The 115,005-nt window shown below is 64.7% G+C and carries 102 protein-coding genes and 6 tRNA genes (2 of these 108 only partly in view); 36 read left to right on the forward strand and 72 right to left on the reverse strand.

Features of this window, described 5'->3' with window-relative positions; translation table 11 throughout:
* The 5 genes in view from rpsH to rplN are tightly spaced (at most 20 nt apart) and all read right to left on the reverse strand, a layout consistent with a single transcriptional unit that may run on beyond the window.
* Positions 1–100 carry the 5' end (the start) of a 30S ribosomal protein S8 gene (rpsH, locus tag EV674_RS00290; RefSeq protein WP_119012367.1) on the reverse strand. 296 nt of this gene lie to the left of the window's left edge, so only the first 100 of its 396 coding nucleotides appear in the window; its start codon is at positions 98–100; its stop codon lies off the left edge, out of view.
* Between the two features lie 20 nt (positions 101–120).
* Positions 121–426 carry a 30S ribosomal protein S14 gene (rpsN, locus tag EV674_RS00295; protein WP_119012368.1) on the reverse strand — a complete coding sequence of 102 codons (306 nt, stop codon included), beginning with the start codon at positions 424–426 and terminating at the stop codon, positions 121–123.
* An 8-nt stretch (positions 427–434) separates the two neighbouring features.
* Positions 435–974 (reverse strand): 50S ribosomal protein L5, encoded by a 540-nt coding sequence (gene rplE, locus EV674_RS00300; RefSeq protein ID WP_091457165.1) that lies wholly within the window; start codon positions 972–974, stop codon positions 435–437.
* Between the two features lie 10 nt (positions 975–984).
* Positions 985–1,305 (reverse strand): 50S ribosomal protein L24, encoded by a 321-nt coding sequence (gene rplX, locus EV674_RS00305; RefSeq protein WP_119012369.1) that lies wholly within the window; start codon positions 1,303–1,305, stop codon positions 985–987.
* 10 nt (positions 1,306–1,315) lie between these two features.
* Positions 1,316–1,684: a 50S ribosomal protein L14 gene (gene rplN, locus EV674_RS00310; RefSeq protein WP_119012370.1), complete on the reverse strand. Its 369-nt coding sequence runs from the start codon at positions 1,682–1,684 to the stop codon at positions 1,316–1,318.
* A 282-nt stretch (positions 1,685–1,966) separates the two neighbouring features.
* Between rplN and proC the strand changes: the two genes are divergently transcribed.
* Positions 1,967–2,815, forward strand: coding sequence for a pyrroline-5-carboxylate reductase (gene proC, locus EV674_RS00315; protein ID WP_119012371.1), 849 nt, complete (start codon positions 1,967–1,969; stop codon positions 2,813–2,815).
* A gap of 120 nt (positions 2,816–2,935) precedes the next feature.
* Here the strand turns inward: proC and ubiA are convergent, their stop codons facing one another.
* The 6 genes from ubiA to EV674_RS00345 form a co-directional block, all read right to left on the reverse strand.
* A complete protein-coding gene (ubiA, locus tag EV674_RS00320) occupies positions 2,936–3,805 on the reverse strand; it encodes a 4-hydroxybenzoate octaprenyltransferase (RefSeq protein WP_119012372.1) in 870 nt (289 codons plus the stop codon).
* A gap of 127 nt (positions 3,806–3,932) precedes the next feature.
* A complete protein-coding gene (locus tag EV674_RS00325; protein WP_132750331.1) occupies positions 3,933–4,496 on the reverse strand; it encodes a hypothetical protein in 564 nt (187 codons plus the stop codon).
* The gene (locus tag EV674_RS00330) at positions 4,493–5,200 is read right to left on the reverse strand and encodes a CPBP family intramembrane glutamic endopeptidase (protein ID WP_157983663.1); all 708 of its coding nucleotides are present in this window, start codon (positions 5,198–5,200) and stop codon (positions 4,493–4,495) included. The genes EV674_RS00325 and EV674_RS00330 overlap by 4 nt, the downstream gene beginning before the upstream one ends.
* Before the next feature lie 238 nt (positions 5,201–5,438).
* Positions 5,439–7,025: a CYTH and CHAD domain-containing protein gene (locus EV674_RS00335; protein ID WP_119012375.1), complete on the reverse strand. Its 1,587-nt coding sequence runs from the start codon at positions 7,023–7,025 to the stop codon at positions 5,439–5,441.
* A gap of 13 nt (positions 7,026–7,038) precedes the next feature.
* A complete protein-coding gene (locus EV674_RS00340; RefSeq protein WP_119012376.1) occupies positions 7,039–7,539 on the reverse strand; it encodes a Dps family protein in 501 nt (166 codons plus the stop codon).
* A gap of 70 nt (positions 7,540–7,609) precedes the next feature.
* Positions 7,610–8,578: a hydrogen peroxide-inducible genes activator gene (locus EV674_RS00345; RefSeq protein WP_119012377.1), complete on the reverse strand. Its 969-nt coding sequence runs from the start codon at positions 8,576–8,578 to the stop codon at positions 7,610–7,612.
* A 71-nt stretch (positions 8,579–8,649) separates the two neighbouring features.
* Here EV674_RS00345 and EV674_RS17630 point away from each other — a divergent pair, with 71 nt between their 5' ends.
* The gene (locus EV674_RS17630; protein ID WP_119012378.1) at positions 8,650–11,424 is read left to right on the forward strand and encodes a bifunctional diguanylate cyclase/phosphodiesterase; all 2,775 of its coding nucleotides are present in this window, start codon (positions 8,650–8,652) and stop codon (positions 11,422–11,424) included.
* Here EV674_RS17630 and recG read toward each other — a convergent pair.
* Positions 11,414–13,522, reverse strand: a complete 2,109-nt coding sequence (recG, locus tag EV674_RS00355) for an ATP-dependent DNA helicase RecG (RefSeq protein ID WP_119012379.1) — start codon at positions 13,520–13,522, stop codon at positions 11,414–11,416. The genes EV674_RS17630 and recG overlap by 11 nt on opposite strands.
* A 115-nt stretch (positions 13,523–13,637) precedes the next feature.
* On the opposite strand from recG, the gene EV674_RS00360 reads away from it, so the two are divergent.
* From EV674_RS00360 to EV674_RS00400, 9 genes are all read left to right on the forward strand, one after another.
* Positions 13,638–14,948 (forward strand): HD-GYP domain-containing protein, encoded by a 1,311-nt coding sequence (locus EV674_RS00360; protein WP_119012380.1) that lies wholly within the window; start codon positions 13,638–13,640, stop codon positions 14,946–14,948.
* A gap of 29 nt (positions 14,949–14,977) precedes the next feature.
* On the forward strand, positions 14,978–15,943 hold the full coding sequence (locus EV674_RS00365) for a 1-phosphofructokinase family hexose kinase (protein ID WP_119012447.1): 966 nt from the start codon (positions 14,978–14,980) through the stop codon (positions 15,941–15,943).
* Between the two features lie 154 nt (positions 15,944–16,097).
* Positions 16,098–16,904 carry an ABC transporter substrate-binding protein gene (locus tag EV674_RS00370; protein ID WP_119012381.1) on the forward strand — a complete coding sequence of 269 codons (807 nt, stop codon included), beginning with the start codon at positions 16,098–16,100 and terminating at the stop codon, positions 16,902–16,904.
* Between the two features lie 11 nt (positions 16,905–16,915).
* Positions 16,916–19,654 carry a sensor domain-containing diguanylate cyclase gene (locus EV674_RS00375; protein ID WP_119012382.1) on the forward strand — a complete coding sequence of 913 codons (2,739 nt, stop codon included), beginning with the start codon at positions 16,916–16,918 and terminating at the stop codon, positions 19,652–19,654.
* Positions 19,655–19,837: 183 nt separating this feature from the next.
* The gene (locus EV674_RS00380) at positions 19,838–20,491 is read left to right on the forward strand and encodes a TetR/AcrR family transcriptional regulator (protein WP_119012383.1); all 654 of its coding nucleotides are present in this window, start codon (positions 19,838–19,840) and stop codon (positions 20,489–20,491) included.
* Between the two features lie 161 nt (positions 20,492–20,652).
* Complete coding sequence (locus EV674_RS00385; protein ID WP_119012384.1) at positions 20,653–21,519, forward strand: alpha/beta fold hydrolase; 867 nt, start codon at positions 20,653–20,655, stop codon at positions 21,517–21,519.
* Between the two features lie 53 nt (positions 21,520–21,572).
* A complete protein-coding gene (locus EV674_RS00390) occupies positions 21,573–22,526 on the forward strand; it encodes a VOC family protein (protein WP_132750332.1) in 954 nt (317 codons plus the stop codon).
* A 14-nt stretch (positions 22,527–22,540) separates the two neighbouring features.
* A complete protein-coding gene (locus EV674_RS00395; protein ID WP_119012386.1) occupies positions 22,541–24,082 on the forward strand; it encodes a bifunctional 3-(3-hydroxy-phenyl)propionate/3-hydroxycinnamic acid hydroxylase in 1,542 nt (513 codons plus the stop codon).
* 65 nt (positions 24,083–24,147) lie between these two features.
* Entirely contained in the window at positions 24,148–25,035 is an 888-nt protein-coding gene (locus EV674_RS00400) for a SphA family protein (protein WP_119012387.1), read from the forward strand.
* Between the two features lie 104 nt (positions 25,036–25,139).
* Here EV674_RS00400 and EV674_RS00405 read toward each other — a convergent pair whose 3' ends face one another.
* Entirely contained in the window at positions 25,140–26,288 is a 1,149-nt protein-coding gene (locus tag EV674_RS00405; RefSeq protein WP_119012448.1) for a GGDEF domain-containing protein, read from the reverse strand.
* A 136-nt stretch (positions 26,289–26,424) separates the two neighbouring features.
* Positions 26,425–27,189, reverse strand: a complete 765-nt coding sequence (locus EV674_RS00410) for a ParA family protein (RefSeq protein WP_119012388.1) — start codon at positions 27,187–27,189, stop codon at positions 26,425–26,427.
* A gap of 217 nt (positions 27,190–27,406) precedes the next feature.
* Between EV674_RS00410 and queA the strand changes: the two genes are divergently transcribed.
* Positions 27,407–28,498, forward strand: coding sequence for a tRNA preQ1(34) S-adenosylmethionine ribosyltransferase-isomerase QueA (gene queA / locus EV674_RS00415; RefSeq protein WP_119012389.1), 1,092 nt, complete (start codon positions 27,407–27,409; stop codon positions 28,496–28,498).
* Positions 28,499–28,612: 114 nt separating this feature from the next.
* Here queA and trpB read toward each other — a convergent pair whose 3' ends face one another.
* The 8 genes from trpB to trpE form a co-directional block, all read right to left on the reverse strand.
* Complete coding sequence (trpB, locus tag EV674_RS00420; protein WP_119012390.1) at positions 28,613–29,812, reverse strand: tryptophan synthase subunit beta; 1,200 nt, start codon at positions 29,810–29,812, stop codon at positions 28,613–28,615.
* Positions 29,813–29,934: 122 nt separating this feature from the next.
* On the reverse strand, positions 29,935–30,654 hold the full coding sequence (locus tag EV674_RS00425; RefSeq protein WP_119012449.1) for a uracil-DNA glycosylase: 720 nt from the start codon (positions 30,652–30,654) through the stop codon (positions 29,935–29,937).
* Between the two features lie 98 nt (positions 30,655–30,752).
* Entirely contained in the window at positions 30,753–31,553 is an 801-nt protein-coding gene (gene trpC / locus EV674_RS00430; RefSeq protein ID WP_119012391.1) for an indole-3-glycerol phosphate synthase TrpC, read from the reverse strand.
* Between the two features lie 85 nt (positions 31,554–31,638).
* A complete protein-coding gene (locus tag EV674_RS00435) occupies positions 31,639–31,905 on the reverse strand; it encodes a hypothetical protein (RefSeq protein WP_119012392.1) in 267 nt (88 codons plus the stop codon).
* Between the two features lie 22 nt (positions 31,906–31,927).
* A complete protein-coding gene (trpD, locus tag EV674_RS00440) occupies positions 31,928–32,974 on the reverse strand; it encodes an anthranilate phosphoribosyltransferase (RefSeq protein ID WP_119012393.1) in 1,047 nt (348 codons plus the stop codon).
* A gap of 139 nt (positions 32,975–33,113) precedes the next feature.
* Positions 33,114–33,701 (reverse strand): aminodeoxychorismate/anthranilate synthase component II, encoded by a 588-nt coding sequence (locus EV674_RS00445; protein ID WP_119012394.1) that lies wholly within the window; start codon positions 33,699–33,701, stop codon positions 33,114–33,116.
* A complete protein-coding gene (locus EV674_RS00450) occupies positions 33,698–34,027 on the reverse strand; it encodes a chorismate mutase (RefSeq protein ID WP_119012395.1) in 330 nt (109 codons plus the stop codon). Before EV674_RS00450 ends, EV674_RS00445 begins: the two co-directional genes overlap by 4 nt.
* The gene (gene trpE, locus EV674_RS00455; RefSeq protein WP_119012396.1) at positions 34,024–35,523 is read right to left on the reverse strand and encodes an anthranilate synthase component I; all 1,500 of its coding nucleotides are present in this window, start codon (positions 35,521–35,523) and stop codon (positions 34,024–34,026) included. The genes EV674_RS00450 and trpE overlap by 4 nt, the downstream gene beginning before the upstream one ends.
* 378 nt (positions 35,524–35,901) lie before the next feature.
* Between trpE and EV674_RS00460 the strand changes: the two genes are divergently transcribed.
* Positions 35,902–37,641 (forward strand): LTA synthase family protein, encoded by a 1,740-nt coding sequence (locus EV674_RS00460; protein WP_119012397.1) that lies wholly within the window; start codon positions 35,902–35,904, stop codon positions 37,639–37,641.
* 85 nt (positions 37,642–37,726) lie between these two features.
* On the opposite strand, the gene gph is transcribed toward EV674_RS00460, so the two are convergent.
* Together gph and rpe are read right to left on the reverse strand one after the other, a co-directional pair.
* A complete protein-coding gene (gph, locus tag EV674_RS00465) occupies positions 37,727–38,422 on the reverse strand; it encodes a phosphoglycolate phosphatase (protein ID WP_119012398.1) in 696 nt (231 codons plus the stop codon).
* Between the two features lie 68 nt (positions 38,423–38,490).
* Complete coding sequence (gene rpe, locus EV674_RS00470; RefSeq protein WP_119012399.1) at positions 38,491–39,171, reverse strand: ribulose-phosphate 3-epimerase; 681 nt, start codon at positions 39,169–39,171, stop codon at positions 38,491–38,493.
* Positions 39,172–39,201: 30 nt separating this feature from the next.
* Here rpe and apaG point away from each other — a divergent pair, with 30 nt between their 5' ends.
* The 12 genes from apaG to EV674_RS00530 all read left to right on the forward strand — a co-directional run bounded on the left by apaG (position 39,202) and on the right by EV674_RS00530 (position 55,355).
* On the forward strand, positions 39,202–39,609 hold the full coding sequence (apaG, locus tag EV674_RS00475; RefSeq protein WP_119012400.1) for a Co2+/Mg2+ efflux protein ApaG: 408 nt from the start codon (positions 39,202–39,204) through the stop codon (positions 39,607–39,609).
* The gene (locus tag EV674_RS00480; RefSeq protein WP_119012401.1) at positions 39,606–41,591 is read left to right on the forward strand and encodes a site-specific recombinase; all 1,986 of its coding nucleotides are present in this window, start codon (positions 39,606–39,608) and stop codon (positions 41,589–41,591) included. Before apaG ends, EV674_RS00480 begins: the two co-directional genes overlap by 4 nt.
* A 180-nt stretch (positions 41,592–41,771) precedes the next feature.
* A complete protein-coding gene (locus tag EV674_RS00485; protein ID WP_119012402.1) occupies positions 41,772–43,028 on the forward strand; it encodes a cation:proton antiporter in 1,257 nt (418 codons plus the stop codon).
* Positions 43,018–44,142: a YbdK family carboxylate-amine ligase gene (locus EV674_RS00490; protein WP_119012403.1), complete on the forward strand. Its 1,125-nt coding sequence runs from the start codon at positions 43,018–43,020 to the stop codon at positions 44,140–44,142. Before EV674_RS00485 ends, EV674_RS00490 begins: the two co-directional genes overlap by 11 nt.
* A gap of 179 nt (positions 44,143–44,321) precedes the next feature.
* A complete protein-coding gene (locus EV674_RS00495) occupies positions 44,322–46,733 on the forward strand; it encodes an MFS transporter (protein ID WP_119012404.1) in 2,412 nt (803 codons plus the stop codon).
* 27 nt (positions 46,734–46,760) lie between these two features.
* Entirely contained in the window at positions 46,761–47,840 is a 1,080-nt protein-coding gene (locus EV674_RS00500; RefSeq protein ID WP_119012405.1) for an ABC transporter substrate-binding protein, read from the forward strand.
* Positions 47,837–48,538, forward strand: a complete 702-nt coding sequence (locus EV674_RS00505) for a GNAT family N-acetyltransferase (RefSeq protein WP_119012406.1) — start codon at positions 47,837–47,839, stop codon at positions 48,536–48,538. The genes EV674_RS00500 and EV674_RS00505 overlap by 4 nt, the downstream gene beginning before the upstream one ends.
* Positions 48,535–49,725: an alanine racemase gene (locus EV674_RS00510; RefSeq protein WP_119012407.1), complete on the forward strand. Its 1,191-nt coding sequence runs from the start codon at positions 48,535–48,537 to the stop codon at positions 49,723–49,725. Before EV674_RS00505 ends, EV674_RS00510 begins: the two co-directional genes overlap by 4 nt.
* Positions 49,722–50,483 (forward strand): hypothetical protein, encoded by a 762-nt coding sequence (locus EV674_RS00515; RefSeq protein ID WP_119012408.1) that lies wholly within the window; start codon positions 49,722–49,724, stop codon positions 50,481–50,483. Before EV674_RS00510 ends, EV674_RS00515 begins: the two co-directional genes overlap by 4 nt.
* Entirely contained in the window at positions 50,473–51,282 is an 810-nt protein-coding gene (locus EV674_RS00520; RefSeq protein ID WP_119012409.1) for a hypothetical protein, read from the forward strand. The genes EV674_RS00515 and EV674_RS00520 overlap by 11 nt, the downstream gene beginning before the upstream one ends.
* Positions 51,282–53,333: a PP2C family protein-serine/threonine phosphatase gene (locus tag EV674_RS00525; RefSeq protein WP_119012410.1), complete on the forward strand. Its 2,052-nt coding sequence runs from the start codon at positions 51,282–51,284 to the stop codon at positions 53,331–53,333. Before EV674_RS00520 ends, EV674_RS00525 begins: the two co-directional genes overlap by 1 nt.
* A gap of 204 nt (positions 53,334–53,537) precedes the next feature.
* On the forward strand, positions 53,538–55,355 hold the full coding sequence (locus EV674_RS00530) for an alpha/beta fold hydrolase (protein WP_119012411.1): 1,818 nt from the start codon (positions 53,538–53,540) through the stop codon (positions 55,353–55,355).
* A 153-nt stretch (positions 55,356–55,508) separates the two neighbouring features.
* On the opposite strand, the gene EV674_RS00535 is transcribed toward EV674_RS00530, so the two are convergent.
* From EV674_RS00535 to EV674_RS00550, 4 genes are all read right to left on the reverse strand, one after another.
* On the reverse strand, positions 55,509–57,230 hold the full coding sequence (locus EV674_RS00535; protein ID WP_119012412.1) for a solute carrier family 23 protein: 1,722 nt from the start codon (positions 57,228–57,230) through the stop codon (positions 55,509–55,511).
* Between the two features lie 8 nt (positions 57,231–57,238).
* Positions 57,239–57,943, reverse strand: a complete 705-nt coding sequence (locus EV674_RS00540) for a carbonic anhydrase (protein ID WP_206613230.1) — start codon at positions 57,941–57,943, stop codon at positions 57,239–57,241.
* Positions 57,944–58,056: 113 nt separating this feature from the next.
* Positions 58,057–58,518, reverse strand: coding sequence for an ATP-binding protein (locus tag EV674_RS00545; protein WP_119012451.1), 462 nt, complete (start codon positions 58,516–58,518; stop codon positions 58,057–58,059).
* Between the two features lie 7 nt (positions 58,519–58,525).
* Positions 58,526–60,280: a uracil-xanthine permease family protein gene (locus tag EV674_RS00550; RefSeq protein WP_165887056.1), complete on the reverse strand. Its 1,755-nt coding sequence runs from the start codon at positions 60,278–60,280 to the stop codon at positions 58,526–58,528.
* Positions 60,281–60,390: 110 nt separating this feature from the next.
* Between EV674_RS00550 and EV674_RS00555 the strand changes: the two genes are divergently transcribed.
* Together EV674_RS00555 and thiL are read left to right on the forward strand one after the other, a co-directional pair.
* Entirely contained in the window at positions 60,391–60,723 is a 333-nt protein-coding gene (locus EV674_RS00555) for an STAS domain-containing protein (RefSeq protein ID WP_119012414.1), read from the forward strand.
* 65 nt (positions 60,724–60,788) lie between these two features.
* Positions 60,789–61,763: a thiamine-phosphate kinase gene (gene thiL / locus EV674_RS00560; RefSeq protein WP_119012415.1), complete on the forward strand. Its 975-nt coding sequence runs from the start codon at positions 60,789–60,791 to the stop codon at positions 61,761–61,763.
* A gap of 44 nt (positions 61,764–61,807) precedes the next feature.
* Here the strand turns inward: thiL and EV674_RS00565 are convergent, their stop codons facing one another.
* Positions 61,808–62,752: a carbon-nitrogen hydrolase family protein gene (locus tag EV674_RS00565; RefSeq protein WP_119012416.1), complete on the reverse strand. Its 945-nt coding sequence runs from the start codon at positions 62,750–62,752 to the stop codon at positions 61,808–61,810.
* A gap of 278 nt (positions 62,753–63,030) precedes the next feature.
* On the opposite strand from EV674_RS00565, the gene EV674_RS00570 reads away from it, so the two are divergent.
* Both EV674_RS00570 and EV674_RS00575 read left to right on the forward strand, forming a co-directional pair.
* Entirely contained in the window at positions 63,031–63,864 is an 834-nt protein-coding gene (locus EV674_RS00570) for a YecA/YgfB family protein (RefSeq protein ID WP_119012417.1), read from the forward strand.
* A 117-nt stretch (positions 63,865–63,981) separates the two neighbouring features.
* Positions 63,982–65,583 carry a SulP family inorganic anion transporter gene (locus EV674_RS00575; RefSeq protein WP_119012418.1) on the forward strand — a complete coding sequence of 534 codons (1,602 nt, stop codon included), beginning with the start codon at positions 63,982–63,984 and terminating at the stop codon, positions 65,581–65,583.
* Positions 65,584–65,591: 8 nt separating this feature from the next.
* On the opposite strand, the gene EV674_RS00580 is transcribed toward EV674_RS00575, so the two are convergent.
* The 7 genes from EV674_RS00580 to EV674_RS00610 all read right to left on the reverse strand — a co-directional run bounded on the left by EV674_RS00580 (position 65,592) and on the right by EV674_RS00610 (position 71,305).
* Positions 65,592–66,080: a nuclear transport factor 2 family protein gene (locus EV674_RS00580; protein WP_119012419.1), complete on the reverse strand. Its 489-nt coding sequence runs from the start codon at positions 66,078–66,080 to the stop codon at positions 65,592–65,594.
* Between the two features lie 71 nt (positions 66,081–66,151).
* The gene (locus EV674_RS00585) at positions 66,152–67,759 is read right to left on the reverse strand and encodes a hypothetical protein (protein WP_132750333.1); all 1,608 of its coding nucleotides are present in this window, start codon (positions 67,757–67,759) and stop codon (positions 66,152–66,154) included.
* Positions 67,760–67,857: 98 nt separating this feature from the next.
* Positions 67,858–68,385, reverse strand: coding sequence for a CinA family protein (locus EV674_RS00590; RefSeq protein ID WP_119012421.1), 528 nt, complete (start codon positions 68,383–68,385; stop codon positions 67,858–67,860).
* Positions 68,382–68,930 carry a phosphatidylglycerophosphatase A family protein gene (locus tag EV674_RS00595; RefSeq protein WP_119012422.1) on the reverse strand — a complete coding sequence of 183 codons (549 nt, stop codon included), beginning with the start codon at positions 68,928–68,930 and terminating at the stop codon, positions 68,382–68,384. The genes EV674_RS00590 and EV674_RS00595 overlap by 4 nt, the downstream gene beginning before the upstream one ends.
* Positions 68,931–68,941: 11 nt before the next feature.
* Complete coding sequence (locus tag EV674_RS00600; RefSeq protein WP_119012452.1) at positions 68,942–69,505, reverse strand: putative toxin-antitoxin system toxin component, PIN family; 564 nt, start codon at positions 69,503–69,505, stop codon at positions 68,942–68,944.
* Positions 69,495–70,823, reverse strand: coding sequence for a THUMP domain-containing class I SAM-dependent RNA methyltransferase (locus EV674_RS00605; RefSeq protein WP_119012423.1), 1,329 nt, complete (start codon positions 70,821–70,823; stop codon positions 69,495–69,497). Before EV674_RS00605 ends, EV674_RS00600 begins: the two co-directional genes overlap by 11 nt.
* 47 nt (positions 70,824–70,870) lie before the next feature.
* Complete coding sequence (locus EV674_RS00610) at positions 70,871–71,305, reverse strand: acyl-CoA thioesterase (RefSeq protein WP_119012424.1); 435 nt, start codon at positions 71,303–71,305, stop codon at positions 70,871–70,873.
* A 201-nt stretch (positions 71,306–71,506) separates the two neighbouring features.
* Between EV674_RS00610 and EV674_RS00615 the strand changes: the two genes are divergently transcribed.
* A complete protein-coding gene (locus tag EV674_RS00615; protein WP_119012425.1) occupies positions 71,507–73,363 on the forward strand; it encodes a methyl-accepting chemotaxis protein in 1,857 nt (618 codons plus the stop codon).
* 49 nt (positions 73,364–73,412) lie between these two features.
* The gene (def, locus tag EV674_RS00620) at positions 73,413–73,952 is read left to right on the forward strand and encodes a peptide deformylase (protein WP_119012426.1); all 540 of its coding nucleotides are present in this window, start codon (positions 73,413–73,415) and stop codon (positions 73,950–73,952) included.
* Between the two features lie 92 nt (positions 73,953–74,044).
* Here def and EV674_RS00625 read toward each other — a convergent pair whose 3' ends face one another.
* The 8 genes from EV674_RS00625 to EV674_RS00660 all read right to left on the reverse strand — a co-directional run bounded on the left by EV674_RS00625 (position 74,045) and on the right by EV674_RS00660 (position 81,885).
* Positions 74,045–75,643: an RNA polymerase factor sigma-54 gene (locus EV674_RS00625; RefSeq protein ID WP_119012427.1), complete on the reverse strand. Its 1,599-nt coding sequence runs from the start codon at positions 75,641–75,643 to the stop codon at positions 74,045–74,047.
* Between the two features lie 82 nt (positions 75,644–75,725).
* The gene (gene lptB / locus EV674_RS00630) at positions 75,726–76,502 is read right to left on the reverse strand and encodes an LPS export ABC transporter ATP-binding protein (protein ID WP_119012428.1); all 777 of its coding nucleotides are present in this window, start codon (positions 76,500–76,502) and stop codon (positions 75,726–75,728) included.
* Complete coding sequence (lptA, locus tag EV674_RS00635; RefSeq protein WP_119012453.1) at positions 76,499–77,128, reverse strand: lipopolysaccharide transport periplasmic protein LptA; 630 nt, start codon at positions 77,126–77,128, stop codon at positions 76,499–76,501. Before lptA ends, lptB begins: the two co-directional genes overlap by 4 nt.
* A 99-nt stretch (positions 77,129–77,227) precedes the next feature.
* Entirely contained in the window at positions 77,228–77,875 is a 648-nt protein-coding gene (locus EV674_RS00640) for a thiol:disulfide interchange protein DsbA/DsbL (protein WP_119012429.1), read from the reverse strand.
* Between the two features lie 54 nt (positions 77,876–77,929).
* Positions 77,930–78,628: an SPOR domain-containing protein gene (locus EV674_RS00645; RefSeq protein ID WP_119012430.1), complete on the reverse strand. Its 699-nt coding sequence runs from the start codon at positions 78,626–78,628 to the stop codon at positions 77,930–77,932.
* A 14-nt stretch (positions 78,629–78,642) separates the two neighbouring features.
* A complete protein-coding gene (argS, locus tag EV674_RS00650) occupies positions 78,643–80,352 on the reverse strand; it encodes an arginine--tRNA ligase (RefSeq protein ID WP_119012431.1) in 1,710 nt (569 codons plus the stop codon).
* Positions 80,353–80,450: 98 nt separating this feature from the next.
* Positions 80,451–80,897, reverse strand: a complete 447-nt coding sequence (locus tag EV674_RS00655; RefSeq protein ID WP_119012454.1) for a DUF2214 family protein — start codon at positions 80,895–80,897, stop codon at positions 80,451–80,453.
* Between the two features lie 61 nt (positions 80,898–80,958).
* Entirely contained in the window at positions 80,959–81,885 is a 927-nt protein-coding gene (locus tag EV674_RS00660) for a LysR family transcriptional regulator (RefSeq protein WP_119012432.1), read from the reverse strand.
* 331 nt (positions 81,886–82,216) lie between these two features.
* Between EV674_RS00660 and EV674_RS00665 the strand changes: the two genes are divergently transcribed.
* Positions 82,217–84,433: a malate synthase G gene (locus tag EV674_RS00665; RefSeq protein WP_119012433.1), complete on the forward strand. Its 2,217-nt coding sequence runs from the start codon at positions 82,217–82,219 to the stop codon at positions 84,431–84,433.
* Between the two features lie 152 nt (positions 84,434–84,585).
* Entirely contained in the window at positions 84,586–84,981 is a 396-nt protein-coding gene (locus EV674_RS00670; RefSeq protein ID WP_119012455.1) for a single-stranded DNA-binding protein, read from the forward strand.
* A 124-nt stretch (positions 84,982–85,105) separates the two neighbouring features.
* Here the strand turns inward: EV674_RS00670 and EV674_RS00675 are convergent.
* From EV674_RS00675 to EV674_RS00780, 22 genes are all read right to left on the reverse strand, one after another.
* Positions 85,106–85,181: transfer RNA gene (locus tag EV674_RS00675), tRNA-Phe, on the reverse strand.
* Between the two features lie 51 nt (positions 85,182–85,232).
* Positions 85,233–85,913, reverse strand: coding sequence for a response regulator (locus EV674_RS00680; protein WP_119012434.1), 681 nt, complete (start codon positions 85,911–85,913; stop codon positions 85,233–85,235).
* A gap of 36 nt (positions 85,914–85,949) precedes the next feature.
* Entirely contained in the window at positions 85,950–88,220 is a 2,271-nt protein-coding gene (locus EV674_RS00685) for a sensor histidine kinase (protein ID WP_206613231.1), read from the reverse strand.
* The gene (locus EV674_RS00690; protein ID WP_119012435.1) at positions 88,217–88,882 is read right to left on the reverse strand and encodes a DUF4390 domain-containing protein; all 666 of its coding nucleotides are present in this window, start codon (positions 88,880–88,882) and stop codon (positions 88,217–88,219) included. The genes EV674_RS00685 and EV674_RS00690 overlap by 4 nt, the downstream gene beginning before the upstream one ends.
* Positions 88,839–90,266, reverse strand: coding sequence for a 16S rRNA (cytosine(967)-C(5))-methyltransferase RsmB (rsmB, locus tag EV674_RS00695; protein ID WP_119012436.1), 1,428 nt, complete (start codon positions 90,264–90,266; stop codon positions 88,839–88,841). The genes EV674_RS00690 and rsmB overlap by 44 nt, the downstream gene beginning before the upstream one ends.
* A complete protein-coding gene (locus EV674_RS00700) occupies positions 90,263–90,787 on the reverse strand; it encodes a LemA family protein (RefSeq protein ID WP_119012437.1) in 525 nt (174 codons plus the stop codon). The genes rsmB and EV674_RS00700 overlap by 4 nt, the downstream gene beginning before the upstream one ends.
* A gap of 117 nt (positions 90,788–90,904) precedes the next feature.
* Positions 90,905–95,131, reverse strand: a complete 4,227-nt coding sequence (rpoC, locus tag EV674_RS00705) for a DNA-directed RNA polymerase subunit beta' (protein ID WP_119012438.1) — start codon at positions 95,129–95,131, stop codon at positions 90,905–90,907.
* Positions 95,132–95,262: 131 nt separating this feature from the next.
* Positions 95,263–99,375, reverse strand: a complete 4,113-nt coding sequence (rpoB, locus tag EV674_RS00710) for a DNA-directed RNA polymerase subunit beta (protein WP_119012439.1) — start codon at positions 99,373–99,375, stop codon at positions 95,263–95,265.
* Positions 99,376–99,652: 277 nt separating this feature from the next.
* The gene (rplL, locus tag EV674_RS00715) at positions 99,653–100,027 is read right to left on the reverse strand and encodes a 50S ribosomal protein L7/L12 (protein WP_119012440.1); all 375 of its coding nucleotides are present in this window, start codon (positions 100,025–100,027) and stop codon (positions 99,653–99,655) included.
* Positions 100,028–100,072: 45 nt separating this feature from the next.
* Complete coding sequence (gene rplJ, locus EV674_RS00720; protein ID WP_119012441.1) at positions 100,073–100,579, reverse strand: 50S ribosomal protein L10; 507 nt, start codon at positions 100,577–100,579, stop codon at positions 100,073–100,075.
* 237 nt (positions 100,580–100,816) lie between these two features.
* Positions 100,817–101,512, reverse strand: a complete 696-nt coding sequence (gene rplA / locus EV674_RS00725; RefSeq protein WP_119012442.1) for a 50S ribosomal protein L1 — start codon at positions 101,510–101,512, stop codon at positions 100,817–100,819.
* On the reverse strand, positions 101,513–101,944 hold the full coding sequence (gene rplK, locus EV674_RS00730) for a 50S ribosomal protein L11 (protein WP_119012443.1): 432 nt from the start codon (positions 101,942–101,944) through the stop codon (positions 101,513–101,515).
* A gap of 111 nt (positions 101,945–102,055) precedes the next feature.
* Positions 102,056–102,649, reverse strand: a complete 594-nt coding sequence (gene nusG, locus EV674_RS00735) for a transcription termination/antitermination protein NusG (RefSeq protein ID WP_374761667.1) — start codon at positions 102,647–102,649, stop codon at positions 102,056–102,058.
* Positions 102,650–103,033, reverse strand: a complete 384-nt coding sequence (gene secE / locus EV674_RS00740; RefSeq protein ID WP_119012444.1) for a preprotein translocase subunit SecE — start codon at positions 103,031–103,033, stop codon at positions 102,650–102,652.
* Between the two features lie 90 nt (positions 103,034–103,123).
* Positions 103,124–103,199: transfer RNA gene (locus EV674_RS00745), tRNA-Trp, on the reverse strand.
* A gap of 12 nt (positions 103,200–103,211) precedes the next feature.
* On the reverse strand, positions 103,212–104,402 hold the full coding sequence (gene tuf, locus EV674_RS00750; RefSeq protein ID WP_132750334.1) for an elongation factor Tu: 1,191 nt from the start codon (positions 104,400–104,402) through the stop codon (positions 103,212–103,214).
* Positions 104,403–104,470: 68 nt separating this feature from the next.
* Positions 104,471–104,545, reverse strand: a tRNA-Thr gene (locus tag EV674_RS00755).
* Between the two features lie 44 nt (positions 104,546–104,589).
* A tRNA-Gly gene (locus tag EV674_RS00760) sits at positions 104,590–104,663 on the reverse strand.
* A gap of 75 nt (positions 104,664–104,738) precedes the next feature.
* Positions 104,739–104,824, reverse strand: a tRNA-Tyr gene (locus EV674_RS00765).
* 404 nt (positions 104,825–105,228) lie between these two features.
* Positions 105,229–105,304: transfer RNA gene (locus EV674_RS00770), tRNA-Arg, on the reverse strand.
* Positions 105,305–105,865: 561 nt separating this feature from the next.
* On the reverse strand, positions 105,866–106,696 hold the full coding sequence (locus EV674_RS00775) for a c-type cytochrome (RefSeq protein ID WP_119014655.1): 831 nt from the start codon (positions 106,694–106,696) through the stop codon (positions 105,866–105,868).
* Between the two features lie 62 nt (positions 106,697–106,758).
* Positions 106,759–107,319 (reverse strand): DUF2946 family protein, encoded by a 561-nt coding sequence (locus tag EV674_RS00780; RefSeq protein ID WP_119014656.1) that lies wholly within the window; start codon positions 107,317–107,319, stop codon positions 106,759–106,761.
* Between the two features lie 202 nt (positions 107,320–107,521).
* Here EV674_RS00780 and EV674_RS00785 point away from each other — a divergent pair, with 202 nt between their 5' ends.
* From EV674_RS00785 to EV674_RS00795, 3 genes are read left to right on the forward strand one after another with little or no spacing between them, the layout of a single operon-like run.
* The gene (locus EV674_RS00785; RefSeq protein WP_119014657.1) at positions 107,522–108,109 is read left to right on the forward strand and encodes a LemA family protein; all 588 of its coding nucleotides are present in this window, start codon (positions 107,522–107,524) and stop codon (positions 108,107–108,109) included.
* Positions 108,110–108,151: 42 nt separating this feature from the next.
* Positions 108,152–109,024, forward strand: a complete 873-nt coding sequence (locus EV674_RS00790) for a TPM domain-containing protein (protein ID WP_119014658.1) — start codon at positions 108,152–108,154, stop codon at positions 109,022–109,024.
* Positions 109,024–109,539, forward strand: coding sequence for a TPM domain-containing protein (locus EV674_RS00795; protein ID WP_193552722.1), 516 nt, complete (start codon positions 109,024–109,026; stop codon positions 109,537–109,539). The genes EV674_RS00790 and EV674_RS00795 overlap by 1 nt, the downstream gene beginning before the upstream one ends.
* A 71-nt stretch (positions 109,540–109,610) precedes the next feature.
* Here the strand turns inward: EV674_RS00795 and EV674_RS00800 are convergent, their stop codons facing one another.
* From EV674_RS00800 to EV674_RS00825, 6 genes are all read right to left on the reverse strand, one after another.
* Positions 109,611–110,030 (reverse strand): F0F1 ATP synthase subunit epsilon, encoded by a 420-nt coding sequence (locus EV674_RS00800; protein WP_119014660.1) that lies wholly within the window; start codon positions 110,028–110,030, stop codon positions 109,611–109,613.
* 75 nt (positions 110,031–110,105) lie between these two features.
* Positions 110,106–111,536, reverse strand: a complete 1,431-nt coding sequence (gene atpD / locus EV674_RS00805) for a F0F1 ATP synthase subunit beta (RefSeq protein WP_119014661.1) — start codon at positions 111,534–111,536, stop codon at positions 110,106–110,108.
* Positions 111,537–111,571: 35 nt separating this feature from the next.
* Positions 111,572–112,441: a F0F1 ATP synthase subunit gamma gene (atpG, locus tag EV674_RS00810; RefSeq protein WP_119014662.1), complete on the reverse strand. Its 870-nt coding sequence runs from the start codon at positions 112,439–112,441 to the stop codon at positions 111,572–111,574.
* An 18-nt stretch (positions 112,442–112,459) separates the two neighbouring features.
* Positions 112,460–114,013 (reverse strand): F0F1 ATP synthase subunit alpha, encoded by a 1,554-nt coding sequence (gene atpA / locus EV674_RS00815; protein WP_119014663.1) that lies wholly within the window; start codon positions 114,011–114,013, stop codon positions 112,460–112,462.
* A gap of 46 nt (positions 114,014–114,059) precedes the next feature.
* Entirely contained in the window at positions 114,060–114,602 is a 543-nt protein-coding gene (locus tag EV674_RS00820; RefSeq protein ID WP_119014664.1) for a F0F1 ATP synthase subunit delta, read from the reverse strand.
* A 10-nt stretch (positions 114,603–114,612) separates the two neighbouring features.
* Positions 114,613–115,005, reverse strand: the 3' portion of a protein-coding gene (locus EV674_RS00825) for a F0F1 ATP synthase subunit B (protein ID WP_119014665.1). Its footprint extends 78 nt past the window's final position; the window shows 393 of its 471 coding nt (coding positions 79–471); the start codon falls outside the window, past its right edge; the stop codon is at positions 114,613–114,615.

Here is a 115,005-nt window from a genome sequence, read left to right on the forward strand (position 1 = left end):
TCTTCACTTTGGAAGAAGGCACGCTCACAGTGGCTTTGGAAACCATTTGGGCATTGCGGATGCGGGTCAGCAAGTCAGCGATGGGATCACTCATGCTCATGTTGTATCTCTCCTGCCTGCTTACCAGCTGGCCTTGGTGACACCGGGGATGTCGCCTGCGAAAGCCAGTTCACGGATCTTGGCGCGGGCCAAGCCGAATTGACGGAAAGTACCGCGGGGACGACCGGTGATTTCGCAACGGTTGCGTTGGCGCGTGGGATTAGCGTTGCGTGGGAGCTTTTGCAGGCCCAGGCGGGCTGCATCGCGCTCTTCATCGCTGCGCTTGGCGTCGGATGCGACGGCCTTCAGTTCTGCGTACTTTGCTGCGTACTTGGCAGCCAGTTTTTCGCGCTTGAGCTCGCGCTGGATCAAAGCTTGTTTTGCCATACGCTGCCTCAGTTCTTGAAGGGGAAACGGAAACCGGTGAGCAGTGCTTTGCACTCTTCATCGGACTTGGCCGTTGTAGTGATGCTGATATTGAGACCGCGCAGGGCGTCGACCTTGTCGTACTCAATTTCAGGGAAGATGATTTGCTCTTTGACGCCGATGTTGTAGTTGCCACGGCCATCGAACGCACGACCGGAGATACCCCGGAAGTCACGTACGCGGGGCAGTGCCACGGTAACAAAGCGATCCAAGAATTCGTACATCTGCACACCGCGCAGGGTGACCATGCAACCAATGGCTTGGCCTTCGCGGATCTTGAAACCGGCGATAGCTTTTTTAGCCTTGGTGACAACAGGCTTTTGACCAGCAATCTTGGTCAGATCAGCCACTGCGTTGTCCATGACTTTCTTGTCAGCGACGGCTTCGCTCACACCCATATTGAGTGTGATCTTGGTCAGGCGAGGCACCTGCATGGGCGAGGTATAGCCGAACTGCTTCATCAGTTCGGGAGCGAGCTTTTCGCGGTAGATTTTTTGGAGTCGTGCCATGTTTTACCCCTTAGGCCGTCTTGATTTCAGCGCCGCTGGACTTGAACACGCGAACGTGCTTGCCGTCTGCTTGCAGCTTGATGCCAACGCGATCAGCCTTGCCAGTGGCGGCATTGAAAATAGCCACATTGGACTGGTGGATAGGCATGGCCTTCTCAAGAATGCCGCCAGTCGTACCCTTCATGGGGTTTGGCTTGACATGCTTCTTGACCAGGTTGATGCCATCTACCACCAGGTAGGAGTCATCTTTGCGCAGCGACACTGTGCCGCGCTTGCCTTTGTCGCGCCCTGCGAGCACGACGACTTCGTCGCCCTTGCGAATCTTGTTCATCGCGCCGTCCTTAGAGAACTTCAGGAGCCAGGGACACGATCTTCATGAACTTCTCGGTACGCAGTTCACGCGTCACGGGTCCGAAGATGCGGGTGCCGATGGGCTCCAGCTTTGCATTGAGCAACACTGCTGCGTTGCCATCGAATTTGACGAGCGAGCCATCAGCACGGCGAATACCCTTGGCCGTACGAACCACCACAGCGCTGTAAACCTCGCCTTTTTTGACGCGGCCACGCGGAGCGGCTTCCTTAATGCTCACCTTGATGATGTCGCCAACGCTTGCATAGCGACGCTTCGAACCACCCAGCACTTTGATGCACAGGACGGACTTGGCGCCGGTATTGTCGGCAACGTCTAACCGGGTTTCTGTCTGGATCATTTCAATATTCCCAACTTGCACCAACAAGGTCAAACAGCCCCAGAGAAACTCTCAAGCGCTGCAACCAGCCAGTCAGTCTTGGGCCCGTCGTCCGCACTGCAAACCATTTGCGGTGCTTCTTGTTGGGCAGAAACTTCGCTTTTTGACAGCGAAGCCCGCGATTGTTTCAAATAAAGCACCGCATGTCAAGCAATAACGCCTTTCGTTTTCCATGGCGCGTATGAACCACAGGCGGCTACCATCGCCTGCTCTTGTGCCCATTTCTTTTGCCGATCTTTTGCCATGACCGCCACATCTACCGCACCCGAACACTCCAACGCCCTGCCTGCCCTGGCCTTTATTGGCGGCGGCAACATGGCCAGCGCCATCATTGGTGGCCTGATCCGCCAAGGTGTACCGCCCACGCAGATCGAAGTGGTCGAGCCGTGGGCCGAGGCACGCGCTGCCCTGTTGCAGCAGTTTGGTATTACCGCGCAGGAGCAGGCGGGCGCACAGTTGCAACGCGCAGGCCTGGTGGTGTGGGCAGTGAAGCCACAAACTTTTCAGGAAGCTGCATTACAGACACGCGCCCACACCGCCCAGGCGCTGCACCTGAGCGTGGCCGCCGGCATACGCAGCAGCAGCATTGCGCAGTGGTTGAACAGTGAAAGCGTGGTGCGTGCCATGCCCAACACGCCCGCACTGATTGGCCAGGGCATGACGGCGCTGTACGCCCGTCCGGCTGTCAGCAGCGGCCAGCGCGCGCTGGTCGAGCAAGTCATCGCCCCCACGGGCCAGCAGATGTGGGTGCAGGACGAGACACAGCTTGATGCCGTGACCGCGCTGTCAGGCTCGGGCCCGGCGTATGTTTTCTACTTTCTCGAAGCAATGGTGCAGGCGGGCACCGAGATGGGCCTGTCACCCGAGCAGGCGCACCAGCTGGCCGTGGGCACCTTCGTGGGGGCCTCCGAACTGGCGCGCCGCTCTGACGAAGCACCCGCCGTGCTGCGCCAGCGCGTGACCTCCAAAGGCGGAACGACCTACGCGGCACTGCAATCGCTGGAGCAAGACGGTGTGGCAGACAAGTTCATCCATGCCCTGCATGCCGCTGAGCACCGCGCGCGCGAGCTGGGCGATGAGTTTGGCCGGTAAATTAAGGGCAAGAATAGGCCCCATCCCTTATAGGAAGGGCGCAAGCAGCTATCAAAAAAGAAGCGTTCTTCACCCCGCTGCGTTGCCACGCCAGCTGCGCCCAGTCCAGGCGCGCAAGCGCTACCAGCGCACCATCCCCAGAGCGATGCCGACAAACACGGTAAACCCGAGCCAGTGGTTGACGCGAAACGCCCGAAAGCATCCCTCGCGCGTGCGTGTGCGGATCAGCCACCAGTGCCACGCTACCTGCGCCAATGCCACCGCCATCGCTATATAAAAAATAGCACCCAGCGCAAGCGGGGCAAGGGCTACAGCCCAAAAACCTAAAAACAGCAGGTAAAACAGCACAATCGCTGCCACGTCCAGGCGCCCCAGCGTGATGGCCGAGGTTTTCATGCCGATCAGCAAGTCGTCATCGCGGTCCACCATGGCATATTCGGTGTCGTAGGCCAGCACCCAGAACAGGTTGCCCAGCCACAACAGCCACGCCATGGCAGGCGCACTGCCCTGCACGGCGGCAAAGGCGATCACGATGCCGAAGTTGAAGGCCACGCCCAGCACGGCCTGCGGCATGGCAAAAAACCGCTTGGTGAACGGGTACAGCACCGTCACCAGCAGCGCGGGCACCGACCATGCCACGGCCACCCAGTTCGTGGTCAGCACCAGCGCCAAAGCCACCAGCGCCAGGACAGCCCCCACCACCAGCGCCTCGGGCACCGACACCTGGCCTGAGGTGATGGGACGCTGCGCCGTGCGCTTGACGTGGCGGTCGAAGTGGCGGTCGGCCACATCGTTGATGCAGCAGCCGGCACTGCGCATCAGGATGGTGCCCAGCACAAACACCGCCAGCAGGTGCCAACCTGGAAAACCACCAGCGGCCAGCCACAGCGCGCTCAGCGTGGGCCAAATCAGCACCAGCCAACCCGCCGGGCGGTTCCAGCGGATCAGGTCAAGGTAGAGGGAAAAACGGCTGCGCGGGGGGGTGGACATGCAGATAAGCGGGCAAGCGCACGGTGGTGGGCCACACCGGCCACGGCGCCTGCGGCGGTAGAAACGGAGCCGCGTTTATACGCCATGGCGGTGGCGGCAGGCGGCCCGGGCGCCTTGTCCGCACCGCTCATGCTGCGCGCTGCTGCTGTGGGTGGACGGTAATCACCTCCCACTTGGGGCACTCGTAGAACGCAATCTGTGCCTGCGTGGCGGGATAGCGGCCACAGGGAAAGTAGTTCCACAACGCCGACCCGTAAATGCCGCACAGCCCTGTGGCCGCCACGTGCATCGGGCAACTGATTTGCGTGCAGCAGCGCGCGCAGCTGCCACAGGAGCGCACACCATGCGACCAGTCAGGCTGCACGCGCACCAGGCGCAAGTCCGGGCCGCTGCGCGGCGCATCCCACCAGTCGCGCCACTGCATGAAGCTGGTCATGCTGCGGTAATCGCTTTGAAAGGCAATGCGCCCCAAAAATGTCCATACTTGCAGCGTGCCCGGCACAAATTGGCGGTGGTGGCGCCAAAAGCGCGCGTCGCCAAAACACACCCCCGAATACAACGGTGCCAGCACATAAGCCCCCAGCCCCAACGTGGCCAGGGCCCACACCCCCATCAGCGCAATGCCCACGCGCGCAGCAAACCAACCCAGGGCCTGGCACACGCCAGCTACCCCGGGTTTGCGACCCTTCAACTCCACAGTGTCCATAGTCCCAATACCCCAGCCCAGTTACCCAATAAAAAATGCGACACCGACACCCCCAGCAGGTTGCGGTGCAGTGCAAACAACCCACCCCAGAGCAAGCCGCTGAAAAGACTGACCAACGCCAGCGGCACCCCGAAACTCCAGTGCCACAGCGCAAAAAGCAGCGCCGCAAGTACCACCGCACCCCAACGGGCAATCGGCCCTGGCCACGGCAGCAAACGTTCCAAAGCGCTTTGCAACATGCCGCGCGCCATCAGCTCTTGCAACGGCACCACCAGCGCATAGGTGGCATACGTCCAGTCCAACCGGGACCAATCCAGCCCCAGAGGCACAGAGGCAGACAGAGCGGCATGCGTGGCCAGCAGATACAGGCAGGCCATCAACGGCAACGTCCACACCAAAGCCACCGCCAGCGATCGCCTGGCACCGCACCAATGCAGCCCGATGTCAGCAGCCCCCAGCCCCAGACGAGCCACCCAGCGCAACAAGACCAGCAAAGTGAACAGCTCCAGCAGCCGCGCCAGCACAAACCGCCAGGGCAAACCGTCTATGGCCTCGCTGACAGCCCACCACTGCGGCGGCAACGCATCCAGCAACCACCACAGCAGCAGTACGGTTACCAACAGTTCAAACGCAACGGCCATGCGCGGCAATGCCGTACCAGCCTGCGTGGCGGCACCTGAATGGGTCATCGTGAGCAGCTCCCTCCCGCAGCCTGTCCGACAGCCCTTGCCCGGAACCAGAGCACACCGGTGTGGCCGCATGTTAGGCAGCGCCCACCACGTCGTCCATACGCCAAAACGACTACGGCGACACCAGCACGGCCACCGCACGCACCCCCAGTGGGAAGCGGAACAACCCGCCCCAACCCGCTAGGTCACGCGGGCAGCGACAGCACGGGCTTCTGGTCTGTGGGAGCGCCGCCGGGGTCTACGCAACGGCTGCCGCTGCACCGCGCAAAAAGCCCACCACCTCGGGAGCTGCGCCCCAGCGCGCGGCCAGGACACTGGCCTGGGCCACATCGCGTGCTGTGCCCAGCTGCGTTTGCCACTGCTGGGCCACGTCGTGTTGGCGCTGCAAACGCCGGGGCAGCAGGGGCGACAGGGCTTGCGTGCTGTAACGCAGCCGCTTGGAGAGAATGCGCACGCGGTGCAGGCCTTCGGCATCGGGGCTGGCTGCGCCAGGCAGGTGCTTGGCGTCTGCCCAGGTGCGCTCCAGGCGATGGAGCAGCCGCTGCACCCGCCGACGCAACCAGCGCACGGCAGGCCGCTTGCCCCCGCAGGCCACCACGGCGGGCGCCAGGGCAGCAGTCTCCAGCGACTCCAGCCACTGCGACAACTCCAGCAGCGCGGCCCCCACCGCGGGCTGGGCCAGGGTCTGGCGCACGGCGGTGCGCTGTTGCTGGGCTGCGTCCAGCAGCGCCGTTTGCAGCGCCTGCCATGCCGGGGCACGGCTGGCATCGCCCGCGACGTAGCGCTCAGTCCAGAGCGGCAGTGTCTGCGTGGCCGCCACATCCACATCGCGCAACGCGCCCAAACTGTCCAGCAACGGCTGCAACGCAGGCAGTGCGGGGCATGGCACACCGGGCAGGGCTGGGCGCAACAAGCGCCACAGGCTGCGAAAACGCCGCCAGCCCACGCGCGCTTGGTGTACCAGCTCAGGCCCATCGGCACCCAGCAACGTGTGCAGGTTGGCGGTGAACTGTTGCAGCGCCTCGCCCAGCAGGCTGCGCGCCATGGTCTGCAAGGACGCGTCGCGCGATAGCACCGGTGGCTGCGCCTGCACGGCCATCGGCGTGTCCGCCTGCCCCAGGGCGTAGCCGCGCTGCGCTTTGCTGGCCGCCAGCGGCAGCACGGCCACGGTGCGGGCAATGCGCCGGGCCAGCGAGAACAAGGCCCCTGGTGGCCCGGCCACCAATTCCAGCTCCAGCTCGCACAGCGGAGCGCTGCGGTGGCCGGCGGTGATGGTGCCCACGTCCAGCGCCACTTCGATCTCGCTGCCATCGCGCGCTGTGACGCGCCAGACCGTGCGCTCAAAGTCGGTCACAAAACAGGGGGCCAACGCCGGGGCCAGCGTGCCATCGGGGTCCATGCCAGGCCAGGGACTGTCGTGCAGCAACTCCAGTGCCAGGGCCGGGCCAGGCACGGGCATTTCCCACTCGCCGCGCTGGCTCAGCGCCGAATCGCTGCGGCCTGCGGTTTTCAGGGTTTGCAGCCACTGCAGCGGCTGCTCTGACCCCACCCGGCGCAGGCGCAGGGCCACGCGCTGGCGGCGCAGCTGCTGGTCGGGCGTGTCGTAGTACACGCTGTACACCTGCTGGCGCACCGCTTTGCGCCGGGCCAGTGCGGGCACGCGCGCCAATTGCGCCGCCAGCGCATCGGGTGAGACGCCCTGGGCGCCGGGCAAGGCCAGCTTGATTTCAGTTTCGGTCGCGCCAGCCGGAGCGGCGGTACGCTGGCGTTTTTTGGCTGGGCGCTGGCCGGGCTGCACCAGCGGCTGCCCCAAGGTGCGTGCCATAGCGTGCGCGGCCTCAGTCTTCGAGCAAAGAGCGCAGCATCCAGGCCGTCTGCTCATGCACGGTGAGGCGCTGGGTCAGCAAATCAGCGGTGGGCTGGTCGTTGGCCTTGTCGGCCACGGGAAACAGCTCGCGCGCGGTGCGGGCCACGGCCTCGTGGCCTTCCACCAGGATGCGCACCATGTCGGTGGCCTTGGGTGGCTTGGCCGGTGCATCCGGCAGGCTGGTGAGCTTGCCAAACTCGGCATACGAGCCCGGCGCCACATGGCCCAATGAGCGGATGCGCTCGGCCACGGGGTCAACTGCGTTCCACAGCTCGGTGTACTGCACCATGAACATGGTGTGCAGGGTGTTGAACATGGGCCCGGTCACGTTCCAGTGGAAGTTGTGCGTGGTCAGGTACAGCGTGTAGGTGTCGGCCAGCAGGTGCGACAGGCCCTGGGCAATGGCAGCACGGTCTTTGTCGCCAATGCCGATGTGGATACCGGGGACGGTGGTCTTGGAAGCTTTGGCCATGGTTTTCTCCTGGGATGGTGGGTGAAAAAAGCCGCCTACAGGCGCACAACCACTGTAGCGCAATCGTGTTTCAGGACAGGCGGGTCACGCCCGGCAGCTCGCAGGCGTAAATGGCATTGCGCAGGGCGGCAATTGCTTCGTAGCGTGTGAAACTGCGCCGCCAGGCCAGCACCACACGGCGCATGGGCGGGGCGGCGCTGGCATCGCTCTCGCACACCGGCAGGTAGCGGATATAGGTTTCGTCGCTTTTGCGCCGGCGCGAAGTAATTTGCAGCGCCGTGCGCGGCACCGCCAGGCGTGGCACCAGCGTCACGCCCATACCGGCGGCCACCATGTGCTTGATGGTTTCCAGCGACGAGCCTTCAAAGCTTTTGCGTATGCCCTCAGCGTTGCTGGAAAAACGCGCGAACTCGGGGCAGACCTCCAGCACATGGTCACGAAAACAGTGGCCTGCCCCCAGCAAGAGCATGGTCTCGTTCTTGAGCTGCTGCGCCGTCACCGACTTTTGCCCTGCCAGCGGATGGTTGCTGGGCACGGCGGCCAGAAAAGGCTCGTCGTACAACGGCGCCATGGCCAGGCCGGTATCGGGAAAGGGCTCGGCCAGGATGGCACAGTCGATCTCCCCCGTGCGCAGCATCTCCAGCAGCCGGGCGGTGAAGTTCTCTTGCAGCATCAGCGGCATTTGCGGCGTGCGCTCTATGCAGTGGCGCACCAGTTCTGGCAGCAGATAGGGGCCGATGGTGTAGATCACCCCCAAGGTCAGTGCGCCTGCCAGCGGGTCTTTGCCGCGCTTGGCAATCTCCTTGATGGCCGCAGCCTGCTCCAGCACGCTTTGCGCCTGGCGCACGATGTCTTCACCCAGTGGCGTCACCGAGACTTCGCCCACGCTGCGCTCAAATAATTTCACGTCCAGCTCTTCTTCCAGCTTCTTGACGGCCACCGACAGCGTAGGCTGCGATACATAGCAGGCATCGGCGGCCTTGCCAAAGTGCTTTTCACGGGCCACGGCGACGATGTATTTGAGTTCAGTGAGGGTCATGGGGGTGGCAGTGTAAAGAAGCGGGCCACAGCGCTATACCATCTGCTTCTGTCTTCCAGGGAGCCCAGACCATGGCTTTGCGTACACCCCGGTCCCTGCACCTGCGTCTGTGGATCGTTATTGCACTGGCCAGCCTGCCGGTGTTTCTGATGGCGTTTCTTGACTACCGTGAGCGGCGCCAGGACGCCATCACCAGTCTGGAAAACGAGGTATCCCGGATGCTCATTGCCGCACGGCTGGCCGAAGAATCGGCCCTGCGCCGCATCCGACAGACCTTCCAGATCATGGCCCGCGCCGACAACCTGCAGTCCCTCGATACCGACGACTGTTCCGGCCTGGCCCAGCGCCTGTTGCAGTCGATGGAAGGCGTCTCCAACATCGGCGCTGCCCTGCCCAATGGCCAGCTGTTCTGTAGCGCCAGCCCGATGCGCGAAGACGTGACCGTGAACGATCGCCTGTGGTTCCAGAGCGCCATGGCGAGCGAAAGCACCACTGCGGGCGATTTCGTGGTCGGTCGGGTCTCGCGCCAGCCTGGCATGGTCTTTGGCCATCCCGTCCGCGACAGCAAGGGGCAGATCAAAGCCGTACTGTTTGCCTCCATACAGCTGACCTGGTTCGAGAACCTGATCACTGAGTTCCAGCTGCCCGCTGGCTGGAATGCATTTTTGCTGAAGATTCCGGGGGAGGTGCTGTCCTACCACCCTGCTGCCGACCTGGCGCTGGCCAAAGCACAAGCGCCCCACGCGGCAGCGCCTTTTCTGCAAGCACTACAGGCAGGCCAGCGGGTGAGCGAACTCAAGGGCCTTGACGGCAACCGGCGCATGTATGGCATCGGCTCACCGCACTTGTCTCGCACGCCCCTGCTGGTGGCCATTGGCGCCCCGCTGGAGCGCACGGTGGCCCGCATCGACCAGGGTTTCTGGTGGCGCCTGCTGTTGCTGGCGGGCATTGCGCTGGTGTCGGTGCTCACGGCCCGCTTCTACATCTGGGGCCTGATCGAGGCCTGGACACGCCAGATCACGGGGGCCATCGACAGTGTGGCCTCGGGGCGCTTGCACACCCGCATACAGCGCTTTTCGCCCGTGCAGGAGCTGCACGCCGTGGAACGGGGCATCAACCACATGGCCAGTGAACTGCAAAAGCGCGATGCAGACCTGCGCCGCCTGTCCGCTGCGGTAGAGCAAAGCCCCGAGGCCATCATCATCACCGACACCTCGGCCCGCATCGAGTACGTGAACGATGCTTTTGTGCGCTCCACCGGCTACACGCAGGCCGAGGTGCTGGGCAAGAACCCGCGCATCCTCAACCAGGGCCTGACCCCGCCCGCCACCTACGAAGCCATGTGGAACGCCCTGCGCGGCGGAAAGCCCTGGCGCGGCGAACTCATCAACACCCGCAAGGATGGCAGCACCTACGTGGAGATGGCCACCATCGGCCCCATCCTCGACGAAGACGGCAAAGTGACCCACTTTGTCTCCACCAAAGAGGACATCACGCAGCGCAAGGCCTCCGAGGCCCTGGTACACCAACTGGCCTACTACGACGCACTGACCGGCCTGCCCAACCGCACCCTGCTGCACGAACGGCTGGCGCAGGCCGTGCGCGGCAGCGCACACGGCCATGGTTTGCTGCTGCTGGTGGACATAGACCGCTTCAAGCAGATCAACGACACCCGGGGCCATGCCGCAGGCGACCTGCTGCTGCGCGAGGCGGCGCGGCGCATCCGCAGCGCCGTGCAAGCCCAGGACACCGTGGCACGGGTGGGCAGCAACACCTTTGCCGTGCTGGCGCCCCACGTAGGCGCCTGGGCCACAGAGGCCAATGCCCGCGCGCACAACCTGGCCCAACAGGTGCACCAGAGCCTGGCCGCCCCCTACGACCTGGACGAGCAAAAACGGCTCTACGCCACCACCAGCGCGGGCATTGCATTGTTTGGCGCGGGCGCGCCCTCTTCCGCCACCGTGCTACAGCAGGTCGAAGTGGCCTTGTACCGCGCCAAAGACGAAGGCGGCAACGCCGTCCTGTTTTTCGATGCAACCATGCAGGCCAGCGTGGATGCGCGCGCGGCCCTGGAAACCGGCCTGCGCGACGCCATTGAGCAACAGGACTTCCAGTTGTTCTACCAGGTGCAGGTGGACAAAGACGGTGCGGTGGTGGGTGCCGAGGCGCTGATCCGCTGGATAGGCGCCGATGGCAAGGTGGTCTCGCCCGCCGACTTCATCCCGCTGGCCGAGGAAACACGGCTGATCGTGCCCATAGGCCAATGGGTGCTTGATACCGCCTGCCAGCAGCTGGCCCAATGGCAGCAGCACCCGGCCACCCGCCACCTGGCGCTGGCCATCAACGTGAGCGCGCGCCAGTTCCACCAGGCCGACTTTGTGGCCCAGGTGCGCGCCGCCATCGAGCGCCACCACATCGACCCCGGCTGCCTGAAGCTGGAGCTGACCGAGAGCGTGATCCTGGGCGATATCGACACCACCATTGAGCGCATGCACCAGCTGCGTGCGCTGGGCCTGCGCTTTGCGCTGGACGACTTCGGCACTGGCTACTCCTCGCTGAGCTACCTCAAGCGGTTGCCGTTTGACCAGCTCAAGATCGACCAGTCCTTCATCCGCGACATGCTCACCGACCACAGCAGCAACGCCATCGTGCGCGCCATTTTGGTGATGAGCGAAGCGCTGGGCCTGGAGGTGGTGGCCGAAGGGGTAGAGACCACCGCCCACCGTGCTTTTCTGGTGGAGCACGGCTGCCAGTTCTGCCAGGGCTATTTGCTGGGCCGCCCGGTACCCATCGCCACCTGGGAAGCAGCGCACCTGGACGCGCCTGCGCTGCCTACTACGCCTTGAGGTAGTCCTGACGCCCACCCAGCCAGCGCGCCACATGGCGCGCAGCCAGTTCGGGGTGGCGCTCAAGCATCCAGGGCGCCAACGCACGCGCCCACTCCAGCAAAGCGGTGTCGGTAGCCAGGTCGGCAAAGCGCAGCAGCGCATCGCCCGACTGGCGCGCGCCCAAAAATTCGCCGGGGCCGCGAATTTCCAGGTCGCGCCGGGCAATCTCAAAACCGTCGTTGGTTTCCTGCATGGCGCGCAGGCGCTCTTTGGCGGTTTCACCCACGCGGCCACTGTCGTTGGTGGCGTACAGCAGCACGCAGGCCGATGCCGCCGCGCCGCGCCCCACCCGCCCGCGCAGCTGGTGCAGTTGCGAGAGGCCAAAGCGCTCGGCGTGCTCAATCACCATCAGCGAGGCGTTGGGCACGTCCACGCCCACTTCAATCACCGTGGTGCTGACCAGCACGCCCATGTGGCCGCCGCTGAACAGCGCCATCACGGCTTTTTTCTCGCTGCTCGCCATGCGCGAGTGCAGCAGGCCCACCATGACGCCGGGCAGGGCCTCGCTCAAGTCGGCGTGGGTGGCGGTGGCGTTGGACAAGTCCAGCGCCTCGCTCTCTTCGATCAGCGGGCACACCCAGTACACCTGGCGGCCTGCCGCCACCTGGGCGCCGATGCGCGCAATCACCTCGTCTTTGCGGCTGTCGGCAATCAGCTTGGTGACGATGGGCGTGCGCCCCGGCGGCAGTTCGTCAATCACCGAGACATCCAGATCGGCGTAGTAGCTCATGGCCAGCGTGCGCGGGATGGGGGTGGCGGTCATCATCAGCAAATGCGGCTCCATGCCGTGGTGGGCCAGCTTTTGCCGCAGCGCCAGGCGCTGGGCGACGCCAAAACGGTGCTGCTCGTCAATCAGCGCCAGCGCCAGGTTTTTGAAGCGCACCTGCTCCTGGATGACGGCATGGGTGCCCACCACCAGCGCGGCCTCGCCGCTCTCGATCAGCGCCAGCATGGCAGCGCGTTCTTTTTTCTTTTGCCCGCCCACCAGCCAGGCCACGCGCTGGCCGCGCGCTGCCAGCAGGGGCTCGAGCCAACCAATCATCTTGGCAAAGTGCTGCTCGGCCAAAATTTCGGTGGGCGCCATCAGTGCGCACTGCCAACCCGCGTCCATGGACACGGCAGCGGCCAGCGCAGCCACCACGGTTTTGCCCGAGCCTACATCGCCTTGCAGCAACCGGTGCATGGGCACGGGCAGCGCCAGGTCAGCAGCGATCTCCTGGCCCACGCGCTGCTGTGCGGCGGTGAGGGCAAAGGGCAGAACGGCCAGCAGTTGCGCGGGCAAAGGCAGGCCACCATCGGCGGGCGTGCGCGCTTGCAGCACGGGCGCACGCAGGCGCTCGCGCTCGCGTTTGGACTGCTGCTGCGACAACTGCTGTGCCAGCAGCTCCTCGGCCTTGAGCCGCTGCCAGGCCGGGTGGCTGTGGTCTTCCAGCGTGGCCAGGGCCACATCGGGGCTGGGATGGTGCAAAAAGGTGAGCGCCTCGCGCAGACTGGGCAAGGGCTGGAGGCCATTTTGGCTATAAATGGCAATCGGCGGCAGCGGCGCCCCGGGCGGCAGGGTTTCCGACAGCTCCACGCGCTGCAAGGCCGTGACCACGGCGCGGCGCAGGTAGGGCTGGGGCAGGCCCGCTGTGGTGGGGTACACCGGCGTGAGGGCGCTGGGCAGCTCGCCGCCAGCGGCCTTGAACGCCGGGTGCAGCATCTGACGCCCCCAAAAGCCACCCTTGACCTCGCCCCGGATGCGCAGGCGCGCGCCCACGGCCAGCGTTTTCAGGTGCGAGGGGTAGAAGCTGAAAAAACGCAGCTCGCAGGTGGCTGTGCCATCGTCCACCTGCACCAGCAACTGACGGCGCGGCTGCAACTGCACCTCGCTGGCGGTGACGGTGGCCTCGATCTGCACGACGCTGCCTTCGCGGGCGTTTTTCAACGGCGTGATGCGCGTCTCGTCCTCGTAGCGCAGAGGCAGGTGCAGGGCCAGATCGATGGGGCGCACCAGGCCAAGCTTGCGCAGCGCTTTTTGCGCGGGGCTGGGGGCAGCGCCAGGGGCTAAGGGCATGTTCTGGGGAGTGGCCTCAAAAGCACAAAAGACCAAATACGTCAGGAATGGCAAAAGGCTATCATGGTTTCTTCTAGTTACATTGCAGTCCCACGGTGGGGCTGGCAGGTCTTTCATGCTCAAGCGAATCAGCGTTCACGATCTCACTATGGGGATGCACATCCATGAGTTGTGCGGCTCCTGGATGGAGCACCCGTTCTGGCGTACCAAATTCACGCTCACCGACCCCAAAGACTTGGCCAGCATCCGCGCCACCGCCATCCGCGAAGTCTGGATTGATGTCTCGCTGGGGCACGATGTGGCGCCGGGCACGGCCTCCACCACGCGCGAAGAGGTGGATCAGCGCATCGACACCGCATTCAGCCGCCTGCAAGACCTGCCGGCCATCAACCTGCGCGATGCAGCACCGCCGCCGCCCCCAACGCCGCAGCCGCAGCCGCAGCCGCAGCCGCAACGCTCGCTGATGCCCACGCGCATGCAAGAGGAGCTGAAAACCGCTGCCGCCATCTGCACGCAGTCCAAAGAGGCCGTGGTGTCGATGTTCAAAGAGGCCCGCATGGGCCGGGCGGTGGACAGCGCCAGCGTGCAAAACCTGGTGCAAAACATCTCGGACTCCGTCACCCGCCACCCGCATGCGCTGCTGAGCCTGGCGCGGCTCAAAACCATAGACGACTACACCTACATGCATTCAGTGGCTGTGTGCGCGCTGATGGTGGCGCTGGCCAAGCAAGTCGGGCTGCAAGACGCCCATGTGCGCAGCGCTGGCGTGGCCGGGCTGCTGCACGACCTGGGCAAAGCCATGATTCCGCTGGCCGTGCTGAACAAGCCGGGCAAGCTCACCGACGAAGAATTTGCCGTGGTGCGCAACCACCCCGTGCAGGGCCACCGCATGCTGCAATCGGCGGGCAACATCGAGGCGCCTGTGCTCGACGCCTGCCTGCACCACCACGAAAAAATCGACGGCTCGGGCTACCCCGACCGCCTGCAAGGCGACCAGATCAGCCTGATTGCCCGCATGGCAGCCATTTGCGATGTGTACGACGCCATCACCTCCGACCGGCCCTACAAAGCCGGCTGGGACCCGTCCGAATCGCTGCGGCGCATGGCCGAGTGGACTGGCGGCCACTTCGACCTGCGCCTGTTCCAGGCCTTTGTGAAAAGCATTGGCATCTACCCCGTGGGCTCGCTGGTGCGCCTCAGTGGCGGGCGGGTGGGCGTGGTGGTGCAGCAAGGCAGCAAGTCGCTGGTGGCGCCGCACGTGAAGGTGTTTTTCTCGACCCGGCACGACCAAAGCATCACGCCCGAGGTACTGGACCTGTCAGCACCCGGCTGCCATGAGAAAATCATAGGCCGCGAAGACCCGGAAAAATGGCGCAGCTACAACACCAACGCGCTCTGGTCGGGGCTGGCCCAGCCCGCCTGGTAAAAACGTTTTCTGCGCCTATGCTGTCAGATATGCACACGTTCCTGACCCTCACCCCCAACCCCGCCCTGGACATTGCCACCGACACCGAGCGGGTGCAACCCACCCACAAGCTGCGCTGCGGCCCGGTGCAGCGCTACCCCGGCGGGGGCGGCATCAATGTGGCGCGGGTACTGCACCGCCTGGGCGCCAGCGTGCAGGCCCATTACCTGGCCGGTGGCCCCAACGGCGAACAACTGGAGCGCCTGCTGGCCGCCGAGGGCATTCCCGCCCATGCCCACCCGATTGCCGGCGACACGCGCGAAAACTTTGCCGTGGTGCAGACCAGCACCAGCGATGAATTTCGCTTCGTGCTGCCCGGCCCAGTGGTGCAAGACAGCGAATGGCAACCGTGGCAGCGCGCATTGAACAACGCCGCACCCGCAGCGCGCTGGCTGGTGGCCAGCGGCAGCCTGCCGCCGGGCATGCCGGTGGATTTTTATGCCCGCCTGGCCCGGCAGGCCCACGCCCAGGGCCAGCACCTGGTGCTGGACACGTCAGGGGATGCCTTGGCAGCAGCCTTGCAGGCCGGGGTGTACCTGCTCAAGCCCAGCCTGCGCGAGCTGCGCGAACTCACCGGCTTGCCGCTGCAAACGCCTGCCCAATGGTGCGCGGGCGCCCAGGCGCTGGTGCACAGCGGCCAGGCGCAGCTGGTGGCGCTGTCGGTGGGGGCGCAGGGTGCGGTGCTGGCCAGCGCAGCGGGCGTCTGGCAGGTCGATGCGCTGGCCGTGCCCGCCCGCACCGGCACCACCGGCGCAGGCGATTGTTTTCTGGCGGCGCTGGTGTTTGCACTGGAGCGCGGCACGCCGCCACCCGAAGCCCTGCGCTGGGGCATTGCCGCCGGGGCCGCCGCCCTGCTCTCGCCCGGCACAGCGCTGGCGCAGGCAGCCGACATCGCCCGGCTGCTGCCCCAGGTGGCCCCGGCCCAGGCACAGCCCACCGATCTGGCAGCGCCCTGATGATTTCCGGCAATCACTATCAAAACCATAGCTGCAAGCGCTTACTGTGCGGGCGCTACAGGCCGATTTGGCTTCATATTCAAACAGCACAGACCACCGGCTGGCCTACAGCCCCCCTGCGCACCCCAGGCCCACACACCACCGCAACACCCTCATGAAACCCTCCGCAACGCTCTGGGCGCTTGGTTTGGTCGTGGCCAGCCTGGGGGCCACTGCTGGCGCCCAGGCCCCGGCCCCCGGCCGCCTGGCCCAGATTCAAGCCACGGGGCAGGTGCGGGTGTGCATCTGGCCGGATTACTACAGCATCTCGCTGCGCGACCCGCGCACGCAGCAGCTCACGGGCATTGATATCGACCTGGCGCACGAGCTGGCGCGCGACCTGGGCGCCAGCGTGCAATTTGTGGACAGCTCCTTTGCCCGCCTGGTGCCCGATGTGCTGGAAGCACGCTGCGACGTGGCCATGTTTGCCATTGGCATCATCCCGCAGCGCCAGCAGGTGCTGCGCTTTACGCGGCCCTATCTGGCCAGCGACGTGATGGCCATCACCACGCGCAGCAACCGCAGAATCCGCACCTGGGCCGACATCGACCAACCGGGCACCATCGTGGCCGTGGCCAAGGGCACGCTGCACGAGCCCTTGATGCGTGAGCGCCTGAAAAACGCCGAGCTCATCGCCCCGGCCACCCCGCACGCACGCGAGCAGGAAGTGCTTTCGGGGCGCGCCGATGTGTTCATCACCGACTTCCCGTACTCGCGCCGCATGTTGGAAACCACCGATTGGGCGCGGCTGGTGGCCCCCTCCGGCACGTACCACATCACCTCCTATGCCTGGGCCATCAAGCCCGGCGACGACGCCTGGCACGAACGCCTGGAACAGTTCATGCAAGCCATCAAACGCGATGGCCGCCTGCTGGCTGCTGCGCGCAAACACAAGCTTGACCCCATCGTCGTACTCGACTGAACAGCGCCCGTATGTCCGCACCCCTGTGGCCCTTGCCAGAGCGCGCTGCGGCGCGCGTGTCCGCACCGCAGCGCCTGGCGCGCAGCCCGCTTTTGCTGCTGGTCGGTTTGCAGCTGCTGCTGGCGCTGGCCGTGGCCGCAGGGGTGTGGGCCACCAGCGCGCACTTGCGGCGCCTGGCGCTGGACAACATGCTCCACCACTCCCAGGAGCAGACGCGCAGCCTGGAAGACCACCTGACGCAAAGCTTCAACCTGCTGCACATGCACCTGCGCGCCCTGGCGGCCGAGCACCCCGACCTCTCCGGCGAGCCGCAGCAGCTGAAAGACGCCCTGGTGGCACTGCAACACAAGCTGCCGTATCTGCGCTCTCTGTCAGCCCTGGACGCGCAGGGCACAGTGGTCATCAGCACCCACGCGGCCAACCTGGGGCGTCAACTGCACCTGGACCCACTGCTGCCCCAGGTCGTACCGGGCACGGCGGGTGTTTTGCGCTTTGGCCATCCCTGGCGCGGGCGTGACTTTGCCGACGGCAGCCCCTGGCCGCACGAACGCCAGCCAGGGCCGGTGGTGGATGCGGGCTTTTTCCCCGTCACCCTGGTGCTGCCCGAGGCGCCACAGTGGCTGCTGGTGGCCGCCATCAACAGCGACTACTTCATCAACCCGGCACTGCACCGCCAGATGTCTGCGCCACTGCACCACAGCATCTATGCCGACGACGGCACGCTGCTGTTTTCCTGTGCTGAAGATGAGCAACCCGGCACCGTGCTGGCCCCGCAGGGCCGGTTGGAACACATTCTGGAGCGCCAGATCGGCACCGCACAGTGGGCGCAGGCCGATGGCCAGGGGCAGCAGCTGGCGGCCTTTCGCACCTCGCGCAGCCACCCCTGGTTTGTGCTGTCGCAGACCCCGCGCCAAGAGGTGCTGCGCCCCTGGGAGCGGCAAACACGCAGCCTGACACTGATTGCGGCCTTGACCCTGGCTGCGCTGCTGCTGGTCACGGGCGCCCTGACCTGGCGCGTGCAGCGCACCCTGACGCGCGAAGAGCGCCACTTGGAAGAAAGCCGCCTGGCCGCCAGCGTGTTCTCGCACACCAGCGACCTGATCGCCATCACCGACCGCCAGGGGCGGGTACTGACCGTCAACCCGGCGTTTGAGCAGGGGCTGGGCTTCAGCGCCCAGGAAGTGCAAGGGCGCAAACTGGGCGAATGGGTCGATGGCCTGCCCGCCCCCACCAACTTTGCCGAGCTGTGGGCTGGCATGGGCAGCCACGGCACCTGGCAGGGCGAAGTGCAGGAGCGGCGCAAAGATGGCACGCCCCTGACCGGCTGGCTGGCCATCAGCGCCGTGCGCGACCACCAGGGCCAGGTGGTGAACTACGTCGGCGTACTGCGCGATTTATCGCGCTTGCAGGCCGATGCGGCCACCATCCGCAAACTGTCGCTGGCGGTGGAGCAAAGCCCGACCAGCATCGTCATCACCTCCACCGAACCAGCCATCGAATACGCCAACCCGCAGTTCTTTCGCTCCACGGGCTACACCCCGCAAGAGGTACTGGGGCGCAACCCGCGCGTGCTGCAATCGGGCCAGACGGCCCAAAGCATCTACACGGCCATGTGGGCGGCGCTGTGCGCTGGCCAGGTGTGGCAGGGCGAATTCGTCAACCGGCGCAAGGACGGCAGCCTCTACATCGAAAGCGCCACCGTGGCGCCCCTGATCGATGCGGCAGGCCGCACCACCCACTACATGGGCATCAAGCAGGACATCACCGCCCAGAAAGCGGCAGAAAACGCCCTGCGCCTGACGGCCAGCGTGGTGGCCCAGACCCACGACGGCGTGATGGTGTGCGATGCCCAGCGGCGCATCATCGACGTGAACCCCGCCTTTACGCGCATCACCGGCTATACCGGGGCGCAAGTGCTGGGGCGCAAGCCCAGCCTGCTGTCTGCGGGCAGCAAAAACCGGGAGCAATACCAGGACATGGAGGCCGCCCTGCGCGCGCACGGGCACTGGCAGGGAGAGTTCTGGAACCGGCGCAGCGACGGCAGCCTGTACGCCATCGCCAGCACGCTGAACACCGTGTGCGACGACGCGGGCAAGGTCACGCACTACATCAACGTGTTCAGCGACGTGACCGAGCGCAAGCACCAGAACGAGCACCTGGAGCTGCTGGCCCATTTCGACCCGCTGACGCGCCTGCCCAACCGCACCTTGTTGGCCGACCGCCTGGCGCAGGCCATGGCGCGCGTGCAGCCTGAGCAGCACCGGCTGGCCGTGTGCTTCATGGATTTGGATGGCTTCAAGGCCGTGAACGACACCCATGGCCACGAGGCCGGTGATGAGCTGCTGGTCATCGTGGCACGGCGCCTGGAAGCCCATGTGCGCACCGACGACACCGTGGCCCGGCAGGGCGGCGATGAGTTCGTCATCCTGCTCAACGGCCTGCCCAACCTGGCAGAGTGCGAACGCGCCGCCGGGCGGCTGCTGCAAGCCGTGCGCGAGCCCATCGTGGTGCATGGCCACACCGTACAGGTGGGCGCCAGCATCGGCATTGCCCTGCACCCGCAAGACGGCAGCGATGCCGAAACCCTGCTGCGCTACGCCGACCAGGCCATGTACCAGGCCAAGCAGGGTGGACGCAACCGCTGGGTGTTCTACGCCCCCGGCATGGTGGAGGCGCCCAGCACCCCACGGCAAGCCACCGACCTGGCCCCACTGGCCCCTGACAGCCAGCTTCAACCACTATTAGATTAATAGCTGTTTGCGCTTATTCCACAAGGCCTAGGGGCTAATTTTTGTAAAAACCCAGTACCCCTCGGCGCCATCACGCCAAATGCCTAGAACAGGTTTTAAGATAGGCCCCCGCCCGCCTGGGCCCTTGCCTGCGAGCAGGCGCCCCCCGTTTCACTTGCCCCATGCCGCTTGTCGGCAGTGCCCATGGCTTCTGCTTCCGATCCCCAGCGCCCTCCCCACCACCGCACGGCCACCGGTCAGGCCCAACGCGCCAAAACCCGGACGATGATCATCCGGGCGGCCATTCCCGTTTTTGCCGAACACGGCCCGGACAGCCCGGTGATCGACCAATTTGCCAGCGCCGCAGGCATCTCCCGGGGCACGTTCTACAACTACTTCGCCACCACTGGCGAGCTACTGCAAGCGACGATGGAGCTGCTGGCCAACGACCTGATCGCCAACATCGTTCCGGCCGTAGAGGACGAAACCAATCCGGTGGTGCGCATGGCCACCGCCGCCCGCCTGTATTACCGCCAGGCCCGGCTGGACCCGCTGCTGGGCCGCTTCATGGACTCGATTTCCGGGGTGGGAGCCCTGGCCTCCGAGCATGGGCGCCAGGATCTGGAGGAAGCCATCGCCAAAAACCTCGTCCAAGTGCGTGACATGGAACTGGCGACGGCGATCGCTTACGGGGTGATGGTTTTTGCGCTACGCGCCCCCAGCGAGCACGAAAACATTGAGCAGCGCTCTATCGACGTAGTGCGCGCCATCTTGCGCGGGCTGGGCGCAAAACCCGCCCTGATCGAGCGCGCCGTGGGTGTGCCCCTGCCCCCCATCGCACTGACACCTGCGGGTTAATCCCAGGGCTCGCTTTCCCTTACATTGACAGAAATGTCATTGACGAAAGTGTCAATGTAAATAGACTTCCGTCGGTCGTCTCTGGCGCGGTGCGTGTGGCACCGCCGCTGCCATGAATATGGTGTTCAGCCCCAGGCGAGACGATGCGATGAGAAGTCCCCATGGCAGAGCCCTCCTTTCCCTCCCGCCGCGCCGAAGGCCATACCGAAAACGGCACGGCGTGGCATATCCACTACCAGGTGCTCGGCAGCGGCCCTGACCTGCTGCTGTTGCACGGCGGTGGCCCCGGCGCTACCGGCCTGAGCAATTACAGCAAGAACCTGGACGCCCTGGCCTGCCAGTACCGCTGCTGGGTAATTGATCTCCCTGGCTGGGGCCAAAGCTCGAAAAACCTGAACGCCTTTGGCGGCGCAGGCCCATTTCAGAACGGCGCTCGGGCTGTTCTGGCCTTTATGGATGCGGTGGGCCTTGAGAAAGCCCATCTGGTAGGCAACTCCTTTGGCGGTTCGGCCGCACTGTGCCTGGCCATGGAGCACCCGCAGCGCGTGGACAAACTGGTGCTGATGGGCCCGGGCGGCGGTGTGGTGGCGGGCGCCACAGGCCCCACCGAAGGCATACAGCAACTGCTCACCTATTACCTGGGTGAAGGCCCCACGCTGGAAAAACTCCAGGCTTTCCTGAAAAACCTGGTGTTTGACCAAAGCCTGCTGACTCCCGAACTGGTACAGCAGCGCTTCAAGGCCAGCAACGACCCGGCCATTTGCGCCAACCCGCCCCTGGTGCCCCCGCCCGGAGGGCCTGGCAAAGAAACTTTCATCAGCCTCGACACCCGCCTGGCCAGCTTGCCCCACCGCGCCTTGTTCGTCTGGGGCCTGCAAGACCGCGTCAATCCGGCAGCAGGCATGGAGCCCTTCAAAGCCATGCCTCAGGCGGATTTTGTGCTGCTCGCTCGCTGCGGCCACTGGGCGCAGTGGGAGCACGCCGAGCGCTTCAACGACCTGGTGCTGGGCTTTCTACGCCACGGCTGAACCCAGTTTTATTTTCCTGTTCCCTGTCCATACCAATTCCAAGGAGACATTTGATGCATGCCGTAACCGACCTGGGCTATCTGGGCTTTGAGGTGTCCAACCTCGCCCGCTGGGACACCTTTGCCAGTGAGGTGCTGGGCCTGGCCACCCGCCCCGGGCCCGCCACCGTCGATGGGCGGCCCACGCGCCTACTGCGCATGGATCACGCCAGCCACCGTTTCATCCTGGTCGAAGGCCCCGCCGACGATTGCGCCTTTGCTGGCTGGCGCGTAGCCGATGCGGCTGCAGTCCAAGCGTATGGCCACCACCTCGATACCCTGGGCCTGCCGTGGACTTGGGGCTCGCAGACAGAACTGGCGCTGCGCGGCGTGCAGAAGATGCTGCATTTCCAAGACCCGGAAGGCAATCGCCACGAGGTGTTTTGCGGCATCGCGCAAGGCGACGGCGCCTTTGTCTCCAGCCAGGTGTCCTCGGGCTTTGTGACGGGCGCCGGTGGTCTGGGCCACATCGTCTATGAAGTGAACAACTACCCGGCCATGGTCGATTTTGCGCAGCGCGTGCTGGGTCTGCGCCTGAGTGACCACATCGACATGCCCGTCGGCCCGGACATGGCCATCGAAATTTCGTTCTTCCATGCCAACGAACGCCACCACTCGTTTGCCGTCGCTCCCCGGCCCCCGTTTGGCCCGCAAAAACGCATCCACCATTTCATGCTGGAGGCTGGCAGCATCGCCGATGTGGGCCGCGCGCGCGACCGCTGCCACCAGGCGGGCCACGCCATAGGAATGGACATTGGTCAGCACCCCAACGACCAGATGATTTCTTTCTACGGCGCAACCCCCTCCGGCTTCTTCGTGGAGTTTGGCTACGGCGGCGTGCTGGTGGATGAAGCGCAATGGCAACCCACCCGCTACCTGGGCATCAGCGCCTGGGGCCACCGGCCTCTGCCGCATTTTTCGGACATGCCCCTGCCACCCGGCATGCCCGCCCCCGCTGCCAACGCCTAAACCAGGAGAGCCCCATGAACACCTCCGTGTTTGACACCGACGTTGCCATCATCGGCTACGGCCCCAGCGGCCTGGCCGCCGCCCTGAGCCTGGGCAGCTACGGCGTGCGCGCCATCGCCTTCGAGCGTGAGGCAGCCATCTACCCGCGCGCCCGCGCCATCACGGTCAACGACTGGACCATGCGTTGCTTCCAATCCGTGGGCATGGATCAGGCACTGGCCAAAGGCATGGACAAAACCGCCGCGCTGCGCTGGATAACCTACGACGGCAAACAGCTGATGCGCATGGACTTCCCGCCCTCGCGCCTGGGCGAACACCCCACTTCCTACGCCATCTACCAGCCCACGATGGAAGAAACCCTGCGCAAAGGCATGGAGCGCTACAACGACCAAGTGCAAGTGCGCTTTAGCGTCGAAGTGACCGACCTGCAGCAGGATGCCGAGGGCGTCACCGTCACCAGCAAAGATCTGGCCAGCGGCAAGGAAACCCGCATCCGCGCCCGCTACGCACTGGCCTGTGACGGCGGCTCCAGCCGCACCCGTGAGCGCCTGGGCATTCGCCTGATCGGCGAGACCGTGGAAACGCGCTGGGTAGTGATCGATGGCAAGGTCAAACGCTGGTGGCCTGAGCGCAACATCCTGACGTTTTGGTCAGACAAAAAGCGGCCTGTCGTCGATGTGGCCCTGGCGCACGGCAACCACCGCTGGGAAATCCCGTTGGAGCCGCACGAATCGGAAAAGGACTTTGCCACCCACGCACAGCTCTGGCAGCTGCTGAACAAGCTGGGCGTGACGGAGGACGAAATCGAAATCCACCAGCACGCCTTCTACAAACACCACATCCGCCACGCCGAGCGCTGGCGCGATGGTCGCGTGTTTCTGCTGGGCGATGCGGGACACCTGATGCCTCCGTGGGCGGGGGCGGGCATGCAGTCGGGCATTCGCGATGCCTTCAACCTGGGCTGGAAGCTGCACTGCGTACTGAAAGGCCAACTGCCCGATTCCATTCTGGACAGCTACGAAGCCGAACGCGCGCCCAACGTGGCGATGTACACCGCCATCGCCATTGAGCTGGGCCGCATCATCAAACAGGAGCTGAGCGAGGAAGAGTTGGCCGCCATGGCCCCGCCGCCAGACCAGCCACCGCCGGAGCCACCGCTGCTGGCAGCGCCCTTCCTGGAAGCGGGTTGGGTGCGGGGCCCACTGGGGCCAGACAGCATCGTCGGCAAGATGATTCCGCAACCGCGTGTGGCCGATGCCCAGGGCAAGCTGTGCCTGCTCGATGAGGTACTGGGCAACGGCTTTGTACTGCTGGGCGATGGCCTAGACCCTGCAACGCTGCTGAGCGCCGAAGAAAAGGCCCAGTGGGATCGACTGGGCGCGCGCTATCTGACGGTGCTCTCAGTGGAGCAACGTGGCAAGGGCGCAGACGACATCATCGACTTGAATGGCACCTTGCTCGCCTGGCTACGCCAGTTCAGCGCACGGGCGATCGCCCTGCGTCCAGACCGCTTCGTGGCGGCCACCGATGCCACAGGACTGGCCGTACCCGCCTGAGCCCCCCGCACACCGCGCCCAGAGAAGGCGCGGTGTTGAATTTGAAAATCACAGGAGACTTTTTCATGCGTACCCATTTGCCCTTGTGGGGCCTTTGCCTGCTTGCCGCCACCCATGCCGTCCACGCCGCCGAGGGCGGTGGCTCCATCTACCAGCATGGCACCGAAAACTACATGGTCGGCGCCATTCCTCCCCCGGGCCTGTACGGCATGGTGTATGGCAACCACTACCGTACAGACCGCATGAACAGCCCGACCGGGGAAAACCTGCAACTGCCCGGCTTCAAGGTGCGTGCCAGCGCGGTGGTGCCACGGCTGGTGTGGGTCTCTGGCGTGCAGGTGCTGGGAGGCCAGCTGGTGGCCCATGCCCTGGCGCCGTTGGCCGATATCGAGGTCAGTGTGGGCGGTATGCGCCAGCGCAAGTCCGGGCTGGGCGACATCACCGTCGGTGCGGGGCTGGGCTACCACCACAGCCCGCAATTGCACAGCGCTGTCGCCGTCGATGTCATCTTGCCCACCGGTAGCTACACGCAAGGCGACCTGGCCAACCTGGGGCGCAATTACCGCGCCATCGAACCCATTTATGCCCTGAGCTACGTTGACCCCCAGGGCTTCAATGGCGATGTGCGCCTGGGCTACCTGTTCAACCAGCGCAACAAAGCCACCGACTACACCTCAGGCCAGGAGCTGCACTTTGACTACGCCGCAGGCTGGGGCGTTGGCAATGGCTGGACGGTAGGTGTGGGAGGCTACTACCGCAAACAAACCAGACTGGACCGGCAAGGCGGCGCCAGCCTGGCCAACAGCAAGAGCAGCGGCATGGCCATCGGCCCCTCGATCAAATACGACAGCGGCAAAGGCTGGTTCATCACCGCCAAGTGGCAATCCGAACAACGCATGAAAAACGGCACGCAAGGCTCAGCCTTTTGGCTCAAAGCCGTGATGCCACTGTGACGATGGCCTGGCTATACCCTGGCAGCCAGCGCAAAAAGCTATTCAATTAATAGCTGTTTACGCCCGTCCTACGGGGCCTGGAGGCCAATTTGGCTTGATGCTTCCTATTCGCCCACATCTGCCAGCACCCAGCGGTTGCGCCCGGCGCCCTTGGCGCGGTAGAGCGCGGCATCGGCGCTGGACACCAGGGCGCTGACGGCATCGGCCTCGGGCGGCACCTGGCTGGCCGCGCCCACGCTGACGGTGACATGGGGCGCCACATCCGACGCCCGGTGCTCCAGCGCCAGCGCGGCCACACCGGCCACCACGCGCTGGGCGACAGCGGCGGCGCCCTGGGCATCCGTGTCGGGCAGGATGACGGCCAGCTCCTCGCCGCCATAGCGTGCCACCAAATCGGTGGTGCGCTGGGTGGCCTGCTGCACTGCGCGGGCCACGGCCTGCAAGCAGACATCACCGGCCTGATGGCCATAGCTGTCGTTGTAGCGCTTGAAGAAGTCCACGTCGATCATCAACAGGCCCAGCGGCGTTTGCCGGCGCACGGCAGCGGCGCAGGCCTGCGCCAGGCGGTCGTTGAAATACGCGCGGTTGGCAATTTGCAGCAGCCCGTCGGTGCGTGAAAACGCCTCCAGGCGCGTGTTGGCCTGCTGCAAATCGTCGTTGGCGCGGGCCAGCTCGCGGGTGCGCTGGGCCACGCGCTCTTCCAGGCGCAGGTTGGCCTGTGCCAGCTCGGTGTTCTGCGCCGACAGCACGTGGTAGAGCTTGCCAATCATTTTCAGCAGCGCCTGGGTGCCGTTGTCGTGGCCCAAAGTCTCCTGGTCAAAGGCCTGCGCGGCGGGTACGCCCTGGCGAATCAGCGCAATCTGGCGCGCCAGCGACTGGTCTATGCCCAGAATGTGCAGCCCCAGCCACGAGGTCAGAAAACCCACAAAGGTTTCTGCCGGATCGGCCATGTGGGCGCGCTGGCTCCACATGCTGTTGACCTGCGCCACAAACTGGTGGTGCAGGCTGCGGTGCGCGGCCACATGGCGCTCATCCACGCCCTGGGCCTGCATCAGCGCTTCTTCATCGCGGAAGTGGTATTGCGTGTAGGCCACCAGGCGATCGAAGGTGTCGTTCAACACCACTTCGCGGCTGGCGTCGGACAAAAACAGCGAGCGGCTGAGCTCGTTGAACAAGTCCACCAGCGCGTGGTGCTGCTCGTCCACCTCGGGCAGGCCGGTGACAAAGTTCTGGTCCCAGACAAACGTATCCATAGCGATTCCATCCCGTCTTTGTGCAATGGCCAGCGCGCCAGGCGCCAGCCCCTCCAGGGCCTGGTTGCGCCAGGCCAGCGCATTCACCCGGTGGCGGCCCCGCCACCTGCCTGCACACAGCACCCCTGCCCGCGCATCACCCCAGCGCTTCGTGCAGCGCCAGCAGCGCCAGCGTCAGTTTGTGGCGCGGCTCCAGGTGAACCATGGGCAGGCTCTGCTGGTGCGACTCGCGCACCTTGACCGACGACGGCAGGTACGGTTGCAGCACCGGCAAGCCTTCGTCGATCAGCTCCTGCACCAGCCGCCGGGGCAAACTGGCGCGGGCCTGGAACTGGTTGACCACAATGCCCTTGACCTGCAAGTCGGGGTTGTGGTCGGCGCGGATTTCCTGCACGTTGGCCAGCAGCGTATAGAGCGCCTGGCGCGAGAAATCATCGCAGTCGAACGGAATGAGGCAGCCCGAGGCCCCCATCAGCGCCGAGCGGGTGTAGAAGTTCAGCGCCGGCGGCGTGTCGATGTAGATGCGGCCAAAGTCGGCGGCCAGCTGCTGCAAGCCCTCGCGCAGCTTGTAGATTTTGTGGCGCGATTCCAGCTTGGGCTGCAATTCATCGAGCAGCGGGCTGGACGCCATCAGGTGCAGGTTCTCGAACGGGGTGGGCACGACAAAATCGGCGGTCGGCACGGGCCGGAAGCTGAAGCTCAGCGTCTGCTCAAAAAACTGCGCCACGCTGGGCTGGTCGGGCGCAGGGGCGCCGCCCAGCAGGTAGGCACTGGAGTTGCCTTGCGGGTCGAGGTCGATCACCAGGGTGCGCAGGCCCTGGCTGGCGCTGATGGCGGCCAGGTTGCAGGTGATGGTGGATTTGCCCACCCCCCCTTTCTGGTTGAAAACGACGAGCGGCATGGAGGTTCCTTGTGGCGAGGCAGCGTGCAGAGGAGCAAAACAGAAAAAAACCGGGCCACACCCCCCGGTGCGGCCTGCGGCAGGCAGGCGATTATGGGACACCCGCCGTGGGACAATCGCGCCCCGTACCCCTGCGCCCGCCACCACGCCACACGCACTGCGTGCCTGGCGCGCGTTTTTTCTGCCTTGGCCCGGGCCTGTCCAGCCCTCAAGCACCATGACCGCTACGCCTGCCCCCTTCACCCTCAGCGATTTCGATTTTTCCCTGCCCCCCGAGCTGATTGCCCAGCACCCCGCGCCCGAGCGCAGCGCCTCGCGCCTGCTCGATGGCCGCGCGGCCCAGCCCGCCGACCGCATCTTCAAAGAGCTTCCCGGCCTGCTGCGCGCAGGCGATTTGCTGGTGTTCAATGACACCCGCGTGCTCAAGGCGCGGCTGTTTGGCGAGAAAGACAGCGGCGGCAAGCTCGAACTGCTGATCGAGCGTGTGCTCGATGGCGCCGAGGTGGTGGCCCACCTGAAGGTGAGCAAAAAGCCCCTGCCCGGCGCGCGCATCCACCTGGCCGGCGGCCTGCACCAGGGCGGCTTTGAGGCCACGCTGCTGGGCCGCTACCCCGACGAAGACGGCCCGCTGTTTCGCTTTGCGCTGCGCGGCGCGGCGGGCGAATCGCCCTGGGAGCTGATGGAGCGCCACGGCCACCTGCCGCTGCCGCCGTACATCGAGCGCCAGCAAAACCAGGCCCACGACCCCGACGAGGCCGAAGACGCCCAGCGCTACCAGACCGTGTTTGCCCGCGCCCCCGGCGCCGTGGCCGCACCCACGGCCGCGCTGCACTTTGACGAGGGCGTGCTGGCCGACCTGGCCGCGCGCGGCATTGAGACCGCCAGCGTCACGCTGCACGTGGGCGCAGGCACCTTCCAGCCCGTGAAGACGGAAAACCTGGCCGAGCACCAGATGCACAGCGAGTGGTACGACGTGCCCCTGGCCACACTGGCTGCCCTGGAGCGCTGCCGCCAGCGCGGTGGCCGCGTGGTGGCCGTGGGCACGACCACCGTGCGCACGCTTGAATCCTGGGCGCGCAGCGGCCAGACCTCGGGCGACACCAATATCTTCATCACGCCGGGCTTTGATTTTCAGGTGGTGGACGTGCTGCTGACCAACTTCCACCTGCCCAAAAGCACGCTGATGATGCTGGTGAGCGCCTTTGCCGGGTATGTGCCGGTGATGGGGCTGTACCGCTACGCCATCGCGCGCGGGTACCGCTTCTTCAGCTATGGCGATGCCATGCTGCTGGAGCGTGCCAAGGGCTGAGGATTTTGGGTATTTTGGGCCTCCAGCGCTTGCTGGACGGGCGCTGGCAGCTATCTATTTTGAAGCTGCCACCAGCACCCATGGTGGCCGGGGATGTGCTCTACAGAACCCCGGTTACAGCCCCAGATGCTGGGCCACGAAATCCGCATCCTTGTCACCGCGCCCCGAGAGGTTGACCAGGATGGTCTGCTCGGGCGCCATGGTCTTGGCCACCTTCATGGCATAGGCCACGGCGTGGGCGCTCTCCAGCGCGGGGATGATGCCCTCGGTGCGCGACAGCACCATGAACGCATCCAGGCACTCGTCGTCGGTGATGGACTCGTACTGCACGCGGCCAATGTCTTTCAGGTGGCAGTGCTGCGGGCCCACACCAGGGTAGTCCAGCCCCGAGGCGATGGAATACACCGGCAGCGGCTCGCCCTGCGCGTCTTGCAGCGTGTAGCAGGCAAAACCGTGGATGGCCCCTTTGGTGCCGCGCGCCATGGTGGCGGCGTGGTCGGGCGTGTCCAGCCCCCGGCCTGCGGGCTCCACGCCCACCAGCTGCACCGCGTCGTCAGGCAAAAATTCGGTGAAGATGCCCATGGCGTTGGAGCCACCGCCCACGCACGCCACCACCATGTCGGGCAGGCGGCCATGTTGGGCCAGGCACTGAGCGCGTGCCTCGCGCCCGACGATGCTCTGGAAGTCGCGCACCATCTTCGGAAACGGGTGCGGCCCCACCACCGAACCGATGGCGTAGAAGAAGTTGACGGGGTCTTTCAGGTACTCCTCGAACGCGCTGTCCACCGCGTCTTTCAGCGTGCGCGTACCGCGCGACACCGGCACCAGCTTGCAGCCCAGAATCTTCATCTTGGTGACGTTGGGGTGCTCTTTGGCGATGTCGATCTCGCCCATGTGGATTTCGCAGTCAATGCCCACCAGCGCGCAGGCCGAGGCCAGCGCCACGCCGTGCTGACCCGCGCCGGTTTCGGCCAGCACCTTGGTCTTGCCCATGTGCTTGGCCAGCAGCGCCTCGCCCAGGCAGTGGTTGATCTTGTGCGCGCCGGTGTGGTTGAGGTCTTCGCGCTTGAGTACGATGCGCGCGCCGCCCTGGCGCTGCGACAGCCGCTTGGCATGAAAAATCGGGCTGGGGCGGCCCACATAGTGGGCGTACAGCTCGGCCAGCTCGTCCTGGAAGGCCGCCGTCTGGCGCACCTGGTCGTAGGCGGTGTTGATGTCGTCCATCACGGCCTTGAGTTCTGGCGGAATCAGCTGGCCGCCGTACTCGCCAAAGTAGCCCTGGCTGTCGGGCATGTCCAAAAATGTGCGATCCATGGGTGTCTCCTGGGGGGTGGTGAAATGCAAGCGCGCATTGTCACGCAGCGGCTTTCAGCACCCTTGCACCACGCTGCGTGGCCCATGCGCGTGCCGATTGCCCGTGGGGCGTTGGCGCGGTGCTAGGCGTGCGCCAGCCGAAACGCCCGCGCCTGGCCAAAATGCCCGCAGCCAATGAACGGCACCGGCGGGCGCAGCGCAGACAGCGGCGAGGGGTGGTTGGCGCACAGCACCAGATGGCCCCGGTCGGCCGGAATCACCACCCGCTTGGATTGCGCGTGCGCCCCCCACAGCATGAACACCACGGGCCGCGGCCCCTGCGCCACCTGGCGGATGACGGCATCGGTCAGCCGCTCCCAGCCCCGGCCTGCGTGGCTGGCGGGCTGGCCCTCTTCCACCGTCAGGCAGGTGTTGAGCAGCAGCACGCCGTTTTGCGCCCACTTGACCAGGCTGCCGCCGGGCTGCGGAAACGCCGGGGGCGGTGTGCCCAGATCGCGCTGCAATTCCTTGAAGATGTTGCGCAGCGACGGCGGCAGCGCCACACCCGGCGCTACCGAGAACGCCAGCCCCTCGGCCTGGCCGCGCCCGTGGTAGGGGTCTTGGCCGAGGATGACCACGCGCACGCTTTCAGGCGGCGTCAGTTCCAGCGCGCGCAGGGGCCGGGGCGGAAAGATGCTGGCCCCGGCCTGCAAGCGCGCCTGCAAAAAGGCGAGCAGCTGGTGCCCCTCGGTGCTGGCAAAAAAGCCGTCCACCAGCGGTTGCCAGCCGCTGGCCACGGGCCAATCGGCGGGGTCAGCGCTCTGGAGTTGCGCCGCGTTCGGGGGATTTGTCCATTCAGTCATCAGCGTCATCCAAAACCAATGCAGGGAGGGCCGATTTTTAAGCCAAAACGGCCCTCAGCGCCCGCCAGATATGCGCCAGCAGCTATTATTTTGATAGTTCAGGCGAACAGCTCGGCCAGCGCCAGGCCCGGCTCGGGCGCGCGCATGAACGCCTCGCCCACCAAAAAGGCGTGGACGTCGGCATCGCGCATGCGCTGCACATCGGCGCGCGTCAAAATGCCCGACTCCGTGACCAGCAGGCGGTCGGCGGGCACGTGCTTTTGCAAGTCCAGCGTGGTTTGCAGGCTGACCTCAAAGCTGCGCAGGTCGCGGTTGTTGATGCCGATCAGCGGCGTTTTCAATTTCAGCGCGCGCTCCAGCTCGGCGCCGTCGTGGACTTCCACCAGCACGGCCATGTCCAGGCTGCGGGCAATGGCCTCGAAGTCGCGCATTTGCGCATCGTCCAGGCAGGCGGCGATCAAGAGCACCGCGTCAGCGCCCATGGCGCGCGACTCATACACCTGGTAGGCATCGACCAGAAAGTCTTTGCGCAGCACCGGCAGCTGGCAGCTGGCACGCGCCTGCTTCAAATAATCGATTTGCCCCTGAAAAAACTGCTTGTCGGTCAGCACCGACAGGCAGGCGGCGCTGACCTGGCCGTTGCCCTCGGCGTAGCTTTGCGCGATGTCGGCGGGCTCAAAGTCTTCGCGGATCACGCCTTTGCTGGGGCTGGCTTTCTTGATTTCAGCAATCACGGCGGCCTGACCGGCGGCGATTTTGGCGCGCAGGGCGCCGACAAAATCGCGCGTCAGCACGCGGCTTTCGGCGTCGGCGCGCATGGCCTCCAGCGACTTGCGCTTTTGCGCTGCGGCCACTTCCTGCACTTTGACTTCGCAAATTTTTTTCAGAATATCGGACATGGTTTTTTCCTGGTGGCTGCGCGCGGGGGCCGGGCGCAGCGGGGTGGCGGGTGGGGAGGCTGGCAGCGGCGCGCGCTGCCAGCGCTCAATCGGGGGTGGATGCGGCAGGTGCCGCAGCGGTGGCAGTGGCGGCGGTTGCAGCGGTTGCAGCAGTGGCGGACGGTGCCGGTGGTGTGGCCACGGCAGCAGCGGCAGGCGCAGCAGGTGCAGGCGCCGCCTCGGGGGCGGGCGCGCGCACCACTTTCATGATGGTGTGGTGCATCACCGCACCCACCACGATGAACAGCAGCGAGATGCCCAGCACGATCCAGGTGCCGGCGTCGTGCCAAATGGGGGCGTCGAGCAGGCTCATGGTGTGCTCCTTGCTGCCGGGGTCAGGCGGTGGTGGCCGCAGCGGCCAGGGCCTGGGTGCGTGCCACCAGCGCGTCGAGTTTGGCGCGGGCAGCGCCGCTGTCGATGGCCTGCTGCGCGCGCGCCAGGCCCTCGGCAATGCTGGGCACCACGTTGCCCGCGTACAGCGCAGCGCCCGCGTTCAGGCAGACGATGTCGCGCGCCGGGCCGCTGGCACCGGCCAGCACGCCCAGCAGCATGGCTTTGGACTCCTCGGGGTTCTCGACCTTCAGTGAGCGGGTGCTGGCCATGGGCAGGCCGAAGTCCTCGGGGTGGATTTCGTACTCGCGCACGGCGCCGTCTTTCAACTCGCCCACCAGGGTGCTGGCGCCCAGGCTGATTTCATCGAGTCCGTCGCGGCCATAGACCACCAGCGCGTGCTCGGCGCCCAGGCGTTGCAGCGCACGCACCTGGATGCCCACCAGGTCTTCGTGGAACACGCCCATCAGGATGTTGGGCGCGCTGGCCGGGTTGGTCAGCGGCCCCAGGATGTTGAACAGCGTGCGCACGCCCAGCTCTTTGCGCACGGGCGCCACGTTTTTCATGGCCGGGTGGTGGTTGGGCGCAAACATGAAACCGATACCCACCTCGGCAATGCAGCGCGCAATCTGCCCGGGCGTGAGGTTGATGTGGATGCCCAGCGCCTCCATGGCGTCGGCGCTGCCGCTTTTGCTGCTGACGCTGCGCCCACCGTGCTTGCTGACCTTGCCGCCCGCTGCCGCGATCACGAAGGTGGCGCAGGTGGAGATGTTGAAGGTGTTGGCGCCGTCGCCGCCCGTGCCCACGATGTCCACCAGGTGCGTGGCATCTTGCACCGCCACCTTGGTGGAGAACTCGCGCATCACCTGCGCGGCGGCGGTGATTTCACCGATGGTTTCTTTTTTCACGCGCAGGCCGGTCACGATGGCCGCTGTCATCACCGGCGAGAGTTCGCCGCGCATGATCATGCGCATCAGGTGCAGCATTTCGTCGTGGAAGATTTCGCGGTGCTCGATGGTGCGTTGCAGCGCTTCCTGGGGGGTGATGGACATGGGGCCTCCGCCAAAAATTTACAGTGTTTCAGGGCTCTAAGGCTGATGGAGCCTGCGCGAGCAGCTATCAAATGAGATGCACCCTGCGGTGGGCGCACGGCGCAAAGCACCGGCACCCGCGCGGGGCAACACGCCGCCCTCAGGCGCTGCGCGGCTCCAGAAAGTTTTTCAGCATGGCGTGGCCGTGCTCGGTCAGGATGCTCTCGGGGTGGAACTGCACGCCTTCGATGTCCAGCGTTTTGTGGCGCACGCCCATGATTTCGCCATCGTCCGTCCAGGCGGTGATCTCCAGGCAGTCGGGGCAGGTGGCGCGCTCAATGGCCAGCGAGTGGTAGCGGTTCACGGTGAACTGCGGCGGCAGTCCGGCAAACACGCCCTGCTGCGTGGTGGTGATGACGCTGGTCTTGCCGTGCATGAGCTGCTGCGCCCGCACGATCTTGCCGCCAAACGCCGCACCAATGCTCTGGTGGCCCAGGCACACGCCCAAAATGGGCAGCTGGCCCGCAAAGTGCTGTATCGCCGCCACCGAGATACCCGCCTCGGCTGGCGAGCACGGCCCGGGCGAGATGACCAGGCGGTCAAGCTGCCCGGCGTCCAGCCGCGCCTGGATGTCGGCCACGGTGATTTCGTCGTTGCGATACACCTGCACCTGCGCGCCCAGCTCACCAAAATACTGGACGATGTTGTAGGTAAAGCTGTCGTAGTTATCGACCATCAAGAGTTTCATGGCTGCTCTCCTTGGGGCGCGCGCAGGCGGGCAAATTCGCGGTGCTCTTGGGCGATGGAATGCTCCATCAGGCTGCGGTAGATGGCCTCGATCACGTCGGGCGCGCCGCCGTGCAGTGCGGTGCTGGCACGCACGCGCTGCACGATGGCTTCGATGCGCTCCTCGTCGCGCACCTGGGCGGCGTCTTGCTTGATGCGCGCGGCCTGCGTCATATAGCCGGTGCGCTGCACCAACAGGGGCACCAGGATGTCGTCCAGGGCGTCGATGTGGCGGCGCACGTCTTGCATGGTGGTGCAGTGCTGCACGTTGTCGATGGCGCGGGTCATTCCAGGCCCTCCTCTACCAGTTCGGCGGCGCGCAGCAGGGCGCGGGCTTTGTGTTCGGTCTCTTTCCATTCCAGCTCGGGCACCGAGTCGGCCACCACCCCGGCGGCGGCCTGCACGTAGAGCTGGCCGTCTTTGATGATGCCGGTGCGAATCGCAATGGCCACGTCCATGTCGCCGGCGTAGCTGAGGTAGCCGCAGGCACCGCCGTAAATGCCGCGCTTGCTGGGCTCCAACTGGTCGATCAGCTCCATCGCGTGCACCTTGGGCGCGCCGGTGAGCGTGCCCGCCGGGAAGGTGGCCTTGAGCACATCCATGCTGGTCATGCCCTCGTTGAGGATGCCCTCGACGTTGCTGACGATGTGCATGACGTGGCTGTAACGCTCCACCACAAAGGCTTCGGTCACTTTGACGCTGCCGGTTTTGGCGATGCGGCCAATGTCGTTGCGTGCCAGGTCAATCAGCATGACGTGCTCAGCGCGCTCTTTGGGGTCGTTGATGAGTTCGACCTCGGCGGCCTTGTCCAGCTCGGGCGTGGCACCCCGGGGGCGGGTGCCCGCCAGCGGACGGATGGTGATTTTTTGCCCCTCGGGCGTGCTTTCCTGGCGCACCAGAATTTCCGGGCTGGCGCCGACGACGTGGAAGTCACCAAAGTGGTAGTAGTACATGTACGGCGACGGGTTCAGCGAACGCAGCGCGCGGTACAAGGACAGGGGCGACTCGGTGTAGCGCTTGTGGATGCGCTGGCCCACCTGCACCTGCATGAAGTCGCCTGCGGCAATCAGGCCCTTGGCCTGCTCGACGGCGGCCAGGTAGTCCGCTTTGGCAAAGCTGCGCTGGGCCGGGTGGCTCTCGGTGGGCAAGACCCGGGGTGCGCTGACCGAATACTGCAACTGCTCCTTGAGCTGGCGCAGGCGCTTTTTGGCCTGCGTGTACGCCTCGGGCTGGGCCGGGTCGGCATAGACAATCAGGTAGAGCTTGCCCGAGAGGTTGTCGATGACGGCCAGCTCCTCGCACTGCAACAGCAGGATGTCGGGGCAGCCCAGGGTGTCGGGCGGGCAGGTGGATGCCAGCTTTTTCTCGATGTAGCGCACGGCGTCGTAACCGAAGTACCCCGCCAGACCACCGCAAAAGCGCGGCAAGCCCGGGCGCAGTGCCACCTTGAAGCGCTTTTGGTAGGTCTCGATGAAGTCCAACGGGTTGCCGCGCGCGGTTTCCACCACCACGCCATCGGTCACCACCTCGGTCTGGGCGGCATCGCCAAAGCCGCTGGCACGCAAGAGCGTGCGCGCGGGCAGGCCAATGAAGCTGTAGCGGCCAAAACGCTCGCCGCCCACGACCGATTCGAGCAAAAAGCTGTATTGGCCACCATCTTTGGCATGGGCCAGCTTCAGGTACAGCGACAGCGGAGTTTCCAAGTCCGCAAAGGCTTGCACCATGAGCGGAATACGGTTGTAGCCCGCAAGGGCCAGGCTTTTGAATTCAAGTTCTGTGATCACGGGAGAGGTTCCCTGCTGGGGTGGCGCGTGGGGCAGGCAAAAGGTGGTGCCGCGCAGCGCCGCTGTTCATGCAATCGGCCTGCGCGCGCGGTGCGGGTGCGGGGCCGGAGGGGGGCACGCCGGGCGGTGCCCCGGGTGCGGTCAAGCGTTCAGGCGTGCAGGCTTTCGCCAGGGCCAGGCTCCCCGGTCACTGCGACCTGTGATGAACACGCGGTGGATGAACATGGGCCAAAGTGTAGCAAAGGAAAATTAGATTTCTGTATGCCATATCCTCGCCAGAATTGCAGTCCAGAAACCGCATAGCGTCAATTGTTCTGAACGAATCTGCCCGTTTGCTGTAATTTTGTGTACCCACTCATTTGTTTCAAGATACTTCTGTTGATCGCCACCGTAGCACTGCGTAGTACGGCGATTACCTCACTCACCACAACCTATCTCGGTGAGAGCGGCAGATACGCCAGTGCTGCCTTGGTGTACGACACCCGCTGGATAGCGCTGTGTGGTTTGCTGATGCTGCTCAGCTACGCCACACGCAATCGCTGGGTTTGGGGGTGTCTACAGTGGCTTTCCGGTGGCGTAATTGCACTGGCTGTGTTGGATCTCTACATTTTTCAGACCACTTGGCAGCGCCTGAGCTGGGATGGCGTTATCACCTTTGGTGGCGAATGGTCGGCAGCGGTTGACCTTTTTGTCAAAAACCTCCACAAGCCCGATGTTTTGGCCTGTTCGGCCCTGCTCGGTGTAGCGCTGTTGTTGCTTCTGGCAGAGCCGGTGGTTCTGTGGCGCTTGCCTCCCCTCAAAAGTCCGCGCCGGGTTTACGTGGCTTTGGGCTCGCCTGCTTTGCTGGCGTTGGCCGTGGCGCCAACCCCTTGGCTTGAATCCAGAGCGCTGGGAACGATCAAGCCCTTGGCAGTCGATGTGTTGACCTACCAATGGGCGTACAGCACGCCGCCAGCGGTGGATGCAGCCACCAAAGCGGCCTTTATCGAACGTTACGCTGCACTGCACCCAGCCGCCCAGCCGCAGTGCCCTGCCGGCTGGAGCCGACAAGGGCACGTGGTACTGGTCATCATGGAGTCGCTTTCGTCCCACCACAGTCTGCGCGTGGCCGGACTACACGATTGGACCCCCAAGATCGATGAAATTTTTGCTCCTGGCTGGACGTTCAAAAATTTTTACGCAAATGGATTCAGAACCGATTTGGGGTTGGCGGCAATCCTGACAGGAGTGGAACCGGTTGCGGGTGATGCAACAGGGTCTTCTATCTACCTGAATGCGCCTGGCGCCAAAGCGCTTCCAGCACGTCTGAGGCACCATGGATACAGCACCCATTTCATTTCCGGCAGCTCGCTGTTTTTTCTGGATATTGACCAGTGGCTTCCGGGGATTGGCTTTGAGCATTTGCATGGGCCCCAGCCTGCCCCTGGCGAGACAAAGCAAAACTACGCTTTTCAAGTCTGGCCCGATCAGCAGACCTACGATGCCACCTTGAAGATCATGCAACAGACGCCTGCGCCGGGCCTGTTCGTTGTTAACACAATGTCCAGCCACATGCCCTACCAACATCAGGAAACTCTTGAGAGGGGCGAGCAGGCGGCGATGGCATACGCAGATCAAGCGTTCGCTGATTTTTATCGCCAGTTGGAACGGCAAGGTTTTTTTCGGCAAGGCGGCTTGCTGGTGTTGACAGGCGATCACCGCTCCATGACGCCCATCAGCGCAGAAGAGCGGGATCGCTACGGAGCCTCTGCTCCAGCGCGGGTTCCTTTGTTTGTCTTGGCAGAGAACCTTCCGCCCCTGTCAGTCTCCCTTATTACAACACCGCTGCAACAGGCGGATTTGCCAGCATCTTTGGAGTATTGGGCTGGTAGCAGTGCCTGCCTACAGTGGCGCCAACGCAACATTTTTGCCCTGTCTGTTGAACAGCCACAGCGCTGTATCGTCCATATGCGGGGGGATAACCAAAGATACCTGAACATTTTTTGTGGAGAGCGCATGGTGGAAGTGGAAATGAGCGCCCAAGGCGCACAGGCGACCACGGACCAGCAGCAACCACCGGGTCTCAGCGAGGCCCTGGACGACCTGATTGCACGGCGTCTGGGCATGCAGCTGCATTGACCCCACGCAGACACACTATTCAATCCTGAATTGATAGCTGCTTGCGCACATCCAGAAAGGGCTGGAGGCGTTTTTTTCTGTATTTTTATGCCAGCAGCGCCAGCGAACCCACCCAGCCATCGGCATCCACATCGGTGGCGGGCTGGCCGTGGTTGTAGCCGTAGGTGACCAGCACCACAGGGCAGCCTGCGGCGCGCGCGGCCTGGGCGTCGTTGCTGGAGTCGCCCACCATCAGCGTGCGCGCGAGCGCGCTGCCCAGGGCGGCGCAGGTTTTGACCAGCGGCAGCGGGTCGGGCTTTTTGCGCTCGAAGGCGTCGCCGCCAAACACCTGGTCAAAGAAGCCGTCCAGCCCCTTGGCGCGCAGCAGCGGCAGCGCAAAGGCGGTGGGCTTGTTGGTCAGGCAAGCCAGGCGCAGGCCCGCACTGCGCAGCGCGTGCAAGCCTTCAGGCACGCCGGGATAGACCTGTGCATATTGCCCGTTGATGGCCAGGTAGTGGTGCTGGTAGCGCGCCCAGGCCTGCGGGTAAATTGCTTCTGTATTGATAGCTGCTGGCGCTTGTCCAGCTTGGGCTAGCACGTGGTGGAGTACTGATTTGATCAGGTGTTCCGAGCCCTTGCCCACCATGCGTTCGATGTGGGTGCGCTCAATGCCCGGCAGCGCCAGATCGTCCAGCATGCGGCCCAGGGCCTGGGCAAAATCGCCCAGCGTATCGACCATGGTGCCATCGAGGTCGATGATGGCGGCGTCGAAGGCGGCAGGGTTCAGGGGCAGGGCAATCATGGGGTACGAAAAAAGTCAGTCCAAGAAAAAAGGCCCGCGCGGGGCCTTGCCAGGGTGTGGGAGGGTGCTCAGGCCAGCGCGCTGCGCATGGCGTCGATCACGCTGCGGTAGTCCGGCTGGCCAAAGATGGCGCTGCCAGCCACAAACGTGTCGGCACCGGCATCGGCGGCGCGGCGGATGTTGCCCTCTTTGATGCCGCCGTCCACCTCCAGGCGGATGTCTTTGCCGCTGGCATCGATGCGCTTGCGCACGGCCTCGATCTTGCGCAGCGCCGAGTCGATAAAGCCCTGGCCACCAAAGCCGGGGTTGACGCTCATGATGAGGATGAGGTCGATGTCCTCGATCACCCAGTCCAGCACATCCAGCGGCGCTGCCGGATTGAACACCAGCCCGGGCTTGACGCCCTGGGCACGGATGGCCTGGATGCTGCGGTGGACGTGGGTGGAGGCATCGGGGTGGAAGCTGATGTAGTCGGCACCGGCCTGGGCAAACGCGGCGGCCAGCGCATCGACGGGCTGCACCATCAGGTGTACGTCAATGGGCACGGCCACCCCGTCGGGCGTGACGGCGTGGGGCTTCAAAGCCTGACACACCATGGGGCCAAACGTGAGGTTGGGCACGTAGTGGTTGTCCATGACGTCGAAGTGAACCCAGTCGGCGCCCGCAGCAATGACGCTGCGGACTTCATCGCCCAGGCGGGCGAAATCGGCGGACAGGATGGAAGGGGCAATGCGGTAGGTACGGCTCATGGCAGGAATTGTCGCAGTTACTATTCGGTCATGCCAAAGTACCAATTTGAGGTCGAAGCACAGCCCGAGTACCTGCCACGGCAGTCGTCGCCCGAGGCCGGGGTGTTCAGCTTTTCTTACACCATCACCATCACCAACACGGGTGATATCGCGGCGCAGCTGGTGTCGCGCCACTGGATCGTCAGCGATGCACAAGGCCACACCGAAGAGGTCAAGGGCCTGGGCGTGGTGGGCCAGCAGCCGCTGCTCAAGCCCGGCGAAGCCTTCCAGTACAGCAGCGGCTGCCAGTTGCGCACGCCCAGCGGCACCATGCACGGCAGCTTTCACTGCGTGGCCGACGATGGCGAGGCGTTTACCTGCCCCATCGCCCTGTTTGTGCTGGAGGCGCTGGACCCCGGCGAGCCCCACCAGCCCCTGAGCGCGAGGGTGTTGCATTGAGCAGCGGGCACAGCGAGGCGCGCAGCCTGGCCGTCCTGCTGGCGCAGCTTGACCCGCAGGCCGGTCTGGCCGAGCGCCACCTGTGGCTGATTGCCCTGTGCGCCTGGCTGCGCGGCAACGCCCAGAGCGTGCCCGAGACACTGGAGCGGCTGGCGCTGCTGGTCGATACCGTGCAGGCCCAGCCCGAAACCTGCACGCGGCTGCAAGCGTGGTGGCAGGCGCTGGCGGGTGCGGTGGACATCACCCCGCTGCTGGCCGACTTTGGCTTTGCGCCCCGCACCGCGCTGTTCAGCGAACTGGCCGAGCGCCTGCGCCTCAAGCTCCTGCCCAGCAGCCCCGAAACCATCGATGCTGCCGAGCTGTTCACCCTGGCCCTGCCCAGCGCGTTCGATGCGCAGTGGCTGGCCGCCCTGCCCGACGATCTGGCCCAGCGCCTGGTCGGGCTGTTGTCCGATGGCCCCGGCCTGCACGCGCGCTGGCAGCGCACCCTGCTGGACGCCATGACGTACTGTGCCGGACAAATCCTCTCCACCGGTTTTGCCCCCGAGCTGCGCCTGCGCATGAGCGAATCCGCGCGCGAGGCCCAGCCTTTTGCCGCGCTGATCCGCGACGTGGAGAGCCTGCGCATCGAAGTGCTGCACAGCCTGCGCACGCCCGATAGGCTGGAGCAGGCCGCGCAGGGCCTGCGCGAGCGGCTGGACGCCTGCCGCGCGGCCGCCACCACGGTGTACGCGCACTTTGAAGAAAACGGTATCTCGGTCGGCCTGGTGTTCCGGCTGCGCCAGCTGCGCGCGCGCATCGTGCGGGTGCGTGAGCTGCTCGAATGCGTGCTCTCGCCCACCCCGGCGCTGCACGCGGCGCGCCTGCTGGGGCATCTGGTGCAGGTGGCGCAGGAGCGCCACAGCCTGCGCGCGGTGCTGGCCACCAATTCGTCGTTGCTGGCGGCCAAGGTGGCCGAGCGCAGCGCTGAAACCGGCGAGCACTACATCACCCGCACCCGCGCCGAATACCTGGCCATGGTGCGCAACGCTGCCGGTGGCGGGGCAGTGATGGCCTTCACCACGCTGGCCAAGTTTGCGCTGTACGGGTTGGCGCTGTCGGCGTTCTGGGGTGGTTTTTGGGCGGGCATCAATTACGCGGTGAGCTTCGTGCTCATCCAGCTGCTGCATTTCACGGTGGCCACCAAGCAGCCTGCCATGACGGCGCCCGCCATGGCCGCCAAGCTCAAAGACCTGGGCAGCGGCGAGGCCATCAGCGATTTTGTCGATGAGGTGGCGCACCTGGTGCGCTCGCAGGTGGCGGCAGTGCTGGGCAATGTGCTGGTCGTGTTTCCGGCGGTGCTGGGGCTGTGCCTGCTGATAGCGCAGTTCACGGGCACCCCGGCCATCAGCGCCAAAGAGGCTGCCCATGTGCTGGAGGCCCAGCACCTGCTGGGGCCATCGCTGTTTTTTGCGGCCTTCACCGGGGTGCTGCTGTTTGTCTCCAGCATCATTGCGGGCTGGACAGAAAACTGGTTTGTGCTGCACCGGCTCGATTCGGCCATGCGCTACAACCCCCGCATCACCGCCTTGCTGGGCAGCGCACGGGCGGCGCGCTGGGCGCACTTTTTGCGCAACAACATCTCGGGGCTGGCCGCCAATATCTCGTTGGGCCTGATGCTGGGCCTGGTGCCCGCGTTTGCGGGCTTTTTTGGCCTGGGTCTGGATGTGCGCCACGTCACGCTGTCCACCGGCCAGGTCGGTGCAGCCGCTGCCAGCCTGGGGCTGGGCGTGCTGCAGCAAAGCGCTTTCTGGTGGGCTATGGCCACCCTTCCCCTGCTCGGCGCCATCAATGTGAGCGTGAGCTTTTACCTGGCGTTCTTGCTGGCGCTGCGCGCCCAGAACGTCAGCGGCGTAGAGCGCACGCGCCTCTACGCCGCCATCCGATCGCGTCTGCGCACAGCTCCCCTGAGCTTTTTCCTGCCCAGTCGCCAGGCTTCCTGACCAGGGCATAGCCCTGGCCGTTGCCGCAGCGCGTGCCGCTGTCCTACAGCGGCGCATCTGCAACCAACGGTAAATTCAGGCCATCGCGCGGGTTGATGCTGCCGCCCTTGGCGGGGCGTCCGTCAGCCCTTTCCTCCCCCAAAGCGGGCGCTGCCCGCTTGACGCACAAGGACGCAAGACATGAACGAGATTCTGACCTTCTGGGCGCAGTGGCTGCGGCCCTCCGCCGGGCTGCCCACGGTGCAATGGTCTTTGCTGCTGGCCGTGGCCACCATCGCGGGCTACCTGTTCCAGCGCCACATCGGCTTGCCCAAGGTGGTGGGCTATTCACTGGTGGGCACACTGGCCGGTCTGGCAGGCTTCAGCGGCGCGGTCTGGCCGCTGCAAGGCATAGGGCTGTTTCTGCTGGAGCTGGGCATTTCGCTGGTGCTGTTCGAGTGCGGGGCGCGCATTCCGTTGCGCTGGTTCCGGCACAACCCCATGGTGCTGGTGCAAAGCATTGCCGAGTCGGCCCTGACTTTCTTTGCCGTGTACTGGGCACTGCTGTGGCTGCAAGTGCCCGAGCGCGCTGCGGGCCCGCTGGCCGTGGTGGCGCTGGCAGCATCGCCTGCCGTGCTTACCCGTGTGGTCAACGACACGCGCGCCGCCGGCCCGGTGACCGAGCGCGCCATCGTGCTGGCCACGCTGTCCACGCTGTACGCCCTGACGCTGGGCAGTGCGCGCGCTGAACTGATCAACCGGCCTTCCATCACGTTCATGGACACGGTGTACCCGGTGATGGTGGTACTAGGCGTGTCGGTGGTGGTGGCAGCACTGCTGGCGCTGGTGCTGCGCATGGCGCTGCGCTTTATGAGCCCCACCAGCGAGAACACCTCCATCTTGCTGCTGGCGCTGATTGCCGCAGGCACTGCCGTGGCTGCGCACATGGGTGGCTCGGCGCCGCTGGCGGCACTGCTGGGCGGCATGCTGCTCAAGCAGCTCAACCCGCGCCCCTGGGCCTGGCCGCGCCAGTTGGGCACGGCCTCGTCGTTGCTGACCATGCTGATGTTCGTGCTGGTCTCCACCGTAGCGGCGCAGGCCGACTGGAGCGGCCCGGTCGCTGGCGTAGTGCTGGCGCTGATTGGCGTGCGCCTGCTGGCCAAGGTGGTGGGCGTGGGCCTGGGCAACGTGGGCAGCGGCGCCAGCTGGCGCCAGGCGCTGTGGGTGGGCGCCGCCATGACGCCCATGTCGTCCATTGCCCTGTTGATTGCCTCGCAGTTCGTCATGGCCTCGCCTTCCACGGGCCACCTGATTGCGCAAATCGCGCTGCCCGCCATCTTGCTGATGGAGGTGCTGGGCGCAGTGATTGCCACCGTGGCCATTTACCGCGCGGGCGAGAGTTCCAAACCCTGGGCGCCACTGACCCGCAGCGGCGCAGGAGACAACCGTGAGTCTTGAAGCCTTTACCCAATCTGAACCGCTGACGCTGGGCGTCGAGCTGGAGTTGCAGCTCGTCAACACCCACGACTACGACCTGGCGCCCTACGCCGAAGACATGCTGCGCCTGATGCTCAAAACGCCGCTGCCGGGCAGCGTGGTGCCCGAGATGACCAACAGCATGATCGAAATATCGACCGGCATCTGCCACAGCAGCAGCGAGGTGCTGGGCCAGCTGAGCCAGATCCGCGACGCGCTGGTCAAAAGCGCCGACAAGCTCAACATCGCCGTGGTGGGCGGTGGCACGCACCCGTTCCAGCAATGGCACGAGCGGCGCATTTACGACAAGCCACGCTTTCAGGAGCTGTCGCAGCTGTATGGCTACCTCTCCAAACAGTTCACCATCTTTGGCCAGCACGTTCACATCGGCTGTCCCGATGCCGATGCGGCGCTGCTCATGCTGCACCGCATGAGCCGCTACATCCCGCACTTCATCGCGCTGTCGGCCTCCAGCCCCTACGTGCAGGGGCAGGACACGGCGTTTGACTCGGCGCGGCTCAATTCGGTGTTTGCGTTTCCGCTGTCGGGGCGTGCGCCCTGCGTGCTGACCTGGGCCGAGTTTGAGCAGTACTTCAACAAAATGACCCGCACGGGCGTGGTCAAAAGCATGAAGGACTTTTACTGGGACATCCGGCCCAAGCCCGAGTTCGGCACCATCGAAATCCGTGTGTTCGACACGCCCCTGACCATTGAGCGCGCCGCTGCACTGGCCGGTTTTGTGCAATCGCTGGGAGCCTGGTTTCTGGCCGAGCAACCCTTCACGCCGCAAGAGGACGACTACCTGGTCTATACCTACAACCGCTTCCAGGCCTGCCGCTTTGGCATGGATGCGGTGTACGTAGACCCGGCCAGTGGTGAGCACATGCCGCTGCGCGAGCACATCATGCGCACCATCGACCAGATTGCCGGCCACGCGGCAGCGCACGGCGCCTCGGGCGCGCTGCACCTGCTGCGCAGCGAAGCCCACGCGGGCCAAAACGACGCACGCTGGCTGCGCGAGCGCCAGCGCGAAGAGCAATTGCTGGCCGAGGTCAGCCGCCAGGCAGCGCAGCGCTTTCGCGGCACAGGCGCTTGAACCGATGCAGCCAGCACAAGCCGTGTGGTCTGTGCTGGCAGGCGCGCAAATACCGCTGGGCCTGTACCGCGCTCGCATGAATAATCGGCGCCCATGCCTGCCTTCCTCCTCACCCATTGCACCCCGCCCACGGCCTTGAGCCATCCGGTGGCTGTGGCGCACCGCGCCCCTGGGTCAGCATGAGGCGGCTGCTATGGTGGTTCATGGCGGTGCTGGCCTGCGTGGCGGCGGGCTGTATTGCCGCCAGCGCCTACCTGACATTTGCCACCCTGCGCAGTGCGCAGCAAGAAGCCTTTGACGCCCGCTTCGCTCTGGCGGCACAGCGCGCCGCCACCGCCGCAGAAAGGGCGCTGGCGCTGGGCGTGGCGCTGACCGATCAGCCCCCGTTGCAGGCGCTGTTGGAGCGCGAAGCCACGCTGGAGCCCGCCATCGTCGCCTTTGGCATCGCCAGCGCCAGCGGCCAGCGCCTGCTGGGCCACACCCGCCCGCCCGACGGTACCCGCGCCACTACCTTGCTGGAGCGCCCCGTGCGCAACGATCTGGGCCAGACCGTGGCACGGGTGCAGCTGCGCTACGACACCTCGGCCCTGGTCAGTGCAGAGCAGCAACTGCAACAAGCAGTCCAGGCAGCCGCCTGGCCACCGCTGCTGGCGGTGTGCGCTGCGGCGCTGCTGCTGGGCGTGGCTCTGTCGCAGCGGCTGACGTCGCAATCGCACCGTGCTCCCTCTGGGGGAGTGGTGCCTGCGGGGCATCTGGGGCTGGCGCGCTGGCCGGGCGGCCTGCGCGCGCAGCTCACGGCCTTGGCCGCACTGGCGCTGTGCCTGGGCCTGCTGTGGCTGGGCTGGGGCGCACACCGCGCGGGCCAGGCGCTGATACAGCCGGTGCAGCTGGCCAAGGCCGCTGCCATCGCTCGTTCCAGCGCCAGTCTGGTCGAACACGCACTGGCCGTGGGCATTCCGCTGGACGCCCTGGTCGGGCTGGACACCCACACCAGCGCCCTGCGCCGCGACAACCCCGAAGTGGCCGACCTGGCCCTGCTGGCGACCGACGGGCGCGCACTGCACCGCCGCAGCGCAGGTGCGGCCAGCCACGCAGCCGAGGCCAGTGCGGCCAGCACCACTGCGCCTGCCGCCCGCGCACCAGTAGTGCATGCAGGCACCCACTTGGCCGATGTGGTGGTGGTGCTAGACCCCGGTGTGCTGGCGCGCAAGCTGCAAACCACGCTGCTGGACATGGCTTTTCTGGGGGCGGTGAGCCTGTTGGTGGCGCTGGAGCTGCTGGCACTGGCACTGGGCTCACGCGGCGCCCGTGCGCTGGCCGCCACCGAGGCGCGCCAGCAACGGCTGGCCCACCCACAAGCGCAGCACGCGCCCTGGCGCAGCACCAGTGCCGCAGCGGTGCGCCCGGCGCTGTTCTTGTTCATGCTGTCCGAAGAACTCACGCGCCCTTTCCTGCCAGGCTGGGCCCGGCAACTGGCACCCCAGACCTGGGGGGTGTCCGCAGAGCTGCTGGCGGGCCTGCCGCTGGTACTGTTTCTGGCGGTAGTGGCGCTGCTGCAATGGCCGCTGGCAGGCTGGTCCGAGCGCCATGGCAGGCGCGCTGGCTTTTTGCTGGGTGCGCTGCTCAGTGCAGCCGGTCTGGCGCTGGCAGCCTGGTCGGCGGGGTATGGCAGCTTTCTGGCGGCGCGGGGCCTCAGTGCGGTGGGGTTTGCGCTGGTGTTTGTGTCCGGGCAGGGCGTGGTGATTGATGGCTCAGGGGCCAGCGACCGGGCGCGCAGCCTGGCGCAGTTTGTGCGTGCCATTTTGGTGGCCGGACTGTGCGGCCCGCCACTGGGCGGGTTGATTGCCGACCGCTGGGGCGTGCCCAGTGCGTTTGCGGCCTGTAGCGTGTTGGCGCTGCTGGCCGCCAGCGTCGCCTGGCTGCAACTGCCACCCGAACGCCCCACCGCCGCCCGCGCTGCGCCCCACCCTGGCACTGCCGCCCCCGGTCTGTGGGCCAACGCACTGCGCCAACCTGGGCTGCTGGCACTGCTGCTGGGCTGCGCCCTGCCCGCCAAGCTGCTGCTGGCAGCGCTGTGTTTTTACCTGCTGCCGGTGTACCTGCAAGACAGCGGCCAGGGCAGCGCCATGATCGGCCGCCTGCAAACCATTTACCCACTGACCATGGTGTTGCTGGTGCCGCTGGCTGCGCGCCTGGCCGACCGCTGGGGCCAACGCAGTGCTTTTGTGCTGGCCGGTGGCCTGCTGGCGGGGTGCAGCGCCATACTGGCCTGGCCTGCCGGGGCATCTCCCACTGGGCTGGCGCTGGTACTGCTGGGCCTGGGGCTGGGGCAGTCGCTGTCGATTGCGCCGCAGTCGGCTCTGGTGGCAGACTTTGCCAAGGGTGCCCCGGCAGGCCACGGGGCGGGCATTCTGGGCCTGTTCCGTCTGGTAGAGCGTGGCGGCAGCGCACTGGGCCCGGCCACGGGCGCGCTGCTGCTGCCCCTGCTGGGCTTTGGCCCGGCGCTGGCCACCATTGGCCTGGGCGTGGTGGGTGCCAGCTTGGCCTATGGCTGGCACCTGCGCCGCCCAGGCCACCCCAACCGCGCGTAACCACCCTGCCCACACCTTGCACACACCATGACTGTTCGCCGCCACTTTCTCTCCCATGGCCTGCGCCATGCCGCAGGGCTGTCGTTGCTGCCGCTGCTGCCACCGGCCTGGAGCGCTGGCACCACGCCCACACCCCGGCTGCGGCACCCCACGGGCCGACCGTTCCGCATCCTGATGCTCACGTTCCGGGGCGAAACGGATGTGGATCGCGGCTTTCGCGCCTACCTGGCCGATGCCGGGCTGGATGCCCAGTTCACCGTGCGCGATGTGCAGCAAGACGCGGGCCGCGTGCCCGGAATCCTGCGTGACACGGCCCCATGGCAGCCTGACCTGATTTACGCCTGGGGCACGCCGATCACGCTGGCCGTGGTGGGCCCGCACGATGCGGCCAGCCAGAGCGGTTTTGTCCGTGACATCCCGGTGGTGTTTGCGCTGGTGGCGGCGCCGCTGCAATCGCGCATCGTGGCGCAGCTCGACGCCCCCGGGCGCAATGTGACCGGGGCAGTGCACGTGGTGCCCACCGATGTGCAACTGCGGGCCATGCAGTCGTACCGCCCCTTCCAGAAGCTGGGCGTGCTCTACAACGCCGCCGAGCCCAACTCGCGCGCCATCGTCGCGCAGGCGCGGGAGTTCTGCCAGCGCAGCGGCGCCCAGCTGCTGGAGCGCACCTTCCGCACCAACGCCACAGGCGCCCCGGTGGCCGATGGCGTCGAAGACCTGGTGGCACAGCTGCACGCCGCCGGTGCCCAGTGGCTGTACCTGCTGCCCGACACCTTTCTGGGCAGCTTGTACGAGCGCATTGCCCCCACGGCACTGAAGTTGCAACTGCCCTCGTTTGGCGCTGCCGAGCTGGCCGTGCGCTCGGGCGGGGCGCTGGTGGGGCTGGTCAGCCGCTATTACTCGGTGGGCCAGTTGGCGGGCGCCAAGGCGCTGGACATTCTGGTGGCGGGCAAATCCCCGGCCCAGGTGCCGGTGGAAACGCTCAAGCGCTTCTCGCTGCTGGTGAACATGCAGGTGGCGCGCAGCCTGCGCCTGTACCCCCCCATCGACATGCTGAATTACGCCGAAGTCATCGCCATCGGCCCCACCGAGGCCCGCCCGTCATGAGCACGCCCATCTCCCCATCCACCTCCCCTGCCGCGCCCACCCCATCCACCCTGGCGTGGCGCCTGCTGCAACCGGCCGATCTGGGCACCATGGAAGTGCTGCACCGCCTCAGCCTGGCGGGCATGGCGGCGCACACCGTCAAGGCCGAGTCGCGTGATTTTCTGGCCAGCCTGCTGCAAGGCCGGGGCCAGGTGATCGGCGCCTGGGCGGGTCAGGCGCTGGTGGCCTACGGCGTGCTGCAACACGACCTGCTGCCCGAAGACGACCCGCGCCCTCACCTGGGCCTGTCCGCAGACCGGCCTGCGGCCAAGCTGGCAGGTGCGGCCGTGGCCCCCGACTGGCGCGGCCAGCACCTGCAACGCACCCTGATTGCCAAGCGTATGGCACAGGCACAGCCCGGCGCCGTGCTGTTTGCCACCGCTGCCCCCGACAACACCGCCAGCTGGCACAACCTGCTGGCCTGCGGCTTTGCCGTGCGCGCGCTGGAATACCGCTACGGCGGCTTTGCCCGCTACCTGCTGGCGCACGACCCGGCTGCGCCATCTGCGGGCCCGGCGCTGGCAGCGTCTGGCCTGGACGTACCCTCCAGCGACCTGCCCCGCCAGCAAGCCCTGTTGCACGCAGGCTGGCGCGGCGTGGCCCCCGGCAGCACCGCAGGCAGCCTGCACCTGACACCGCCACCCGGAGGTGCCGCATGAACACCGCTGCCGCCCACGACCGCCCCCGCCTGCACGTGGACTTGCACGCCCTGGCGCACAACTGGCAGGCGGTGCGCAGCACCTTTCGGGGCCAGCGCATCGGCGCCGTGGTGAAGAACGATGCCTACGGCCTGGGCCTGGCCACGGTGGCACCGCTGCTGTGGCACCTGGGCTGCCGCGACTTCTGGGTGGCACACACCAGCGAAGCCCTGGCCTTGCGCGCCCTGCTGCCTGCGCATGCCGCGCGCATTCTGGTGCTGCACGGCCTGGGCGGGCTGGCCCCCCAAGACTTTGCCGCCCACGCCCTGGTGCCTGTGCTGGCAGGCCCCCATGAGCTGCCCGCTCTGCACGGCCACACCCACCGCCACGGCACACCGCTGCCCGTGGCCCTGCACCTGGACACCGGCCTGACCCGCCTGGGCTTTGGCGCCGCCGACCTGCCCGCACTGCGCCCCGGCAGTGCGCTCTGGGCCGACGCCCAGCCACAAACCTGGGTCAGCCACCTGGGCCGCTTCAGCGACCCCACCGCGCCCGAATGCCTGCGCCAGCGCGCCGACTTCACTGCCTGGACGGCGCAACTGCCCCGGGCCGAACGCAGCATTGCCACCTCATCGAGCGTGTTTGCCGACCCGGCCTGGCACTTCGACCACGCCCGGGTGGGCAGCGCACTGTTCGGCGTGCAAACCACCCCTGGCCACCCCCAGCCCCTGCGCAGCGTGGCCAGCCTGCACGCGCCGGTACTGCGCGTGGCCGACGTGCCCGCTGGCACGGAAGTGGGCTATGCAGGCAGCTACCGCACCCTGCGCGCCAGCCGCATCGCCACCGTGGCCATTGGCTACGGCGATGGTCTGCCCTTTGGCCTGGTCAATCGGGGGGTGCTGTACCTGTGCGGGCAGGCCGCGCCCATCGTGGGCGGCGTGGCCATGGGCATGCTGGGGCTGGACGTCAGCGCCTTTGCGCCAGGGCAGGTGCAGCCTGGCATGTGGGCGCAGGTGTACGGCCCCCAGCAGCCCCTGGAGCAGCTGGCCGCCACGGCAGGCGTGGCGCCCAACACCTTGCTGGTAACTACCGCCAGCCTGGCCACGCGGCACTACAGCGACAGCACCCACGGCGGTGACTGCTGCGATAGCGGCAACCAGCGCCTGTCACCCCCCACAGCGCAGGCACCCCAGGAGCCACAGCCATGAACCCGCGCCACCGTCTGCTGGCCATCGTGCTGGCTTGCGTGCTGGCGGTGCTGGCCAGCACCCAGGCCCTGGCACATTGGGCCGCCCGCACTGCCCACGACGCCATGGTGCAGCAGCGCGACCACTATCTGCTGCACAGCCTGCGCACCGCCGCAGAAAACTACCTGGCCATCGGCCTGAACCTGGAGCAAATGGAAGCGCTGCAAACCCTGATCGAGCGTGAACGGGCCAGCTTTGACCAGGTGCTGGCCATCGATGTGTTCGCCGCCAGCGGCACCCTGCTCTACAGCACCGACCCCAACGCCCTGGGCAGCCAGGTGCCACCGCACTGGCGCCAGGGGCTGGAGCACAGCACCCCGTGGCACACCGACGGCCCGGCGCAGCGCCAGCTGGGCGTGCGCTTTGACAACGACCTGGGCCAGGCGGCGGGCGGCATTGTGCTGACCATCTCCACCGCCACGCCGCCCCTGACGCTGGCGCAATGGAAAGCGCACGGCCAACAGGCCCTGGCGTTGCTGGCCGCCGCCGCCCTGGCCACCTTGGTCGCCTGGGCTGGGGTGGCGCTAGGTATGCGCCGCCTGATGGCGCCCTATGTGCGCGTGGCCCGCATCCTGCAAGGCCAGCCGCCAGCGCCAGCACAACCACCGGCCACGCCACTGGAGCAGGCCGCCCACCACACCCACGCCAGCTGGGCCGCCGCCCGCCAACGCGCACAACACCGCCTGCACCAGCTACAGGAGCTTGACGATGCCGACTGACTCCATCGCCACAGTGGCGCCGGTTCTGCAACCGCCACCCCAGCTCGCCCGCAGCCTGGGCTTGCTGGCCTTGTGCCTGACGCTGGCGATTGGCACGGCCAGCGCCCTGTGGTCGCTGCACCAACTGCGCACCACCACCGAACGCGAAGCCCGCACCGACGCCCAGGCCATGGCCCAGTCGGTGGCGCACACGCTGGCCCAGCAAATCGGCCGGGCGGTGCGCGTGGGCATTCCGCTGGCCGATATTCCCGGCGTACCCGCCTACCTGCAACGCACGCTGGAGCAGGCGCCGGGCCTGGCCTTTATCGCGCTGCACACCGAAGACGACACCCTGCTGCACACCACCAGCACCTCGCGCAGTGCCAACGACCTGGTGCGCGCGCCCATCCAGGTGCAGGGGCGCACCGCAGGCACCGTGGTGGTGGGCACCGCCGCCGCAGCGCTGGCCCAGGGACTGGCCTGGGCACAGGCCCTGTGCGCGCTGGTGGTACTGGGCCTGGGCCTGCTGGGCGGCTGGCTGGCCGCCCGGGGGCCGGGCCAGCGCCTGGAGCACCAGCGCCAGCAGTTGCAAGCCGGGCTGCACGGCACGCCCCCGCCCGAACCGCCCCCCGGTGCCAGCGACGACGGCGTGGCCCAGGCACTGCAAGCCCTGGCCGACGGACACCAGCAAGCGCAAGCACACGATGCCGCCGTGGCCGCCTACGCCCAAGAGCTGCTGGCAGTGGACTTTGACCAGCGCCTGCAAGCGCACATTGCCCGCATCGTGCCCGACCACCCCCACCCCGGCAAAGGCGCCTGATGCTGCTGCGCACCCGTATCACCCTCATCGTCGCCCTGGGCCTGGTGCTCACCGTGCTGGGCCTGGGCAGCGCCGGGCTGCTGCGCGAGCAGCTGCTGCAACAGCGCCTGGCCAGCACCGCCCTGGCAGCGCAAACCTCGCTGTGGGGCGAAATGCTGGCCGCCGAAGACCGCCTGCTCGACCAGGGCCTGGACCAGCTGCTGGCCGACACACGCTTTCTGCACGCCGTCCGCCTGGGCGACCTGGCTGCGCTGGAACAAGCCCTGCAAGCCCTGAACCTGCTGCCCGGCCCCGCCCAGCCGCTGGCCCTGGTGGCGCTGGTCAACGCCCGGCAAGACCCCATCGCCCTGGGCCTGGCGCCGCCGCGCCCACTGCTCGACAGCGTCAGCCTCGACCGCGCGGCCACCGGCGAATCCGTGGGCGGGCTGCGCCTGGGCGCGGGCAGCGTGCCGCTGGTGTTGTCGGCGCGCGCGCTGCCCGGCCAGACCGAACCCGTGGTGCTGGTGCTGGGGCGCCATGCCCGGCACGCCCTGGAACGCTTTGCCGAACGCACCGCCACCACCGCCAGCGTGCTGGACTTGCGCGGCGCACTCAGCGCCTCCACCGATGACGCCCTGTGGCGCAGCGCCCAGGTGCAGGTGTCGCCGCGCACGGCGCACCACGGTCAGCACGAGGTCGGGGCGCGCACCTACACCCTCAACAGCACACCCTTGAGCGACATTGCGGGCCGCAGCGCAGGCGTTCTGGTCACTTTGGGCGACCAGACCGAAGAGGCCGATGCCAGCGCTTTTCTGGGCCGCCTGGCCCTGGGCGGCACACTGGCGCTGGTGCTGGCCGTGCTGCTGGGCCTGAACTTTTACCTGGGTCGCAGTCTGCGCCCGCTGGGCAAAGCCATTGCCGCCTTGCAGGCGCTGGCGCGCGGCGACGCCAGCGTGCGCCTGCAACACGCGGGCGACGACGAAATCGGCCGCATCGCCCAGGCCGTGGTGGCCTTCCGGCGCAACGCCCAGGAGCTGGCCGCCAGCCGCACCCTGCGCGAGCGCGTGCGCAGGCGCCAGGAGCGCCTGATCCGCCACCGACTGCAACACCTGGCCGACGCCACCGACATGACCAGCCGCGAAGAAATGCTGCGCCTGCTGAACGCCACCGGCCCGCAGCCCACCGGCGCGCCCCACGGCGACGAAGAGCAGCTGCGCCAGCTGGCCGCCGTGATGGCCGAACTCACCGAACGCATCATCCAGCAGCACCAAAGCCTGTCGTCGATGATCGTGGAGCTGCGCGAAGCCCTGGTCACCAAAACCCGGCTGGCGGGCCTGGAGCAAGAGCTGCAAATTGCCGCCCAGGTGCAGCTGAGCATCCTGCCACGCCATCTGCCCGCCGACCCGCGCGTGCAGCTGCACTGCCACATCACCCCCGCGCGCGAGGTGGGCGGCGACTTCTACGACTACTTTGAAATCGACAGGGAGCACTTTGGTTTTGTCATGGCTGATGTCTCGGGCAAAGGCGTGCCAGCAGCGCTGTTCATGGCCATCACGCGCACGCTGCTCAAGGCCACGGCGCTGTTTGTGACCTCGCCCACGTCGTGCATGCGCAAGCTCAACGACCTGCTGGCCGTGGAAAACGACCAGATGATGTTCGTCACCATCTTCTACGGCGTGCTGCACCTGCCCAGCGGGCGTGTGGCGTATGTCAACGCAGGCCACAACCCGCCGTATCTGCGCCGTGCCGATGGCACCGTCGAGCCTGTGGCGCGCACCGGCGGCATGGCCGTGGCCGTGAGCGACGGCTTTGTCTACCGCGAAGGCAGCGTCCAACTGGCCCCGGGCGACCTGCTGTTCCTGTATACCGACGGCATCACCGAAGCCTTTGACATCGACGCCCAGGAGTACGGCGACCAGCGCCTCGAAGCCGTGCTGCGCGGCCTGGACGGCCAGGGCCTGGAGCCCGCCGACGTGTGTACCGCCGTGCTGGCCGATGTGCGCCAGTTCGAGCGCGGCGCACCCCAGGCCGACGACATCACCTGCATGGCGCTGCGCTGGCAGGGCGCCTGAAACAGCGCACTGCAAAAATGTGAGCTGCTCGCGCTTACTGCGCAAGCTCTGGAGGCTGTTTTGACTATCAAAAACGGATCTCGCACGGAAGGCGGGCCGTGGCACTTTGTGGGTTGACCCGCGCAGCCCGCTGCTGCACGATGCCTGCGACTTGGCCCTGGCCAGCGCCCGCCCACCGTTCACCGTCACCCCCCCTTCTTGCTTATGAACGCCCCTGATCTTTTCATCCGCACCCGTTGGGCTGCCACCCTGGCCACCGCCTTGTTTGCACTCAGCGGCTGCGGCGGCAGCGACGGCCCTGCCCCAGACCCGCTGGCCGCCTACCGCACGCAAACCCTGGCATGGCAGGAGTGCGACACCACGGCCGTGGGCGTGGACATTTCGGGCTACATCACCGCCGCCGGGGAGCGCCTGCGCTGCGCCAGCGTGCGCGTGCCCATGGACTGGAGCGCGCCCGAACGTGGCGACCTGCAAGTGGCTGTCATGCGCCTGGCGGCTGCGCAGCCGCAGGCGCGCCAGGGAGCGCTGCTGTTCAACCCCGGCGGCCCGGGGGGCGATGGCCTGTCGTATGGGTTGGTGCTGTGGAGCGCCTTTGGCAACAGCAACCCGCAAAGCCCGCTGGGCGCGCAGCAGCTGCGCCTGCTTGATGAATTCGACATGGTTGGCTTCTCGCCGCGCGGCGTCGGCTCCAGCACCACGCTGCACTGCTCCACCAACGCGCTCCAGCGCCTCGTGGGCCGCGCCAGCGCCCAGCTCAACGCCGACAACCTGGACAACGCGGCCTACAACAGCCGCACCATGGCCCAGGCCTGCCTGAACAACCCGATCACGCCCTACATCAACACCGACGCCACAGCGCGCGACATGGATTTGGTGCGCCACCTGCTCGGTGACAGCAAGCTCAACTACGTCGGCTACTCGTACGGCACCTGGCTGGGCGCGTGGTACGCCAGCATCTTCCCCGAGCGCGTGGGGCGCATGGTGCTCGACAGCAGCGTGGACTTCACTGACAACTTCGACGCCGCCTTCATCGGCCAGGTGCAGGCCCGCCAGCGCCTGCACGACGCGGTGCTGCTGCCCTACGCCGCACGCCACCCGCAGTACTTTGGCCTGGGCAGCGATGCAGCGCAGATCGGCGCGCAGGTTCAGGCGCTGAGCCCGCAGGTGCAGGACGTGCTCTATGGCGAGCTGGAAAAGCTGTTTTCCAGCCGCAGTGCCGCCGACGACTACCTGTTCACGGTCAACGGCGCACGCGGGCTCGATGCCGTGCTGCTCCAGCAGCCCCGGCCCAGCGCCCCCGAGACCGTGCAGCAGGCGCTACAGGCTTACACCTTTGTGCCTGACCAGCCCGAACCTGACCAGGAGGCACGCGCCCAAGCCGAGGTGCTGTACAGCGCCTACCGCGAGCGCTGGGAGGACTACCTGCCCGCCAGCATTTACCTCAAACCCGAAGACGCGGTGTACCGCAGCGTGGTGTGCAACGACGTGACCGGCATCACCGACCCGCAAGCCTGGAACGCGGCCATCACGCGCACTGCCGCCCAGAGCCCGGTGGCGTTTTACGAGCTGCAAACCAACCTGTGCCCCTACTGGGGCGGCCCGCGCGTGGCGCACCCCGGCATCGCGCCACTCAAAACCATGCCGCTGCTGACCGTGCAATCGCAGTACGACGCGGCCACCATCACCGAAAACGCCGAACGCTTCTACGCCCAACTGGACGGCGCCTGGCACATTGCCGTGCCCGGCGAGTACCAGCACGGCCTGTTCCCCTACCAGGAGCCCTGCCTTGATGGCACCGTGCTGGGCTACCTGCTCGAAGGCCCGGGCGGCCTGCCCGGCCAGCGCCACCTGCGCTGCCCGGCACGCCCGCTGGCGCAAGACAAAAAAGCACTGGAGGCCGCCCCTGCGCCCCAGCGCGCGGCCTTGGCCACCGTGCCCACCTACCGCGATCCGGCCTGGGCACAAGCGCGCATCGACTATTTCAAGCAGGGTGTGGGCCGTCTGGCGCGCCCCCTGCCTTGAGAAAGGTATGTTTTTGATAGCTGCTTGCGCGCACTGTGCAAGGGCTGGAGGCTGTTTTGACCATCAAAATCGCCCCCTGCCAATGCCCCTGCTGCACGCGACACCGGGCGGCCCGGGCACAGCCGCACGGGCTGCGCCCGGGCGCTGGCGGGGTCAGTTCTCGAACGTCAGGCGCAGCACGCACAGGCCTGCGCTGCTGCTGGCGCGGGCATGGCGGGCCGATCGCCCCACCAGATAGCCCGCCATTTGCAACTCGGCCTGGGCACTGGCCATCAGCTCATCGGCGCTGGGCGGCGTGGCGGCCAAGGGCAGCAAGGTGCCCCGGTAGCGCAGCACCAGGGTGAACACGTAGTCATCGAAGCCGGTTTCAATCTCGATCTCGGGGAAGGCGGTATCGACCAGGTGGTGCGCCGTCAGCGCCTCCACCACCTGCCAGCCCGCCATCTCGGCGCGGCGCACGGGCTCGTGGCGCGCGCCCCAGCGCTTGCCTTGCTGCTCCAGAAAATCGGTCACATCCTGCAAGGTGGTGTGCGCCAGGGCAAAGCGCTGGCGCGTGCCCTGGCGGATGCCCAGGCGAAACAGCGTGGCCAGCAGCACCGAGGTACACACCCCGGCGGCCAGCCCTGAGAGCGCCACAAAACGCAGATCGGGCCACAGCGCCACCACCGCTTCATGGATGGTGGGCATGCCCGTGCCCACCAGCAGCCCCACGCCCACGGCCAGCACGCGGCGGTTGTCCAGCATGCGCGAGGCAATCAACTGCAACCCGCTGAGGGTGGCAAAGGCCGAGAGGTACAGCAACAGCGCACCCGTGACGGGCGCGGGCAGCAGCAGCCAGGCCCCGGTGATGTGCGGCAGCAGCGCAGCCAAAAACAAAAAGCCCGCCGTCCAGTAGCCCAGATAGCGGCTGGTGCAGCCCGAAGCGGCTGCCAGGCTCACCGCACCGCCGCTGGCCGCCAGGGGCAGGCCATTGACCAGGGCGGCAAACAGGTGGGCCACGCCTTCGGCACGCACACCACGCGCCAGTGCCCGCAGATCGGGGCGCACCCAGTCGGCATTGGACGTGCGCTGGGCAATCGTCTGGGTGCCCATCGACGTCAGGGCCAGCGCAAAGCCCGTGACCACGTAGGGCACGATGGCTTTGGCATCAAAGGCCCAGCCAAACACCGGCAGTTGCGGCACCCAGAACCAGGGCATGTCTTGCCACTGGTGCAGCTCCTGTGCGGGCACCAGATCCAGCAGCACACTGGCCAACATGCCCGCCAGCAGCCCCAGCAGCGGCGCAAACAGGCGCAGCACGGTTTTGACCCAGACATTGCACGCCACCATGGTGGCAAAGGTGAGCAGGCCCACCAGCAAACTGGCGCCTGAAGCGGGTGTGCCATCCGTGCCGTGGCCAAAAATCTCCCGGAAACCCAGGTGCCCCAACCCCAGGCCGATGAGCATCACCGCCACGCCCGACACCTCGACGGTGAACACATTGCGCAGCCGCATGATCAGAAAGCTGAACGCCACCTGCGACAGGCCAATCACCCAGACCATGCCAAACACCGTGGCCAGCGTGGCCCCGGGCAGGCTGCTGACCAGGTACATGGCGGGCAGCACCGCGCCCGTGGCCTGCAACGGGTAGTAGTAGCGCGCGCCCAGGTGGCGCATGCCCCGCACCTGCAACAAGATCACGAACGCCGACACCAGCAGCGTGGACGAGACAATGTTCAGAAAATCGTGGTGCCCCAGCCCCTGGGCGCGCACATAAATTTCCGGTATCACCAGCAATGCGCCCAAAAAGGCCAGTTGCTGCAAAGCCAGCCCGGCGCCCAGGCGCGCGGGCAGCGGGTCGTCAACGCCAAAGGCGATGTTGTCGGGGCGGCGCATGGGCAGGCTCAGAGCACGGGCATGAGCTGCATGCCACCGGGCTCGGTGGCCCAGAGGTCGCCGGTGTCCAGATCAAACCACCAGCCGTGCAGCACCAGCGTGCCCGCCTCGACGCGCTCGCGCACCCAGGGGTACGAGAGCAGGTTCTTCAGCGACCCGGCAATGGCGGCGCGCTCGACCAGGTGGGCGTTCTCGCGCAGGCGCTGCAACGACGCTTGCAGCGGCTGGCCGTGCTCGTCTTTTTCTGAGAGGTACAGGCGGCTGGCGTCCAGCGCCATAGACACCCAGCCGCCGATGAAGTCGCGGTCAGGCCACTGGCCGCCCGCTGCGCCCAGCATGGCCTTGATGCCGCCGCAGTGCGCGTGGCCCAGCACGATGATGTGGTCTACCTTCAGGTCGCGCACCGCGTACTCAATGGCGGCACCGGCGCCGTCGTAGTGGCGGGTGGTGTCGTAGGGCGGCACCAGATTGGCCACGTTGCGCACGACAAACAGCTGGCCCGGCTCGGCGTCCGACAGCAAGGTGGGATCGACCCGGGAGTCGCTGCAAGAAATCAGCAAAGCGGGTGGCGACTGGCCCTGCTCGACCAGACCGCGCATCAGCGTGGAGTTTTCTTCGTAAAACCGGGTACGAAAGCGCCGGATGCCCTCCAGCAAGTGGCTGATGTCGCGGCATGGCGTTGCCTGGCCCTGCGCCTGATGGTTTTGCTCCAAGGTAGTCCCCGAAAAGTTGAGTGGTTGAACGCACAAGCCCTGCCCATGCAGGCCCTGCACGGGTGGCATTTTGCCTACGTTGGAAGGCAGCGCCGCGCCCGGGCCTGGCGCGCTCAGGCGGCCCACGCTGCACCCAGCAGCAGCACGTTGCGGTCGCCCTGGCGCTGGTAATGCAGCGTGTGCAGGTAGTGGCGCATCAGGCGCAGGCCGTGGCCGCCAACACGCGCATCGTCCAGTGAAAGGGCCAGCTCGGGCGGCTCCTGGGCCGTGGGATCGAAAGCGGCGCTATCGTCCTCCATGCGCAGCGCCACGCCATAGGGCGTGCGGCCACACTCCAGGCGCAGGCCCAGCTGCGGCTGCCCCGGCGGCGCCTGGGCATAAGAGACGACATTGGTGAGGGCCTCATCGGCGCACAGCGTCAGGGCAAACAGCGTGCGCGCTGGCCAGCCGTCGCGCTCGGCCAGGGCCTCCAGCCATGCCAGCGCCTGGGCCACGCCCTGCACCGAGGGCTCGGGCACCAGCACATCGGGCGGGGCAAGGTACACAGAGCCATCATTGGGGGCAGTGGCGTTCATGGTGTCCTCAATGTTCAAAATGCAGGCGCAGCGCAGCAGGCCCGGCACCACCGTCCGCCACCTCCACCCGGTCGGCCAGGTGGCGCAGCAACAGGCCCGAGACGTTCAGCAACGCAGCGTCCAGCGCGGCGTCATCGGCGTCCAGCAGCGAGGCGTGTGGCGCCGCCGTGCCGTGGGCGGCAGCAGAGGTCAGCGCCAGGGCGGGGCCGCTGTGCAGCAGCTCAATGTCGAGGTTGAACTCGTCAAAGCTGCCCCGGATGGCCACCAGCGAACGCCCGCCTGCGGCGGCGATGGCCTCGGCGCCCTCCAGCGTGGCCAGGGCCGCGCGCTGCACCACCGCACGGCGCGCCCCCCAGGCGCCACCACGGCCTTCGACAAAGCCGGTGATATCGGCATGCAGGGTGCTGCTGGCCATGTCCAGGCGTTGCTCGGCGCGCTGCGCCGTGCCCAGGCGAAACAGCAGGTTGAGCGCAATCACCAGCAAACCCGCCACCAGAAAACCGCTGCCCAGCAAGAACCGCAAACCCTCGGGCGCTGCCTGCACCAAGGGCGGCATAAGCATGGTGGCCAGACCGGCACTGATGGACAGGCCCACCGCAAAAATGCCCCGGCTGTCCATGGCCCGCGAGGCGATCAGCTCCATGCCCGAGACGATCAGAAAGCCCGCCGCATACAGCTCCACCGCCCCCAAGACCGGCGTCGGGATAAGCGTCAGGCCCAACGTAGCCTGGGGCATGAACGCCACCAGCGCCAGCATCGCTGCTGTGGCCAGGCCAATCACGCGGGCCGTGGAATGGGTGGCATGGGCCAGCGCGATATTGGCCGAACACACGCAAGAGGGAAAGCTGCCCAGCAGGCCGCAGGCCAGATCGCCCAGGCCATTGGCCTTGATGCCGCCACCCACGGCCTGCATGTTGGCGCGCTTCCAGTCGGCATCGTCCATTTTGTCCAGGATGATGACGCTGCCCAGCGTATCGAGCTGGCTGAGCACGGCGATGAGCGCAATCGCCACCACCATGGCCGGGTCGATGCGAAACACGGGCGCTGCCACGCTGGGCAGGGCCAGCACGGGGGCGCTGCGCAGGGCATCGAGGCCCTCCAGCTGCCCTGTCAGCGCCGCCACGGCCACGCCAATGGCAATGCCCGCCATCAGCCCCAGCAGCCGGGTACGCCGCCCGCCCCACACCGACAGCGCAATGATGCAGCCCAGCGTGGACGCCGCAATGGCGGCACTGACCGGGTTGATGCGCCACTGCGCATCCACGCCCAGCGAATGGCGCACCGCCGACTCCACCAACCCCAGCCCGCCCATGCAAATGACCGTGCCGACCACAGCAGGAGGAAACAAGGCGCGCATGCGCGTCACCAGCGGGCCCACGGCCAGGGCGGCTGCGCCGTACACCAGCGTGGCCACCGCAATGCCCCCCGGGCCGTGCGCGGCCACCAGGGCGGCCACCAGCGTGATCATGAACGGATTGGGCATGTGTACCAGCAGCGCGCCGCTGCCCGTGCGCCCGCCCCAGGCCTGCAAGGCCGTACACAAGGCCATGCCCAGCAAAGTCATGGCCACCATGGACTGGGTGCCCTGCCGGTCCAGCCCCGCAATCTGCGCCGTAGCCAGCACATAGGTGATGAAAGCCATGGCCGTGGCCGCGTGCTGCCCCGCCAGCACCAGCAGCGCAAACCGGGGCGGCCGGTCATCGGCGGCAAACAACAACTCCGGGGGGCGGCGGCGCACAGGCGACGGGGGCAGGCGGGGCAACAAAAGTGGCATCGGAAGAGCGGGCAAATGGGGGGTACAAGGCCACGGTATCATCGCGGCGGCTCTGAATTCTGCGACAAACCTCCGCCCCAGCACACTGAAATATTCCCATGACCATCGCCCTCGAATCCGCCGCCAACGCCCAGATTGTTGCCCTGCAAGGCCAGATCAACAGCGCCAATGCCGCCACCACCGAAGCAGAAGTTCTGGCCCTGATCGCCAGCGGACAAAAAAACCTGGTGATCGACTTTGCTGCCCTGGACTACATCTCCAGCGCCGGTCTGCGCATGGTGCTGGTGGTGGCCAAGCGGCTCAAGCAAGAAGGCGGCAAGCTGGTGCTGTGCACCATGCAGCCGCACATCCGCGAGGTGTTTGACATCAGCGGTTTTCTGGCCATCCTCAACGTCACCGCCACGCGCGCCGAGGCCCTGGCGCAGTTCTGACACCGGCGCACGGCCTGCGCACCACACCACCGCCCCCCCCACGCCATCGCCCCGCCACCGTCCCCATGGGCGAGTTCGACCTGATTGCACGCTACTTCACCCGCCCCGTGCGGCGCGCGGTGCTGGGCGTGGGCGACGACTGCGCCCTGCTGGCACCCACGCCGGGCATGCAACTGGCGGTGTCCAGCGACATGCTGGTCGAGGGACGGCACTTTTTTGCCGGCACCGATGCCCGCCGCCTGGGCCACAAGGCGCTGGCCGTCAACCTGTCTGACCTGGCCGCCTGCGGTGCGCGGCCCCTGGCTTTTACGCTGGCGCTGGCCCTGCCCGCCGTAGATGCCGCCTGGCTGCAAGGCTTCTCGGCGGGGCTGCTGGCGCTGGCCGACGCCCACGGCTGCGAGCTGATCGGCGGCGACACCACGCAAGGCCCGCTGAACATCTGCATCACCGTCTTTGGCGAGGTGCCTGCGGGCCAGGCCCTGCTGCGCAGCGGCGCGCGCGCGGGCGACGACCTCTACGTCAGTGGCACGCTGGGCGATGCGCGCCTGGCGCTCGAAGCCCTGCAAGGCCACACCACCCTGGCGCCCGGCGTGCTGGCCACCGCCCGCCAGCGCCTGGAGGCCCCCACGCCCCGCGTGGCCCTGGGCCAGGCGCTGCGCGGCGTGGCCAGCAGCGCGCTGGACGTGAGCGACGGCCTGCTGGGCGACCTGGGCCACATCCTGCGCGCCTCGGGCGTAGGCGCCTGCATCCACACCACAGAAACTATCAAATTGATAGCTGCTAGCGCACACCCAGAAAGCGCTGGAGGCCATTTTGATACTGAATTACTGCACCAATGCACCCTGGCCGGGGGCGACGATTACGAGCTGGCCTTCACCGCCCCGGTGGCGCAGCGCGCGGCGGTGGCCGCTGCGGCGCAGGCCAGCGCCACGCCGGTCACGCGCATTGGCTGCATCGAGGCTGCGCCGGGGCTGCGCCTGATCGACGCCCACGGCCAGCCCATGCCCCAGCGCTACGCCTCGTTCGACCACTTCGCCTGACGCGGGCGGACGGCGCACCGCCCCCTCTGGGACAGCGCCCGCACTCACTTCTCGGGCCAGCCCGGCGCGGCACGCACCGCCTGTTGCTGCGCCGTGTTGACGGCCAGCTGGAACACGTCGGGCCGCGCGTAGTGGCCCACCGGGTCAAAGTCCATCTGCGCACGGGGGATGTCGCCCAGGTCTATCTCGGCCAGCAGCAGGGCATCTTCGCCATACACCGGCCCGGCCAGCACCTGGCCCAGCGGCCCGATGATGCAGCTGCCGCCGCGCATCAGCACCGTGTCGGGAGCCTCGGGCAGGCGGTTGTGCAGGGCGTCCATGGGCAGCTGCGTGCGGCGCAGGTGCTGGCAGGCCGAGAGCACAAAACAGCGCCCCTCCATGGCGATGTGCTGCATGGTGCTGATCCAGCTGTCGCGGTCGTCTGCCGTGGGCGCACAGTACAGCGCCACGCGCTGCTGGTACATGGCCATGCGCAGCGCGGGCATGTAGTTTTCCCAGCAGATCACGGCGCCCAGCTTGCCGTAGGGCGTGTCCACCGCTTGCAGCGTGGAGCCATCGCCCTGCCCCCACACCAGGCGCTCCAGCGCCGTGGGCATGAGCTTGCGGTGGTGGCCCAGCACGGTGCCCTCGGGCCCCAGGTACACGGCGGTGCAGTACAGCGTGCCGCCATCGCGCTCGATGATGCCCACGCACACATACAGCCGGTGCTGGCCAGCGGCCTGGGCGAGCTGGGCGATTTCCGGGCCATCGAGCGTGACGGCGGCGTCGTAGTATTTTTTGAAGTCCTGGCGCCCCTCGGGCGTGCGCGCACCGATGAAGATGTGAAAGTCCGCCCCCTTGGGGTAGCCGCCGATGAACGCCTCCGGAAACACCAGCACCTGGGCGCCGCGCCCGGCCGCCTCCTGCATCAGTGCCTGGGCCTTGGCCACGGTGGCGGGGGTGTCGAACATCACGGTGGCGGTCTGGGCCACGGCTGCAATCATCTTCATACGGTCTCCTGTTTTTGTGCAATGGGAGAGCGCAGTGTGCCGACAAACCGCGCGCAGTGCAGCCCCCTCCAGGCACACCAGTACCCGCTACCCACCGGTGGCCGCCCGCGTGGCACTGCACTGGCGCCCAGACACCAGCGCTACACTTTGCGCCCCGCTGGCGGCGCCACCGGCACGCGCCCTGCGGCCCGGGCCCCTGAGCGAGCACCCCGCTGCCATTTTTTCTGCGCCGCAGCCTTCTCTATCCACCCGCTTTTGACCGACCCACGGAGCCCGCCATGAACGACCCCACATCGCCCACCCCTGACCACGCCGCCACCGCCCCGGCCCTGAGCAGCGACGACATCGACGCCCTGGAAACCCTCCTGGACGACCTGCGCACGCGCAGTGAAGAAATCCCGCAGTGGGAGTTCTGCGACGGCTTTCTGACCGCGCTGGTGTGCAGCCGCCGCGCCATCGGAGCAGCCGAATACCTGCCCATGCTGCTGGGCGATGGCGCCGCCATCGACGTGGCCGAAGGCGAGAGCCTGCCGCTGCTGGAGCCGTTTGCCGACGCCGCACAGCAAGCGCAGTTTCTGGCGCTGTGGCAGCGGCGCTGGAACGAGATCGAGCAGGCGCTGGACACCGACGTCAAAACCCTGGACGACGAGCGCACCTTCGAGCCCGATGTGATGGACATGCGCGGTGCCGTCGCTGCCCTCTCTGAAGCCGAGCGCGCCGAACTGGCCGGCCAGGACATCCCCTCGTTTGCCCAGGTCTGGGCGCTGGGCTTCATGTTTGCTGTGGAGAACTGGCCCGAAGAATGGCAGCCCCCCCGCGACAAGGAAACCGCCCAGTGGCTGGATGAAGCCCTGGACAGCATCGTCGCCCTGACCGAAGACGACACCGGCACGCCCAGCGTCAGCATGTACGCCGAAGACGGCCCACCCAGCGTCAGCCAGGCGCGTGTGGAGCTGTTTGGCGAGGCCATCTGGGCCGTGTACGACCTGCGCCAGCTCTGGAAAAGCGTGGGCCCGCGCATCGAAACCCTGCGCAAAGCCCCCGAGCCGGGCCGCAACGACCCCTGCACCTGCGGCAGCGGCAAGAAGTTCAAGAAGTGCTGCGGCGCCTGACGCAAAATCGCTATTGATTTGATAGCTGCTAGCGCACGCCAAACGGGTGATAGAAGCCAATTTGGCTTGATTCTTTGACCTCCCTTTTCCACGCGCCTTCGGGCGCGTTGCTGTTGCATGAGCCCCTTGTTTCTAACCCGCCTGCGCGCCGAATGGGCGCCCAGCATCCCGCGCGAGCTGCTCGCCGGGGCCGTGGCCACGTTTGCGCTGATCCCCGAAGTGATTGCGTTCTCGTTTGTCGCGGGCGTCGATCCGTCGGTGGGGCTGTTTGCCTCGTTCGTCATCAGCATCGTGATTGCGTTTGCGGGCGCGCGCCCGGCCATGGTGTCGGCGGCGGCGGGCTCGGTGGCGCTGGTGGCAGCGCCGCTGGTGCAGTCGCACGGGCTGCAATACCTGCTGGCGGCGGGGCTGCTGGCGGGCGCGGTGCAGGTGGTGTTTGGCCTGCTGCGGCTGGGGGTGCTGATGCGCTTTGTCTCCAGCTCGGTGCGCACTGGCTTTGTCAACGCGCTGGCCATCTTGATTTTTGCCGCGCAGTGGCCGCACCTGGCGGACGCCAATGCCGCCACCTGGGCCATGCTGGCGCTGGGCCTGGCGCTGATTTACGGCCTGCCGCGCCTGGGCGCCGTGCTGGGCTGGCGCGCGCTCACGGCCATTCCGTCGCCGCTGATTTGCGTGGTGGTGCTGACGCTGCTGGCATCGTGGCGGGGCCTGCCGCTGGCCACCGTGGCCGACCTGGGCCAGCTGCCCAGCGCCCTGCCCGCCTGGGGCCTGCCCGAGGTGCCCGCCACGCTGGAGACGCTGCGCACCATCTTGCTGCCCGCGCTGGCCATTGCCATGGTCGGCCTGCTCGAATCGGTGCTGACCGCCGCCGTGGTCGATGAGCTGACCGACACGCCCAGCAACAAAAACCGCGAATGCACCGGCCTGGGCCTGGCCAACATCGCCGCCAGCTGCTTTGGCGGCATTGCGGGCTGCGGAATGATTGGCCAGGCCGTGGGCAACGTCAAATACGGCGGGCGCGGGCGCCTGTCCACGCTATTTGCGGGGGTGTTTTTGCTGGTGCTGATGGTGGCGCTCAAGCCCTGGGTGTCACAGGTGCCGGTGGTGGCGCTGGTCGCCATCATGGTGATGGTGTCGGCAGAGACATTCGACTGGAAATCGCTGCGCACGCTGGTGCGCCACCCGCGCCTGTCCAGCGCCGTGATGCTGGCCACCGTGGTGGTGACGATAGGGACGCACAACCTGGCGGCGGGCGTGGCCGTGGGCGTGGTGCTCAGCGGGGTGTTTTTTGCGGTCAAGGTCTCGCGCATGCTGGACGTGCAGTGCGAGGATATTGACGAGGCTGACGCGGGCGACGGTGTGGGCAGTGCGCTCCACAGCGGCGGCAGTGGCAGCACTGGCATGGGCGCAGAAACCGGCAGCGCAGCCACCCATGGCCAGCGCATCTGGCGCGTGGCGGGACAGGTGTTTTTTGCCTCTGCCGATGCGTTCATCGAGGCGTTTGACGTGCTGGGCGCCGAGCACCGGCACGTCACCATCGACGTCTCGCGCGCGCACTTTTGGGACGTGACCGCCGTGGCCGCGCTGGACAAGGTGGTGCAGCGCCTGCGCCAGCACGGCTGCACCGTGCAGGTGCTGGGTCTGAGTGAGGCCAGCGCGGTGTTGATAGACCGCCTGGGCGGTGCAACGGCAGATGGGCGCTCACCCAGCGGCTCGTGAGCGCCGCCTCACCCCTGCGCCAGAAATTTTTTCAGATTGCCTGCCGCCGTGCTGCGCACCTTGCGCTTGAGCGAGGGCGACCAGCCCAGCAGCACGCCCGGGGCGCCCAGTGCCTGGCGCGCCCAGCGCCAGAAGCTGAAGCGGTCGCGGTGCGTGGCAATCAGCCCGTCGGGGGTAAAGGTGAAGACGCCGTCCACAACGTTGTGCACCACGCGCCCGGTGGCGCTGAAAAGGTAGCGCGCTTGCCAGTGGGCGCGACCACCACTGGCGTCGGCCTCGATGCCGCTGAACTCCAGCTTCCAGTGCTGTGCAGCGCCGGGCTTTTGGCTGGCGCTGCACAGCATGCGCCACATGCCCGCCACCTGCTCGCGGCCCTGGAGCGAAAAAGCTTCGTCATCAAACGTGGCCTCGGGTGCGTAGCAGGCGGCCATGCGGGCGTGGTCTAGCTGGCTGAAGGCGGTGTAAAAGCGGTGCAGTGTCTGGGCGTTGGGGTGCATACGGCCTCCTCCTGAATGTGGCGCGCCCATGCTACAGCGCCGCTTGCAGTGGTCTCAGAAACCGCCCGCCCTCACTGCAAGGACTTCAGGAAGTGCTGCTCGTCGGGCGTTTCGCGCCGTTCCTGCACGCGGTTATTGACCAGGGTTTCGTGGGTATGCGACTGCGTCTGGTCTGTCTTTTGCACGGCGTTGGTGAGCCGGTCTTTGGCTGCTTCAAGCAAGGTCGTGACCGTGCGCCGGTCTTGAATGCGGTAGCGATCGAAATTGCCGGAGGAGATGTCCAGCATGCCTTCATTGCGTGCTTTGGCGTATTGCGACTTCAGTTGCTCGCTTTGCTCTTGGACGATGGATGCCGTGTCTTTGCGGGGGTCGGTCTGCACCTCGGTTTTCTGGCTGATCTCGTATTCCACATGGCCTTTTTCGGTCACGCTGTTCCAGCGGTTGTTGCGGGTGAAGTCGCCGCTGAAGCTGGCCTCAAAGTCCGTCAATCCGCTCAACAAGGGCTGCGCCTGCTCTGTGAAGCCCGGGCCGGGAAGGGCTGGAGACATGCCCAAAACGCCCACTGCGCGGCCCTCGCTGGACGCAGCCGCTTGGTGCATTTGCGTGAAACTGCTTTTGAACAAGTCCACCAGGGCGGCGTCGGCATGGCCGCGTTCTGCTGCGGCGTCAATGAGTTGCAGCTGCTGGGCCAGGGCCGCCTGGCGCTGCTGCGCGTTGTCCGCTGACAGCGGCGGGGTCACATCCAGGCGCAGGTCGATCTGGCCCGCCGTGCCTTTGAAGGCCAGCGTGTTTTCGTGCTCCCCCAGCCGCAATGAAAACGCACCGACCGCAGCCGATGCCGTGGGGTTCACGATGTCCAGGCTCAGCCCTGAAAACACGCTGCGGTCGTAGTTCATCAGGCCCGCCAAATCCATGGTGGGCGACTCTGACTGGCCCAGCCCGGCAAGCGCCTCTTCCAGTCCATCGGAGAGTGTGACCAGCGCCTGGCGCTCGGCATCGCTCAACGCGCCAGAGCTGCTGACCGCCACCTGAATGCCGGGGTTGGCGCTCGCGTTGGGCAGCCGGGGCTGGTTGTTCACTGCGATCTGCAAATCCACGGTCTGCCCGGAACGGGTCTTGATCTGCAACGTGACCGTGGCGGCCTTGCGCTGGAGGTTGCTGAACTGATCGTCAAGCGACTGCGTGGGGTCTATGCCCACCAGCATCGTCTGCCGAAAATCCACAGGCTCGGTGGTCGCCGCAGACAGCTTGGACAGCAAGGCACTGCCCAGGCCACGCCATTGGTTGGCAAGGTTGTCTCTGTCTCGGGGGGTGGTGCCGTAGTTGCGGGCCATCAAGGTGCTGATGGCGTCTCCGGCGGGGGAAGAAGCCCAGGTTTTCTCGGCGCCGGACGGCTTGGGCATTGCGCTGGCCAGCGTGTCGGCCTTGGATACCGTGGTCACGGTGAACGGTTGCAGCTGCTCGTAGGTGTTGTCTGCGGGCACCGCCCTTTCTGGCGCCTGCGAGAGCCAGACGACGGATGCGGTCGGGGGCGCTTGTGCTTGCGCCTTATCCAGGGCACCTGCCTGGACGAGCTGGACTGAACCAGCCGCACCTGCCGACCCTCCGCGCTCACTCAAGCGGGTATAGCTGGCGTTGTCCAGCGGACTTGCCATGCGCAATGCTGAAATAGGGGTCACGGGGCCATCCCTCCTGGCTGAGTGTTGTTGACGAACCTCCGTGTTTTATCGGCAGATGGGGGGAAATATTGAATTTTCGAGAAACCGCAGGGCCCGGATCAGCGCGGCAGCCGTGCGGACAGGTGTTGCAAGGCGTGCCGCACCGTGGCGGCGCGCACGGCGGCGCGGTCGCCCGCAAAGTGCTGTACCTCGCTGTGGGTTGTGCCGTCCACGCACCAGGCTAACCACACCGTGCCCACGGGCTTGTCGGCACTGCCCCCGGTAGGCCCGGCCACCCCGGTCACGGCCAGGCTGACCTGGGCGTGGGAGCGGGCCAGCGCGCCCTCGGCCATGGCGCGGGCCACGGGTTCGCTGACGGCGCCATGCTGCGCAATCAGGTCGGCATCCACGCCCAGCAGCTCGGTTTTGGCGGCGTTGGAGTAGCTGACCACACCGCGCTCAAACCACTGGCTGGAGCCAGCCAGATCGGTGCAGGCGGCGGCGATGAGGCCGCCGGTGCAGCTCTCGGCGGTGGCCAGCATCCAGCCGCGCGCCAGCAGGGCGCCAGAAATAGACACCAAAATGGCCTCCAGCGCTTGTGCAGTGGGCGCATCCAGCTCATTTTTTGATAGTGAAACGGCACTCATACCCAGAACCTCCACAGTGCAATGACCAGCAGGGTGCAAAACGCCGCCACCAGGTCGTCAAACAAAATGCCCCAGCCACCGCGCCAGCCAAAGCCTTTGAACAGGCCATCGGCCCAGCCCACGGGGCCGGGTTTGACGGCATCAAAAAACCGGAACAGCACAAACGCCCAGAACTGGCCCCAAAAGCCCATCGGCATGGCCAGCCACAGCACCAGCCAGAAGGCCACCACCTCGTCCCAGACGATGGCGCCGGGGTCGGCCACGCGCATGTGGCGGGCGGTGAGGGTGCAGGCCCACCAGCCGCCCAGCGTGGCAAACACGATGAGCAGGCCCAGGCGCAGCGGATCGAGCCAGTGTTGCAACAGCAAAAAGGCCAGCCAGGCCCACAGCGTGCCCACGGTGCCGGGGGCGTTGCGCGACAGCCCTGCACCCAAGCCCAGCGCGATGAAGTGCGCCGGGTGGGCGAGCAAAAAGCGCACCGTGGGGCGCGGTGCAGGGGCCGCAGAAGCAGCAAAGGAAGCCGGGCTGGCAGAAGGAGCGTCCATGGCAAAAAATTCTAGGCAGGGGTCGTGACAGGAGGGGCGGCGACCAGGGCAGGCGCGGCCAGCGGGGCAGCCTCCGGCGGGGCATAGTGGGTGGCGTCTGGCCGCACCGCGCCGGGCACCGCCCACACCAGCGCCGTGGCCACCTGCGCGCCGTAGGCCAGCAGGCGCTTGCGCACGGCCAGCACGGCTTTGTCTTTGCTCAGCAGCAGCGCGCGGTGGGCAGCGGCCAGATCGAGAAAGCGCTGGTCGTCGGCGTCGCGGCAGACCACGGGCACGCGCGCGGGCACGTCCACCCATTGGACTTGGGCGTCGTAGGCTTGCAGCACGGCGGCAGCGTCCAGCCCATAAAAGGCCACGCGCGGGGCGATTTGCGGGTAGGCCAGCACACGCTCCAGCTCATCGCGCATGGGCGCCGTGGCCAGCCAGCGCACCTCACCGCCTTGCAGCAGCTGGCGCAGCACGGCGGTGGCGGGGTCGGCAAACACCAGCAGGTCGAGCACGATGTTGGTGTCCAGCACCACGGCGCACGGGCCAGTGGCGGGCGCAGCCAGCGGCCAGCGCAGCTCAACGCGCACGGGGCGCACCGGCGGGGGCGGCAGCGGGCGCAGCGGCGCCAGGCGCGCCCTCGGGGGCATTGCCCGGGCGCGGCGCGCGCACGGCGCCCTTGACCATGTCGAAGCGGAACAACCGGCACTCGATAGGGCCGTTCCACATCGGCACGCGGCGCGATTCTTTCAGGCGCATCTTGCCGGGCAGCTTCAGGTCGGGGGTGAGCATCCAGGCCTGCCAACCGGCGTAGTTTTTCTTCCAGTGCGCAGCCAGTTGGCTGAAGAATTCGCCGCCGTCTTCGGTGTGCGCGGCCTCGCGGCCCACGGCGCCGCCCTGGGCGCGCTGGGCGGCGCGCTCGCTGGCGTTCTGGCCGGCGCTGCCGGCGGCGGCAATGCGCTCGCCGTAGGGCGGGTTGAGCAGCATCACGCCGGGCTGCTCGCACGGAGGCATGCGCTGCAAGGCGTCGCCACCGCGCAGCTGCACGGCGTGCGCCACCCCAGCGCGCTCGGCGTTGCGCTGGGCAAAGTCCACCATGCGGTGCGATACATCACTGCCAAAAATGGCTACAGGGCTTGCTTGCTCTGCGCTGGCAGCTTCGTTTTTAATAGCATTCCAGACATGAGCCTGGAATGGCAGCAGCTTCTCAAAGGCAAAGCGGCGGCGCTGGCCGGGGGCAATGCGGCAGGCGATTTGCGCCGCCTCGATCACCACGGTGCCGCTGCCGCAGCAGGGGTCGTACAGCGGCAGGGGGGCCTCGCCGTGCGGGTCCCAGCCGCTGGCGGCAATCATGGCGGCGGCCAGGGTTTCCTTCAACGGCGCATCGCCCTTGTCCTCGCGCCAGCCGCGCTTGAACAGCGCCTCACCCGAGGTGTCGATATAGACGGTGGCGTGCTCGGTGGTCAGGTGCAGGTGGATGCGCACGTCGGGCCACTGGGTATTCACATCGGGGCGCACGCCCGATTTGGCGCGGAAGCGGTCGGCCACAGCGTCTTTGACGCGCAGGGCAGCAAAATTCAGACTGTTGAGCGGGCTGTGCTGGGCGGTGACTTCGATCTTGAAGGTCTGGCGCGTGGTGAACCAGATTTCCCAGGCCACGCCGCTGGCGATCTCGTAGAGGTCGTTTTCGCTGCGGTAGGGGGCGTGGGCCAGTTGCACCAGCACGCGCTGGGCCAGGCGGCTGTGCAAGTTCAGCAGCAGCGCGTCGCGCCACGAGGCACGCAGCAGCACACCGCCGCGCCCGGTGAGCAGGTCGTGGCCGGTCAGGCCCGTGGTCTGGTGGACTTCGTCGGCCAGAAAACCCTCGACACCGGCGGCGCAGGGCAGAAAAAGTTGAAGTTGGTTCATACCGCGCCAAGGATAAACCGTCTGCCTGCTGCGCCCGCCGGGCGCGCTCAGGCGGGCGTGTGCCCCAGCCGCGCCAGCAGCGCCGGTGGCAGCAAGCGCACGCGGCGCTCTTGCGGGTCGGTAAACACCAGCCCCTGCTTGCCCCGGGCCACGGCGCGGCCCTGGTGCGCGTCGGTGATGCGGAACACCAGATCAAAGCCGTATTTGTTGAAGTCCATGGGCGTCATGTCGATGCGCAGGGTCTCGCCGTACAGCGCTTCGGATTCGTACTGCACCACCACATCGCCCACCACCATGGCCAGTCCTTCGGCGTCGCGGTCGGTGTAGCCCATGGAGCGCAGAAAGCGCGTGCGCGCCTCGGCCACCAGGGTCAGCAACTGGGCGTTGTCCAGGTGGTGGCCATGGTTGATGTGGCCAATGTAGATGGGCACATCGGTAGAAAAGACAAACTCGGACGGCAGTTCAAAAACGACACGGGCCATGTAGCAACTCCTGCACAAAAACAAAGCCGCGATGGTCGCACAACGGCAGCGCTGACGGCCCCAATCCCCCGGCACTGGGCATGGAACTTGCACGGCAAGAAACACCTATTGATTTCTGGCTTTCTGTCACGGATAACCCTGATCATTGTTTGCTCTTTTGTTTGCTCTTTTGCCACCTGCCTCCCCCGCACAAAGGCCACCATGTTTCACACCCTTAGAGCCCGCCTGATCGGGATTTGCGTTGCCATCACGGTCATCGCACTGTTTGCACTGGCCAGCGCCACTTTTGTGGTGGTGCGCAACAACACGCTCCAGAGCCTGGACGAGCGCATGGGCCAGCTGGCGCGCAACCATGCCAACGAGCTGACCGAGTGGGTCAAAGACAAGCAGCGCATCACCAGCTCCATCCAACTGGCAGTGGGGCAGGCCGAGCCCGTGCCGTTTTTGCTGGCGGCCAAGCAGGCCGGGGCTTTTGATGACGCCTACTTTGTTTATGCCGATGACCGCGCCATCTTCCCGCACGCCATGCCACCGGGCTACAGCGGCGTGAACCGGCCGTGGTACCAGTTCGCCATCAAAGTCGGCGCGCCCGCCCTGACCGCGCCTTATGTCGATGCCACCACGGGCAAACTGACCATCAGTTTTGTGGAAGCAGTCGGCCCCCGGGGCCAGCACACCGCCGTGGTGGGCACCGATATGCACCTGGACACCATCGCCCAGAAGGTCAATGCCATCCGGCCCCTGTCGCAAAGCTTTGCCTTCCTGGTGGACGGAGACGGCAACATCCTGGCCCACGCCAAAGCAGACAACGCCCTCAAACCCGTCTCGGCCATCTCACCGCAGCTGAACGCGGCACTGCTGCGCCAATTGGCCGACAACGCCAGCAGCGCCACCGTGGCCGTGGATGGCACCAACCAACTGCTGTACGCAGCCAAGGTAGAGGGCACACCCTGGCTGCTGGCCGTGGCCATTGACCGCGCACAGGCCACGGCCAGCGTGCGCAACCTGCTGCAAGTGGCCGCCACCATCACCGCGCTGTGCATATTGGTGACGGTGGTACTGGTGTCTTTCGCAGTCAGCCGCCAGCTGCGCCGCCTGGCTGTGGTGCGCGATGCGCTGGCCGACATCGCCTCGGGCGAGGGCGACCTGACGCGCCGCCTCGACACCCACGGCAACGATGAGCTGACGCACATTGCCCAGGCGTTCAATGACTTCGTGGGCAAAATCGCCGGGGTGCTGGTGCGCATCCGCGAGTCCTCCGAATCGGTGCGCCAGGCCACCCAGGAGATTGCCAGCGGCAACCAGGACTTGTCCTCGCGCACCGAGCAGCAGGCCAGCTCCCTGGAAGAAACCGCCGCAGCCATGGAGCAACTGACCAGCACCGTGCAGCAAAACGCCGAGAGCGCCCGCCAGGCCAACGCGCTGGCGCACACCGCCTCGCAGGTGGCCACGCAAGGCGGCAGCGTGGTGCAGGAGGTGGTGCAGACCATGGGCGCCATCCACGCCTCATCGCAGCGCATGGCAGACATCATCAGCGTCATCGACGGCATTGCCTTCCAGACCAACATCCTGGCCCTCAACGCCGCCGTCGAAGCCGCGCGCGCTGGCGAGCAAGGGCGCGGCTTTGCCGTGGTGGCCGCCGAGGTGCGCAACCTGGCCCAGCGCAGCGCCCAGGCGGCCAAAGAAATCAAGGGCCTGATCGACGACTCCACCGGGCAAGTCGATAACGGCAGCAAGCTGGTGCAGGCAGCGGGCGCCACCATGCAGGAGGTGGTGACGCGGGTGCGCCAGGTGACGGAGATCGTCGGAGAAATCAGCGCCGCCAGCAAAGAGCAAAGCGTGGGCATTGCCGAAGTGGGCAACGCCGTGAACCTGATGGACCAGGCCACGCAGCAAAACGCCGCACTGGTCGAAGAAGCCACCGCAGCGGCCCACGCCCTGCAACAGCAGGCCACGCAATTGGCCACTCTGGTGGCAGAGTTCAAGCTGGACCACCACCATGCCTCCACGCCCATAGCGCACGCAGGGCACCCGCGTGCGCTGGCACGCCCCCGGTAAGCTAGGAGCCCCACCAGCACTGCTGCGGTTTGACCCCCGCCACCCCTGCATGACCATCCACACCATTCTCAAAATGGGCGACGCGCGCCTGCTGCGCACCGCCCAGCCTGTCACCGCCTTTGACACCCCCGCCCTGCACCAGCTGGTGGCCGACCTGCACGACACCATGCGCGCCGCCCAGGGCGCCGGGCTGGCCGCGCCGCAAATCGGCATGGATTGGCAGGTGGTGATTTTTGGCTCGGACACGCCCAACCCGCGCTACCCCGACCGCCCCCTGGTGCCGCCCACGGTGCTCATCAACCCGACCATCACGCCGCTGGGCGACGCGCAGGAGGAAGACTGGGAGGGCTGCCTGTCGGTGCCCGGCCTGCGCGGCAAAGTGCCCCGCTACAGCCGCATCCACTACACCGGCTGGGACGCCCTGGGCCAGCCCATCGATCGCGTGGCCGAGGGCTTCCATGCCCGCGTGGTGCAGCACGAGTGCGACCACCTGTGGGGCGTGCTCTACCCCGCGCGCATGACCGACCTGCGCCAGCTGGGCTTTACGGAGGTGCTGTTTCCCGAGATCAGCGCGGCCGAGGACGATTGAGCGCCGCGCGTGCCCGATCCGGCCCGCCCAGTGATTTTTGAAGCCAAAACCAGCTCCAAGCCGCGCTCAGAGGGCGCAAGCAGCTACTAAACTTATAGCGTTTTGCGCAGCGTGACCGTGGGGATTTTCAGGCCCTCGCGGTACTTGGCCACGGTGCGGCGGGCGCACTCAATGCCCTGCTCCTTGAGCATGTCGGCCAGCTGGCCGTCGGACAGCGGCTTGGCCGGGTTCTCGGCGGCGATGAACTGCTTGATGAGCGCGCGCACCGCCGTGCTGGACGCATTGCCGCCGGTGTCCGTGCCCAAACCTGAGCCGAAAAAGTATTTCAGCTCGTAGGTGCCCTGGGGCGTGGCCATGTACTTGGCGGTGGTCACGCGCGAGATGGTGGACTCGTGCAGGCCCAGCTCGTCGGCAATGTCGCGCAGCACCAGCGGGCGCATGGCCAGTTCGCCGTGGATGAAGAAGTTCTTTTGCCGCTCGACGATGGCGCGCGAGACGCGCAGGATGGTGTCAAAGCGCTGCTGGATGTTTTTGATGAACCAGCGTGCTTCTTGCAGGCGCTGCTGCAAGGCCTGGTGGCCGTCTTCGCCCCGGTGGCCGCGCAGGGCGCCCGCGTAAATGTCGTGGACGCGCAGACGCGGCATCACGTCGGGGTTGAGCTGCACGCTGAACTGCTGGCCGCTGCGGCCCACGCGGCGCACCAGCACGTCGGGCACGATGGCGTTGCGCTCGACGTGGGCAAAGCGCCGCCCCGGGCGCGGCTCCAGGCGCGCAATCAGGGCCATGGCGGCGCGGGTGCGCTCTTCGCTGGCGCCGCAGGCCTGCGTCAGGCGGCGCACGTCGCGCCGCGCCAGCATGTCCAGCGGCTGCTGGCAGATGCGCAGCGCGGTGTGCAGCGTGTCGGCGTCCACCTCGCCTTCGCGCTGCAAAGCGTGCAGTTGCAGCGTCAGGCACTGGGCCAGGTCGCGTGCGCCCACGCCGGTGGGCTCCAGGCTGTGCAGCAGGTGCAGCGCCACGGTGAAGTGGTGCAACAGCGCCTCCAGCTCTTCGGCGTTGCCCTCGCCCGCCAGGCCCGCAGCCAGCTCGGTCAGGGGCTCTTCCAGGTAGCCGTCGTCGTTGAGCGATTCGATGAGAAAGTGCAGCGCAGCGCGGTCCAGCTCGGACAAGCGCAGCGCCAGCGCCTGCCGGTGCAAAAAGGCGGTGAGGGATTCGTGGCCATGCGCCAGATCGGCCGCTTCGGCCTGCGCATCGCCGTCGCCTTGCTGGCCGCGTGCCGGGGCGTCGCCGCCCCATTCGCTGTCGTCGGGGGCCAGGTCGGTGCTGCCGTCGCCACCCCAGTCGGGGGCGTCGAAGGCGTCCACGGTGTCGGCGGGAGCGCTGTCGGAGGGCTCCGTGCTGGATTTGAGGTCATTTTGGCTGCTAACGCCCGCTGCACTTGCGCCAGCAGCTCCCATATCCATAGCAAAATCGGGCGCCTCATCGCCCTGGGCGGGGGTATCGGCCTGCGGCAGACCGAAGGCTTCGCGCTCGGCCTCTTCGCTGGCGCGCTCCAGAAAGGGGTTGTCGTCGAGCATCTGCTCGACCTCCTGGCCCAGCTCCAGCGTGGACAGTTGCAGCAGGCGAATCGATTGCTGCAACTGCGGTGTCAGCGCCAGGTGCTGCGATACGCGCAGCGACAGGCCGGGCTTCATGCCGCCCCCCCTGGCCCACCCGCACACACCGGCACCTGGCCAGCACGGCACCACAGAGCAGGCGGGCAGGCGCGGCGCATGGTCACATCCGGAAATGCTCGCCCAGGTACACCCGGCGCACTTCGGCGTTGTCCACAATCTCGGAGGGCGTGCCCTGGGCCAGCACGCGCCCGTCGCTGATGATGAAGGCGTGGTCGCAAATGCCCAGCGTCTCGCGCACGTTGTGGTCGGTGATCAACACGCCAATGCCGCGCGCCTTCAGAAAACCGATGATGCGCTGGATCTCGATGACGGCAATCGGGTCGATACCGGCAAAGGGCTCGTCCAGCAGGATGAAGCGCGGCTGCGTGGCCAGGGCGCGGGCAATCTCGACGCGCCGGCGCTCACCGCCCGACAGCGCCAGCGCCGGCGATTCGCGCAGGTGCTCCACGCGCAGCTCTTGCAGCAGGGCCGTGAGGCGCTCTTCGATCACGGCTTTGGGCAGGGGCTTGCCGTCGTCGCCGCGCTGCAATTCGAGCACGGCGCGCACGTTCTCTTGTACCGAGAGTTTGCGAAAAATCGACGCCTCTTGCGGCAGGTACGACAGGCCCAGGCGCGAGCGGCGGTGGATGGGCATTTGCGCCACCGATTGGCCGTCGATGCGGATGTCGCCCGCATCACAGCGCACCAGGCCGACGATCATGTAGAACGAGGTGGTCTTGCCCGCACCGTTGGGGCCCAGCAGGCCCACGACCTCGCCTTTTTCCACCACCAGCGACACGTCCTTGACCACTTTGCGGCTGCCGTAGGACTTGGCCAGGTGCAGCACTTCCAGGCGGCTGCTGGCCTGCGCAGCGGCGCTGGCGGGCGTGGCACTCATGGTTTGCCGTTGCCCAGCGTGGTGCTGGGGCGCAGGGGAGCGCCAGGGGTGCCAGCGGGGGCCGGGGCGGGGGCGTCTTTGGGGGCCAGCACAGCGCGTACGCGGCCACCGCTGGTGCCCGTGGCGCCGGGGGCACCCTTTTGGCCATCCACGCTGAACACGTCGGTGAGGTTGTTGTAAACGATGGTGGCGCCTTGCAGCTCGTCGCTCAGGGCGCCGCCCCGGTAGCGGCGCAGCTCGGCGCGGCGCAGGATGCGCACGTTGTCGGTGCGGCCGTTGTATTCGATGGTTTCGCCCTCGCCCTCGATGAACTCCTCGGGCGCGCCGGGGGCGGTGTCGCGCTTTTGCCGGAAGAAGGCGCGCTGGCCCGCCTCGGCAGTGACCACGCCCGACTGGTAACCCTGCGCGTCCTCGCGCACTTCCAGGCGGGCGCCGCGCAGCACGATGGAGCCCTTGGTCACAACCACGCGGCCCGTGAACACGCTGGTCTGCTGCTGCGCATCGTGGCGCAGCGCATCGGCCTCGATATTCATGGGCTGTTGGCGGTCGGCTTTTTCAGCGTGCGCCAGCCCGAAGGGGGCGCAGGCCAGGCACAGCAGCAGGGGGAGCGGGAGGAGGTGTTTCATCAAAGGGCACGATTCTTGCAATGGATTGTAGCCATGCACCGGCCACAAAAAAGCCCGCATCGCGCGGGCCCGTGGGAGGGTTTCAGCCAGCTGGGGGCGTCAGCCCTTGGCGCTCAGGCCCACCAGGTGGTTGACCACCTGGAGCACGGCCTGCATGCTGCCCGCGTGGGTGCCATCGGTGTAGTAGCGCCCGGCCACGCCCATGGAAGGGGTGCCTTCCACCCCATAGGCTTCTTGCAACTGGGTGGCGCGGCGCACCTGCCCTGCCACCGAGAAGGAGTTGTACATCTCCTTGAACTTGGCCATATCCAGCTCGGGCTGCTTGGCGGCCCAGGCCATGATGTCTTCTTCCTTGGCCAGCTTTTGCCGCTCGACATGGATGGCGCGAAACACCCGGGCGTGCAAGGGTTCGATCTTGCCCAGCCCTTCGAGGGCGTAATAGAGCTTCTGCGCGGGCACAAAGCTGGCGTTGAAAGCCACCGGCACGCGGCGCACCACCACATTGGCCGGTACCGTCTTGAGCCAGGTGTTCAATACCGGCTCAAAGGTATGGCAATGGCCGCAGCTGTACCAGAAAAATTCAATCACCTCGACCTTGCCCGCAGGCGCGTCGGGCGCCACGGGCTTGCCCAGCTTGATGTAATCCTTGCCCTCTTTGGGGGCAGTGGACTGTGCCAGCGCGGGCAAAGACAGGCTGGAGACGGCCACCGCAGTGGCAGCAGACAGAGAAAACTCACGGCGTTTCATGGAAAAGGCACTCCTTGGGGTTTGCGGGTTCTGAGCCACAGGGGGCGGGAAAGTTCAGCGCTGCACACGCACCAGGGCCGACTCCACCGTAAGGTCGTTGAGCTTTTCCTTGAGCTGCTCGGCGTCATCGCGCTTGGCAAAGGGGCCCACGCGCACCCGGAACACGGTGCGGCCATTTTGTTCGCGCTCGCTCACGCGGGCCTCCCAGCCCAGCATGGCCAGCTTGGCGCGCTGGGCATCGGCGTCCGCCTGGGTGCGAAACGCGCCGGCTTGCACGAAGTAGTCAAACGGATCGACGCTGCCTGCGGCGGCAGACTTGGCCTTGGCCAGATCACCCAGCGGATCGGCTTTGGGGTCGGTCTTGGTGTCGGCCTTGGGATCGGTTTTGGCGCTGGCCTTGGCATCGGTGGGCTTGCTGGCCGCAGCGCGCGCTGCCGAAGCGGCCTGTGCCGGGGCCACGGGGGCCGACGCCTGCACGGCGGGCGCAGTATCAGGGTTGGCACCGGGCTCGGCGGGGGTGACGGGCACCACCGGGCGCGCCGGGTTTTTGCCGTACAGGGGGGAGTTGGGGTCCCAGTCCTTGTTCTTTTGCTCTTCGACCGCGTCCTGCCCGGGGCTGCGGACGGTGCCCTTGTCCATGAAGGGCACGGGCACCTTGGCCACATACACGGCCACGGCCAGCGCCGTGCCCAAGCCCACCACCAGGCCCAGGATAAAGCCGATGATGGTTCCGCCCTGCTGTTGTTGTTTCATATGCCAGTCACTACTCACATTCTTTGGGGGGCCGACACGCCCAGCACCGCCAGGCCATTGTGCAGCACCTGCGCCGTGGCGGCGACCAGCGCCAGACGGGCACGCTTGACGGCTTCGTCATCGACCAGAATGCGCTCGGCGTCGTAATAGCTGTGGTAGCTGGCAGCCAGGTCGCGCAGGTAGAAAGTCACGTCGTGCGGCGCCTCACCCTCGGTGGCGGCGGTGAGCATTTCGGGGTACTTGGCCAATTGCAACATCAGCGCCTGGGCCTGCGGGCCTTCGAGGGCCGACAGATCCACCTCTTTCAGGCCCGCCACATCGCCGCCGCCCGCCTCTTGCCATGCCCGCAGCACCGAGCAGATGCGCGCATGGGCATACTGCACGTAGTACACCGGGTTGTCGTTGTTCTGCGCCACGGCCAGATCGACGTCGAAGGTGTATTCGGTGTCGGGCTTGCGGGACAGCAGGAAGAAGCGCACTGCATCTTTGCTCGTCCACTCGATCAGGTCGCGCAGCGTGACGTAGCTGCCTGCGCGCTTGCTGATCTTGACCTCTTCACCACCCTTGACCACGCGCACCATGGTGTGCAGCACATAGTCGGGGTAGCCCTGCGGGATGCCAACATCGGCCGCCTGCAAGCCAGCGCGCACGCGGGCGATGGTGCCGTGGTGGTCGGTGCCCTGGATGTTCACCACCTTGGTGAAACCGCGCTCCCACTTGGCGATGTGGTAGGCCACGTCGGGCACAAAGTAGGTGTAGGTGCCGTCTTTTTTCCGCATGACGCGGTCTTTGTCGTCGCCGTAGTCGGTGGACTTGAGCCACAGGGCGCCGTCTTGCTCATAGGTTTTGCCGTTGGCAATCAGGCGGTTGACGGTGGCCTCCACGCGGCCGCTGGTGTAGAGGCTCGATTCGAGGTAGTACTCGTCGAAATGCAGGTTGAAGGCCTGCAAGTCTTTGTCCTGCTCGTTGCGCAGGTAGGCCACGGCAAACTGGCGGATGTTGTCGTAGTCCTCCACATCGCCGTTGGCGGTGAATGCGCGGTCATCGGCTGTCACCGTCGCTTTGGCCTTGAAGGCTTCGGCAATGTCGGCGATGTAGTCGCCGTTGTAGAAGTTTTTGGCCAGCGGGTTGTCGCTGTCGGTGGGCCAGCAGTCGTCGCCGGGCTGGAAGCCCTTGGCGCGCAGCTGGGTGGATTTGGTCAGGGTGTCGATTTGCACGCCCGCGTCGTTGTAATAGAACTCGCGGTGGACGTTCCAGCCCTGGGTGGCAAACAGGTTGCAGATGGCATCGCCCAGCGCCGCCTGGCGGCCATGGCCGACGTGCAGCGGCCCGGTGGGGTTGGCCGAGACGAACTCGACCAGCACTTTCTGGCCCCGGTCGCTCTGGTAGCCAAAGCGCTCGCCAGCGGCCAGCACCTCGCGCACCACTTCTTGCTTGGCGGCGGGTTTCAGGCGGATGTTCAGAAAACCGGGGCCTGCGATTTCAATGGCCGCCACCCAGCGCTGGAAGGCCGGTGTGGCCTCCAGCGCCGCCTTGAGCTGTTCACCCAGCGCGCGCGGGTTGAGCTTGAGCGGCTTGGCCAGTTGCATGGCAGCGGTGCAGGCAAAGTCGCCATGGGCGGCCACTTTGGGGGATTCAAACGCGGCGCGGGCGCCCGCACCGGGGGAGAGTTGTTCCAGTGTGGCCGCCAGGGCGGCCAGAAGGTCTTGTTTGGCAGAAAGCATGCGGCGATTTTACGGGCCGCCCATGGCGCTTTGGGACGGGCACCGTGGCCTGCGGGCGCCAGGGCCTGGTCAGGCCAGGCATGTGCCGCACCGCACGGCTACCAGCCGCGCGCCCAGAACACTGCGATCAGCGCCACCACCGGCAGCACATGCGACTGCACCATCACCAGGCGGCGCACTTGGGCCACCTCTGCGGCGCCCGGCAGCGCCCCGCTGGCACGCAGGTTGCGCCGCCAGCGCCGAAACGCCAGCGTGGGCGCTATCGACAGCAGCGCCATCACCACGAACAGCGTCACTTTGATGTGCAGCATCGGCTGCGTGGCATACCACGACGCGCCCTTGATGCCCCAGAACACGCGCGCCAGCCCTGAGCCCAGCACCGCCACGGCAGCCATGCCGTAGATCAGATCCAGCCGCGCCAGGCGCTCGACCACGGCAGCGTTCATCCACTCGATGCGGCACAGCGCCGCCTGGCTGGAGAGAAAGACCACCAGGGTCAGAATGGCCAGCAGGTGCAGGCTGGCAAGAACGGCTTCGAGGGTCATGGGGGCAATCTTTCCGATGGGGTGGTGCAGGGCAGGTGGCGCCAACGTACCCGAAACCGCCTCAGCCCGCTTTCCAGAAACCGGGCTGGCTGTAGTGGTGCTTGAGGTAGTCAATCCACAGCCGCACACGCAGCGGCAGGTGCTTGGCGTGCGGAAACACCACGTAAATGCCGTTGGGCGGCGCGGCAAACTCCTCCAGCACGGCCACCAGCTGGCCCGCAGCGATCTCGCTCTCTACCTCCCAGCTGCTGCGCCAGGCAATGCCGTGGCCTGCCAGGCACCAGTCGTACAGCACCTGGCCATCAGAGCAATCGAGCGGGCCACCGGGGCGGATATGCACCACCGCGCGGGCATCCTGGCCCGCCACCGGCACCCGAAACGCCCAGCCGCGCGTCTGCGAGGCGTCGCTGGACAACGTCAGGCAGTCGTGCGCGGCCAAGTCGCCGGGGTGCTGCGGCGTGCCCCGGCGCTGCAAATACTGCGGCGCCGCCACGCACAGGCGCCGGTTGTCGGCAATGCGCACGCTCACCAGCGAGGAGTCGGGCAAATCGCCCACGCGCACGGCGCAGTCAAAGCCCTCACCGGTCAGGTCAATCACGCGGTCGCTGAGGTTGAGCGAGATGGTCACGTCCGGGTGCAGCCCCCGAAACCGTGGCACCAGCGGCGCCACATGGCGGCGGCCAAACCCCGCCGGGGCGGTGATGCGCAAATGCCCGCTGGCCTGTATGCCCCCGGCAGACACGCTGGCCTCGGCGTTGGACACATCGGCCAGCAGGCGCTGGCAGTCTTCCAGAAACGCGCTGCCCTCGTTGGTCAGGCTGATGCGCCGCGTGGTGCGCACCAGTAGCTTGACGCCCAGGTGTTCTTCCAGCGCATCCAGGCGCCGCCCCATGATGGCCGGGGCCACCCCTTCGGCCCGCGCCGCCGCCGTGAGGCTGCCGCGCGTGGCCACCGACACAAAAGATTCAAACGCCTTGAGCTTGTCCATGGGCACCGATTATGGAGACGCCAGCGCTGCCTTGCCCACGGCATGCAGGTACCCACCCATTTTCAGGCCCAATATGCCTCCAAGGCCCACCCATAGTGCGCGAGCAGCTATCAAAATAATAGTTTTTACACCGCAGCGCGTGCCATCGGCATCCGGGTCGCCGCGCCGCGTGCCGCACCACCCGCTGCGGGGCGGCGGCATTTGTGCATAAAAGTCACAGGTTTTGATGTTTTCGGTGTATTTATGGCTGCAAACAATTCGAATACAGTGGCAGCCAGCCGCCCTGCGGGGCGTTGACCGTTTTGTCATCCACCGTTTTCAAGGATTGCCCATGACCGCACGCACCGCCGTTCACCGCCTGCAAGTTGCCAGCGTTTTGCACCGTTTCATCGAAGACGAGGTGCTACCCGGCACCGGCATCGAGAGCAGCGCGTTCTGGCAGGGTTTTGACGCCATCGTGGCCGACCTGGCGCCGCGCAACATCGCCCTGCTGGCCGAGCGCGACCGCCTGCAAGCCGAGCTGGACACCTGGCACCAGGCCCACCCTGGCCCCATCACCGACATGGCGGCCTACCGCCAATTTCTCGAAACCATCGGCTACCTGGTGCCCGCACCCACGGGGGTGCAGGCCACCACCACCAACGTCGATGACGAGCTGGCCACGCAGGCGGGCCCGCAGCTGGTGGTGCCCATCCTCAATGCCCGCTACGCGCTGAACGCGGCCAACGCCCGCTGGGGCAGCCTGTACGACGCGCTGTACGGCACCGACGCCATCCCCGACACCGATGGCGCCGACAAAGGCCCTGGCTACAACCCCGTGCGCGGCGCCAAGGTCATCGCCTTTGCCCGCAACGTGCTCGACCAGGCCGCGCCGCTGGCCGCTGGCTCGCACCAGGATTCTTGCGGCTACCGCGTCGAAGGCGGCCAGCTCGTGGTGGCCCTGCAAAACGGCAGCACCACCGGCCTGCAAGACGCCGCCCAGTTCGTGGGCTACCAGGGCGAGGCGGCAGCGCCATCGTCGGTGCTGCTGGCGCACAACGGCCTGCACATCGACATCATCATCAACCGCGCCACGCCCATTGGCCAGTCGGATGCCGCTGGCGTCGCTGACGTGGTGCTGGAAGCGGCTCTGTCCACCATCCTTGATCTGGAAGACTCCGTGGCCGCCGTCGATGCCGACGACAAGCTGCTGGGCTACCGCAACTGGCTGGGCATCCTGAAAGGCACGCTGACCGAGTCGTTTGACAAGGGCGGCAAGCAGCTCACGCGCGGCCTCAACCCCGACCGCCTCTACACCGCCGCCAACGGCAGCAGCCAAGTGCGCCTGCATGGCCGCAGTCTGATGTTCGTGCGCAACGTGGGCCACCTGATGACCAACCCGGCCATCCTCTATACCGCCGCCGATGGCACGGTGAAAGAGATCCCCGAGGGCATCATGGATGCCGTGGTCACCACCACCATCGCCCTGCACGACCTGCAAGGCCACGGTGCGGGCGGCCTGCGCAACAGCCGCAAGGGCAGCGTCTATATCGTCAAGCCCAAAATGCACGGCCCCGCCGAAGTGGCGTTTGCCGCCGAGCTGTTTGGCCGCGTCGAGCAGCTGCTGGGGCTGGCCGACAGCACCGTCAAGCTGGGCATCATGGACGAGGAGCGCCGCACCAGCGTCAACCTCAAGGCCTGCATTGCCGCCGCCGCCAGCCGTGTGGCCTTCATCAACACCGGCTTCCTTGACCGCACCGGCGACGAGATGCACACCGCCATGCTGGCGGGCCCCATGATCCGCAAGGGCGACATGAAGACCAGCGCCTGGATCACCGCCTACGAGCGCAGCAACGTGCTGGTGGGCCTGTCGATGGGCCTGCGTGGCAAGGCGCAAATCGGCAAGGGCATGTGGGCCATGCCCGACCTGATGGCCGCCATGCTGGAGCAAAAAATCGCCCACCCCAAGGCCGGCGCCAACACCGCCTGGGTGCCCAGCCCCACGGGTGCCACGCTGCACGCGCTGCACTACCACCAGGTCAAGGTGGCCGACATCCAGGCCGCCCTGGAACAAACCGACGCCGACGCCCTGCGCGACGACCTGCTCACCGGCCTGCTGACCATCCCCGTCAGCAGCAACCCGAGCTGGTCGGATGCAGAAAAGCAGCAAGAGCTGGACAACAACGCCCAAGGCATCCTGGGCTACGTGGTGCGCTGGGTAGACCAGGGCGTGGGCTGCTCCAAGGTGCCCGACATCAACGACGTGGGCCTGATGGAAGACCGTGCCACGCTGCGCATCAGCAGCCAGCACATGGCCAACTGGCTGCACCACGGCGTGGTGACCGAAGCCCAGGTGCGCGAAACCTTTGAACGCATGGCCGCCAAAGTGGACAAGCAAAACGCCAGCGACCCGCTCTACCAGCCCATGGCCGGCCACTTTGCCACCAGCATGGCCTACCAGGCCGCGTGCGATCTGGTGTTCAAGGGCAAAGAACAGCCCAGCGGCTACACCGAACCCCTGCTGCACGCCTGGCGCCTGAAGGTCAAGGCCGCAGCGCACGGCGCATAATGCTACTGATTCGATAGCTGCTCGCGCTGACTCGGCGCGCGCCAGAGGCCAATTTGGCTTCAATCCCTGAAAAAACGGCGCCTGCGGGCGCCGTTGTGCATGGCGCGCCAGCGCCCGGCCACTACACTGCCCGCCGCAACCAGGAGCACACCATGATTGACGGACTGATCGCAGGCAAGCTGTACGCCACACCGGAATCCCGCACCGACAAGAGCGGCAGGCCCTTTGCCGTATGCAAAGTGCGCGCCACTTCGGGCGACGGCGAAAGCTTGTTTGTCAACGTCATCGCCTTTGACGATGCGCCGTGCCACGCCCTGCTGGCCCTGACCGAGGGCGACAGCGTGGCCCTGGCCGGCAGCCTGACGCCGCGCGTCTGGACAGACAAACAAGGCAACACCCGCCCCGCGCTGGACATGGTGGCCCACCAGGTGCTGAGCGCCTACCACGCCAAACACAAACGCGCCGCCATGGACACCGATCGCGCCCACCCCGCAGCGCCAGCGCAGCACCACCCCGACAACGCCGCGCCCAACGCACCAGAGTGGTAACACCAGCACCCGTGGTGCGCACGCACCATTCCTGGACGGACAGAGCCCTTCCCGCACCGGGCGTCCAGTTTGTCGGACAACAAAAAACCCGCTGTTTTTGGACAGCGGGTTTTTTGACTTTAACTGGTGGCCTGGGACGGAATCGAACCGCCGACACAAGGATTTTCAATCCTCTGCTCTACCGACTGAGCTACCGGGCCTAAGCCTTGAATTATAGCCACAAAAATCGCGACTTGATCCAAGCGTGGTGATTAATTGCGTTTTCCGCGTGCCAGATCCACGCCCAACTGGCGCAGCTTGCGGTACAGGTGGGTGCGCTCCAACCCGGTTTTTTCGGCCACGCGGGTCATGGAGCCACCTTCGCGGGCCAGGTGAAATTCGAAATAGGCTTTCTCGAAGCCATCGCGCGCCTCGCGCAGCGGCCTGTCCAGATCAAAGCCCTGGCGGGACAGGGGGCCTACCTCTTCCCGCAGGGCCGCTGGCAGGCTGAGCATGCCAAGCGAGCCATTACCGCCATCCATGGCCGGCACAGCGGGCACAGAGACAGCCGCTACCTGTGTGCGCGCCTGGCTGCGCGCCAGCCCGGACTCCACTGCCTTGAGCAGCTTTTGCAGCGTGATGGGTTTTTCCAGAAAAGAGAATGCGCCGATGCGGGTGGCCTCAACGGCGGTATCGATGGTGGCGTGCCCGCTCATCATGATGACGGGCATGGTGAGCAAGCCGCTGCTGGACCACTCTTTGAGCAAAGTCACGCCATCGGTGTCAGGCATCCAGATGTCGAGCAGCACCAGGTCATACCCGCCGGCACTGCGCGCCGCACGCGCCTGGGTGGCGTTTTCTGCCAGGTCCACGCTGTGCCCCTCATCGTTGAGGATTTCCGACAGCAAGTCACGGATGCCGTGCTCGTCATCGACCACCAAAATGTTTGCCATGTATGAAGTGCCTTGAAACTGCGGTCCGCGGTGTTGTCACGACGCCACTGCGTGCTCAGGGGCGAATGATAGCGACACTTGTGCGCCCCGCACTACGCCATCCTCAAGCCGGTTGGCCAACTCAATGCGGGCGCCATGCTCATCGGCAATTTTCTTGACCACCGCCAGCCCCAGGCCGGTGCCGCGCACCTTGGTGGTGACGTAGGGCTCAAAAGCACGTTGCAGGATGTGGGCAGGAAAGCCGCTGCCACTGTCACTCACACGCAGGCGTACGCGGCGGCTGGCCTCGCTCCAGTGGGTGCTGATGCACACGGCGGGCAACGCGCCGTCGGCGTCTGCACCGGCCTGCTCAGTGGCGTCCTGGGCGTTTTGCAACAGGTTGTGCACCACCTGGCGCAGTTGCTGCGCATCGCCCGCAATGGCCGGGCAGCGCGGGTCAAGCTCGGCGCGCACCGCCACCCGGGCGCGGTCAGACTCGTACAGGTGCAGCACATCGTGGATGAGGGCGTTCAAGTCCAGCGGCTGCAACTCGGCAGCGGGCAGGCGGGCGTAGTCGCGGAACTCATTGACCAGGCGCTGCATGGCATCGACCTGCTGGACGATGGTTTTGACCGATTTGGTCAACAGCGCCTGCTCGGTGGCGGGCAACTTGCCCGAGAGCTTCATCTCCAGCCGCTCCGCTGACAGCTGTATGGGCGTGAGGGGGTTTTTGATTTCGTGCGCCAGGCGGCGGGCCACTTCGCCCCAGGCCTGCACGCGCTGGGCCGAGACGATGTCGGAAATGTCGTCAAACACCAGCAGGTGCGTGGCGTCGGGCAGCTCGGCGCCCCGGGCCACCAGGCTGGTGGCATGGTGCGCCGCACCGCTGGGCGAGGCGTGCAACTCAAACGCATGCTCCCAATGGTCGGGGCCGTGCGAACCACGGTGCGCCAGAAAATCATCGAACTGGCGCTGCACCGCTGACGCAAACTGCTCCAGCCCCGGCACCTGTGCCAACGGACGGCCTACGCACACGGCCAAGGGGGCGCGCAAGATGCGTGTGGCGCTGGGGTTGCACGAGCGGATCAGGCCCTGTGCATCGAGCACGATGACGCCTGCCGTCAGGTTGTCGAGGATGGTTTGCAGGCGGGCGCGCGCTTCATCCAGCGCGCCCATGCTGTCTTGTGCGGTTTCACGGGCATCGGCCAGTTGCTGGGTCATGAGGGCAAAAGAGCGAGTCAGTCCGTCCAGCTCATCCTTGCCCTCCAGTACGGCTTTGGGGCTCAAGTTGCCCTGCGCCACCTCGCGCACACCTTCGGCCAGCACCAGCAGGGGCCGTGCCAGCTGGTTGCCCAGCAAGATGGCCAACAGCACCGCCGCAATCACGGCCAGAAACAGGCTCAGCGTGAGCGTGCCGATGTACATGCGCCGCAGGCCATCACGGGCCAGGGCGCGCTCTTGGTATTCGCGGTTGGCCTCCTGCACGGCGATGGCGTTGGCCACCAGCACTGGCGGCAAGGGCACGGTGACTTGCAAAAAGCGCGGCTCTACCAGCAAGCCGACGCTGGTGCTGGACACCAAGGCAATGGCTTTGACGCGTGCATCCTGGGTAGCCGCTGGCCCGGGCAGATCGTCCAGCCCCTCCACCTGGGCCATGGCACGCTGCTCACGCACCAGACGCAATTGCTGTGCCGAGGGCCGCTCAGGGTGCAGCTGAAAGCTGGATGGCCCGGCGCTGGCCAGCAGCTGGCCCGAGGCGCTCCAGAGCACCACATCGGTAGCGCCCAGCTGATCGCGGATGCGTTCCAGGGCCAGCCCGGCGCCCGCAGCGGGCACCTGGGCCAGCTGGGCGCTGGCGCTGCGGGTGCGCGCCGCTGTCTCGCTCGCCTGGGTCTCCAGAGTGGCGCGGGCCAGGCTGACACCAGCCGTCAGGGCGCCTTCGACCTTGACGTCAAACCAGCTTTCAATGGAGCGGGACACAAACTGGTAGGACACCACGTAAATCAGCAGCCCCGGCGCCAGCCCTACCAGCGCAAAAATGGCCGCCAGCTTGACCAGCAGGCGACTGCCAAAGCGCCCGCGCCGCAGCCGCGCCACCAGGCGCACGGCCACCCACACCAAGAGCGCCAGCAGCAGCACCGCCACGACCACATTGGTACCAAACAGCCAGGCGTAATTGCGTTCGTAGAGGGCGCGGTTGTTGGTCGCCAGCGTCAGCAAAAACAGCAGCACCAGCCCGATGGCTGCCATGACCGACACCCCCACGCCCAGCGCCCAGCGCACGGCACGTGATTTGCCCGCAACTTGGGAGGCCGGGCTGGCATTCATTTGGCGCTCTCCATCGTCAGGCGCAGGCTGCGCGCCATGGAAATGTTCCACCCTGACCCCGAGCGGCCCAGGGCGCCAATCTGCAAGGGCCGGGGCAGTTGCGAAGTGTCGAGGCTGAACCGCAGGTGAACGCTGTAGCGCTCACCCGGTTCGATGGCGGGTGACTCGGCGATTTTCCATTGGGCAATGCGCTGCATGGCCAGCAGCGCTTCTTCCAGGCCGTCGTAGTTTTGCCCCAGCACCACGCCCAGGCCACTGCTGTCGATGGGGTTGGCAGACACGGCCAGGCGCCAGCGCCGCGTCAAAGGCTGGTAGCTCAGGCGCATGTAGCGCGCACTGCGGGCCACGCGCTGTGCCGACCAGTACCAGCGCTCGCGCAGCACCTCGGCTTCGGCCACGAAAAACACCGGAATGCCTTGGTACAAGGCGTCCTCGACCAGCGCAGGCAGCTCCAGTTGCAGCGCTGCGCTCAGGAACAGACCCTCGTCGGTGCGCTCCACGCGCAACTCGGAGATGGCCGTAGCCGGCTGGGCATGTACCAGCGCAGGCAGCGCCATGGCACACCACAGCCACAGCACTGCCAGCAGCGCCACCCATCGGGGGGCGCTGCGGCTGGCGTCAGGCAGGTGCCTTTTGCAACAGGGCGTAAAAGAATCCGTCATGCTCACCGTGCAGATTGTCCGGGACGGGGCTGCCCTTGTCGCCCATGCCCGGCAATAAATGCCCGGGCGAAGGCAGCAAGCGTGCATTGCTGTGGTGCGCAAGAAACGCTTGCACCTGGCCATCGCCTTCGGCCCGGAATACCGAGCAGGTGCAATACAGCAGGCGCCCACCGGGTTGCAGCAGGGGCCAGAGGGTTTCCAGCAGGCGCGCCTGTATGTGCGCCAGCTGGGCGATGTCGCTCTCGCGGCGCAGCCAGCGCACGTCGGGGTGGCGGCGCACGATCCCCGAGGCGGTGCAGGGCGCATCCAGCAAGATGGCGTCAAACAGCTGGCCACCGCAGTCTTGCTGCCACCAGTCTTGTGGGCGGCCCGCATCGGCGGCCAGCACCTGTGCGCGCAGACCCAGGCGCTGCAAGGTCTCATGGATGCGCTCGCAGCGGGCGGGGTCAATGTCCAGTGCTGTCACCTGTAGTGCCGCCGCCGGGCCCGCATATTCGAGCAGGTGCGCGGTTTTGCCGCCAGGGGCGGCGCAGGCGTCCAGCACGCGCAGGGGCTGCGCCAAATCCAGTCCCGACAGCAGCAAGGGCGCGGCCATTTGCGCTGCCGCGTCCTGCACCGACACCCAGCCTTCCGCAAAACCAGGCAGCTGCTGCACCGGTACGGCGCGTTGCAATACCAACCCCACCGCACCCACCGGATTTGCTTTTATATTGATAGCTGCTAGCGCGCTCTGGTATTGGTCTAGCGTCGTTTTTTGTTGATTTATTCTGAGCACCATGGGTGCCTGCGCATTGTTGGCCCGCAGAATCTGTTGCCATTGCGTGGGGTGGTCTTTGCGCAGCCGTTCAACCCACCAGCGCGGGTGGTTCCACTGGGCTTGCGGATCTTGCTGCGTCGCTTGCAGCAAGGCATCGCGTTCGCGCAGGAAGCGGCGCAGGCAGGCGTTCAAAAAAGCGGCCTGGGCGCGGGTGGCGCTATCGGTCTTGGCCGCTTCTATGGCCTGGTTGACCAGGGTGAAGGGTTCGTAGGGCAAATCGTCGGCATCGCCGCACAGCAAGGCCAGCGCCACGCACAACAGCGCATCGACGGCTGGCGGCGGCGTGCGCGGTGCCAGCTGGCGGCGCAGCGCCTCGGCACGGCCCAGCGTGCGCAGCACCTGGAACAGCAGCGCCTGCACGCCCGGGCGCAGCAGTGGCGGCACGGTCTCCAGCACCGCCGTGCCCGAGCGGCCCGCGCGAATGTCGTGCAAAGCCCGCGCCACGCTGTGCAACTGGCGCGACAAGGCAACGCTGTGGCTGCGCTGATCGCCAGGGGTTGAGGCCGGTGCAGCCGGTGCCGGTGAACGGCGCTGCGGTGCAGGCCGGGAGATTTGGTTTTTTGTCATAGTGCTTTCGCTGGCTGGAAGCCAAACAGCCACGCCAGTACCTGTGCCGGAAACTGCGCAATCGCGGCGTTGTAATTCGCCACGGCATCATTGAATTGCTGCCGTGCCAGGGCATTTTGCTGCCCGTGCTGTGCCCAGCGGGCCTCCCAGGGAGATCGCTCCTGCGTACCCTGGGCCTGCGCCACCCAACCTTGCCAGGCCAGCTCCAATGCTTCGTGGGCACTGACCAAGGCTGCCGCCGCATCGGCCTGCAAGGGCCGGGCACGGGCCACGGCCAAGGTGGCACCAAACCCGGTGGTGGCCGCCTGCAATGCCTGGTGCGCTGGTGTCACCGCCAGGCCCGCACTGGCTTGGGCCACATCGCACTCGCCCAGCAACGCCAGCATGCGCACCCAGTGCGCGTCCAGCGCCCCAAAAGCCTGCAAGGCCGCAGAACGCAGCCGCACCACGCGGTTGTAGGCCCCTACGGACCAAAACAGCAGGATCGCCAGAACAGTCCAGAAAATGGAGGAAGACAACATGCACAACTTCCAGCGCCACCACCTGGTGGCATGGCAGGGTTCAGAGGGACTGGCCCACAAAAAAGCTCCCGGCCCGCCCAAAGACAGACCGGGAGCGCACGGCAAAAGCCCGGGGGCTTAGTCGGCTGCAGCGTCGTGCGTACCGACTTCGGTGTCGGCGTCGTCCAGCGTGCCCGCCATTTCAGCGGCTTCGGCTTCGGCGATGGCGCGGCGCTCGGCGTCGTCCATGGCGTCCTTGACCTTGCGCGCCTGGTGGTAGGCCATGCCGGTACCGGCCGGGATCAGGCGGCCCACAATGACGTTTTCCTTCAGGCCGCGCAGCTCGTCGCGCTTGCCCATGATGGCCGCTTCGGTCAGCACGCGGGTGGTTTCCTGGAAGGATGCCGCAGAGATGAACGAGTCGGTGGACAGCGAAGCCTTGGTAATACCCAGCAACAAGTTGCTGTAGGTCGCGGGGATCTTGCCCTCGGCCTGCAACGCATCGTTGGTGTTGAGGATTTCCGAGCGCTCGACCTGTTCACCGGCGATGTAGTTCGAATCGCCCGTGTTCTCCACCACCACGCGGCGCAGCATCTGGCGAACAATCACTTCGATGTGCTTGTCGTTGATCTTCACGCCTTGCAAGCGGTACACGTCCTGCACTTCATCGACGATGTAGCGCGACAGCTCTTCGATGCCCAGCAGGCGCAGGATGTCTTGCGGATCGGCGGGGCCGTCCACAATCGATTCGCCCTTGTTGACCACCTGGCCTTCGTGCACCAGGATGTTCTTTTCCTTGGGCACCAGCTCTTCGGACACCTTGCCCTCGGGGTCGGTGATCTGCAAGCGAATCTTGCCCTTGGTCTCCTTGCCGAACGACACCGTGCCGGTGCTTTCTGCCAGCGTGCCCTTGTCCTTGGGCGTGCGGGCTTCGAACAGCTCGGCCACGCGCGGCAGACCGCCGGTAATGTCGCGGGTTTTCTGGCCTTCGATTGGGATACGGGCCAGCACTTCGCCGGGGCCCACGTCCTGGCCGTCGCGCACCTGGATCAGCGCGCCCACCTGGAAGCCAATCGTCACCGAGTGGTCGGTGCCAGGGATCTTCACTTCGTTGCCATTGGCATCGATCAGCTTGACCTGGGGCTTGACCACCTTGGTAGAGCCACGGCGCTTGGGGTCGATCACCACCAGGGTGGACAAGCCAGTGACCTCGTCCACCTGCTTGGCCACGGTGAGGCCTTCCTCGACGTTCTCGAACTTCGCCTCGCCAGCGAACTCGGTAATGATCGGGCGCGTCAGTGGATCCCAGTTGGCCAGGATGGTGCCAGCCTTGATCTGCTGGTCGGCCTTGATCGCTAGGGTCGCACCGTAAGGCACCTTGTGGCGTTCGCGCTCGCGGCCATGCTCGTCCTGAATGACGATTTCGCCAGAACGCGAAATCACCACCAGCTCGCCCTTGGAGTTGGTCACGTAGCGCATCGTGGCGTTGAAGCCGATCACGCCGTTGGACTTGGCTTCCACGCTGGACGCAATGGCAGCACGGGACGCGGCACCACCGATGTGGAACGTGCGCATGGTCAGCTGCGTACCGGGCTCGCCGATGGACTGGGCAGCAATCACACCCACGGCTTCGCCGAGGTTGATCAGGCCGCCACGGCCCAGGTCGCGGCCATAGCACTTGGCACACAGGCCAAAGCGGGTTTCGCAGGTCAGCGCAGTGCGCACCTTCACCTCATCGACACCGGCAGCTTCCAGTTCTTCGATCAGGTCTTCTTCCAGCATCTGGCCAGCGGGTGCCAGCACAGCGCGGGTTTCGGGGTGCAGCACCTCTTCGGCCACCGTGCGGCCCAGGATACGCTCGCGCAGCGACTCGATCACCTCGCCGCCCTCGACGATAGCGCGCATCAAAGCGCCATTGGAGGTGCCGCAATCTTCCTCGGTCACCACCAGGTCTTGCGTCACATCGACCAGACGGCGGGTCAGGTAACCCGAGTTGGCCGTCTTCAGCGCCGTATCCGCCAGACCCTTACGGGCACCGTGGGTGGAGATGAAGTACTGCAACACGTTCAGACCTTCACGGAAGTTGGCCGTGATGGGCGTCTCGATGATGGAGCCGTCTGGCTTGGCCATCAGGCCACGCATACCAGCCAGCTGGCGAATCTGCGCGGCAGAACCCCGGGCGCCCGAGTCGGCCATCATGTAGATGGCGTTGAAGGACTCTTGGTTGACTTCCTTGCCATGGCGGTCGATGGTCTTCTCTACCTTGAGTTGGTCCATCATCACCTTGGACACGTCGTCACCGGCCTTGCCCCAGATGTCCACCACCTTGTTGTAACGCTCGCCCGACGTCACCAGACCGGAGACGTACTGCTGCTCGATCTCTTTGACTTCGGTTTCGGCGCGGGCCAGGATCTCGACCTTTTGCGTCGGCACCAGCATGTCGTCGATCGCCACGGAGAAGCCCGCGCGCGTGGCCAGACGGAAGCCGTTTTGCAGCAGCTTGTCGGCGAACACCACGGTTTCCTTCAGACCGCACTTGCGGAAGGACACGTTGATGAGCTTGGAGATTTCCTTCTTCTTCAGCGCCTTGTTGATGTTGGAAAACGGCAGGCCCTTGGGCAGGATTTCCGACAGCAGCGCACGGCCCACGGTGGTTTCGACCAGCGCGGTAGCGGGCTCGAACTCGCCAGTGGCCTTGTTCTTGGTCCACTCGGTCAGGCGCACCGTGATCCGGGCGTGCAGCTCTGTCTCGCCAGCGTCCAGCGCACGTTGCACTTCGCCCGTGTCAGCAAACACCAGGCCTTCGCCCTTGCCGTTGATCTTGTCGCGGGTGGCGTGGTACAGGCCCAGCACCACGTCTTGCGAAGGAACAATGGAGGGCTCGCCCGAGGCGGGGAACAGCACGTTGTTGGAGGCCAGCATCAGCGTGCGCGCTTCCATTTGTGCTTCCACGGACAGCGGCACGTGAACCGCCATCTGGTCACCGTCGAAGTCGGCGTTGAAGGCCGCGCAAACGAGGGGGTGCAGCTGAATGGCCTTGCCTTCGATCAGGATGGGCTCAAAGGCCTGGATACCCAGCCGGTGCAGCGTAGGCGCACGGTTCAGCATCACGGGGTGCTCTTTGATGACCTCTTCCAGGATGTCCCACACCACGGGGGTGCCGGATTCGACTTCCTTCTTGGCGGCCTTGATCGTCGTCGCAATGCCCATGGCTTCCAGGCGCGAGAAGATGAAAGGCTTGAACAGTTCCAGCGCCATCAGCTTGGGCAGACCGCACTGGTGCAGCTTGAGCGTGGGGCCCACGGTAATCACGGAACGACCCGAGTAGTCCACGCGCTTGCCCAGCAAGTTCTGGCGGAAACGACCCGATTTGCCCTTGATCATGTCGGCCAGCGACTTGAGCGCACGCTTGTTGGCACCGGTCATGGCCTTGCCACGGCGGCCGTTGTCCAGCAAGCTGTCCACGGCTTCTTGCAGCATCCGCTTTTCGTTGCGGGCGATGATTTCCGGGGCCTTCAACTCCAGCAGACGGCGCAGACGGCTGTTGCGGTTGATGACGCGGCGGTACAGGTCGTTCAGGTCGGAAGTCGCGAAGCGGCCGCCGTCCAGCGGCACCAGCGGGCGCAGGTCGGGTGGCAGCACGGGCAGCACTTCCAGCACCATCCACTCGGGCTTGATGCCCGACTTCTTGAACGCTTCCAGCACTTTCAAGCGCTTGGCGTTTTTCTTGACCTTGACTTCGGAGCCGGTCAGGTCGCCGCGCAAGCGCTCGATTTCGGTGTCGATGTCGATGGCTTCGAGCAGGTCTTTGATACCTTCGGCGCCCATCTTGGCCACGAACTCATCGCCGTACTCTTTGGTTTTGGCGTCGTAGTCGTCCTCAGACATGATGCTGAACTTCTTCAGCGGGGTCATGCCGGGGTCGGTGACCACGTAGGCTTCAAAGTACAGCACGCGCTCGATGTCGCGCAGCGTCATGTCCAGCACCAGACCCAGGCGCGATGGCAGCGACTTCAGGAACCAGATGTGGGCGCAAGGCGCAGCCAGATCGATGTGGCCCATGCGCTCGCGGCGCACTTTGGTCTGGGTCACTTCGACGCCGCACTTTTCGCAGATCACACCGCGGTGCTTGAGGCGCTTGTACTTGCCGCACAGGCATTCGTAGTCCTTGATGGGACCAAAAATCTTGGCGCAGAACAGGCCGTCGCGCTCGGGCTTGAACGTGCGGTAGTTGATGGTTTCGGGCTTCTTCACTTCACCGAAAGACCACGAACGGATCTTCTCGGGCGAGGCCATGCCGATGCGGATGGCATCGAAGTGCTCATCGGGCGTAAATTGCTTGAACAGGTCGAGTAGCGATTTCATAGGACTCTTTCCTTTTCGTCAAAAATCATAGCTGCTTGCGCCCGTCTCCAGGCGCTTTGCGGCAAAAAACACGCGCAAAGCCTTTACTGGCGGGCGCGAGCAGCTCACTTTTTTAATAGTCGCTATCCTGTTCAGGAGCGTTCCAGTTCGATGTCCAGGCCCAGGGAACGGATTTCCTTGACCAGCACATTGAACGATTCCGGCATCCCGGCTTCGATGGCGTGTTCGCCCTTGACGATGGACTCGTACACCTTGGTACGGCCCACCACGTCGTCGGACTTGACCGTGAGCATTTCCTGCAACACGTAGGCAGCGCCGTAGGCTTCCAGCGCCCACACTTCCATTTCCCCGAAACGCTGGCCACCGAACTGGGCCTTACCACCCAGAGGTTGCTGCGTCACCAGCGAGTACGGGCCGGTGGAGCGCGCGTGCATCTTGTCATCGACCAAGTGGTGCAGCTTCAGGTAGTGCATGTAGCCGATCGTGGTCGGGCGCTCAAAGCGCTCGCCGGTGCGACCGTCGTACAGGAAGGCCTGGGTGCGGGTCGGCGTCAGGCCCTTCTTGGCGGCGATGTCGTCGGGGTAGGCCAGCTTGAGCATGTCCTTGATCTCGGCCTCGGAGGCGCCATCAAACACTGGCGTGGCGTAAGGCACACCGCCCGTCAGGTTGGCGGCCATGGCCAGCAGTTCATCGTCGCTCAGCTGCGACAGGTCTTCGGTGCGGCCGCGCGAGTTGTACACCTCTTCAAGGAACTTGCGCAGCTCATCGACCTTGATCTGCTCGCGCAGCATTTCATCGATGCGCTGGCCAATGCCCTTGCCCGCCCAGCCCAAGTGGACTTCCAGCACCTGACCGATGTTCATCCGCGAGGGCACGCCCAGCGGGTTGAGCACGATGTCGGCAGGGGTGCCGTCGGCCATGTGCGGCATGTCTTCCACGGGCACGATCTTGGAGACCACACCCTTGTTACCGTGGCGACCGGCCATCTTGTCACCGGGTTGCAGGCGGCGCTTGACGGCCAGGTACACCTTGACCATCTTCAGCACGCCCGCAGGCAGCTCATCGCCTTGGGTCAGCTTCTTGCGTTTTTCTTCAAACGACAGGTCAAAGCTGTGGCGGGTCTGCTCCAGGGAGTTCTTGATGGATTCGAGCTGCGCAGCCACGGCCTCGTCCGCGGGACGGATATCGAACCAGTGGAACTTCTCCACGCCGCCCAGGTAGGCTTTGTCGATCTTGGTGCCCTTGGCCAGCTTTTGCGGGCCGCCATTGGCGATCTTGCCGTCCAGCAGCTTTTCGATACGGTCAAAGGCGTCGGCTTCCACGATGCGCAGCTGGTCGTTCAGGTCCAGGCGGTAGCGCTTGAGTTCATCGTCGATGATCTGCTGGGCGCGCTTGTCGCGCTGGATGCCTTCGCGGGTAAAGACCTGCACATCGATCACCACGCCCTGCGAGCCTTGCGACACGCGCAGCGAGGTGTCTTTCACGTCGGAGGCTTTTTCGCCAAAGATGGCGCGCAGCAGTTTCTCTTCTGGCGTGAGTGTGGTCTCACCCTTGGGCGTGACCTTGCCGACCAGCGTGTCGCCGGGCATGACTTCAGCACCCACGTAGATGATGCCCGACTCGTCCAGGCGGTTGAGTTGCTGCTCAGACAGGTTGGGAATGTCGCGCGTGATTTCTTCAGCGCCCAACTTGGTGTCGCGCGCCATCACCACGAGTTCTTCGATGTGGATCGAGGTGTAGCGGTCTTCGGCCACCACGCGCTCGCTGATCAAAATCGAGTCTTCGAAGTTGTAGCCGTTCCAGGGCATGAAGGCGATCAGCATGTTCTGGCCGATGGCGATTTCGCCAAAGTCAGTGGAGGCGCCGTCGGCAATCACATCACCCTTGGCCAGCTTGTCGCCCTTCTTGACGATGGGACGCTGGTGGATGTTGGTGTTCTGGTTGGAACGCTGGTACTTGATGAGGTTGTAGATATCCACACCCACTTCACCGGCCACCGCTTCGGCGTCGTTGACGCGGATCACGATGCGGGTGGCATCGACGTAATCGACCACGCCGCCCCGGTTGGCCGTGACCACAGTGCCCGAGTCCACGGCAGCCACACGCTCGATACCGGTACCGACCAACGGTTTTTCCGGACGCAGCACAGGTACGGCCTGGCGCGACATGTTGGCGCCCATCAACGCGCGGTTGGCATCGTCGTGCTCCAGGAACGGCACCAGCGAGGCTGCCACCGACACGATCTGCGCGGGCGACACGTCCATGTACTGGATACGCTCTGCGCCCACCAGCACCGATTCGCCCTTTTCGCGGGCCGACACCAGCTCACCCGTGAGGCGGCCTTCGGCGTCTAGCGTGGCGTTGGCCTGGGCGATGATGTATTTGCCTTCTTCAATGGCCGACAGGTAATCAATCTCGTTGGTCACCTTGCCGTCTTGCACACGGCGGTACGGTGTCTCAATGAAACCGTATTCGTTCAGGCGGGCGTACAGAGCCAGCGAGTTGATCAGGCCAATGTTCGGGCCTTCGGGCGTTTCGATAGGGCAGACGCGGCCATAGTGGGTCACGTGCACGTCACGCACTTCGAAGCCTGCGCGCTCGCGGGTCAGACCACCCGGGCCCAGGGCCGAAACGCGGCGCTTGTGCGTGATTTCGGCCAGCGGATTGGTCTGGTCCATGAACTGCGACAGCTGCGAGGCACCGAAGAACTCTTTCAGCGCGGCAGAAATCGGCTTGGAGTTGATCAGGTCGTGCGGCATGAGCGGGTCTTGCTCGGCCTGGCCCAGACGCTCTTTCACAGCCTTCTCGATCCGTGCCAGACCGGTGCGGTACTGGTTCTCGGCCAACTCGCCCACGCAGCGCACGCGGCGGTTACCCAAGTGGTCGATGTCGTCCACTTCGCCATTGCCGTTGCGCAAGTCCACCAGAATCTTGACCACAGCCAGGATGTCTTCGTTGGTCAGCACCATGGGGCCGGTGGAGCCTTCGTTGCCCACCTTGGCATTGAACTTCATGCGCCCCACACGCGACAGGTCGTAGGTGTCGGGGTTGTAGAACAGGCGCTGGAACAGGGCTTGCACCGCGTCTTCGGTCGGTGGCTCGCCGGGGCGCATCATGCGGTAGATGGCGACGCGGGCGGCGAATTCGTCCACGGTTTCATCAATACGCAGGGTCTGCGAGATGTAGGCGCCTTGGTCGAGTTCGTTGGTGTAGATGCACTGCAAATCCCGCACACCAGAGGTGCGCAGTTTTTTCAGCAGTGCTTCCGTCAGCTCTTCGTTGGCCTTGGCCAGGATTTCGCCGGTATCGGTATCCACCACGGCGCGGGCCACCACGCGACCGATCAGGAAATCTTCGGGCACGCTGATGTGCATGGTCCCCGATTGTTCCAGTTCACGCGTATGGCGGGCAGTGACGCGCTTGTCTTTGGCCACGACAACCTTACCGGTTTTGTCAGTGATGTCAAAGCGGGCCACTTCGCCGCGCAGGCGCTCGGCGACAAATTCCATTTGCGCACCGCTGTCCATCAGACGGAAGTTGTCGTTGACGAAGAAGTTCGCCAAGATGGACTCAGGGTTCAGGCCAATGGCCTTGAGCAAAATCGTGACCGGCATCTTGCGACGGCGGTCCACGCGGAAATAAAGAATGTCCTTGGGATCGAACTCAAAATCGAGCCAGGAACCACGGTAGGGAATGATGCGGGCGCTGAACAGCAACTTGCCCGAACTGTGGGTCTTGCCCTTGTCGTGCTCAAAGAACACACCGGGCGAGCGGTGCAGCTGCGAGACGATCACACGTTCGGTACCGTTGATGATGAACGAACCTTTCTCGGTCATGAGTGGCACTTCACCCATGTAGACCTCTTGCTCTTTCACCTCTTTGACCACTTTGGACTGCGAAGTCGAAGACTCACGGTCGTAAATGATCAACTGCACCTTGGCGCGCACAGCAGAGGCAAAAGTCAACCCGCGGGTCTGGCATTCGCGCACATCAAAGGCAGGCTTGGCAAGGTTGTATTCGAGAAACTTCATCTCGACAAAACCATTGTGCGAAACAATGGGAAAAGCAGCATTGAATGCCGCTTGCAGGCCTTCATGGGTGCGTTTTTTGGGCGGCACATCGGCTTGAAGGAACGCGGTATACGCATCTTTCTGCATTTGCAGCAGATAAGGAACCTCCAGCACGCTGTCGCGGCTGCCGAAACTTTTGCGAATTCGCTTGCGTTCGGTGTAGGAATAGGCCATGAGATCTCCGGGCAAAGACTTGAGTCCTGGGTCTGCGACGACTGACCCGCGGGCGGCACACCCTGCGGGCTTGGCGGTTGGCCACTACCAACCATGGCGGACGGCGATGCATTGCACATCGCCCGAACCAAGGCGTCTTCTGCTGTCGGGTTGGTCAGAAGACACTAGAAAAGGGCGATTGGACGGCCATTTTCTGGTGTTCTCTGGAATAGAGTGCCATAAGCACCAAAGGCTGGGGCCCCTTGAAAGAGTGCCCCAGCCCAAGAAGAAACGCTGATTACTTCAGCTCAGCCTTGGCGCCAGCTTCTTCCAGCTTCTTCTTAGCGGCTTCAGCGTCAGCCTTGGACAGGCCTTCCTTGACAGCCTTGGGCGCGCCATCAACCACGTCCTTGGCTTCTTTCAGGCCGAGACCGGTGATTTCACGCACAGCCTTGATCACGGACACCTTGTTGGCGCCAGCTTCGAGCAGCATCACGTTGAATTCGGTTTGCTCTTCAGCAGCAGCAGCAGCACCGCCACCAGCAGCAGCAGGAGCGGCCATAGCGGCAGCGCTCACGCCAAACTTCTCTTCAATGGCCTTCACCAGGTCATTGAGTTCCAGAACCGTCATGCTGTCCAGCGCGGTCAAAAATGCGTCTTTATCGAATGCCATTTTGATTTCCTAACAATTAGTTAACAGGGTTGGTCAGCCAGTTGCTTACGCAGCAACGGCTTCGCCTTCGCCTTTTTTGGCCGCCAAAGCACCCAACACCACTGCGGTGCGGGACACAGGCGACATCAACAAGCCACACAACTGGGCCAGCAACACTTCCTTGGAAGGAATGTTGGCCAATTGCTTCACACCGTTGACGTCCAGGGCCTTGCCTGCAAACGCACCACCGCGAATCACCAGCTTGTCGTTGGTTTTCGCGAAGTCGGCCACCACCTTGGCGGCGGCCACTGCGTCTTCAGAGAAGCCATAGATCAGCGGACCGGTCATCTGGTCAGCCAACACGTCAAAACCGCTGCCAGCCACAGCACGGCGTGCCAGAGTGTTCTTCAGAACATTCAGGGTCACACCTTTGCTGCGGGCATCGACGCGCAGTTTGGTCATGTCAGCCACCGTGATGCCACGGTATTCCGCAATCACCAGCGTTTGAGCTTTAGCGGCGAGGCTGGTCACTTCACTGATGACCGCTTCTTTCTCACTGCGATTAAGACTCAAGGTCTACTCCTTAAATTGTGGGGTTCGGGCGCAATGCCTTCGCCCACGCTCTTGTTGCAGCGACCAACTGTTTTGGAAAATTTCCATCTGCAGCGGGATCGCCATCTGCGTTGGCTCAAGGATTTAAGTGTTTTTTGACAAACACACCAACGGTCTTGGATAGCCTGCAGCTTTTTGACAAAGCCACAGCCCACCACATCGGGCCACCTAGTCAGATAGCCCAAAGATTTCTCGCAATTACGCTGCGATGGATTGGGTATCCACGCGGACACCCAGGCCCATAGTGGAAGAGACAGCCACCTTGCGCAGGTACAAACCCTTGCTGGAAGCAGGCTTAGCCTTGTTAAGCGCATCAATCAGTGCGGCCAAGTTGCCTTGCAACTTGTCGTCGCTGAACGAACGACGGCCAATGGTGCCATGCACAATACCAGCCTTGTCAACGCGGAATTGCACTTGACCGGCCTTGGCGTTCTTCACAGCGGTGGCGACATCAGGCGTCACGGTACCAACCTTAGGGTTAGGCATCAGGCCACGTGGACCCAGAATCTGACCCAGGGTACCGACCACACGCATAGCGTCGGGTGCAGCAATCACCACGTCGAAAGGCATATCGCCGGCCTTGACCATGGCGGCCAGATCATCCATACCGACGATGTCAGCACCAGCAGCCTTGGCTTCTTCTGCCTTGGCACCTTGGGCAAACACGGCAACACGGGTTGTCTTGCCAGTACCATTGGGCAGCACCACGGCACCGCGCACCACTTGGTCCGATTTTTTAGCATCTACGCCCAGTTGCACGGCAACGTCGATGGATTCGTCAAACTTGGCTGTAGCGGCCTCTTTGACGATCACCAGAGCTTCAGCGATGGGATACAGCTTGGTGCTGTCAGCCTTACCTTGCAAGGCTTTTTGTTTTTTGGTCAGCTTGGCCATTTACACGCCCTCCACAGCCACGCCCATGGAGCGGGCAGAACCAGCAATCGTACGCACGGCAGCGTCAAGGCTGGCGGCATTCATGTCTTTCATCTTGGTCTTGGCGATTTCTTCCAGCTGTTCGCGGGTAATCTTGCCGACCTTGATCTTCAACGGATTAGCCGATCCCTTGTCCAGCTTGATGGCTTTTTTGATCAAAACTGTGGCTGGGGGCGTCTTGATGACAAAAGTGAAGCTCTTGTCAGCAAATGCGGTAATCACCACGGGCAGTGGCAGACCGGGCTCTACACCTTGGGTCTGGGCGTTGAACGCCTTGCAGAACTCCATGATGTTGAGGCCACGTTGACCCAGCGCGGGGCCAATTGGTGGTGAGGGATTGGCCTTACCAGCTGGCACTTGCAGCTTGATGAAGCCGACGATTTTTTTCGCCATAATTTACTCCTTACGGGTGAAAGCGCTTAACTGCTAGAAAGCCAAGCTCCCCGATATTGACGACTCATTTCTCACATTCGCACCGAGTCGAAAAGCACGAAATACAACACGTTAAGTTTTCTCGACTTGACCAAACTCAAGCTCGACAGGCGTAGAGCGCCCAAAGATCATGACGGAAACACGCACACGATTTTTCTCATAGTTCACATCTTCGACAGAACCATTGAAATCGGTGAACGGACCTTCTTTGACACGAACCAACTCGCCCACCATAAACTCAATTTTGTGCCTTGGCTTGTCAGTTCCTTCTTGCATTTGACTGACAATTTTCTGGACTTCATCTTCAGAAATTGGAGCAGGCTTGTTCTTGGCGCCACCAACAAAACCGGTCACCTTGCTAGTGTGCTTGACGAGATGCCAAGTCTCATCGTCCATCACCATTTCCACAAAAACATATCCAGGGAAAAGACGACGCTCAGTCGTCTTACGCTGGCCGTTTTTCATCTCAACAACTTCCTCGGTGGGAACAAGGACGCGACCAAACTTCTGCTGCATACCCGCACGAGCAACACGCTCAGCGATGTTCCGTTCAACGGCTTTCTCCATACCAGAGTAAGCATGCACTATGTACCAACGCAGATCCATGTTTTCTTGTGTTGCAGTACCAAGAAAGCTGATTCCACCAACCTCAACAGCATCGGTCATTTATTTTCTCCAACCCAAAATGAGGTCGTAAAACACCCATTCCAAGGTTTTATCTGTGAACCAGAGGAACAACGCCATGACAACCACAAAGGCAAAGACGTAAGCTGTCATTTGCAGCGATTCTTTGCGCGTGGGCCAAACTACTTTTTTAACCTCGCGCCACGCATCTCGCGCAAATGCCAAAAATTGACGCCCAGGCTCAGAGATCAAAAATACAACAACGGCTACGGCCAATCCAACCAACAAGGCCCCCCACTGAACTACAGAGCCTTGCTTAGCCAAAAGATAAAAAGCAGCCACTGACATAACAACCAGTGCAACTACTGCGAAAAGCTTGGCCTTATCTGCACCCGTACTGACTGTTTCAACCTGTGAAGTGGCCATTTTGGCTTCCCTGCAATAACTATCCCACACACCGCCAATACGCCGAAGCCCGCCAGATTGTGGCGGGCTTGGTTTTTTGCCATATTTAAATGGCAGGGGCAGTAGGAATCGAACCTACAACCTTCGGTTTTGGAGACCGACGCTCTGCCAATTGAGCTATACCCCTTTGAACCCTAACTTAGGCGAGGATCTTGGCAACCACGCCGGCGCCCACGGTACGACCACCTTCACGGATAGCAAAGCGCAGGCCTTCTTCCATGGCGATGGGGTTGATCAACTTGACGGTGATCGACACGTTGTCGCCCGGCATGACCATTTCCTTGTCGGCAGGCAGCTCGATAGCGCCAGTGACGTCGGTGGTACGGAAGTAGAACTGGGGACGGTAGTTGTTGAAGAAAGGAGTGTGGCGGCCGCCTTCGTCCTTGCTCAGCACATACACCTCAGCCGTGAAGTGGGTGTGGGGCTTGATGGAGCCGGGCTTGCACAGCACTTGGCCACGCTCGACGTCTTCGCGCTTGGTGCCGCGCAGCAGCAGACCGACGTTGTCGCCAGCCTGGCCTTGGTCCAGCAGCTTGCGGAACATTTCCACGCCGGTGCAGGTGGTCTTGACGGTGTCTTTGATACCGACGATTTCGATTTCTTCGCCGACCTTGATGATGCCGCGCTCGATACGGCCAGTCACCACAGTGCCACGGCCAGAGATGGAGAACACGTCTTCCACGGGCATCAGGAAGGCACCGTCCACAGCGCGCTCAGGCGTGGGGATGTAGGTGTCCAGGGCTTCGGCCAGCTTCATGATGGCTTCTTCGCCGAGCTTGCCCTTGTCGCCTTCGAGGGCGAGCTTGGCGGAACCACGGATGATCGGGGTGTCGTCGCCAGGGAAGTTGTACTTGTCAAGGAGTTCGCGCACTTCCATTTCGACCAGCTCGAGCAGCTCTTCGTCGTCCACCATGTCGCACTTGTTCAGGAACACGATGATGTAGGGAACGCCCACTTGGCGAGCCAGCAGGATGTGCTCACGGGTCTGGGGCATGGGGCCGTCAGCGGCCGAGCACACCAGAATAGCGCCGTCCATCTGGGCAGCGCCGGTGATCATGTTCTTCACATAGTCGGCGTGGCCGGGGCAGTCCACGTGGGCGTAGTGGCGACCAGCGGTTTCGTATTCCACGTGGGCGGTGTTGATTGTGATACCGCGGGCCTTTTCTTCGGGCGCTGCGTCGATCTGGTCGTAAGCCTTGGCTTCGCCGCCGAACTTGGCGGACAGCACTGTAGCGATGGCCGCTGTCAGCGTCGTCTTGCCATGGTCCACGTGACCGATCGTGCCCACGTTGACGTGGGGCTTGGTGCGTTCAAACTTACCTTTTGCCATTTTCCGACTCCGAAAAAAGTCTACAACCAGAGAGTTTGCACATCTTTATCAGACGCACTTGGAGTTTGTGGTGCCCATGGCGGGAATCGGACCCGCGACCTCTCCCTTACCAAGGGAGTGCTCTACCACTGAGCCACATGGGCAACTTAAAATTGCTTACGCAATTTTGCAAAATCTAACCAAAGCATGGAGCGGGAGACGGGAATCGAACCCGCGTCATTAGCTTGGAAGGCTAGGGTTCTACCATTAAACTACTCCCGCATCAGCAGGCTTGACACCCACTTTTGAATGGCATTCACAACAATTGCTTTGCCAAACTTGCTTTGCGCTTATTACTGGTGGAGGAGGCTGGATTCGAACCAGCGTAGGCGTAAGCCAACAGATTTACAGTCTGCCCCCTTTAGCCACTCGGGCACTCCTCCAGCTAAGCCTCACATTGTATCACTAAATTTTCGGTAGCCAAGAGTATTTTTGAACATCTCATAACCACAAAGAATGACGGCATTGTACACGCTACAACGAAACCCTCAGACCATCCGATAAAAATTGATGCGATACAGGATTTTCAAACAACAAACAAAGCGCTACATCACCAACGATCCGCTGGCAAGTCCCAGCGTATATCGAGATGATTCAGCACCAAGGCCGCACACGAACAACCTCAACCGCAAAGCCGAACCTGCTGATTCAGCCCCCACCAAGACAGGATTTACATGGGATACGGAGCCGGCCTAATGAGTACACGAGTAGCGCGATTTCAAAAGGCTTACCAAGCGTCAAGGCTCTCGTCTAACTTATGAACGGCCTGAACCTATACATCAACACATGGTGCGGCTGGCGGGGATCGAACCCACGACCCTTGGCTTCGGAGGCCAATACTCTATCCACTGAGCTACAGCCGCTGCTTTGATAGCAAACCAACTCGGCCATTATCGCACGCCTGGAAGCATCGGGAAGGAACTGCGCGATGGACTCAGACAATCACACACCAACTAGAGTGACTGAACCGCCCTAGATTCGGATATGAAAAGTGGCACACCGCCACGATGACAGGATCAACGACGACTTGCCACTGGGAATACGCCAACCGCCTTGTCGCCTTCTCACTTGCAGTTCTGGCCGCGATTTGCCCCCTCAAAACGTCGCTCTACCAGTCGATGCGAAGCGCTACTGGCGAGCGCATCACCCCGCATCCCGTCAACTTCTGCATCCATCCCGCAGGCTGCACCATAAACCCCCCCATGATCAAAGGCATTACGACGGCAGACCAAAACCACCGTAGCGCACCATGCGAAGGCACGTATTCTTGGTGCGCAGTCGAGTAATCTTCATCTGCGACGGCAGGACTTTGGCCGCCTTGTCAGCACAAAAATACCTGAACAAAACGGCAGCCACTGCACTATTCGAACTTGAGTTGTTCAGGGCATCCTTGAAGATCGGCGCAAGACGTAAAGGCCGTCGATTTACTGCGCTGAGGCAGCCATATATTCCACAGCCGCACGCAAATCAGCATCCGATGCATTCGAGCTACCGCGCGGAGGCATGGCATTCTTGCCCTTCACAGCGCTAGCAAACAACGCATCCATACCCATTTGCAGGCGAGGAGCCCAATCTGCCTTATTGCCAAATTTCGGCGCGCCTGCAACGCCTGCAGCATGACACACTTGACAAGCCTGCTTATACAGCGCCTCGCCAGCGCCACCGGCAGAAGATACTGCAGCCACTGTTTTTACTGCTGGCTCAGCAGCGGCCACAGGCGGCGGTGTTTCGGCGGTCACAACAGGAGCAGCACCAACAGCCGACGGACCAGGTGCGGCAAATTTTGCACCAGCTGCATTGGCCATAAAAGCCACAGCACGACCGACTTCGGTGTCGTTGAACTCGCCACCACCTTGCGGACCCATGGCGTTTTTCCCTTTAAGTGCCGACTGAAGCAGCGCCTCAAAACCCGTTTTAATACGCGGAGCCCAAGCTTCGGTATCACCAAACTTTGGAGCACCAGCAACACCCGCTGCGTGGCAGGCCGAGCACTGGGCCTTATAAACTTCTTCGCCTGTGCGCAACGCGCGATTCACATCACGAATTTCTACGAGACCTACTTTCTGGATGCGCTCAGCCACCGCTTTTTCAGTACTTTCTGAATGCGATGATGGCCGGCCACCCGACACCATGTAAGCAATCAAACCGATGACAACGGCGATAGGCAGCACAAAGGCAAAAATCACAGAAGACAGCAGCTGCTTTGGTGGCTTGGTGGTGCCGCTGTGGGCCTTATTGGGAGATGTGGCGCTCATGACGTCCTCGGGAAGATCGGGGGGGCTTGAAAATAACCCCTAATTATAGGTGGGACAGGGCTTTATGAAGCTGCTTCTACACGAAGCACTTTGCCAATCTCACACTGGACAGCGGCGGGACTGAGGACGTACCCGTAACGCAATGGCAGGTCGCTGGCTTGCACATGGAGAGGCTGCCACTGTCCGCGATCCACTGCGGCAGCAATATCGGGCACATCCGAAGTGTGAACCAATCCCAAGCCCAAATCGGTCATCAGGTACACACGACCCAGCTCGTCCAGGAGGCAATCTGTTGCTGTAGCGCGAAGCCCGGTGTGCGATTGCAACGTCTGGTCAGGCTGCACGCGCCAGACCCATGGAGCGCACTCCAGTTCAACATAGACACGCTGTGGGCCATTTTGAAAAAACCATTGGCCTTGTGCATCCGCCTCGTAATTGCGGCCGATGAATTCAATCAACTTGTCATGCTGCAACAACGCACCTTTGCTTTGCACAAAGCTGCCTCGTGCCTGGTCGGCCTCGTCGCGCAAATGCCAGTGGCCACGCGCATCCAACCCGAGCCAACCGTAACAGTGGGGCACATGGGGCCATTTGGCCAACGCCTGTTTAACAATGTCATCCATAGCCCGATTCTGGCACTGTTGCCACAGCCATCACTGCTTGCCATGCACCACGATTCACATTGTGTGAGCCACGCAGCAATGGACCTGCATCCTTCAAGACAGCGCCATGGAACACGATGACAAGCGGTGCTTTACGGCACAATTTGCATCCGCTTGCACCCTGGCAATTTCGCCGCACCCATGGGGCAGCGCCTGCACAACCATGAAACGTCTCTTTGCCCTGATGGTGACCGTGCTAGCCCTGACTGGCTGCGGTTATAACGACTTCCAACGGCTGGACGAACAGTCCAAGGCTGCCTGGAGCGAAGTGTTGAACCAGTACCAACGCCGCGCGGATTTGATCCCGAACATCGTCAGCACCGTCAAAGGACAGGCAGATTTTGAGCAGGAGACACTGACCCGGGTCATTGAGGCACGGGCCAAAGCCACCTCCATCCAGGTCACTCCGGAAACCATCAACGACCCTGAAGCATTCAGAAAATTTCAACAAGCGCAAGGCGAACTGTCGGGCGCCTTGTCGCGGCTGATGGCGGTTTCAGAGCGCTACCCCACGCTGCAGGCCAACCAGGGCTTTCGTGATCTGCGAGTTCAATTGGAAGGCACAGAAAACCGGATCACAGTGGCGCGCAACCGCTATATCCAATCGATACAGGAATACAACGTGCTGGCGCGCAGTTTCCCCACCAACCTCACTGCCATGGTGTTCAGCTATCCGGTCAAGCCCAGCTTTACCGTAGCCAATGAAGAAAAAATCACGGCACCGCCCACGGTAGATTTCGGCAAGAAATGATGCCCAGCATCCCGTTACGTCCGGCAAAATGATGGGTCAAATATGCCTCTAGCCCTTATTTGGAGAGCGCTAGCAGCTATATTAATAGTAGCAATTTCCCCCTGTGTATGGGCACAGCCTTTGCAGCCAGTGCCTGCTTTGGTAGCACACGCCATCGACCGTACCGGAACGCTCACCGCCACCGAACTACAGGTACTGGATGAACGCTTAGCGCGGTTTGAGCAAGAAAAAAGCACACAGATTGTGGTTCTGCTGGTGCCCACCACTGCCCCAGAAGACATCGCGGCCTATGCCAACCGCGTCGCCAATACATGGAAGATAGGCCGCCAGAACGTGGGCGATGGCCTGTTGCTCGTGGTCGCAAAAAATGACCGCAAACTGCGCATCGAAGTGGCCAAAACGCTGGAAGGCGCGGTGCCAGATTTGGCAGCCCGCCAGATCATGGACGATGCCATCACCTCCCGTTTCAAACAGAACGACTATGCCGGAGGGCTTAACGCGGGCGTCGAGCAACTGTTTGCACGCATACGCGGCGAGTCACTGCCTGCGCCTGCTTCTGGTGACAAGGCTACAGACGGATTTGACTGGGTGGATCTGGGCATTTTCTTCTTCATCATCGTTCCAGTGGGCACCAGCATCGCCAGGGCGCTGCTGGGGCGCGTAGCGGGGTCGTTGCTGATGGGGGCAGCAACAGGAATCATCGCGTACCTGGTCACGGCCAGCATTCTGGGGGCCTTGGGGGCCGCTCTGCTGGCAATGGTCTGGGGCGCACCATCCCGTGGTAACTCACGCGGGGGTGGACTGCTGGGCGGCACGGGCTGGAGCAGCGGCTCTTCCAGTGGTAGCAGCGGAGGAGGCTTCAGTTCGGGGGGTGGTGGCGATTTTGGCGGCGGTGGTGCCTCGGGAGACTGGTAATGGCAAATATCTGGAGCAACTTGCGCCGCATCGCGCGCCACCGTTGGTACAGTGTTCGCAACACGATTCGAGGTGCCATTCCTGCACCTTTACAAGAGCGGCTGGAGCAGCAAGTAGCCAACAGCGAGCAACGCCACAGCGGCCAGATCCGCATCTGCGTAGAGTCGGCTCTGCCAGTAAGCTACCTTTGGCGCCAGGCCAGTGCCCGTGAGCGTGCGATCACGCTATTCGGCAAGTTGCGCGTCTGGGATACCGAACACAACAATGGCGTGCTCATCTACCTGCTACTGGCTGACCGTGCGATTGAAGTGGTGGCAGACCGTGGCGTACGCATCCCTGGGGCGCAGTGGGAAGCCATGGTCAAGCGCCTAGGGGGCGCACTGGCAGCGGGGCAATGGGAGCAAGGGCTTTTTCAGGCATTGGAAGCAGTCTCCACCCTGATGGCGGTCGAGTGGCCCGTCGACCCGCCTGCGGCACGCACCAATGAACTGCCAGACCGCCCCTGGGTAAGGTAGTAAAAACAAAGCCGCCTTGAAAGGCGGCTTTGTTTCCATCCAGCGAACAAATGCCGCTGTGGCAGTGCAACTTAGCGTTTTTGGCGAAATTTGCGCAGCGCAGCGATCTGTGCAGCCATGATGGCCAGCTCGGACTGTGCACGTGCGAGGTCGATTTCACTTTTGGCATTTTTCAATGCCTCTTCAGCCGCTGCCTTAGCAGCATTGGCTTTTTCGTCATCAAGATCCTTGCCGCGCACAGCTGTGTCGGACAGCACCGTGACGCAGTGGGGCTGGACTTCGAGAATGCCACCCGCCACAAAAACGAACTCTTCGCTGCCGTCTGCCATTTCAATGCGCACCGAACCCGGTTTGATACGGGTGATCAGTGGCGTGTGGCGAGGATAAACGCCCAGCTCACCGGCTTCGCCGGGCAAGGCGACAAAACGCGCTTCTCCGGAGAAGATGGACTCTTCGGCGCTGACGACGTCGACATGTATGGTGTTGGCCATCTGGATTCCTTTGGAAGTCTACAAAAAGCGGTTCAAGCATGCACACGGGCACCTACAGGTGCCCGGCACACTGCTTTAGGCCATCTTCTTGGCTTTCTCGAAGGCTTCGTCAATGGTGCCGACCATGTAGAAGGCTTGTTCGGGCAGGTGGTCGCATTCGCCAGCCACAATCATCTTGAAACCACGGATGGTTTCAGCCAGCGTCACGTATTTGCCGGGGGAACCAGTAAACACTTCAGCCACGTGGAAAGGCTGAGACAGGAAACGCTGAATCTTACGGGCGCGTGCCACAGTCAGCTTATCTTCCGGTGCCAGTTCGTCCATACCCAGAATGGCGATGATGTCACGCAGCTCTTTGTAGCGTTGCAGCGTGTTTTGCACGCCACGGGCCACGTTGTAGTGCTCTTCGCCCACCACTTGGGGGTCCAGCTGGCGGCTGGTGGAGTCCAGTGGATCGACCGCAGGGTAGATACCCAATGCAGCGATATCACGCGACAACACTACGGTGGAGTCCAAGTGGGCAAACGTCGTGGCAGGCGATGGATCGGTCAAGTCATCGGCGGGCACATAAACGGCCTGGATGGAAGTGATCGAACCAACCTTGGTGGAGGTAATACGCTCTTGCAGGCGGCCCATTTCTTCGGCCAGCGTAGGCTGGTAGCCCACAGCGGAAGGCATACGGCCCAGCAGAGCGGACACTTCGGTACCAGCCAGCGTGTAGCGGTAGATGTTGTCCACGAAGAACAGCACGTCACGGCCTTCGTCACGGAACGACTCGGCGATGGTCAGACCAGTCAGGGCCACGCGCAAACGGTTGCCTGGGGGCTCGTTCATCTGGCCGTACACCATGGCGACCTTGGAGTCTTCGAGCTTCTCGAGGTTCACCACGCCGGAATCAGCCATTTCATGGTAGAAGTCGTTCCCTTCGCGGGTACGCTCGCCCACACCAGCGAACACCGACAGACCGCTGTGGGCCTTAGCAATGTTGTTGATGAGTTCCATCATGTTCACGGTCTTGCCCACACCGGCGCCACCGAACAAACCCACTTTGCCACCCTTGGCAAAAGGGCACACCAGGTCAATCACCTTGATGCCGGTTTCCAGCAGCTCTTGCGAAGGCGACAGTTCGTCATACGCAGGGGCTTTGCGGTGGATGGAGGCCGTCAGTTCCTGGCTAACGGGACCACGCTCATCGATAGGCGTACCCAGCACGTCCATGATGCGGCCCAACGTGGCTTTGCCCACGGGGACGGTGATGGGGTTTCCGGTGTTGGTCACCATGATGCCGCGGCGCAGGCCGTCGGAGGAGCCCAGCGCAATAGTGCGCACGATGCCATCACCCAACTGCTGCTGGACTTCGAGTGTCAGCGCCGTGCCTTCGAGCTTGAGGGCGTCATAAATCTTGGGCATCTGGTCACGTGGAAACTCCACGTCCACCACAGCGCCAATACACTGAACAATCTTGCCCTGAACGCGTTCGTTCACGGGGGTATTCGCTTGAGCCATTTTGCTTGCTCCAAAAAATATATCTGTTGAGCTGCTTACACAGCAGCGGCGCCGGCCACGATCTCGGACAGTTCCTTAGTGATTGCTGCTTGGCGGGTCTTGTTGTAGACCAGCTTCAACTCACCAATCACGGTACCGGCGTTGTCGGTCGCAGCTTTCATGGCCACCATGCGCGCTGATTGCTCAGACGCCATGTTTTCAGCCACCGCTTGGTAGATCAGCGACTCGACATAGCGAACCAGCAGCTCATCAATGACGCTTTGTGCATCCGGCTCATAGATGTAATCCCAGCCGTGGGCACCCGTCTTACCTGTCTGCATGGCATCGGAGGACAGGGGCAACAACTGCTCCACCACCGATTCCTGCTTCATGGTATTGATGAACTTGGTATAGCTCAGGTACACGGCATTGATCTTGCCTTCGGCGTACGCATCGAGCAGCACCTTCACCGGGCCAATCAACTTGTCCAAGTGTGGCGTGTCGCCCAAGCCCGTAGCCTGGGAAACCACCTTGGCGCCAACACGGTTCAGAAAACCCAGTCCTTTGTTGCCGATGGCCACGGCCTGTGCAGAAACACCAGCAGACTGCAAATCGCGCAGTTTAGTAGTCACTGCACGCAGCACGTTGGTGTTCATGCCACCGCACAACCCCTTGTCAGTGGTCACCACAATGATGCCAGCCGCTTTGGCATCGTTCACTTGCATGAACGGGTGCGTGTACTCGGGATTGGCCTGACCAAGATGTGCCGCAATGTTGCGGATTTTCTCGCTGTACGGACGGGCCGCTCGCATCCGATCCTGCGCTTTGCGCATCTTGGATGCAGCCACCATCTCCATGGCTTTGGTGATCTTCTTGGTGTTTTCCACCGATTTGATCTTGCCGCGTATTTCCTTGCCTGCTGCCATGATGGCTCCTCGTCCGGTTTAAGCGAACGACTTCTTGAACGCGCCCACGGCAGCGGTCAATGCAGCTTCAGCATCCTTGTCCATAGCCTTGTCTTTTTCCAGCTTTTCCAGCAAGGCAGCATGGCTGGTCTTGAGGAACTGGTGCAGGCCATGTTCAAAGGCCAAGACGTTCTTGACTTCGATGTCGTCCAGAAAGCCCTTGTTCACAGCAAACAACGTCGCACCCATCAAGGAGATGGACAACGGGCTGTACTGTGCCTGCTTGAGCAGCTCGGTCACGCGGGCACCGCGGTCGAGTTGCTTGCGGGTGGCATCGTCCAGATCAGAAGCGAACTGTGCGAAGGCAGCCAATTCACGGTACTGGGCCAAGTCGGTACGGATACCACCAGACAGGTTCTTCACCAGTTTCGTCTGTGCAGCACCACCCACACGCGACACCGAGATACCAGCGTTGATAGCGGGACGGACACCGGCATTGAAGAGGCTGGTTTCCAGGAAGATCTGACCATCAGTGATCGAAATCACGTTGGTTGGCACGAAAGCAGACACGTCGCCAGCTTGGGTTTCGATGATAGGCAAAGCCGTCAGCGAACCAGTCTTGCCCTTGACAGCGCCTTTGGTGAAGGCTTCAACATAGTCAGCGTTCACGCGGGCTGCGCGTTCCAACAAACGGCTGTGGAGATAGAACACGTCGCCAGGGTAGGCTTCGCGGCCTGGTGGTCGGCGCAGGAGCAGCGACACCTGACGGTAAGCCACGGCTTGCTTGGACAGGTCGTCGTAAACAATCAGGGCGTCTTCACCGCGATCGCGGAAGTATTCGCCCATGGTGCAGCCGGAGTAGGCCGAGACGTACTGCATGGCCGCCGATTCGGAGGCGGATGCAGCTACCACAATCGTGTAATCCATGGCACCGGCTTGTTCCAGTGCACGCACCACGTTCTTGATCGACGAAGCCTTCTGGCCGATAGCGACGTACACACACGTCACGCCCTGGCCCTTCTGGTTGATGATCGCATCGATGGCCACAGCCGTCTTGCCGGTCTGACGGTCGCCAATGATCAACTCGCGCTGACCACGACCGATAGGTACCATCGAGTCGATGGACTTCAGGCCGGTTTGCAGCGGCTGGTCCACAGATTTACGCGCAATCACGCCTGGAGCGACCTTTTCGATCACATCGGTCATCTTGGCGTTGATCGGGCCCTTGCCGTCGATAGGCTGGCCCAGTGCGTTGACCACGCGGCCAATCAGTTCAGGGCCAACGGGAACTTCCAGAATGCGGCCTGTGCATTTGACAGTATTGCCTTCGGAAATGTGCTCGTACTCACCCAAAATCACGGCACCTACGGAATCACGTTCCAGGTTCAGCGCCAGACCGTAGGAGGGCGTGCCGTCCGCCGTTGCGGGGAACTCCAACATTTCGCCCTGCATCACGTCCGACAGGCCATGAATGCGCACGATACCGTCAGACACAGACACCACGGTGCCCTGGTTACGGATATCGCTGCTGGCTGCCAGACCCTCGATACGGCTCTTGATCAGTTCAGAAATTTCTGCGGGATTGAGTTGCATGACTCTTTCCTTCTTTCTTTGTTTAGCCGAAACCCCAAGCCGCGCATTACGCAGTGAGGGCCGCTTTCATTTGTTCCAGACGTGCTTTGACCGAAGTGTCGAGCACTTCGTCTCCCACTACGACCCGAATTCCACCGATCAGGGACTCGTCCTGCTGCACGGTGAGATTGAGCTTGCGGCCAAAGCGCTTTTCAAGCGAGGCGCCCAGCCCGTCCAGCGCCGCGCTGTCCATGGGAAAAGCGCTGTACACGACGGCATCCGAAGAGCCGCTGCTGCGATTGACGAGCGCGCGGAACTGCGCTGCCACTTCGGGCAGGGCATCCAGGCGTCCGTTGTCGATGACAGTGCGCAAAAAATTGCGCGCCATATCCGGCAGGGCCGACTTGGCCACACCGGTGATGACATCAAAGACCTGCTCAGGACTGACCTTGGGGTTGTCGGACAACTGGCGCAACTGTGGGTTGGCGGCGATCGCCGCCAGTTCGTCCACCCAGGCAGCGGCAGCGCCCAGATCGACGCCCACACCCGCCGTGCAGGCCTTGAACAGGGCTTCCGCGTAAGGGCGGGCAATGGTGGCGATTTCGGCCATGGATGCTCCCTTACAGCTCAGTCTTCAGGCGGGACAGCAGATCGGCGTGAACACCGGCATTGACTTCCTTGCGGAGAATCTGCTCGGCGCCCTTGACAGCCAGCACAGCCACTTGCTCGCGCAGGGCTTCACGCGCCTGCACAGCCTGCTGCTGCGCTTCAGCTTGTGCAGCGGCAACAATCTTTTGGGCTTCTTCGGTGGCACGGGCCTTGGCCTCTTCGATGATGGCCTGCGCACGGCGATCAGCGTCGGCCAGACGGGAGGCCGTCTCGTTGCGCGTCTGCGACAGTTCCTTTTCGACACGCTGGTTGGCAGCGCTCAATTCGGACTTGGCACGGTCGGCAGCAGCGAGACCATCGGCGATTTTCTGGGCTCGTTCATCCAGCGCCTGCGCAATCGGGGG

It is taken from the genome of Simplicispira metamorpha, from assembly GCF_004341365.1.
GTDB classification, from domain to species: Bacteria; Pseudomonadota; Gammaproteobacteria; order Burkholderiales; family Burkholderiaceae_C; genus Simplicispira; species Simplicispira metamorpha.

Bases quoted from the DNA above. Each gene is read 5' to 3' on its own strand.
- rpsN (WP_119012368.1), bottom strand. From the start codon at position 426: ATGGCAAAACAAGCTTTGATCCAGCGCGAGCTCAAGCGCGAAAAACTG.
- rplE (WP_091457165.1), bottom strand. From the start codon at position 974: ATGGCACGACTCCAAAAAATCTACCGCGAAAAGCTCGCTCCCGAACTG.
- rplX (WP_119012369.1), bottom strand. From the start codon at position 1,305: ATGAACAAGATTCGCAAGGGCGACGAAGTCGTCGTGCTCGCAGGGCGC.
- rplN (WP_119012370.1), bottom strand. From the start codon at position 1,684: ATGATCCAGACAGAAACCCGGTTAGACGTTGCCGACAATACCGGCGCC.
- proC (WP_119012371.1), top strand. From the start codon at position 1,967: ATGACCGCCACATCTACCGCACCCGAACACTCCAACGCCCTGCCTGCC.
- ubiA (WP_119012372.1), bottom strand. From the start codon at position 3,805: ATGTCCACCCCCCCGCGCAGCCGTTTTTCCCTCTACCTTGACCTGATC.
- EV674_RS00330 (WP_157983663.1), bottom strand. From the start codon at position 5,200: ATGACCCATTCAGGTGCCGCCACGCAGGCTGGTACGGCATTGCCGCGC.
- EV674_RS00335 (WP_119012375.1), bottom strand. From the start codon at position 7,025: ATGGCACGCACCTTGGGGCAGCCGCTGGTGCAGCCCGGCCAGCGCCCA.
- EV674_RS00340 (WP_119012376.1), bottom strand. From the start codon at position 7,539: ATGGCCAAAGCTTCCAAGACCACCGTCCCCGGTATCCACATCGGCATT.
- EV674_RS00345 (WP_119012377.1), bottom strand. From the start codon at position 8,578: ATGACCCTCACTGAACTCAAATACATCGTCGCCGTGGCCCGTGAAAAG.
- EV674_RS17630 (WP_119012378.1), top strand. From the start codon at position 8,650: ATGGCTTTGCGTACACCCCGGTCCCTGCACCTGCGTCTGTGGATCGTT.
- recG (WP_119012379.1), bottom strand. From the start codon at position 13,522: ATGCCCTTAGCCCCTGGCGCTGCCCCCAGCCCCGCGCAAAAAGCGCTG.
- EV674_RS00360 (WP_119012380.1), top strand. From the start codon at position 13,638: ATGCTCAAGCGAATCAGCGTTCACGATCTCACTATGGGGATGCACATC.
- EV674_RS00365 (WP_119012447.1), top strand. From the start codon at position 14,978: ATGCACACGTTCCTGACCCTCACCCCCAACCCCGCCCTGGACATTGCC.
- EV674_RS00370 (WP_119012381.1), top strand. From the start codon at position 16,098: ATGAAACCCTCCGCAACGCTCTGGGCGCTTGGTTTGGTCGTGGCCAGC.
- EV674_RS00375 (WP_119012382.1), top strand. From the start codon at position 16,916: ATGTCCGCACCCCTGTGGCCCTTGCCAGAGCGCGCTGCGGCGCGCGTG.
- EV674_RS00380 (WP_119012383.1), top strand. From the start codon at position 19,838: ATGGCTTCTGCTTCCGATCCCCAGCGCCCTCCCCACCACCGCACGGCC.
- EV674_RS00385 (WP_119012384.1), top strand. From the start codon at position 20,653: ATGGCAGAGCCCTCCTTTCCCTCCCGCCGCGCCGAAGGCCATACCGAA.
- EV674_RS00390 (WP_132750332.1), top strand. From the start codon at position 21,573: ATGCATGCCGTAACCGACCTGGGCTATCTGGGCTTTGAGGTGTCCAAC.
- EV674_RS00395 (WP_119012386.1), top strand. From the start codon at position 22,541: ATGAACACCTCCGTGTTTGACACCGACGTTGCCATCATCGGCTACGGC.
- EV674_RS00400 (WP_119012387.1), top strand. From the start codon at position 24,148: ATGCGTACCCATTTGCCCTTGTGGGGCCTTTGCCTGCTTGCCGCCACC.
- EV674_RS00405 (WP_119012448.1), bottom strand. From the start codon at position 26,288: ATGGATACGTTTGTCTGGGACCAGAACTTTGTCACCGGCCTGCCCGAG.
- EV674_RS00410 (WP_119012388.1), bottom strand. From the start codon at position 27,189: ATGCCGCTCGTCGTTTTCAACCAGAAAGGGGGGGTGGGCAAATCCACC.
- queA (WP_119012389.1), top strand. From the start codon at position 27,407: ATGACCGCTACGCCTGCCCCCTTCACCCTCAGCGATTTCGATTTTTCC.
- trpB (WP_119012390.1), bottom strand. From the start codon at position 29,812: ATGGATCGCACATTTTTGGACATGCCCGACAGCCAGGGCTACTTTGGC.
- EV674_RS00425 (WP_119012449.1), bottom strand. From the start codon at position 30,654: ATGACTGAATGGACAAATCCCCCGAACGCGGCGCAACTCCAGAGCGCT.
- trpC (WP_119012391.1), bottom strand. From the start codon at position 31,553: ATGTCCGATATTCTGAAAAAAATTTGCGAAGTCAAAGTGCAGGAAGTG.
- EV674_RS00435 (WP_119012392.1), bottom strand. From the start codon at position 31,905: ATGAGCCTGCTCGACGCCCCCATTTGGCACGACGCCGGCACCTGGATC.
- trpD (WP_119012393.1), bottom strand. From the start codon at position 32,974: ATGTCCATCACCCCCCAGGAAGCGCTGCAACGCACCATCGAGCACCGC.
- EV674_RS00445 (WP_119012394.1), bottom strand. From the start codon at position 33,701: ATGAAACTCTTGATGGTCGATAACTACGACAGCTTTACCTACAACATC.
- EV674_RS00450 (WP_119012395.1), bottom strand. From the start codon at position 34,027: ATGACCCGCGCCATCGACAACGTGCAGCACTGCACCACCATGCAAGAC.
- gph (WP_119012398.1), bottom strand. From the start codon at position 38,422: ATGATTGCCCTGCCCCTGAACCCTGCCGCCTTCGACGCCGCCATCATC.
- rpe (WP_119012399.1), bottom strand. From the start codon at position 39,171: ATGAGCCGTACCTACCGCATTGCCCCTTCCATCCTGTCCGCCGATTTC.
- apaG (WP_119012400.1), top strand. From the start codon at position 39,202: ATGCCAAAGTACCAATTTGAGGTCGAAGCACAGCCCGAGTACCTGCCA.
- EV674_RS00485 (WP_119012402.1), top strand. From the start codon at position 41,772: ATGAACGAGATTCTGACCTTCTGGGCGCAGTGGCTGCGGCCCTCCGCC.
- EV674_RS00495 (WP_119012404.1), top strand. From the start codon at position 44,322: ATGAGGCGGCTGCTATGGTGGTTCATGGCGGTGCTGGCCTGCGTGGCG.
- EV674_RS00500 (WP_119012405.1), top strand. From the start codon at position 46,761: ATGACTGTTCGCCGCCACTTTCTCTCCCATGGCCTGCGCCATGCCGCA.
- EV674_RS00505 (WP_119012406.1), top strand. From the start codon at position 47,837: ATGAGCACGCCCATCTCCCCATCCACCTCCCCTGCCGCGCCCACCCCA.
- EV674_RS00510 (WP_119012407.1), top strand. From the start codon at position 48,535: ATGAACACCGCTGCCGCCCACGACCGCCCCCGCCTGCACGTGGACTTG.
- EV674_RS00515 (WP_119012408.1), top strand. From the start codon at position 49,722: ATGAACCCGCGCCACCGTCTGCTGGCCATCGTGCTGGCTTGCGTGCTG.
- EV674_RS00520 (WP_119012409.1), top strand. From the start codon at position 50,473: ATGCCGACTGACTCCATCGCCACAGTGGCGCCGGTTCTGCAACCGCCA.
- EV674_RS00525 (WP_119012410.1), top strand. From the start codon at position 51,282: ATGCTGCTGCGCACCCGTATCACCCTCATCGTCGCCCTGGGCCTGGTG.
- EV674_RS00530 (WP_119012411.1), top strand. From the start codon at position 53,538: ATGAACGCCCCTGATCTTTTCATCCGCACCCGTTGGGCTGCCACCCTG.
- EV674_RS00535 (WP_119012412.1), bottom strand. From the start codon at position 57,230: ATGCGCCGCCCCGACAACATCGCCTTTGGCGTTGACGACCCGCTGCCC.
- EV674_RS00545 (WP_119012451.1), bottom strand. From the start codon at position 58,518: ATGAACGCCACTGCCCCCAATGATGGCTCTGTGTACCTTGCCCCGCCC.
- EV674_RS00555 (WP_119012414.1), top strand. From the start codon at position 60,391: ATGACCATCGCCCTCGAATCCGCCGCCAACGCCCAGATTGTTGCCCTG.
- thiL (WP_119012415.1), top strand. From the start codon at position 60,789: ATGGGCGAGTTCGACCTGATTGCACGCTACTTCACCCGCCCCGTGCGG.
- EV674_RS00565 (WP_119012416.1), bottom strand. From the start codon at position 62,752: ATGAAGATGATTGCAGCCGTGGCCCAGACCGCCACCGTGATGTTCGAC.
- EV674_RS00570 (WP_119012417.1), top strand. From the start codon at position 63,031: ATGAACGACCCCACATCGCCCACCCCTGACCACGCCGCCACCGCCCCG.
- EV674_RS00575 (WP_119012418.1), top strand. From the start codon at position 63,982: ATGAGCCCCTTGTTTCTAACCCGCCTGCGCGCCGAATGGGCGCCCAGC.
- EV674_RS00580 (WP_119012419.1), bottom strand. From the start codon at position 66,080: ATGCACCCCAACGCCCAGACACTGCACCGCTTTTACACCGCCTTCAGC.
- EV674_RS00590 (WP_119012421.1), bottom strand. From the start codon at position 68,385: ATGAGTGCCGTTTCACTATCAAAAAATGAGCTGGATGCGCCCACTGCA.
- EV674_RS00595 (WP_119012422.1), bottom strand. From the start codon at position 68,930: ATGGACGCTCCTTCTGCCAGCCCGGCTTCCTTTGCTGCTTCTGCGGCC.
- EV674_RS00605 (WP_119012423.1), bottom strand. From the start codon at position 70,823: ATGAACCAACTTCAACTTTTTCTGCCCTGCGCCGCCGGTGTCGAGGGT.
- EV674_RS00610 (WP_119012424.1), bottom strand. From the start codon at position 71,305: ATGGCCCGTGTCGTTTTTGAACTGCCGTCCGAGTTTGTCTTTTCTACC.
- EV674_RS00615 (WP_119012425.1), top strand. From the start codon at position 71,507: ATGTTTCACACCCTTAGAGCCCGCCTGATCGGGATTTGCGTTGCCATC.
- def (WP_119012426.1), top strand. From the start codon at position 73,413: ATGACCATCCACACCATTCTCAAAATGGGCGACGCGCGCCTGCTGCGC.
- EV674_RS00625 (WP_119012427.1), bottom strand. From the start codon at position 75,643: ATGAAGCCCGGCCTGTCGCTGCGCGTATCGCAGCACCTGGCGCTGACA.
- lptB (WP_119012428.1), bottom strand. From the start codon at position 76,502: ATGAGTGCCACGCCCGCCAGCGCCGCTGCGCAGGCCAGCAGCCGCCTG.
- lptA (WP_119012453.1), bottom strand. From the start codon at position 77,128: ATGAAACACCTCCTCCCGCTCCCCCTGCTGCTGTGCCTGGCCTGCGCC.
- EV674_RS00640 (WP_119012429.1), bottom strand. From the start codon at position 77,875: ATGAAACGCCGTGAGTTTTCTCTGTCTGCTGCCACTGCGGTGGCCGTC.
- EV674_RS00645 (WP_119012430.1), bottom strand. From the start codon at position 78,628: ATGAAACAACAACAGCAGGGCGGAACCATCATCGGCTTTATCCTGGGC.
- argS (WP_119012431.1), bottom strand. From the start codon at position 80,352: ATGCTTTCTGCCAAACAAGACCTTCTGGCCGCCCTGGCGGCCACACTG.
- EV674_RS00655 (WP_119012454.1), bottom strand. From the start codon at position 80,897: ATGACCCTCGAAGCCGTTCTTGCCAGCCTGCACCTGCTGGCCATTCTG.
- EV674_RS00660 (WP_119012432.1), bottom strand. From the start codon at position 81,885: ATGGACAAGCTCAAGGCGTTTGAATCTTTTGTGTCGGTGGCCACGCGC.
- EV674_RS00665 (WP_119012433.1), top strand. From the start codon at position 82,217: ATGACCGCACGCACCGCCGTTCACCGCCTGCAAGTTGCCAGCGTTTTG.
- EV674_RS00670 (WP_119012455.1), top strand. From the start codon at position 84,586: ATGATTGACGGACTGATCGCAGGCAAGCTGTACGCCACACCGGAATCC.
- EV674_RS00680 (WP_119012434.1), bottom strand. From the start codon at position 85,913: ATGGCAAACATTTTGGTGGTCGATGACGAGCACGGCATCCGTGACTTG.
- EV674_RS00685 (WP_206613231.1), bottom strand. From the start codon at position 88,220: ATGAATGCCAGCCCGGCCTCCCAAGTTGCGGGCAAATCACGTGCCGTG.
- EV674_RS00690 (WP_119012435.1), bottom strand. From the start codon at position 88,882: ATGACGGATTCTTTTACGCCCTGTTGCAAAAGGCACCTGCCTGACGCC.
- rsmB (WP_119012436.1), bottom strand. From the start codon at position 90,266: ATGACAAAAAACCAAATCTCCCGGCCTGCACCGCAGCGCCGTTCACCG.
- EV674_RS00700 (WP_119012437.1), bottom strand. From the start codon at position 90,787: ATGTTGTCTTCCTCCATTTTCTGGACTGTTCTGGCGATCCTGCTGTTT.
- rpoC (WP_119012438.1), bottom strand. From the start codon at position 95,131: ATGAAATCGCTACTCGACCTGTTCAAGCAATTTACGCCCGATGAGCAC.
- rpoB (WP_119012439.1), bottom strand. From the start codon at position 99,375: ATGGCCTATTCCTACACCGAACGCAAGCGAATTCGCAAAAGTTTCGGC.
- rplL (WP_119012440.1), bottom strand. From the start codon at position 100,027: ATGGCATTCGATAAAGACGCATTTTTGACCGCGCTGGACAGCATGACG.
- rplA (WP_119012442.1), bottom strand. From the start codon at position 101,512: ATGGCCAAGCTGACCAAAAAACAAAAAGCCTTGCAAGGTAAGGCTGAC.
- rplK (WP_119012443.1), bottom strand. From the start codon at position 101,944: ATGGCGAAAAAAATCGTCGGCTTCATCAAGCTGCAAGTGCCAGCTGGT.
- nusG (WP_374761667.1), bottom strand. From the start codon at position 102,649: ATGACCGATGCTGTTGAGGTTGGTGGAATCAGCTTTCTTGGTACTGCA.
- secE (WP_119012444.1), bottom strand. From the start codon at position 103,033: ATGGCCACTTCACAGGTTGAAACAGTCAGTACGGGTGCAGATAAGGCC.
- tuf (WP_132750334.1), bottom strand. From the start codon at position 104,402: ATGGCAAAAGGTAAGTTTGAACGCACCAAGCCCCACGTCAACGTGGGC.
- EV674_RS00775 (WP_119014655.1), bottom strand. From the start codon at position 106,696: ATGAGCGCCACATCTCCCAATAAGGCCCACAGCGGCACCACCAAGCCA.
- EV674_RS00780 (WP_119014656.1), bottom strand. From the start codon at position 107,319: ATGGATGACATTGTTAAACAGGCGTTGGCCAAATGGCCCCATGTGCCC.
- EV674_RS00785 (WP_119014657.1), top strand. From the start codon at position 107,522: ATGAAACGTCTCTTTGCCCTGATGGTGACCGTGCTAGCCCTGACTGGC.
- EV674_RS00790 (WP_119014658.1), top strand. From the start codon at position 108,152: ATGCCTCTAGCCCTTATTTGGAGAGCGCTAGCAGCTATATTAATAGTA.
- EV674_RS00795 (WP_193552722.1), top strand. From the start codon at position 109,024: ATGGCAAATATCTGGAGCAACTTGCGCCGCATCGCGCGCCACCGTTGG.
- EV674_RS00800 (WP_119014660.1), bottom strand. From the start codon at position 110,030: ATGGCCAACACCATACATGTCGACGTCGTCAGCGCCGAAGAGTCCATC.
- atpD (WP_119014661.1), bottom strand. From the start codon at position 111,536: ATGGCTCAAGCGAATACCCCCGTGAACGAACGCGTTCAGGGCAAGATT.
- atpG (WP_119014662.1), bottom strand. From the start codon at position 112,441: ATGGCAGCAGGCAAGGAAATACGCGGCAAGATCAAATCGGTGGAAAAC.
- atpA (WP_119014663.1), bottom strand. From the start codon at position 114,013: ATGCAACTCAATCCCGCAGAAATTTCTGAACTGATCAAGAGCCGTATC.
- EV674_RS00820 (WP_119014664.1), bottom strand. From the start codon at position 114,602: ATGGCCGAAATCGCCACCATTGCCCGCCCTTACGCGGAAGCCCTGTTC.